This is a genomic window from Streptomyces roseofulvus (assembly GCF_039534915.1).
Classification (GTDB): domain Bacteria; phylum Actinomycetota; class Actinomycetes; order Streptomycetales; family Streptomycetaceae; genus Streptomyces; species Streptomyces roseofulvus.
This window is the reverse complement of sequence record NZ_BAAAWE010000001.1, coordinates 6,988,107-7,100,262: the sequence shown is the minus strand read 5'-3', so window position 1 is coordinate 7,100,262 and position 112,156 is coordinate 6,988,107. Positions and strand designations below refer to the sequence as shown.

Here is a 112,156-nt window from a genome sequence, read left to right as displayed (position 1 = left end):
GGTCAGCTTGGACTGGTGGTCGCCGGTGCGCGGGATGCAGGTGGGGTGGATCTGGGTGAAGCAGGGGTTGGCGAAGTACGCGCCGCGCCGGTGGGCCCGCCAGACGGCGGTGGCGTTGGAGTTCATCGCGTTGGTGGAGAGGTAGAAGACGTTGCCGTAGCCGCCGCTGGCGAGGACGACGGCGTCGGCGAAGTGGGTGGAGACGCGGCCGGTGATCAGGTCGCGGGCGACGATGCCGCGGGCCCGTCCGTCGACGACGACCAGGTCGAGCATCTCCGTGCGGGGGTGCATCTCGACGTTGCCGGCGGCGATCTGCCGGGACAGTGCCTGGTAGGCGCCGAGGAGGAGCTGCTGCCCGGTCTGGCCGCGGGCGTAGAAGGTGCGGGAGACCTGGACGCCGCCGAAGGAGCGGGTGTCGAGGAGGCCGCCGTACTCGCGGGCGAAGGGGACGCCCTGGGCGACGCACTGGTCGATGATCTCGACGGAGATCTGCGCGAGCCGGTGGACGTTGGACTCGCGGGCGCGGAAGTCGCCGCCCTTGACGGTGTCGTAGAAGAGGCGGTGGACGGAGTCGCCGTCGTTGCGGTAGTTCTTGGCGGCGTTGATGCCGCCCTGGGCGGCGATCGAGTGGGCCCGGCGCGGCGAGTCCTGGAAGCAGAACTGGACGACGTGGTAGCCCTGTTCGGCGAGGGTGGCGCCGGCGGAGCCGCCGGCGAGGCCGGTGCCGACGACGATCACGCGGTGCTTGCGCCGGTTGGCGGGGTTGACCAGCTTCGCCTCGAAACGGCGGGTGTCCCACCGTTCGGCGATGGGGCCGGCCGGGGCCTTGGTGTCGGCGATCGGGTCGCCGGTGCGGAAGTCGAGGTAGCTCATGGTCAGTTCACCACTCCGGTCATGACGCCGACGGGGACGGCGATGAAGCCCGCGGTCAGGGCGAGTGCGAGGGCGTTCGCCGTCAGCCGCAGGGCGCGTTCGCGCCGGGCGTCGCCGACGCCGAGGGTCTGGGCGGCGCTCCAGAAGCCGTGCCGGACGTGGAGGCCGACGGCCAGCATGGCGACGATGTAGACGACGTTGCCGTACCAGGTCGAGAAGGTGTCGATGACGTTCTGGTACGGCCTGCCCTCCTCGAAGCCGCCGGAGTGGACGGTGCCGGTGGTGAGGTCGAGGACGTGCCAGACGATGAAGAGGCCGAGGATGATCCCGCCCCAGCGCATGGTGCGGGTGGCGTAGGAAGCGCCCTTGCGCCGGTGGGCGTACCGGATGGGGCGCGCCCGGATGTCGCGGCGGCTGAGCTGGTACGCGGAGACGGCGTGGGCGAGGACCGCGGCCAGGAGCACGATCCGGGCGATCCACAGCCCCCAGCCGTGGTGGAGGACGGGGGCGCCCATCACGCGCAGCCAGTGCCCGTAGCCGTTGAACTCCTCCGGACCGAAGAAGACCTTGAGGTTGCCGGCCACGTGCGCGACCAGGTAGGCGAGCATGATCAGGCCGCTCACGGCCATCACGGTCTTCTTGCCGAGGGTCGAGGACCAGAAGCCGCGGGACGGGGTGCGGGACGGTGGGCGGGCGGGGGCCGCTTCCCGGGCGGACGCCGGGCCTCCCGCGGCGGCCGCGTCCTTGCTGGGTGCCAGAGCCATGCCGTCGACGCTAGGGCCGAAGGGCCCGAGAGGTCCAAGACATGGTCCGGCTGATCTCCATAGGCTGAAGCTATGCATGTGCTCTAGGCTGGTGGTCATGCAGTTCCAGCAGCTCCTCTACTTCGTGGCCGTGGCCGAGACGCTCCACTTCACCCGGGCCGCCGAGCGGGTCCATGTCTCTCAGCCCTCGCTCTCCCAGCAGATCAAGGCGCTGGAGCAGGAGCTGGGGGCGGAGCTGTTCAGCCGGGCCCGGGGCAACATCGCGCTCACCGACGCCGGCGAGTCGCTCCTGCCGCTCGCCCGCCGGATCCTCGCCGACACCGAGACGGCCCGCCGCGAGGTGCAGGAGCTGGCCCAGCTCAAGCGCGGCCGGGTGCGGCTCGGCGCGACGCCCAGCCTCTGCACCGGGCTCCTCCCCGACGTGCTGCGCGCCTTCCACGACCTGCACCCGGGGATCGAGCTGCTCATCGAGGAGGGCGGCTCGCACGACCTGGTGCGGGAGCTGGCCCGCGGCGCCCTGGACCTGGCGCTCGTCGTCCTGCCGCTGCCGACCCCCTCGCCGGCGCTGACCACGGTGGAACTGCTGCGCGAGGACCTGGTGGTGGTCTCGGCCGCCTCCGCGCCGCCGCCCCGCCGCCCGGTGCGGATCACGGACCTGCGCGACCAGCCGCTCGTGATGTTCCGGCACGGCTACGACCTGCGGGAGCTGACCGTGGGCGCCTGCCGGGCGGCCGGCTTCGAGCCGACGTTCACCGTCGAGGGCGGCGAGCTGGACGCCGTCCTCGGGTTCGTACGGGCCGGCCTCGGGCTCGCCGTCGTCCCGGCCATGGTCGCCGCCCGCGCCGGCCGCGACCTGCGCGTCACCGCCCTCGCCCGCCCGGGCCTGCGCCGCACGATCGCCCTGGCCCACCGCAGCGACGTGGCCCCGCCCCGCGCCGCCCGCGAGCTCCAGAAGCTCCTGATGGCCACCCGGCGCGGCACGCCGGCGCCTCCCGCTCCGTAGGGCTCCTCCACCGGCCGTGCCCGGGAAATCCGCGTGCGGAACGGCCGAGCGGGCTGCGAGCATCGCCGGATGGATCACGCTCTCGAACGCCTGCTCGTCCGGCACACGCTGCGGCTGTCCGTCCCCGCCGGCCCCGTCGGGGACGGCTCCGCCGCCGCCCTGCGGCTCGACGCCGCGCTGAGGACGGGGGGATTCGCGCTGTCCTCCCCGCTGCTGAAGGAGCTGTCCGGGCGGCCCTCCGACACCGTGGTCGAACTGGCCCGGTGGGCGCTGGAGGCGGTCCGCGAGCGGGTCGGCGACCACGTGCGGCACAACGCCTACTTCATCGACTTCCCCCGCAACGTCCCCGACACCCGGGAGTTCTGGCTGTCGTGCGTCCTGAAGGCGCTCGACGATCCCGAGGCCCGGGAGGCGGTCGAGGCGCAGCTGAGCGCCGGGGTCCTGAATCTGCTGACGCTGCCCGCGTACGGCCGGTACCAGCACACGTACGAGGAACTGCTCGCGGCCCACGCGGAGTTGACCCCGGCCGACAGCGACCGGCTGACCGTGCTGCACCTCGGCGGCCCCTTCGACGAGGAGATCGGCGCGCTGTACCGCTCCCTGGCGGGGGCGGTGACGCCGCTGGGCGACGAGCACCTGGCCGATCTCGCGGTGCTCGCCGCGCGCTGCGCGGACGGGCCGCAGCCGGCGGAGATCCCGGTCCGGGAGAACCGGGCCGTGGTCAACGCGGCCCGGCTGCGGGCCGGCGCGGCGCCCCTGCTGGACACGGTCACGGACGTGCTGCGGCTGGCCTGCGCCCTGTCGGACGGCGACGTGACGCTGCGGGAGGCGACCCGCTTCCGCGCGCTGTCCCGGCCGCTGCGGCGGACCCTGCTGGCCGGCCTGGACGGTGTGGTGGCGGCGGCTCCGGCGAAGCTGGCCGACGTGGGGCAGCACCGGGAGGCGTGGAAGCGGCTCGGGGAGCGGCTGCATCCGCACGAGTACCCGGCGTGGCCGCACGCGGCCGAGGTGTTCGCGGTGGCGAGGGGCGAGCTGCGGGCCCCGTCGCTCGACTCGCGGGTGGAGGCGCTGCTCGCCGGCGGTGACGTCCCGGGCGCGGCCGAGCTGCTGGCCGCGGCCGCGCCCGGGCGGCTCTTCCGCGCCCTGGACCGGCTGCTGCGCACCGCGGCGGACGACGCGGCCCGGGAGGCGGTCCTGGCGGCGGCGGAGCGCGTCGCGCCGGCGGTGGCGGGCCGGGTGGTGCTGTCGGTGCGGGAGCACCTGCAGAACCGGCACGACGCGTCCGGCGCGCCCCGGCGCCTTCTCGTGAACCGGAACGGCACCGCGTGGGTGACCGCGGACGCCCGCCGCGACCTGCCGAGGGAGGTCCAGCGGCGGCTGCTCGCGCTGCTCGACGGGGAGACCCGGCGCCGGCTTCCCGCGACCGGGCGCCTGCTGGTCGACCCGGCGGTCCTGGACGTGGCGCTGCCGCTCAGCGGACGGGCCTCCTCGGGCGGGTTCGGGGTGCTGCCGCGCGGCTCCGTCTCGCCGGTGGAGGGGGAGCTGCTGCGGTTCTTCATGTACTGGAAGGAGGCGCGCCGCAGGACCGACCTGGACCTGTCCGCGCTGCTGCTCGACGAGCGGTACGCGACGATCTCCTGGCTGTCGTACACGGAGCTGACCACGGTCGAGGGCCGGCACTCCGGGGACGTCACCGAAGCCCCGGACGGGGCCTCGGAGTTCATCGAGCTGCGGCTCGGCGCGGTGCGGGGAGCGTTCGTGGTGCCGCACGTGCACGTGTACGCGGGCGAGGACTTCGAGGAGACGGCCGAGTCCTTCTTCGGGTACATGCTCCGCGAGGGCGAGCAGGGCGGCCGTCCCTTCGAGCCGCGCACGGTCCGGATGAAGTCCGAGCTGCGCGGACCGGGGCGGGTGGCGCTGCCGGTGGCCTTCCGGCGGGACGAGGAGGGGCGGTGGCACGCGCACTGGCTCCACCTGTGCCTGCGGGGCACGCCGTCGGACAACCGGGTGGAGGACCACCGGGTCTCGCTGGCGGTCCTGGTGCGCGGGGCGGTCGAGCGCGCACCGGTGACGGTCCGTCATGTGGTCGCGTTGATGCGGGAGTCGGGCGCGGAGGTCGTGGAGTGGACCGGCGGCGACGTACCGGCGGAGCCGGTGACGTACCTCGGCCTGGCGCGGCCCGAGGGGCTGGCGCCGGGCTCCCGGGTCGTCACGCCGGAAAATCTGCGCGACCTGGTCCCCGCCTGAGTGCTACGGTCGGTCCGGGGCGAGGCTATGAAGGGGCTTCCTTCTCATACTCCTGATGACATAGTCCCTTCGCTCTCCTCGCCCCCTCGCGCTTCACCGGTGTGGGCCCGGTCCTCAGGAGGACCGGGCCCACACGCGTGTGCGCGCTCACACCGCGTCGGCGAGGACCAGGGAGTGGATGCGGTCCGGGGCGCCGGGGCGGGCGTAGTACCAGCCCTGCGCGGTGTCGCAGCCCAGTTCGCGGAGGCGTTCGGCCTGGGCCGCGGTCTCGACGCCCTCGACGGTGCCGGCGAGTTCGAGACTGTGGGCCAGCGAGACGATGCCTTCGACGATCTTCAGGTCGACGGGGTCCACCGGATGCTGCTGCATGCCGCGGGTGAAGGACCGGTCGAGCTTGAGGACGCTGACCGGGAGGCGGCGCAGGTTGGCCAGGTTGGAGTAGCCGGTGCCGAAGTCGTCGAGGGCGATGTCGACGCCCATCTCGGCGAGCTGGCGCAGCGGTTTGAGCAGGTCCTCGTCGGCGCCGATGAGCGCGGACTCGGTGACCTCCAGGCAGAGCGCGCCCGGTGCGAGCCCGGCGCGTTCCAGGACGTCGACGGTGTCGGCGACCAGCCGGGGGTGGTGGAGCTGGGTCGGGGACAGGTTGACGTTGATCCGGAGCGGGGCGCCGGTGCCGGGGTTGTCGAGCTGCCAGGAGCGGGCCTGCCGGACGGCCTCCTGGAGGACCCAGCGGCCCAGCGGCACGATCAGCCCGGTGTCCTCGGCGAGCGGGATGAAGCGGTCGGGGCCGAGGACGCCGTGCTGGGGGTGGCTCCAGCGGACGAGGGCCTCGGCGCCGTGGACCCTGCCGTCGTCGAGGTGGACGAGCGGCTGGTACTCGATGAAGAACTCGCCCCGCTCCAGGGCGGTCGGCAGCGCGGTGGTGAGGCCGTGCCGGGTGATGGCGCGGGCGTCGGCCTCGGGGTCGGCGAGCTCGAAGCGGTTGCCGCCCGCGGACTTGGCCCGGTACATGGTGATGTCGGCGCTGCGCAGCACCTCGGCGGCGGTCCGTTCGCCGGCCGGTCCCTCGACGACGCCGAGGCTGCCGCGCACGGTCAGTTCGCGGCCGTCGACGCCCACCGGCGTGGCGAGCGCGGCGAGGATGCGGTCGGCGAGCGCGGTGGCGTCCCGCTCGCCGCCGGCGGCGGGGCCGGTGGTGAGGGCGACGAACTCGTCGCCGCCGAGCCGGGCGACCATCTCGCCGGGCCCGGTGGCGCACGCCTGCAGCCGGTCGGCGACCTCGACGAGCAGCCGGTCGCCGACGGAGTGGCCGAGGCTGTCGTTGATGGCCTTGAAGCCGTCCAGGTCCAGGTAGCAGAGCCCGAAGCGGCTTTCCTCGCCGGTCGCGCCGGGGGCCAGCGCCTTCTCCAGGCGCTCGAAGAACAGCGTCCGGTTGGGCAGTCCGGTGAGGGCGTCGTGGGTGGCCTCGTACCGCAGGCGCAGATGGAGCAGGCGCCGTTCGGTGATGTCCTCCATCAGCGCCAGCTGGTACTGGGGCAGGCCCTGGGCGTCACGGAGCAGCGAGACGGTGAGGTTGGTCCACAGGACCGTGCCGTCGCTGCGGTAGTACGGCTTCTCCACCCGGTACTGCTCGCGCTCGCCGCGCACCAGTTCCTCGTAGAGCCGCCAGACGTGCGGCCCGTCCTCGGGGTGCACCCACTCGCTGACGTTGCGGCTGCGGACCTGCGCCTCGACGCCGCCGAACATGCGGGTCATGGTGTCGTTGACCTCGACGATCCGCCCGTCGAGGTCGGCGATGCCGATGCCGATGGCGGCCCCGTCGAAGACCGCCCGGAAGCGGCTCTCGGTGGCGTGCAGGGCGATCTCGGCGGCGCTGCGGGCGGAGAGCGCGGAACGGGCGATGGCCTCCTGCTCGGCGCGGGTCCGCTCGCGCAGGGCCTGGGCGTAGCCGGTGGCCATGGCGTGCTGGAGGCGGGCGCAGCGGGCCCGCAGTTCCTCGGCGGTGAGCTCGGGGTCCGTACCGCAGTAGAGGACCAGGTACGAGTCGACGACGCCGAGGCTGCGGCCGAGCGCGTCCGGGTCGGTGCAGTGGGCGTCGACCAGGCCGGCGCCGGCCCGCTGGGCGGGGGCGGTGTCGAAGGGCCGGGCGAGCAGCGCGCCGCACAACAGGCGGGCGAGCGGGAGGAGGTGGCCCTCGAACTCGGTGCGGGTGAGGGAGGTCGCGGTCACGGGGAAGATGGCCCGGCCCCAGATGGTGACGAACCGCCTGAGTCTGTCCTCCGGACCGTCGGCTTCCGCGGTGTTGCCGGACGGCTGCGACGGCACCTTCACGCCTTGCGCCCCACGCCCGCGAAGCCGGAGAAGGCGTACGGGTCCTCCTCCTCGGCCGGGGAGTCCGGCCGCCAGTGGGGCATCGGGACGAGCCCGGGCTCGACGAACGCGGTGCCGTCGAAGAAGCGGGCGATCTCCTCCCGGGAGCGCATCACCAGCGGGCTGCGGGTGTTGCGGTACACGTCGACGGTGGCGCCGGCGCGTTCCTCGTCCACCGGAATGCCCTCGTACGAGGCGTGGGTGACGACCAGGAGGCTGCCGGGGGCGAGCGCGTCGAGGAGTTCGGCGACGGCTTCCCCCGGCTCGTCGCTGTCCTCCAGGAAGTGCAGGACGGCGACGAGCAGCAGGGCGACCGGCCGGTCCAGGTCGAGCAGGCCGGTGACCTCGGGGCTGTGCAGGATGTCGGCCGGCTTGCGGAGGTCGGCGGGGACGACCGCGGCGCCGTCGACGCCCTGCAGGACGGCCCTGCTGTGGGCGACGGCCACCGGGTCGTGGTCGACGTAGACGATCCGGGCGGCGGGGTCGGCGGCCTGGGCGACCTCGTGCACGTTGCCGAAGGTCGGTATGCCGGAGCCGATGTCGAGGAACTGGGTGACGTCGTTGTCAACGGCGAAGCGGACGGCGCGGCGCATGAACGCCCGGTTCGCCTGCATGATCTTGGGGAGGCCCGGCATGAACTCCATGGCCTTGCGGGCCGCTTCCCGGTCCACTTCGAAATTGTGCGAGCCGCCCAGATAGAAGTCGTACATACGGGACACGCTGGGCACCGAAATGTCGATGCCCGGCGGAGCCCAGGCGGGACGCTCCATCAATGTCTCCAACAAGTCGCCATGGGGGATGCGGCCCGGTGTTCGCGGCCGTGTTCGAGGTGAGGCTACTGATCGCCCGCCGAGAGAGCGAGAGGAAACGGAAATTAGCGGTCCGTTCTTGGTCACACGCGTTTGGCACGTGCGCGCGGAACGAAGGGTTCACGCCTTCAGGTCGTGCACCTTCACGTGCATCTGACCGTGCGTCCGCTCTTCCGCCGCCCTCGGCGTGACCGGTGCGCGGCCTCCGCACCGCCCTTACCTCGGCGGTCGGCCCGGCGGAGCCCGACCGCCGCAGCGCATTCCGCCGAAGGGCCGGGAGACCGGCAGGGCGACAACCGGACACTTCTTCCGAACGGGCCCCGCTCCGACCCCCGTCGGCCATTTTCTCCCCCGGTCCGCAGCGAAAACGTCAAATCGCGCAACGCGAGAACCCCACCATCCGGGGAATCCGCTCGCATTCGGGCCCTGGTTCGGCGTCCATGTGTTCAAGCTCTTCGGCGTGTCTCTGTACGGATCACCCCTCACGCGGTCGCTGGCGGCCGCCGCACTGGTGTGGCTGCTCGCCGCGCCCGCGCCGGCGGCCGCCGACTCCTGCGCCTACGCCACGGCCGGGCCGGACGGCTCGCACACCTCCGTGGCCGTCATCGGCCCGGGCGCGTGCTCCCCCTCCCCGAAACCCGACCCGCCGGCCCCGACGAAACCGCCCGGCGTCCACCCCGCACCGAAGCCGCCGACGAAACCGCCCGGCGTGCGCCCCGTACCGAAGCCGCCCACGAAGCCGCCCGGCGTCCACCCCGCGCCGAAGCCGCCGCCGGCGCCCGCCCCCGAGCAGCCGCCCGCCGCCACCCCGGCACCGCGGCCGACCCCGACCCCGGCCCCGCCCTCCCCCGCGCCCGCCACCCCGGCGCCGGCGGAGCCGCCGGCCCCCGCTCCCCCGGCCCCGTCCCCCGCCCCGACGACGGCGCCGCGCCCCGCGCCGCCCGCGACCCCGGTCGCGCTGCCGCACTACAAGCGGGCCTCGCGGCCCCAGCCGAAGACCACCTCGTCGCCGGTCACCACGATGCTGCTCATCACCGCGCCGGCCGTGCTGGCCACCGCGATCCTGCGCCCGCGCTCCTCCCGCTGACCGGCCCCGAGCGCCGCGCCTCCGACTCGAAACCCCGAGAAAGACCGAGGAACCATGTCCGAATGGCTCGTCCTGACCCTGGCGATGGCCGCCGCGTGCGCCGTCGTCCTGGCCATCGTCGTCATCAACCACCGCCGGATCCCCGACGACGACGACCCCAACGAGACCCCCGACGTCATCGAGTACATGACGATGATGATCGGCGTGATCTACGCGATCGTCCTCGGCCTCGCCATCGCCGGCGTCTGGGAGGGCCGGGGCGCCGCCCAGGAGGTGGTGCGCCAGGAGGCCCAGGCGATGCACGAGATCTCCGAGCGGGTCGAGGTGTATCCGCTGCCGGTCCGCGAAGGCATCCGCGCCGACGTCGACGCGTACGTCGACTACGTGGTGAACGAGGAGTTCCCGCACATGGCGGAGGAGGGCGAGACCACCCCCGAGGGCGACGCCCTGCTCCAGAAGGTGCGCCGCAGCGTCACCGACTACGAACCCGCCAACGACTTCGAAGGGCAGGCGTACCAGCCGCTGGTCGACCAGGTGATGGTCGCCGACGACGCCCGCGGCGCGCGCGGTCAGAGCGCCGGCGAGACCATGCCGGGGGTCGTCTGGTTCGGCCTGATCATCGGCGCCCTGGTCTCGGTGGGCCTGATCTTCACGCTCCAGATCCGGCGCACCGGCCGCGAGTTGCTGCTGGCCGGCCTCTACAGCGCGCTGATCGCCTTCCTGCTCTTCCTCATCTGGGACTTCGACGCCCCGTTCGGCCGCGGCCTCGCCGCCACCGCCGCGCCGTTCACCGATCTGTTCCCGCAGGTCACGGAGTGAGGGAGCGGGCGGGGCTGGGCCGCCCGGGGGACAAGGGTGCCCCATTCGCACGTCTGGGATCGCGGCTGTGGTAGTGCGCTCCTAGCGTTTCCGGCAACGAGGTGCACGCCGGCTCCACGCGGCCAAACCGCCGCGGCCGGCCCTCGGGACCCGGAGGAATCACCATGCGCGCGATACGTGCCGCGTCCACCGCCCTGCTGGGGGCGGCCGCCCTCGCCCTGGCCGCCCCCGTCACCGTCGCCCACGCGGCCGACGGTGCGCCCGCGCCGAACCCGCGGGTGCGGGGCGCCAAGGCCCCGGGCGATTTCGTCGTCTCCCCGTCGCTCGTCGCCCCCGGCGGGCGGGTGACGCTCAGCGCGCCCGGCTGCGCCAGTACGGCGACGGCGACGGCGGGCATCTTCGACACCGTCCAGATCGCCCCGGGCTCGGCGGTCACCGCCACCGTGGACGCGGACGCCAAGCGCGGCGCCGTGTACACGGTGGCGTTCAACTGCTCGGGCGGCGTGCAGGACACCGTGGACCTGACGATCAGCGGACTGGCGACGCTGTCGCCGACCGCCCGCTCGACCGTGCTGCTCACCCCGCGCGGGGTGCAGGGCGGCCTCGGCGGCTCCCAGGGAAGTCTCGAGTCCGGGACGCTGGCGGCGGGCACGGCCCTGGTGCTCGCCGCAGCGGCGGGCACGGCGTACGTCGTCCGGCGCCGTACGCACGACCGCCGGCACTGAGCCGGACCCGTCCGTCCCCCGCGCCGGACGGCCCGCCGCCGACAGCCCGCCGCCCCCGGATCCCTTCCGGGACACGGGGGCGGCGGGCACAGGAGGCCGACCGGGAGGTTCGGCCGGTCAGGCGCCCGTGCCGGTCATCCGGCGGCGACGGAGCACGAAGACACCGCCGCCGAGCGCGGCGGCGGCGACCAGGCTGCCGCCGACGGCCATCTCGGTGGAGCTGGGCGCCAGCGAACCGCCGAGACCGCCCTGGGCGCCGCGGCCCGCGAGCACCCGGAACGGGTGCGTGACGACCCGGGAGTTGTCGCTGCACTTGACGGCCAGGTTGTAGTTGCCGGGCGTGGCGTTGTTGTAGACCCGGGCGATCGCGCTGGACAGGCCGTTGGAGTTGACCGAGAGGCTGGTCTCCGGGAAGGCGTTGGACGTGACCGTGCCGCCGTGACCGCAGCCCTTGGCCGTGATGGTGATCGTCGACCCCGCGTGGACGTCGTAGGGATTGACTTGGACGTTGCTGGGACCGTTGGTGGCGGCGGCGAGGGGAGCGGCCAGGGCGACCGCCGCGAACGCGGTGGCGGTCACCGCCAGAGTGCGTGCAGCACGCATGGTTGAACCTCCAGTGGAAGGCGCCCCGAAGCGGTGCTCCGGGAGATTCGACGAGTACGCCTTCCATGACGAACCATCACAACTCGGACCCCTCCCTGCACCTCGGCACTGGGCCGGTCCGGTGAGCGGTCGTGCCGCCGATCGAGTTGCGTCCGACGACACAACCGCAGGTCAGGGGCGCGCGAAACGATTGTCTGACGAGTACTCGGATGGGTCAGCGCGCTGTCACCCGGGCGGACAGGGGCGGCCGACGCCGAGCGTGCGCGCGCTTTCTGACGGTGCGTCCGCTCCGCTACGGGTCCGGGCGGGGCCCGTCGTCGGCGCGTCGCCACCCGTACGGAGGCGGGGGGTGCCCCGTTCGGGCCGCCCGGAGGGCAGGGGTGCGGAGTCGCCCTTACCGTTCACACGTCGCCACGAAGGGAGAACCATGCCCCCGAAGGACTTCCGCGTCCCTGAGCGCAGGAGACGACAACCCTGGGGCGTCCTGGCCCTCGCCATGCTGTCCGGACTCGCGATGATGCGCAACGGCGCGGACATCGCGGGAGGTCCGCCGCAGCCGGCCGCCGCGGCCCGTCCGGTGGCCCGTCCGGTCGTCGCGCCGCCCGCGGAGGCGTCGGCGGGCGTCCAGCCGCTGCCGTTCGCGCCCGCCTCGCGGATCCGCATCCCGGCGATCGAGGTCGCCGCCCCGGTGATGGACGTCGGGCTCGACGCGGACGGCTGGGTGGCGGCCCCTCCCCCGCAGGACGCCAATCTGGCCGGCTGGTACCAGAACGGCATCGCGCCCGGTCAGCGCGGCACCTCGGTGATCGTCGGGCACGTCGACAACAACAGCGGCCCGGCGGTCTTCTACGGCCTCGGCTCCCTGGAGAAGGGCCAGCACGTCGAGGTCGAGCGGTACGACGGACGGGTGGCGGTCTTCGAGATCTACGGCGTCGAGGTCTACTCCAAGGAGGACTTCCCCGGCCCGCAGGTCTACGGGGACACCGGCCACCCGGAGCTGCGGGTGATCACCTGCGGCGGCGGCTACACCCGGGCGAAGGGGTACGACGGGAACGTGGTCGTCTACGCCCGCATGGTGGGTTCGCGCTGACGCACGCGCACGTGGAGGGCCCCGGGGGCGTCCCCCGGGGCCCTTCCTGTGACGTCCGGGCGGTCAGCGCCGGGGGACGGTGACGGTGTAGCCCTCGTCGAGGAGCGCCGGCAGGTAGCGGCGCAGGGCGGCGACGCTCTGGGAGCGGTTCCCGCCGGCGTCGTGCGACAGGACGATGACACCGGGGCCCGCTCCGTCGAGGACCCGGCGGACGATGGTGCCGGTGCCGGGCTCCTTCCAGTCGAGGGTGTCGACGGACCAGGCGAGCGGCTCCATGCCGAGCTCGGCGCCGATCTCGAAGGAGTGCCGGTTCCAGGCGCCGTACGGGGCCCGGTACCAGAGCGGCGCGGCGCCCAGGGCGCGTTCCACCACCTCGCTGGTGGAGCCGAGTTCGTCCCGGATGCGGGAGGGCCGCAGCTTCGGCACGAGCGGATGGGACCACGAGTGGTTGCCGACCACGTGCCCGTCGTCGGCCATCTCCCGGAGCAGGTCCTGGTTGGCCACCGCCATCTCGCCGCAGACGAAGAACATCGCCCGGCAGTCGTACTGCCGCAGGGTGGCCAGGATGTCGGGGGTGTAGCGGGGGTCGGGCCCGTCGTCGAAGGTGAGCACCATGGTGCGGCCGACGCCGGTGAGCGAGAGGAAGGGCCGCCGCCGGACCGGGGGGAGCGCCCGGGGCCGGGTGGCGGGGGCGTACGCGGTCATCGGCTGGAGCCGGTACGCGGAGGGGCGCAGCCGGGGCGAGGAGGCCGGCGGCCCGGCGGCGGCGCCGGGCGGCCCCTGGGGCGCGGCGGCGGCGCCTTCCCCGGCGGTGTCGCCGGGGCCGAACCGGTCGAGGGCGAACGCGCCGGCCGCGACGGTGACGCCGAGGCCGGCGGCCAGGCGCAGCACCGACCTCCGCCCGATGGGCAGCTGATCGTTTTTCATGACCAATGGTTCGTACGGGGTGGGTCCCGGGCCCCTCACCGACACCGGGCCGCCGTCCGATTGCACCCGTTGGGCCGATACCCTCGAAGGGTGAGCGAAGACCAGCCCCACCGGTTCGAACGCGGCACCGACGGCCCCAAGGTGATCATGGCCGGGGTCGACGGTTCGGAGTCGTCGCTGCGGGCGGCGTCGTACGCGGCCGGTCTGGCCCGCCGGCAGAACGCTCTGCTCGCCCTTGTGTACGTGCAGCCGCTGGTCCCGGCCGGCGCCTCGATGGGCGCCCCGGTGGCCGGGGCGACGGAGGAGATCGCGGAGGAACTGGCGGCGGAGATCCGCGCCTCGGCCGAGCGGGTGAAGGACCTGTGGCGGGTGCGGTGGGAGTTCCGCACCTTCAAGGGGGACGCGTACACCGGGCTGGTACGCGCGGCGGAGGAGCTGACGGCGGACGCCGTGGTGGTGGGCGCCTCGGAGTCGGCGGGGCACCGCTTCGTCGGCTCGGTGGCCGTGCGGCTGGTGAAGGCGGGCCGCTGGCCGGTCACGGTCGTCCCCTGACCGGCCGCCGCCGGCGCTACTTCCCGAGGGTGAGGCCGTCCTTGTCGGCGCCCCGGCCGAGGACGACCTGGCGGATCGTCTCGCGGATGCCGGGGTGGCGGGGGTCGGAGTCGTCGGCGCCCAGGTTGACCACGCGGCCGCGGCCGGTGTCGAACCACTGGGGCACGAACTCGGCCTTGGTGACCTCCCAGCGGGCGCCGGGCCTCTTCGGCGGGGCGAAGGTGAAGCGGCCGAGGGTGCCCTGGTTGCCGCGGGGGTCGAAGACGCCCTCGTGGTTGATCATGTCGCCGGCGATCTGGTCGCCCATGCCGTAGATCACCCAGGTGCCGTTGACCTTCTCGTACGCCTGGGGCACGTGGGCGTGGGTGCCGACGATGAGGTCGATGTCGGGGCGGCCGCCGGTGCGGGAGGCGGTGAGCGAGCGGGCGAGCGAGAGCTGCCGCTCGTCGGGCTCGGTCTGCCACTCGGTGCCCCAGTGGACGCTGACGACGACCACGTCGGCGCCGGCGGCGCGGGCGGCCCGGGCGTCGGCGAGCACCTTGGCCTCGTCGAGCAGGTTGACCGCCCAGGGCTGCCCCGCGGGGAGCGGGTAGCCGTTGGTGTCGTAGGTGTAGGCGAGCTGGGCGACGGTGGCGCCGCCGGCCTTGAGCAGCGTGGGCCGGGCGGCCTCGGCGGCGGTTCGGGCCGATCCGGCGTGCTTCACGCCCGCCGCGTCGAGGGCGTCCAGCGTCCGGCCGAGGCCGGCCGCCCCGTCGTCGAGGGTGTGGTTGGAGGCGGTGGAGCAGGAGTCGTAGCCGGTGGCCTTCAGCGCGGTGGCGACCTCGGGCGGGGACTTGAAGGCCGGGTAGCCGGTGTAGGGCCCGCCCTCCTTCCCGTACACCGTCTCCATGTGGCAGAGGGCGAGGTCGGCGCGGGAGACGACGGATCTGACGCCGGCGAGCATGGGGCGGAAGTCGTAGCCGCCGTCACCGGCGTCGGCGGCGGCGCGGCGGATGATCGAGTCGTGCGGGAGGACGTCGCCGGAGGCCACCAGGGTGAAGCCGGCCGGCTTGGCGGCCGGGGCGGGGCGGGGCGCGGTGGAGCCGCCGGGCGGGCTGCCGGGCGAGCCGCCGGGCGAGGGGGTTCCGCCGAGGCCGCCCTGGCTGCACGCGGCGACGACGGCGAGCAGGGAGCCGGCGAGGACGGTGGAACCGGCACGGGCGAGTCTGGCGCGTACCGGTCTGGTGCCTGCGGTCATGACGACTGCCACCCCGATCATAGGAAGAACATGTGTTCTGCCGAATTCATCCTTCGGGGGGTCCTCAGTCAAGGGACCGGGCCGGGGTGGAGCGCGAACCCCACCGAATCGGACGTATGCCCCTCGCCCGCACACGTTCCGACCGCTCGCCGCGCCATTCGCCGCTCGTTCCGACCGTTCGTCGCAGACCGTTGTCCGTTCCCTGTCCTCGTCCGCCCGGATGCGTTCGTATACGGCGCGGACGACGAACCGCCGAGCGGGCGGCGAAGGGTGGGACTCATGACGACGGCGACGGCGACGACCGACGAGCGGACGCTCCAGGAACTCCAGCGCGAGCACGGCCCCGCGCTGCTCTCCTTCCTCCTCGGGCTGACCTACGGGGACCGCCAGCGCGCCGAGGACCTCGCCCAGGAGACCCTGGTCCGGGCCTGGCTCCACCCCGAGGCCTTCAGCGGCGCCTACTCCTCGATGCGGCCCTGGCTCTTCACCGTGGCCCGCCGGCTCGCCATCGACGCCCGCCGCTCCCGGCTGGCCCGGCCGGCCGAGATCGGCGACGGGGTCCTCGCGGTGACCCCCGACCCCTCGGACGCCACGGAGTCGGCCGAGGCCGCCCTCGACGTACGGGCGGCGGTACGGGAGCTGAGCCCGGAGCACCGGGCGGTGCTGGTCCGGCTCTACTTCCACGGGCTCACGGTCAACGAGGCCGCCGTCGACCTCGGCATCCCGGCCGGCACGGTCAAGTCCCGCTCCCACTACGCCCTTCGGCAGCTCGGCCGCTCGCTGCCCGGCTACCGGCCGCGGCACGGCGTCGTTGCCCGCCGGCGGACCGCGGCCGCACAATGACGCCGTGACGCTCCCTGACACCGTGGCGCTGACGCCCGCCGCCGCCGAGAAGATCCTCGCCGACAACTTCGCCCCGTGGGTCCTGGACCTCGGGCTCACGGTCGACTCCGTCGACGGCCACGAGGCCGTCCTCCGCCTCCCCTGGTCCGACCGGCTGGCGCGCGAGGGCGGCGGCATCTCCGGCCAGGCCCTGATGGCCGCGGCCGACACGGCCACCGTCATCGCGGTCTCGGCGGCCCGCGGCGGCTTCGTCCCGATGACGACCGTGCAGCAGTCCACCAGCTTCCAGCGGGCGGTCCTCGGCGCCGACGTCCTGATCCGCGCCCGTCTCACCAAGCTCGGCAAGCGGATGGCCTTCGCCGACATCACCATGACCGCCGACGGCTCCGCCGATCCGGCCGCCCACGCGACCGCCGTCTACGCCCTGCTCGGCTAGCCGCCCCCGGCACCCCTCCGCGCGGCCCCCTGTCGCGGGGTGGGGAGCGGGGGTCTATGCACTCCATGTATACACCGTGCGTATAGTCGCACCCATGGCCTCACGACCTCACACCCCGCCCCTCCCCCGCCTGTTCAAGGCCGTCGTCGTCACCTGCATCGCCGTCGGCGCCTCGCACCTCGTGCTCTCCGACACCCTGCGCTTCGCCCTCGTCGGGCAGGCGTCGGCCGCCCTGGGGGCACCGACCGGGTACGGCGAGGCCCAGGTCTTCACCACCGCGCTGCTCAACACCGCGCTGGTCATGCCGCTCGTGCTCTGGACCGGGATGCGGCTGGGCGGGGAGCGGCAGCCGGGGGCGATGGTGCTGGTGGGGAGCGTGGGGTGGATCGTCGCCGTCTGGAACGGGATCGACGGCCTGGACGACTCCTTCGGCGCGATCCTGCCCGTGCGCTCGCTCGCGCTCGTCGTCGGCGTCACCGCGCTCTCCTCGCTCGTCCGCCGGCGAAGCCCCGCCGCCCCTTCCGTACCATGCGCCCCCGCAGACCCGTCGGCACCGATCCGGCCGGGGAACGTATCCGAAACCACACCGGCGAGTTGAGCAAAGCGGTCCACGCGGACGCCCCGAGCGGAGGAGGCTCTGCTCCGGGTCCCGAGAACCGCGGGTCCCCGACGTCCGGGAGAAGGTGGGAGCGTTGCCGCCCGAGAGCACGAACGGCGCCGGCCGCAGGAGCGGCGGCGGTCTGGCCGTACCGATGGCCTGGCTGTGCGCCGAGTACCTGGCCGACCAGTATCTGACCGCGGCCGGCCTGACCGACCCCGGCTCCCTGGAGCACCGCGCCTCCCTGCGGGCCCTGGCCCTCACGGTCCACCTCTCCGGGGAGCCCGCGGCCGACGAGTGGCTGTACCTCACCGCGCACGAGGCGGGCTGGCCGGACTGGGTGGAGGAACGGCTCGCCGCCGCCGAGGCGGAGGACCCGGACGGGGCCGATCTGGCCCTCGCCCGGGACACCTGGCGGACCCTGCGGGAGACCTGGTTGCACGCCGCCGACCTGGACGGCCTGCCGGGGACGGGGCCGGGGCCGCTGGTCGACGAGACGGCCCGCGCCTGGCTGCCCGCCTGGCGCCTGGGCCTGCCACTCGCCCACCTCGCCGTGTGGCTCTCCTGACCGGTCACCGCGTCGGCGACGGATGCACCCCCGGACGGTACTTGGGGAAGCGCGCGGTGACCTTCATGCCGGCGCCGACACCGGTCTCGATGACCAGGCCGTGCTCGGCCCCGTACACCTGACGCAGCCGCTCGTCCACGTTGGACAGGCCGATGCCGGAGCCGCCCGGGTGCTCGCCGCGCAGCACCGCCCGCAGCCGCTCCGGGTCCATGCCGACGCCGTCGTCCTCGACGGTCACCACCGCCTCCGATCCGGCGTCCCGCGCGGCGATGGTGACCCGGCAGCCCCGCTCCCGGTCCTGGAGGCCGTGCTTGACGGCGTTCTCCACCAGGGGCTGGAGGCAGAGGAAGGGCAGCGCGACCGGCAGCACCTCCGGCGCGATCTGGAGCGTCACCTTGAGCCGGTCGCCGAAGCGGGCGCCGGCCAGCGCCAAGTACTGCTCGATCGCGCGCAGTTCGTCGGCCAGGGTGGCGAAGTCGCCGTGCCGGCGGAAGGAGTAGCGGGTGAAGTCGGCGAACTCCAGGAGGAGATCGCGGGCCCGCTCGGGGTCGGTGCGGACGAACGAGGCGATCGCGGCCAGGGAGTTGAAGATGAAGTGCGGGGAGATCTGGGCCCGCAGCGCGCGGATCTCCGCCTCCACCATCCGGGTCCGGGAGCGGTCCAGCTCGGCCAGCTCCAGCTGGACCGAGATCCACCGGGCCACCTCGGTGGCGGCCCGGACGAGCACCGCCGACTCGCGCGGCCCGTAGGCGACCAGCGCGCCGAGGACCCCCTCCTCCCCGGTGAGCGGGGCGGTCACCGCCCAGCGCAGCGCGCACCCGGGGTCGGCGCAGTCCGTGGGCACCGAGCGGCTCCGGCCGGTCTCCAGGGTCGCGGCGGCCAGCTCCGGCACGTCCGCGTGGTGGTGGGCCTCGCCGGGGCCGTCCCAGGCGAGGACGGCCGAGCCGTCGGTGAGGCAGAGCGCCTCGGTGCCGAGCAGCGAGCGCAGCGGACGGGCCGCCTTGCGGGCGGTCTCCTCGGTCAGCCCGGCGCGCAGCGGCGGGGCGGCGAGCGAGGCGGTGTGCAGGGTGTGGAAGGTGGCGCGCTCGACGGGGGTGCCGAGGTCGAGGTCGGCGGAGCGGGCGCCCCGGCGGGCGGTGAGCCGGCCGAGGACGACGCCGGCGGCGAGCAGCACGGCTCCGGCGGCGCTCGCGGCGGCCAGGGCGATGCCGCTCACCGGCGGGCCTCCTGGGCGGGCACGGGGGCGGTGAACTCCTCGGGCAGGTGGAGCCGGGCGAGGGTCGCCGCGGTGCCGGGCGGGACGCTGCGCGGGGTGACGAGCGAGACCAGGATCATGGTGAGGAAGCCGAGGGGGACGGACCAGACGGCGGGCCAGGCCATCAGGGTGTGCGGCCAGCCCGCCGGGGCGAGTCCGGCCCGGGTGGCCATCACGGCGGCGAGCGCGGAGCCGCCGCCGAGGAGGAGTCCGGCGGCGGCGCCGGGCGGGGTGAGCCGCCGCCACCAGATGCCGAGGACGAGGAGCGGGCAGAAGGAGGAGGCGGAGACGGCGAAGGCGAGGCCGACGGCGTCGGCGACCGGCACCTTGGAGGCGGCGACGCCGACGGCGAGCGGGACGGCGGTGGCGAGCAGCGTCGCGAGCCGGAAGTGCCGGACCGCGCGCGAGGGCAGCACGTCCTGGGCGAGGACGCCGGCGACGGACATGGTGAGTCCCGAGGCGGTGGAGAGGAAGGCGGCGAAGGCGCCGCCGGCGAGGAAGGCGCCGAGGAGGTCGCCCAGCGCGCCGCCGACGATCCGGTCGGGCAGGACGAGGACGGCGGCGTCGGCGGACCCGGTGAGGGCCAGCTCGGGGGCGTAGATCCGGCCGAGCGCCCCGTACACCGCGGGCAGCAGGTAGAAGACGCTGATCAGCCCGAGGACGACGAGGGTGGTGCGGCGGGCGGCCCGCCCGTGGGGGCTGGTGTAGAAGCGGACGGCGACGTGCGGGAGGCCCATGGTGCCGAGGAAGGTGGCGAGGATCAGTCCGTACGTGGCGTACAGCTGGTGGCCGTCGCGGCCGCCGGCCAGCGGCTGGGACCAGCCGAGGGGATCGGCGCCGTTCGCGCGCCGCTCGGGGACCGGCGTGCCGGGCGGGAGGGCGAGGACGGTGCCGCCGTCGACCCGGTGGGTGCCCGGCGGGAGGGTGACCCGCCGCTCCTCGTACCGGACGGAGTCGACGGTGCCGGTGACGGTGAGGGTCAGCGGGGCGTCCAGCCCGACGCGTACGGTGTCGGCGACCCGGACGACGGTGTGCTCCCGGAGCACGGCGGGGGCGTCGAAGCGGGCCCGGGGCGCCCCGTCCCCGTACCAGGCGGCGACCAGGAAGAAGGCGGGGACGAGCAGCGCCGTGAGTTTGAGCCAGTACTGGAACGCCTGGACGAAGGTGATACTGCGCATGCCGCCCGCGGCGACCGTGCCGGTGACGACCACGGCGACGAGCAGGCCGCCGACCCAGTCGGGGGCGCCGGTGAGGATCTCCAGGGTGAGTCCGGCGCCCTGGAGCTGCGGCAGCAGGTAGAGCCAGCCGATGCCGACGACGAAGAGGCTGGCGACCCGGCGGACCCGCCGGGACTCCAGGCGCGCCTCGGCGAAGTCGGAGAGGGTGTACGCGCCGGAGCGGCGCAGCGGGGCGGCGACGAGGACGAGCAGCACCAGGTAGCCGGCGGTGTAGCCGACCGGGTACCAGAGCATGGCCGGGCCCTGCACGAGGACGAGTCCGGCGATGCCGAGGAAGGAGGCGGCGGAGAGGTACTCGCCGCTGATGGCGGCGGCGTTGAGGCGCGGCCCGGCGGTCCGGGAGGCGACGTAGAAGTCCGAGGTGGTGCGGGAGACGCGCAGGCCGAGGGCGCCGATGAGCACGGTGGCGAGGACGACGGCGGTGACGGCGACGACCGCGTGGGTCTGGTTCATGCGGGGCGGTCCACCGGTTCCTCAGCGCTCGACGAGGCCGGTGAAGTCGCGCTCGTTGCGCTCGGCCCGGCGGACGTACCAGTGGGCGACGGCCCAGACGACGGGGTACACGCCGACGCCGAGCGCGGCCCACACCAGCGCCTCGGGGGCGGGCAGGGCGAGCAGCAGCGGCAGGGTGCCGACGAGCAGGGCGAGGGCGCCGAGCGCGGTGAGGGCGGCGCGGAGCTGGCTGCGCATCAGGGAGCGGACGTAGGTGTGGCCGAGGGTGGTCTGCTCGTCGATCTCGGAGCGGGCCGGCGGGTGCAGCGGCCGGGTCCGCAGCCCGCGGCCGGGCCGGTCGCCGAGGGCGGTGGCGTGGGTGACGGTCTCGCGCCGGGGCCGGCGCGGCTCGGGGTGCTCCGGCATCGGCGTCGCTCTCTGACGGGCGGGTGGGCCCGTGGAGTGTAGGCAGAAGGGACCGCGCGCCGGTAGGGGGTGCGGTCAGCCGCCGGCGCGGCGCATCAGCAGGTCACGGAGGTGGCGGGCTTGCCGGCGGCTGACGGCGAGGTCGGTGGCGCCGACCCGGACGGAGGTGGCTCCGCCGTCGAGGCGGAGCTCCTCGACACGGTCGAGGGCGACCAGGTGGCTGCGGTGGATGCGGACGAAGCCGCGGTCGGCCCAGCGCTCCTCCAGGGTGGAGAGCGGGATGCGGACGAGGTGGCTGCCCTGGTCGGTGTGGAGCCGGGCGTAGTCGCCGTGGGCCTCGACGTAGGCGATGTCGTCGACGGCGACGAAGCGGGTGACGCCGCCGAGTTCGACGGGGATCTGCTCGGGGGCGGCGGCGGCCGGCGGCGGCGGGGTGGTGGCGTGGACGAGTTCGTGGACGCGGCGGACCGCCTCGGCGAGCCGTTCGCGGCGGACCGGCTTGAGGACGTAGTCGACGGCCTTGAGGTCGAAGGCGGTGAGCGCGAAGCCCTCGTGCGCGGTGACGAAGACGACGAGCGGGGGGCGGGCGAAGCCGGCGAGGAGGCGGGCCACGTCGAGGCCGGTGAGGCCGGGCATGTGGATGTCGAGGAAGACGACGTCGATGGTCTCCTCGCCGTCCGGCCCGGAGTCGAGCGCGCGCCCGATCCGGCGCAGCGCGGCGGTCGCGTCGCCGGCTCCCTCGGCGGTGCGGACCCGGGGGTCGGCGCGCAGCAGGTAGAGCAGCTCCCCGAGGGCGGGTTCCTCGTCGTCGACGGCCAGTACGCGCAGCATGCGCGGGAGCCTACTTCAGGGGCGGCGGCCGGTCCCGGCGTGCCTATTTGAGCAGCCGGGACAGGCGGCGGTCGGCGAGGATCTTCCCGCCGGTCTGGCAGGTGGGGCAGTACTGGAGGGAGGAGTCGGAGAAGCTGACCTCGCGGATCGTGTCGCCGCAGACGGGACAGGGTTCGCCGGTGCGGCCGTGGACGCGCAGGCCGGTCTTCTTCTCGGCCTTGAGCTTGCCGGCGGCGAGGCCGTGGGAGCGGGCGACGGCGTCCTGGAGGGTGGTGCGGAGGGCCTCGTAGAGGGCAACGGTCTCGTCGGGGGTGAGGGTGGCGGTGGGTTTGAAGGGGGACATCCGGGCGGCGTGCAGGATCTCGTCGCTGTAGGCGTTGCCGATGCCCGCTATCAGGCTCTGGTCGCGGAGGGCGCCCTTGATCTGGCGGCGTTCGCCGGCGAGGAGGGCGGCGAAGTCACGGGGGCCGAAGTCCTCGGCGAGCGGGTCGGGGCCGAGGCGGGCGATGCCCGGGACCTCCTGGGGGTCGTGGACGAGGTGGACGGCGAGGCGTTTGGTGGTGCCGGCCTCGGTGAGGTCGAAGCCGTCGCCGCCGGTGAGGGCGGCGCGCAGGGCGAGCGGGCCCTTGCCGGGGCGGGGCGGTCCCGAGGGCAGCGGGTCCTGCCAGCGGAGCCAGCCGGCCCGGGCCAGGTGGACGACGAGGTGCAGGGGTCCGGCGGGGGTGGCGGCGGTGATGTCGAGCCACTTGCCGTGCCGGGCGACGCCGGTGACCTCGGCGCCGTCGAGGACGCCGAGCGGCGGGTCGTACGTCTTGAGGACGCTGATCGCGACGGGCAGCACGCGGGCGAACTCCTTGCCGACGAGGTGCTCGCCGAGGAACGCGCGGAGGGCTTCGACCTCGGGCAGTTCGGGCATGGCACCACCCTGCCGCACGGCACCGCCGGCCGCGCGCCGATCGCTCCCGGGACGCGGGGCGACGGCGCGGGGCAGGGGTGCGGGTTCAGTCCCCGGGGTCCTGGTCCGGGACGGCGAACTCGCACCAGACGCACTTGCCGCCGCCGCGGGACTCGACGCCCCAGCTGTCGGAGAGCTGGTCGACGAGGAGCAGGCCGCGGCCGGAGACGCCGGCCTCGCCCGCCTCACGGCGGCGGGGCAGGGCGCTGGAGCGGTCCTCGACCTCGACGCGGAGCCGCCGTTCGGCGCCGGGCAGCATCCGCAGGGTGACGATGGCGCCGCCGTCGGTGTGCATGAGCGCGTTGGTCATGAGTTCGTCGGCGACGAGCTCGATCTCGTCGGCGCGGGAGCCGGCGCCCCAGGCGCGGACGGCGGCCCGGACCATGTGGCGGGCGGCGCTCAGCGCCTCGGGGTCGCTCTGGGCGACGTGCTGGCGGAAGCGCCCGCCGGCCGGGGTGTACGCGCCGAGGCGGCGCAGCAGCAGGATGGCGACGTCGTCCTCGCCGCCCCGGTCGGCGACGACGTCGCACAGGTGGTCGGCGAGTTCCTGCAGGTCGGCGGGGCCGTGCCGGACGAGGGAGGAGAGCCATTCGAGGCCCTCGTCGAGGTCGGCGCCGGGCTTCTCGACGAGACCGTCGGTGAAGAGCATGAGGGTCTGGCCGGGGTCGAGTTCGACGGTGGTGACGGGGTAGTCGAGGCGGCCGAACTCGGCGGAGAGCCCGAGCGGGAGGCCGCCCTCGACGGGGACCCGGCGGCAGGTGCCGTCGGCCTCGCGGACCAGCGGGTCGACGTGTCCGGCGCGGACCACCTGGACGACGCCGGTGCCGGGGTCGGCCTCGGCGTAGGTGCAGGTGGCGAAGCGCTCGGTGTCGAGTTCGTGGAGGAAGACGGAGGCGCGGGCCATGACGGTGGCGGGGGTGTGGCCCTCGGCGGCGTAGGCGCGGAGCACGATCCGCAGCTGGCCCATGACGGCGGCGGCGTGGGTGTCGTGGCCCTGCACGTCGCCGATGACGGCGCCGACCCTGCCGCCGGGGAGCGGGATGACGTCGTACCAGTCGCCGCCGACGTCCCGGCCGAGGCGGGCGGAGCGGTAGCGGACGGCTATCTGGGCGCCGGGCACCTCGGTGATCCGGCGGGGCAGCATCGCCTGCTGGAGCCCTTCTGCGAGGTCGTGCTCCTGTTCGTAGAGCATGGCGCGCTGGAGGCTCTGGGCGATGCTGCTGCCGAGGGCGACGAGCAGGGTCCGCTCGTCCTCGCTGAAGCCGCGCTTGTCGCTGTAGAGCAGGCCGAGGGCGCCGATGGGCCGGGCCTGGGCGATGAGCGGGAGGTAGGCGGCGGCGGTGATGCCGAGGCCGCTGATGTGCGGCCAGAGGACGGGGAAGGAGGCGGCGAAGTCCTCGGCGGTGTCGATGAAGCGGGGCCGCAGGGTGCGGATGACCTCGCTCATCGGGTACGGCTCGTCCACGCGGGTGAACCGGGTGCCGGGGACGAAGGCGCCGTCGGGCCCCTCGGCGACGAGGTGGATGCGGCCGGCCTCCAACAGGCCCATGACGAGGCTGGCCGCGCCGAAGTGCTCCAGTGCGTGCGAGTCGTTGAGGAGGTCGATGACGTCCTGGACGGTGCGGGCGTAGGCGAGGGCGGCGGTGGTGCCCTCGACGACCCCGGCGCGCTGCCGGCGGCCCTCGTCGAGGCCGAGGCGGGCGGCGGACTCGGTCAGTTCGTGGGTGGCGTCCCGCAGGACGCCGACGATCCGGACGGGGCGGCCGGTCGGGTCCCGGTAGACGATGCCCTGGGTGTGGGTCCACTGGTGGGAGCCGTCGCGGCGGCGGATGCGGAAGTACGCCCCGTACTGCTCGCTGCCGTCCTTGAGGGCCTGGGCGACGAGGGTGTCGAGCTGGCGGCCCTCGTCGGGCAGCACGCGGCTGCCGAGGGTCTCGGGGCGCCCGTCGTACTCGGCGGGGTCGAAGTCGAAGACGTCGAGGGCGGCCTCGTCCATCTCCATGGTGCCGGTGACGAGGTCCCAGTCGAAGCCGCCCATGCGGAAGGCGGCTCCGAACGCGCTGAGGATCGGCGTCGCCGCCGCGCCCTCCGCCGCCGGTGCCGTGTCCGGCCGGCCGGCCGTGTCCGCTCCCCCGCTGCCCACGCTCATGGGGGCCACGCTAGGGCCAGCGCGTTCCTCGCGCACCACAAAGATCTTCAGCCGGCGAAGGTGTCGGGTTCGGCGGGCTCCGGCTCGACGGGGAGCGGGAGGAGCGGATCGCCGCCGCCGGGGTCCGGGTACGGCTCCGTGTACGGGTCGGTGTACGGGTCCTGGTACGGGTCGGTGTAGGGGTCCTGGTACGGGTCGGCGGGCGCGTCCGGCTCGGGGTACGGCTCCGAGGGCGCGTCCGGGACCACCGGCTCCTCCGGGGTCGTCGGGGTCGTCGGGGTGTCGGGGGTGTTCGGCGCGTCCGGCGTCGTCGGCGTGGCGGGGGCGGCCGGGGTGTCGGGTGTCGTGGGAGCGGGCGGCTCGGCCGGGCGTTCCGTGGGGGGCTTCGGGGTGACGCTCTCGGGCGCGTCGGGGTCCGGGGCGACGGGGTCGCTGAGGGCGCAGGTGTCGGGGTCGCAGTCGGGAACGGTGTCCGGCTTGCGGTCCTCGTCGCCGTCGCTGCCGGCCTTCCGCTCGATCCAGCTGTCGTCGGCGACGTTCACGATGACCAGGCTGGTGACGACGGTGGTGGTGGGCTTGACGATGATCACGCGGTCCGGGTCGAAGCCGGTCCAGGGGTCGCCGTGGTGGACGGCCCCGGAGACGCTGACGGGCGTGCGGAGCGGGTTGCCGCAGGCGCACCGGACGCGGGGGGCGCCGTAGGGGTCGACGAGGACGGCGGTGCCGGCCTGGAGGACGGACTGGAAGGCGGAGGCCCGGCCGTCCCGGAAGCCGTGGTTGGTGACCCGGGTGTCGGCGCGCAGCACGACGGGGGTGAGGTCGCGCAGCCAGTCGGCGACACCGCCCTCGGGGATGCCGGCGGCCTCGGCGAAGGCGGTGAGCTTGGCGGGCTCGGCGGCGAGGTAGGCGACCTGCTGCTCGACGTCGCAGCTGGACTCGGCGCGGGTGCCGCCGTAGAGGCCGGGGGTGGAGCCGGTGACCTCACGGATGCCGGGGGCGCTGACGGGCTGGGCCGCGGCGTCCGGTTCCTGGAGGGCGCGCAGTCCGGCACCCCGGGCGGTGGAGGCGGTGAAGGGGTCGGGGCCCTGGGCGGCGACCGGCTGGAGGTGCACCTCGTGGGCGGCGCCGAGGGCGGCCCGCCCGGCGGCGCCGCCGGTGTCGGCGGACGAGCAGCCGGCGAGGAGGAGGGCGGCGGCGCCGAGCGTCGCGGCGAGGGCGGGGCGGCCCTGGTGGCGGGCGGCTCCGGGGGCGGGGCGGACGGCGGCGGGGTTGCTCCGCGTCCGGCGCTGCGTGAGGCGCACGTTCTTCTCCCGGTCGGCTCGGGTGGGTTCCTCCTGTTCTGTCGCAGACGGTGACGGGGTGCAAGCGGAGAGCGGCCGACCGGGCGGCGGGGGGAGCACCCTCCCGGACTTGAACGCGTTCAAGAGAGGCCCTAGTCTCGGTCCCGCCACTGTTGAACACGTTCAAGTAAGGGGGCTGCTCCGCCATGACCGCACTGTCGGCCTTCGTCATCCCGGTCGTGACGCTCGGGATGCTCTGGGTGGTACCGACCGGGCTCGGCCTCGTCGAGGGGCCCCGGCCGCCGGGCTGGGACCTCCTGCGGCGGGCCTGGCCCCTGCTCGCCCTGCCGGGAGCCGTCTCCCTCTGGCTGCCCCGCTCGGACACCGCCACGGCACTCGCGGCCTGCTACGCGCTCGCCACCCTGGCCCTCGCGCTCCAGGCCCCGGCCCGGCTCGCCCTGACCACCTCGCTGCGCCCCGGCGAGATCGCCGTCCTCACGGCCCTGGTCTCCCCCTCGGTCGCCGGACTGGCGCTCGTCGCCGAGCGGGCCGCGTACCCCCTCTTCGGCTTCGACCTCGACCTCCTGGCGCTGACCGTGCCGCACTTCCACTTCGCGGGCTTCGCCGCCGCGCTGGTCGCCGGACTGCTCTGCCGTACGTCCGGCGACGGCGCCCTGGCGAGCACCGCGGCGCTCAGCGTGCCCGCCGGCACCCTGCTCGTCCTGATCGGCTACTTCGTCGACGACTGGGCGGAACTGGCCGGCGCGGCCCTGCTCACCGCGGGCATGGCCGCCGTCGCGGTCCTCACCCTGCGCGAGCGGCGCGCCCTCGCCACCGGCCCCGCGACCCGCACCCTGCTCGCCGTCTCCGCCCTGGTCCTGGTCGCCACCATGGCGCTCGCGCTCTGGTGGGCGCTGGGCGAGGCGACCGGAATCCCCCACCCCACCCTGACCTGGATGGCCGCCACCCACGGAGTCGGCAACGCGCTCGGCTTCGCCGTCTGCGCCCTGCTCGCCCAGCGCCGGCTGCACGCCACCGGCCACCACCGCCCCGCCCCTCTCCCGCGAACGGAGCTCCCGGCATGACCCGCGTCCTCGGCGACCTGACCCCGCGCCGCACCCTCACCTACCGCGAGGTCGGCGCCACCCGCACCCCCGGCGCCCTCCCCGACGGCTACCACCACCTGCGCCACAGCACGCCCGTCGGCCACGGCCCCGCCGCCTTCCGGGCCGCCGCCGAGGCCGTCACCACCTGGCGGATGCACCGGGCCACCGGCGCCCGTGTCCGCTCCTCGGCCGGCCGGGCGGCTCCGGGCGTCACCCTGGAGGTCGCGCTCGGGATCGGCCCGCTCGCCTTCGGGGCGCCCTGCCGGGTGATCTGGGTGCCCGAGGAGGAGCACCGGGCCGGCTTCGCGTACGGCACGCTCACCGGCCACCCCGAATGCGGCGAGGAGTCCTTCCTGGTGGAGCTGGAGCCCGACGGCACCGTCCGCTTCACCGTCACCGCCTTCAGCCGCCCCGCCGCCTGGTACACCCGGCTCGCCGGGCCCCTGGTCCCGCGCCTCCAGCTCGCCTACGCCCGCCGGCTCGGCCGCGTCCTCGCCGGGATCGCCGCCGGGTAGGACGCCGGACCGGCCCCGCGGGGCCGATACTGGAGACGATGGAGTGGTTCAACGCGCCCGAGCTGTGGCTGGGCCGGACCGTCTTCCAGCGCGGTCTGGCCGTGCTGTACTGCGTGGCCTTCCTGTCGGCCGCCCTCCAGTTCCGGGCGCTCATCGGCGAGCGCGGCATGCTGCCCGTCCCGGAGTACCTGCGCCGGACCACCCCGCTCCGCACGCCCTCGCTCTTCCACTGGCACTACTCGGACCGCTTCTTCGCGACGGTCGCCTGGACCGGCTTCGCGGGGGCCGCGGCGCTGGCCGCCGGGGCCGGCGACGCGGTGCCGCTCGCCGTCGCCATGCTGCTGTGGCTGCTGCTGTGGGGCCTCTACCTGTCGATCGTGAACGTGGGCCAGACCTGGTACGCCTTCGGCTGGGAGTCGCTCCTCCTGGAGACCGGCTTCCTCGCGGTCTTCCTCGGCAACGACGACGTCGCCCCGCCCCTGCTCGTCCTGCTGCTGCTCCGCTGGCTGCTCTTCCGCGTCGAGTTCGGCGCCGGACTCATCAAGATCCGCGGCGACGCGTGCTGGCGCGAGCTGACCTGCCTCTGCCACCACCACGAGACACAGCCGATGCCGGGCCCGCTGAGCTGGTTCTTCCACCGGCTCCCCCGCCCCCTGCACCGCGTCGAGGCGGCCGCCAACCACGTCGTCCAGCTCGGCGTGCCGTTCCTGCTCTTCGCCCCGCAGCCGGTGGCCACGATCGCGGCCGCCCTGATGATCGTCACCCAGCTGTGGCTGGTGCTCTCCGGCAACTTCGCCTGGCTCAACTGGCTCACGATCGTGCTCGCGGCCGCCGCCCTCGACCTCTCCTCCCTCACCGGCGACCACCCCCGCCCCGACCCGCCGCTCTGGTACGCGGCCCTGGTCCTCGCCGTCACCGCCCTGGTCCTCGTGCGCAGCTACCGGCCGGTGCGCAACCTGCTCTCCCGCCACCAGTCCATGAACCGCTCCTACGACCCCTTCCACCTGGTCAACACCTACGGGGCCTTCGGCACGGTCGGCCGGGTCCGCGACGAGATCGTCGTCGAGGGGACGAGCGACCCGGAGCCGGGCCCCGACACCGAGTGGCGCGCGTACGCCTTCAAGGGCAAGCCCGGCGATCCCCGCCGGCTCCCCCGCCAGTTCGCCCCGTACCACCTGCGGCTCGACTGGCTGATGTGGTTCGCGGCGCTCTCCCCCGGCTACGCGCGCGAGTGGTTCGGGCCCTTCGTGGAGCGGCTGCTCGCCGGGGACCGGGACACCCTGCGGCTGCTCGCGCGCAATCCGTTCCCGGACGCCCCGCCGGTCCACGTCCGCGCCCGGCTCTACCGGTACCGCTTCTCCACCTGGCGCGAGCTGCGCACGACGGGGGCCTGGTGGCAGCGGCGGCTGCTGCGGGAGTACCTGCCGCCGGTCCGGCTGCGGGGCTGAGCCGGACACGCCGGTGCCCCCGGTCCGGGAGGGACCGGGGGCACCGGGGCCGTACGGGCCGCGCCGGGGCGGCCGGAGGACGACGCCTCGCGTCGGGCGGCGATCAGTCGACGCCGGGCAGGATGTGGGGCTCGGCGAGGTCGTCCTCGTAGCCCGCGAGGCGGATCGGGGCCGAGCGGGCCCACACTTCGAGGCTGCCCAGCTCGCCGTTGCGCCGCTGCCGTTCGGAGGGTTCCGACGGACGGGATTCCTGCTTCGTGGTTTCGGGTGTCACCGCGCACTCCTTTGTGTCGCGTCATAGGGGGAACGTGGGGCCGTTCGGTCGCGGTGGCGCCGGTCTTCGGGCGGGGCCGCGGCCGAGGTGGGTGGCCAGTCCCCTGGCCGGCTGTGGAGCGGGTGTCGCTCCGGTGGCCGACCGTGGGCATCAGAGTAACCAAATGAGCGCGCTTGCGCTCTAGCGGGCTCAAAAGTGTGACGCGTTCGGGTGACGGAGACCGGAAGAGCGCCCTTTCCGGGCGGAAAGGGCGCTCTCAGGAGACGGGCCGACGGGCCGGGACTACCACTTGCCGGGGAAGTAGTCCTTCATGAAGACGCCGTACAGGTCCTCGCCGGCCTCGCCGCGCACGACCGGGTCGTAGACGCGGGCGGCGCCGTCGACCAGGTCCAGCGGGGCGTGGAAGCCCGCCTCGGCGAGCCGCAGCTTCTCGAAGTGCGGGCGCTCGTCGGTGATCCAGCCGGTGTCGACGGAGGTCATCAGGATCTTGTCGGTCTCGAACATCTCCTGGGCGCTGGTCCGGGTCACCATGTTCATGGCCGCCTTGGCGGCGTTGGTGTTCGGGTGGCCGGCGCCCTTGTAGCCGCGGGAGAAGACGCCCTCCATGGCGGAGACGTTGACGACGTACGCGCGACCGCTCGCGGCCTTGGCGGCGGCCTCGGCCATCGACGGACGCAGGGCGCTGATCAGGATGAACGGCGATGTGTAGTTGCAGAGCTGGGTCTCCAGGAGCTCCACCGGGGAGATCTGGTCGATGGTCTGCACCCAGGTGTTGGTCTCCACCACGTCCGGCAGCAGGCCGCCCGCGTCGATCGCGGTGCCCGCCCGGTACTGCTCCAGGCCGGCGTTGCCCGCGACGAGCGCGAGGTCGGCGACCTTCTGGGCGTCCAGGCCGCTGGTGCCGACGGGCAGCGCGGCGAGGCCGTCGACCGCGCCGGAGTTGAAGGCGCCGATCACGTGGTGGGCGGGCAGCTCGCCGGCCGGCAGCGGCGCGCTCTCGCCGTCGACCAGGGCCGCGTACGCGGACGGCAGCCGGCGCACGGTCTGCGTGGCGTTGTTGATCAGGATGTCCAGCGGACCCGCGGCGGCGACCTGCTCGGCGAGGGCCACGGCCTGGGCCGGGTCGCGCAGGTCGATGCCGACGACCTCCAGGCGGTGGATCCACTCCGCCGAGTCCTCCATCGCCTTGAAACGGCGGATGGCGTCCTTGGGGAAGCGGGTGGTGATCGTGGTGTGCGCGCCGTCGCGGAGCAGCCGCAGCGCGATGTACATGCCGATCTTGGCGCGGCCGCCGGTGAGCAGGGCGCGCTTGCCGGTGAGGTCGGCGCGGATGTCCCGCTTGGACCGGTTCAGGGCGGCGCAGTCCTGGCAGAGCTGGTGGTAGAAGTAGTCGACCTCGACGTACCGGGTCTTGCAGGTGTAGCAGGACCGGGGGCGCTGGAGTATGCCCGCGATCTTCCCGGCCTCGGTGACGGAGGAGGGCAGGATGCCCTCGGTCTCGTCGTCGATGCGCTGGGCGGAGCCGGTCGCGGTGGCTTCGGTGACGGCGCGGTCGTGCGCGGTCTTGGCGGCGCGGCGCTCCTGGCGGCGGCGCTGCTTGACCGTGCGGTAGATGCCGGCGGTGGCGCGGCGGACGGCGATCGCGTCGGGGTGGTCGACCTCGATCTTCTCCAGCTCGTCGAGGACGCTCAGGCAGACGGCCAGGCGCTCGGGGTCGATGCCCGGCCCGTACTCCTGGTTCTCTTCAGTCACCGTCATGGCCGTGGTCGTTCCTCGATCGCTCGCGGGCGGGATGCCGCCGGGGGGTTTGAAGTGTCAACTTTACGGAGCGGGGGGCCGCCGCTCCAAACCCGTTCCCGGGGCGTGGTCGAACACACAGTCGCCGCACAGCCCGCCGGAGGCGGACCGGTAGTAGAGGCAGCACGTGGTGCGGCGCAGCGCCGGGCCGCGGAGGGTCGCCGCGAGGTCCGGGTGGTCGAGGAGACCCTGGACGAGGGCGGCGGCCCGGTCGGCGGTGCCGGGCCGGCCGTGGGCGCGGGACCAGCGGACGAGTTCACGCAGGGCGCCGGCGAGCGCCGACCCGGCGTTGCCCCACAGCAGCCGGGGCGAGATCCGCCCGTCGCGGGCGAAGGCGGCGTGCAGCGGGACGAGATGGGCCTCCTGGACGGCCTCGCGGAGCGCGGCCACGGTGCCGGGGCGGGTGTCGGTGCCGGACCACCACAGGTCGTCCGGGGCACCGAGCGCCGGGTCCCAGTGCAGCTCCGCCGGGTCGAGGGAGGGGAAGCGGCCGTGCAGGGCGGCCGGTCCGAGCGCCGTGGACCAGAGGCGGGCGGCGAGCCCGAGGTGGGCGACGGAGGCGCCGACGCGCCGCTCGGGCGCGCCGAGGGCGGCGACGACCCGGTCCACGCGCGCGTGGAGGGGCGCGTCGCCTGCCGGGTCCTCGTCGCCGGCGTAGAGCCGGGCGAGCGGGCGGTGGTGACCGCCGGAGGGCGGCGGGGCGGTCCGGAGGGCGAAGAAGCCGCCGAGGGCGGGCGTGCTGTCGTCCGGATCCATCGCTCCCCCGTGGTGGTCCCGCCGGTACGGCCCCGGCGGCGCGGCGCCACCGTACCCCGGCCGTCCGGCCGGACCTTCGGCCGCTTCCGGATCTTGCGGTCCAAAGTGGACCGGCAAGTGGGGCGACTGGCTCGGGATGTGGATCCCGACCGCTCGCCGGGACGCCCCCGGTACCGCTTCCGGAGCCCGGCTTGACCCGCTTTCCGCCCCTGTGAGCTGCAATGACGTACGCCTGTCGGTGTACGGGCCCCCCGCGTACTGCGTCGGCGGTACCGGCGAAGGCGTTCCCTGGTCTGACGACGGGAACGGTCCGGGGGGCGATCGTGGAGGGTATGAGTCCCCTGCTGGTGTCGGTGGTCCTGTCGCTGGTCTCCGCGGTCGCGTACGCGGGTGCGGCGATCGTGCAGGAAAGGGTCGCGGCGGCCGCCTCCGGGCTGACGTACGCGCCGCTGCGCAATCCGGTCTGGTGGGGCGCCGTTCTGCTGAACGGGCTCGGCGCCGCCCTGCACGTCGTGGCCCTCGCCTACGGGCCGCTGAGCGTGGTGCAGCCGCTGGGCGCCCTCACCATCGTGTTCGCGCTGCCGATGGCCGCCCTGTTCGTCCGGCGGCGGGCGGGACGGCGGGCCTGGCACGGGGCGCTGATGGCGACGGCCGGTCTGGCCGGTCTGCTGAGCGTGACCGACGGCGGGGAGGGACGGACCCCCGACGGCCCGGAACGCTGGCTGCTGGCCGGGGCCACCTTCGCCGTGGTGGCGGCGCTGTTCGTGCTCGCGCGGCTGGCCGGCCGCTCCGCGCTGCGCGGGGTCGCGCTGGCGGCGGCCGCGGGCGTGGCCTTCGGGGTGGCGTCGGTCTTCACCAAGGCGGTCGCCGAGGAGTGGGCGGCGGACGCCCCGCTCGCCGAGTGGGGCTCCGCGCTGGTCCTGTCGGCGCTCGCCGTCACCGGACTGCTGCTGTCCCAGGCGTCCTACCGGGGCGCCGGGCTCGCCGCCCCGCTCGCCACGGTGACCGTGGTGAACCCGGTGGTGGCGGCCACGGTCGGTCTCACCCTCTTCGGCGAGGGCTTCCGGTACGGGGCGGCGGGCACCGTGGCGGCGCTGGTGTGCGGCGCGGTCGCGGCGGGCGGTCTGGTCGAGCTGACCCTCGACCGGCTGGCCCGCCCCGGCGGGGACGGGCCCTCCGCGTCAGAGGGAGACCCCGCGGGCCCTGAGGTAGGCGAGGGGGTCGATGTCGGAGCCGTAGCCGGGCCCCGTCCGCACCTCGAAGTGGAGATGCGGTCCCGAGCTGTTGCCGGTCGATCCTGAGCGCCCGATGCGCTGACCGCCGCTGACCCGCTGTCCCTCGCGGACGGAGACGGCGGAGAGGTGGGCGTACTGGCTGTAGCGGCCGTCGTCGTGGCGGACGACGATCTGGTACCCGTAGGCGCCGCCCCAGCCGGCGGTGACGACCCGGCCGTCGGAGACGGCCTTGACGGTGGTGCCGGTGGGCACGGGGAAGTCGACGCCGGTGTGGTAGCCGCTGGACCAGGACGAGCCGGGCTTGCCGTAGCGGGTGCCGATGTCGGCGGAGACCGGCGCGGAGTAGCGGTCCTCGCGGGGCTCGCTCTGCGGCTTCGGCTTCGGCTTGGGGCGGGGCTGGGGCTTCGGCTTGTTCTCGGGCTTCGGCTGGGGCTTGCTCTCGGGCCGGGGCCGGGGCGGGGTCTGCGGCCTGGCGGCGGGCTTCGCGGCCGGCTTGGCCGCCGGTGCCGGGGCCTTCTTCGCCGGCGGCTTCGCGGTCTGCCGGTCGGCGGCTGGCTTGACGGCCGGGGGCTTGGCGGCGGGCGCGGACGTGGCCGGCGGCTTCGGCGCGGGCGTGGCGGGGGGTGCGAGCTTCGGCGGTGTGACGGGCTTGGCGGTGGGCAGCCGGGGTGCCGTCGGGCGGGCGCTCGGCGCGGCCGGCGGGCGGGCGGGGGCGGCGATCCTCAGGGTGAGGCGCTGGCCGGGGTGGATGAGGTCCGGGTCGTCGCCGACGACCTTGCGGTTGATCTCGTACAGGCGCTGCCAGCCGCCGCGGACCCGTTCGTCGCGGGCGATCTCGGAGAGCGAGTCGCCGGGGGTGACGATGTACATCTCGCGGACGGTGGGCACCGTCGTCGGACCGGGCTTCTCGGGCGCGGCCTGCGGTAAGGCGCGCTGCGCGGGCAGCGACGCGGTCCGTACGTCGTTCCCGCGGCCGTCACCGCCGGGGGCGGTGTCCGGTGCGGGCCCGCCGCGGGCCAGTCCGGCGCGGCTGCCGCAGGCGGGCCAGGCGCCGGGGCCCTGGCCCTTCAGGACCCGCTCGGCGACGGCGATCTGCTGGTCCTTGGAGGCCAGGTCGGCACGGGGCGCGAACTCGCGGCCGCCGTACGCCTCCCAGGTCGACTGGCTGAACTGGAGCCCGCCGAAGTAGCCGTTGCCGGTGTTGATGCGCCAGTTGGAGGAGGACTCGCAGGAGGCGACCTTCTCCCACACGTCGAGCGAGGCCGCCTCGGCGGCGCCGGCACCGATGAGCGGCAGCGCGATGCCGGCCCCTCCGACGGTGGCGGTGAACGAGGCGCGGTTGATCCGGCTCGGCTGGTGGCGGCGGTGACGTCCGCGTACGGCCATGGGCCCCCCTAGAACACAGCGACAGCGGTCCAAGTTACGGGGGTCGCACGCTGTGTGACAAGCCGGTCGCGGAAGTCCGCCAGGTCCGTGGAGTCCCGTGCGTCACAGCGCCGTTGACGCGCCGGGCGGCGACGCGCCGGGCCTGCCGAGCCCGGCGGGGCCGGGCTGCGGCTGGGGCTCCGGAGGCGGTACGGGCCCGCCCGGCTGCGGCGGCGCGGGCGGCGCCGGGTCGGGCGGCGTGGGCACCGGGTTGGGCGGCGGCACCGGCGGGGGCGTCGGCTCCGGCGGCGGGATCGGCGAGGGCGGCAGCGGGTCGGGATACGGATGGGTCATGACGGACCTCCCGGTCGACGGTCCCCCCGGACTCACCCCCTCGCCTCCAGGGTGGCACCGGCGGCGCCGTCCCGGCCCGCGCGCGCCTCCGTACGGGTCACGCGCGCGGGCGCGGGCTCACCACAGACCGGGGGTGGCGCCCAGCTGCCGCTTGGCCGCGCGCACCACCTCGGCGGAGGCCGGGGGGGCCTCGTCGGGGTGCCGCTCGGCCCACTTGGCGGCGTACGGGCAGAGCGGCACCACGGGCACGCCCTCGCGGGCGGCGATCGCGTAGAACTCGCGCACGAGCGCTCCCGCGATCCCCCTGCCCTCGTGGTCCGCGTCGACGACCGTGTGGACGGCGACGAGGGCGTGCGGCTCCTCGTCGAGGGCGAAGTAGACGATCACGCCGGCGAACACGTCGTCGACGTACGCCTCCAGCCGCCCCTTCTCCCGCACGTCACGGATGACCGGCTCGACCGCCTGCTGCTCTGCCATGCGGAGCGCTCCCTGGGCTCAGACCTGTGCCGGCACCGCGTGCGGCGGACGCACGGTGTCGCTGCCGGGCACGGGCGCCGAGGCGTCGGCACCCAGTTCCACGATGCGGTTCGCGGCGTCGACGTGCACGACACGGGGCACGTACGCCCGGGCCTCGGCGTCGTCCATCTGCGCGTAACTGATGAGGATCACGAGGTCCCCGGGGTGCACCAGGTGCGCGGCGGCCCCGTTGATCCCGACGACCCCGGACCCCCGCTCCCCCTCGATGATGTACGTCTCCAGCCGGGCACCGTTGGTGATGTCCACGATGTGCACCAGCTCACCGGGCAGCAGATCCGCGGCGTCGAGCAGATCGGCGTCGACGGTCACGGACCCGACGTAGTGGAGGTCCGCCTGGGTGACGGTGGCCCGGTGGATCTTGGACTTGAACATGGTGCGCAGCATTTTGAGCTCCCAGAAGACGGCTCCCTGCCCGCTTTCTGCAGGTCAAGGGCGTTCTGCACTCTACACCGGGAGGCGTCCGATCGGAGATCCCAAGGAAAATCGACTTGCCTCCGGCGAGAAGGCCCCTGGCCTGCACTTCCGCGGGCACCAGGCTGTTGTGACGCTGCCGCCCAGGCGTCGTATCAGACAGCCGCTTCGGAATATGGGGGACCGATGCTGACCATATGCTGACTTTCCTGACGGCGCGTCACGCAAATTGGGAGGGCTCAGGCCGACTCGCTTCCCCAGAGAGCACCTCAGCCTTGCCCACCGTGATCAAGCAACCGGTCACCGCAAACCAGGCCGCACCCTCTTCATCCTGGGCCAGTTGCCGTACTGCTATGTGGCAGTTCCGCCAGTCCTTCACTCGCGCAGACGGTACTGGTCACGTCCGCTGGAGTGGTATAGCGACGGCCACTCGGCGATCTCGTCTTTGAGGCTATGCGGTGAGTTCGGTCGGAATGATAGGTTCGCCGGTTTCTGACTCGATCGGGTGGAGTCGGGACTTGGCGAGGAGTTCGCGGCCCATGTAGCAGCGGGCTTCGGTCCATTCGTCGTTCTGCTCGGCCACGACTCGCCGACGAGCCGGATGACGGCGGTGCGGTCGGGGAAGATCCCGACGACGGCGGTGCGGCGCCTGATCTCCTTGTTCGGCCGTTCTTGCGGGGTGTTGGACCAGATGTGCCGCCAGATCTCGTGGAGAAAGGTGGTGAACGCCAGGAGTTCGTGCTGGGCGACGTCGAAGTGCTCGGCGGGCCTTGGGGAACGACCACCGTTGCAGTGTGTGGTGCTGGTGACCAGCACCGAACCGTCCGTCTGCCGGCGCACGCCCACGATGCGGTGGCCGCACTGGACAGGGCAACACGGACATTGGGGCACACCTCCCCGGAGGACGACCTTCCGGCGGTGGCCGCCCGCGCGGGTGTCTCCATCGAAGAAGCGCGAACTTTGCTATCTCGTATACGCCGAACGGTCCCGCTGGAAGACCTGGCCGAGGCGATCGGTGACGACGCGCTGCACGAGGAGGCCGACCGGAGCCTCCACGGGCCGCACTGGCGTGAACCCGACGCCTACTACAAGGACCTGTCCCCGGAGGAAATCCACCGCCTTCTCCACTGCCTCAGTGCGCGAGAGCTCCGGGTGATCGCCTTGCGGCACGGGCTCGACGAAGGGCCCGAGCTGACCCTGGATGCCATCGGCCAAGCCCTTGAAGTCACGAGGGAACGAGTGCGCCAGATCGAATCCAAAGCCATGTCAAAGCTGCGCCATCGTGTCCTCGAACACCTTCACCCTCCCATCGTTACCCCGCCGCTTCCGGATGTCGAACCGCCCGCCGTCACAGCGCGCACCGGCCCCGTGGATTCGCCTGTGGATCTCGCTGACGAGCTCCACGTGACCAGGAAGGTCCACAACAACGGTCAGATCAGGGTGGATCGGCAGATCATCGATGTGGGCATGCAGTACTGCGGAGAGAACGTCACCGTGCTCCTGGAAGACGAGTGGTTCCGGGTGCTGTTCAAGGGACACCCGATCGCGGCCACTCCGCGGCGCCCCCGCACCGCGACCCGCAAGATCTACGACACCGCCGGCTGAGTCGCAGCCCGGACTCACCTCGGCAGGAACTGGCTGGGCCATCCCAAACCAAGAACCCACGCCCATTTCGAATCCCGGAGGTTCGTCTGTCCGCCGTCGGCTTGAGTCACAAGCTGTCTGCGGCTACTTCCACGGTCCCCACGTCTACTACACCTTCGAAGAGAACCCTTGGGTTTCTGAGCAATAGCCTCCTCGCAGGATTCCCGGACGGCGTGGCGCGAGCAGAGTGCGTGGCGCGGTGGGCGAAGACGACCACGAGATCGAAGACCTTCAGGTGGAAGTGGCCGGTGTTCGGATTGAAGCATGGGGTCTGAATCCCAGACCTGCTCGAATTCATCGATCATCTGTTTCACCCTCGCGGCCTCGACCAAGCGCGGCCCATCATCGGGTTTCCAGTCGAGGGCTGGCGCTACGACCTCTTCGACGTGTCCGCAGGCCAGTGTCACCTTCCAGAAGGCCGACGTGTGTACTTCATCGTGGCGAATCACGGCCCACACGTCGGCATCGTCCCATTCGGGGTGCCACCGGGTCCGCAGGAAAGCTCACCCCTTGCCGGTCTCCCCACTCAACGATGTCGTGGTAGGGGCATCACCGAAATCACCGTGCTGACAGTACACCTGCCCCGGCGGCAATGCTTCACCGTCCCAGAGGCCACGCCCCTGCCTCTCGCTCGGCGGGATGCAGTCACCCGCTGTCAGTAGCTCCTTGATGCAAGCGCAATCCAGCTCAACCCGCCATCGGAAGTACCGGGCCGGGTCCGGCGCGAAGAACGGCCACAGCACCGGAGGAATCCCCCTGCGGCGCTCGGAATTGAATTCCTCGTACTCACGCAGGACGGCCGTGCGCCGCTTCGCCCGGCCGGGAAGCCGACGCGCTACAGCAGGTGGGCGCACACCTACGGCAGAGTCGGTCACGTTCGAGTCCTCTCACCCAGCGAGACACTACCTGCCGACGGTAGGAACCCTGAGATCGGACTGCTGCCGAAATGGCGATCGCTTCGCCTGAACGAAGGAGACGAAGCTGCCGTCGCCCTACTCTGCAGCCTCGTCGTCCGGTGGATGACTGCAACCGTGTCGCCGACGAGGACGGCCGGGCTCGGCCTCAACGACGTCGGGCTCCACGTGACAGTTCCCAGATGCCAGATGGTGGCTTGGTCTGTGAGGACTCATGCTGACCAGCAGCTGACTTTCCCGACGCATCGTCAGGCCGCTCAGGAGTCCCGGCCGCGCCCCGCTGACCTCTGGGAGGCTATTGCTGACGTCGGGGTTGCCGCCCCGGCGCACTCACAGGCGGGGTGGCGACATCTTCGTCTCCCTCGTGGCAAGCGCGCGCAGGGCGGTCTCGATCGAGGCCATCAAGGTGGAGGCGGTCACCCTGTCCATGCCGTCCTCGCGCCGGCCGAGTACCAGTTCCCAGCTCCCGTCGGGTTGCGGTAGCGCTTCCAAGAGCAGTTCGAACCCGGACCGGGGCGGGCGGATTCGGACCGGTCGGCACTCGACCAGTTCTCCCAGGCGGGCCCGGGCGGGTTCCTGTTGCAGGATGACCCAGGCCTGGAACCACGGATGGCGCCCTCGCGCGGGCCGCAGGAGCCGGACCAGTTCGTCGAACGGGGTGCGGCCGTGCTCCGTGGCCTGCGAGGCCATGCGGGCTGCAAGGTCGAGCAGGTCACCGTCGGAGAGGTCGGGGATGCCCTTCAGGGGGATGGGCAAGGCGTTCACGAAGTAGCCGACGATTCGCTCCACCTCCGGGCTGATACGACCGGAGGTCACCGTACCGAGGCACACCTCGCGCACTCCGAATACCTGGGACATCGCCCGCGCCACGGCGGCCAGGAGGCCGCTGACGGGCAGACCGCCACGTTGGCCGGCAGCCCGGGTGAGGGCCCGCGTCGTCGCGGTGTCGACGTGCAGCACCGTCTCCGCGCGGGCCGCCTCGTCCGTCCTGCGCGGCTCCGGCAGGCAGGGTTCGGGCGGGTCCTGGAGGAGCCGGCTCCAGTAGGGCATGTCGTGGTCCCGCCAGGACGGCAGCCGTGTCTGCTCCCACCGGCTGTAGTCGGCGTAGGCGACGCCCAGTTGGGGATTCCCACGGTCCGAGTCCGCGTATGCCGCTTCGAGATCCCGCAGCAGTACGGATTCGGACCATCCGTCGAAGGCGAGGTGGTGGACACGCAGGCACAGCACGTGCAGTCCGTCATCGACCTTGCACAGCCGGGCCCGCAAGGACGCCTCCGATTCGAGCCGATAGGGAAGGTCCCACCAGTCGCCGGTGACGAGTTCGGCGAGTTCTCGCGGATCTTTTGTACCGGTCGGGCAGGACACGGTTTCGAGGGCGAAGGAAACGTCCTCCATCGGCAGGACCCGCTGCACCGCGTCATCACCTTCGAAGGGATAAACGGTGCGCAGGATCGGGTGCCACTCGACGAGACGCAGCATCGCCCGGCCCAGCCGAGCCGCATCGAGCGGACCGTGCAGCGTGTATCCGAGCACGATCGTATGGTCGGAGTGCCCAGGGCTGAACTGCTCGGCCAGCCAGAAGCGCTGCTGGGCCTTCGACAAGGGTGCGGTGGCTTCGTCCGGCCTTCGCGGGATGGCTGACTCGGCCATGCCGGTTCCGCCCCTCCCACCACCTTCCCCGCCGTCCGCCAGCCGACGCAGAGTGCGCTCGCGGTAGACGTCGGCGACCGTGATCCGCCGCCCGGTGTACTGGGACAGGCGGGAGGCGAGCCTGACGGCGTCGAGCGAGGTCAGCCCTGCCGCGAAGAGATCCTCGTCCATGCCCGGCCGACTCACTTCGAACAGTTCCCGCACCCGGGACCACAGCGGGGCGTGCTCGTCTTCTGAGGTCGGTTCGCCGGCGGGCGATGCCGCCGCGGCGGCATCCAGGGATGCGACGAGAAGATCGCGTGCGGCGGCCTGATCGGCCTTGCCGGTGGGCCCCAGCGGCAGGCGCGCCACATGGAGGGACCTCGTGGGCAACATCGCGGGCAGTAGGTGCGGGTCGGCGTGTTCCCGGATCTCCTGGACCGGTACCGGCTCCCCGTCCTTGGTGGTGAACACGCAGCCGATCTCAGGCCGGCCGGGGCGTGGTTCGAGCCGGACGACGCAGCACGTGGTGATCCGCGGATGCCGTTCCAGCACCGACTCGATCTCACCGGGCGCGATCCGCACTCCGTTGAGCTTGAATTCTCGATCGGCACGTCCTCGGTAGCGCAGGTTTCCTTCTGCGTCGAGGACCCCGAGATCCCCGGTGCGGTAGTGCCGCACCCCGTCAACGACCGTGAAGGCACGGTCCGTCGCTTCAGGATCGTCGAGGTAGCACAGGGCCAAGCCGTCGCCGGAGACGGCGATCTCACCGGTCTCGCCGGGAGCCACCACGGCACCCGCCTCGTCGATCAGGCGCACACCGGTCCGGGGGACGGGCACTCCGATGGGGATCTCGGTCGCGTCCTCGTCGACATCACAGGGCCGGATGACGTGCGTCGTCGTGAAAATGGTGCTCTCGGCCGGGCCGTATCCATTCACGATGCGCAGACCGGGGAAGGCCCGCACCACCTGGCGGACGTGTGCGGGAGACACCCGCTCTCCCCCGACGAGGAGTAGCCGCAGTCGGGAGAACGCATCGAGGTCCTCCTCGGAGAGGACGTTGAAGAGGGAGCTGGTCAGCCAGAGGCTGTTGACGCCTTGGTCCACCACGGTCCGTAGCACAGCGGTGTCGAGCGCCATGTGATCGCGGCCGAGCAGTACGCAGCGACCGCCGTTGAGCAAGGGAGCCCACAGCTCAAGGGAGAGGCCGTCCCAGGGCAGCGGGGCAGCCTGCAGGAAGACGGTGCTCGCGTCGAGCGGTATGGACGGGTGGCCGACGAGGGTGCGCACGGTGCCTCGGTGCGGAGACAGAACCCCCTTGGGAGAACCGGTGGAGCCGGACGTGTAGAACACGCTGGCGGCACGGCTGCCGTCAGTGAGCTGCGCCCCCGTGGGCGGCTCGGTGGGTGCCCCGGCGCACAGCGCCGGAAGGGTTTCTGCGTCCACCACGACAGGTGCCTGCGCCTGTGAGATGACGAGTGCAGACCGGGCCGCTGGCCAACCCGGATCCATGGCGATGTACGCGGCCCCCGTCTCCAGAACGCCGAGCAGGGCCGCCACCAGGTCGGGGGAACGCCCCAGTCGAACGGGGATGGTGTCGCCCTCGCCCACGCCCGCTGCCCGAAGGCCGGAGGCGATGGCTCCGGCCCGGGCACACAGCTGCGCGTACGTGACCGTCTGCCCATCCTGCTGAATGGCGACGGCCTGAGGGGTCCGCGCCGCGTGGTGGGCGACGACGCGTTCGATCCGTTCGCCGTACGTGTAGGGATCGCTGATGCTGTCCATGGCGCGTCAAACCCGTGTGTCGTCGAAGTAGGTGCGGCGGGAGACGATGAGCATCGCCCCGTCATCTTCGACCAGGTCGAAGAAGTCGCTGAAGGGGAGCTGCACGCGAGAACCGTCCCGCAGGACGCCGGTGAACCAGCCCTCGACCGCTATGCGGCTGCCGGTTCGGAACATGGAGTGCACCTGGTGGCTGCCCTCTTTGATGATTCGGGTGCCGCTGTAGAAGTCGCGGAAGGCTCCCATGCCCTCGATCAGGGGGTAGCCGGGCCGTTTGTAGCGGATGTCGGGGTGGAAGAGCTCGAACATGGCGGGGTCGTTGTCGTCCACGCGTGTGTAGTACGCGCGGATGAGTGCCTCGGCCGCGTCCACCTGGGTCGCCTTGAGGACGGTCATATCAGGATGTCCTCGTCACGGGCCTCGTCGACGAGGGCGGCGAGGTCGCTGAGCACGGTGTGCCGCTGTACGGCTCCCCGTTCCAAGGTCACGGAGAGTTCCCTGTCGATGCGGCTCTGCATGCGGAAGGCGAGCAGCGAGTGGCCGCCGAGCCCGAAGAAGTCGTCCGCGGGGGTGACCCCGGATGTGTCGAGCATTTCCTCCCACAGGGCGATCAGGTAGCGCTCGGTCTCCGTCGCCGTGGCGCCGGGCGTCGGTCCGGCCTTGGCGGCCGCTGCGGCCGGACCGGAGTCCGTACGGTGCTCGACGAGGGCGCGCAGCGCCGCCGTATCCCTCTTGCCGTGGTGGTTGGCCGGTATCTCGGACAGGATGCGGAAGTCGCTCGGCACCATGAACTCGGGCAGCTCGGATTCGGCGAAGGTCCGCAGTGCCACGGACAGTGCACCGTCACCGGCCGGGTCCGGTGCGCCGCCCCTGGCGGCGAAGGCCACCAGGTGCCGGTCCCCCGGACCGCCCACGGCGAGCACCACTGCGTCGTCCACCTGCGGATGCCTGCGCAGCACCCGCTCGACCTCGTCGGGCTCGACCCGGTAGCCGCGTACCTTCACCTGGTTGTCCGCCCTGCCGAGGAAGTGGAGGACGCCGTCCCCGTCGCGGCGGACCAGGTCTCCGGTGCGGTAGAGCCTCTTGCCGCCTGCGACCCCCGGGTGCGTGACGAAGCGCTCCGACGTGAGGTCGTCCCGGCCGAGGTAGCCGCGTGCCACCTGTGCTCCGCCGAGGTACAGCTCGCCCGCCGTGCCGTCGGCGACGTGCACGCCGTCGGCGTCCAGGACGTACGCGTCCACACCGTGCAGCGCACGGCCGATCGGCACGGAGTCGCTCTTGGCGTCCCGTGCCGTCACCAGGTGCGCGGTGCATGCGGTTGTCGCCTCGGCTGGTCCGTAGAGGTTGTAGAGATGGCCGGAGAAACTCCCGGACAACAGGGCGTCGCAGGCGGCGGGGAGGATCACGTCACCGGCGAACAGGAGCAGCCGCAACGCGTCGAAGGCGCGGGCGTCCTCCCGCACGACGTGGTTCACCACCATGGTCGGCACCAGCATCGCGTCGATGCGCAGACGCTCCATCTCGCTGCCGAAGCCGGCCGCGAGCAAGTCTGGCACCGCCGGCAGGACCACGACCTCGCAACCCGAGGCGAAGGAGTTCCAGGTCTCGAAGTGGAACAGGTCGAACGAGAGGCTCGATATCTGCCCGACCCGTTCCCCGGCCCGGAGGGACGGCAGCGCGGGGTTGCAGGCAAAGGCCACGATGTTGCCGTGTTCCAGGACGATGGCCTTGGGCGTACCCGATGAGCCCGAGGTGAACAGCACGCTCGCGGCAGAGGTCGGGTCCACCACCACGCCCGGCTCCGCGGCCTCGACGGCGTCCGGCTCGGGGACGGCGAACGGCAGGATCTGCAGGCCCAGACCGGCTGTCCGCGACACCCACTCCGGTTGGACGATGACCAGGCGCGCACCGCTGTCGCGCAGCATGAGGTCTCGGCGGGCGTCGGGGTAACGGCTGTCGACCGCGACATAGGCGGCTCCGGCCTTCAGGACCGCCAGCAGGGCGACGAACACGTCGACCGAGCGGTCCATGTACAGGCCGACGCGGTCTTCGCGGCCGATCCCGTACGAGACCAGGCGTGCCGCCAGTGCGCTGGAGGCAGCGTCCAGCTGCCGGTAGTCGAGGGTCCGCGAGCCGTCGCTGACCGCCGGCTTGTCCGCATAGCGCTCGACGCTCAGGCGGAACAGGGCGAGGAGGGTCTGGGGAGGCTGGGTGAGGTACATCGAGAAGTCCGTTCTCCGGTGGGATTCGGAAGAGGGCTGAGCACTCACTGCGGCTCGCCGGCGCCCGGAGCGTCGGCGTGCGGATCGGCCGCATCGACGAGGGCGACCTGATTCACCTCGAAGAGGGCGCTTACGGATTCCCCCTTGTGGATCCTCCGGATGGCCTCGGCCAGCGCGGGGGCCACGGAGATGACCGTGAGCTTGTCCGTGCGCTTGGAGGCGGGGATGGGCACGGTGTTCGTGCACACCAGCTCCACCACGTCGGGCGCGGCAGTGAGCTTCTCCACTGCCCCATCGGTGAAGAGACCGTGGGTGCAGGCCACCCGGACCGAACGCACGTTGCGGGCCCGCAGCTCGTCCAGCAGTCCCAGAACGGTGCTGCCGCGGGCGATCTCGTCGTCGAGGACGATCACGTCCCGGCCCTCCACATCACCGATGATCGAGGTGATCGCGATCTGGTCCGCCGCGAGCCGCTGCTTGGTCGCGGCAGCCATGGGAACGCCGAGCATACGGGAGAAGGAGGCTGCCTCTTTCGCGTTGCCCAGGTCCGGGGAGACGATGACGGTGTTCGACAGGTCGAGCCCACGGAAGTGGCCGGCCAGCTCGAACAGCGCGTGCAGGTGGTCGACCGGGATGCCGAAGAACCCGTGCACCTGAGGAGAGTGGAGGGTCATGGCCAGGACCCGGCCGGCCCCCGCGGTGGACAGGAGATCGGCTACCAGCCGGGCTGCGATGGAGATCCTCGGCGCGTCCTTCTTGTCCGAGCGGGCGTACGCGTAGTGCGGCAGCACGGTGGTCACCCGGGCTGCCGACGCCCCGCGGGCCGCGTCGAGCATCAGCAGCAGCTCGACGAGGTTCTCCTGCACCGGAGGCACCAGCGGATGGATGATGAAGACGTCCTTCTCACGGCAGTTCGCCTGGAGCTGTACCTCGATGCAGTCGTTGGCGAACCGCTTGACCGTGGACGGCAGCAGGGGCACCCCGAGGTTGTCGCAGATCTCCTGTGCGAGTTCACGGTGTGCGCTGCCGGCGAATACGGCGATGTTGTTCATGGTGGTGTCCGTGTCGTGTCTGTGGGGTGTACCTGCGGGCCCGGGCTGGATTCCTCGTGCGTTCAGCGGATCGCGCGGGCGGAGAGGACTTCTTGCAGCGCGGCACGGCGGCCAGGGGCGGTGAGGTCGACCAGCCGGCGGTAGTACGGATTGGCCGTGGCCGGCTCCCCCTCCCCCAGGGTGAGTTCCAACGTGTAGCAGAAGAACTTGCAGCACAGGAACAGCAGGGCGTCGTACAGCTCGGCGCCTGTGTACTCGAGTTCGCCGACGGCTTGCGCGTAGCCGTCCAGCACGGCTGCAGCCAACGTCCCGTCGAGAATCTCGTCCGGCGGAGTCGCGAACTCCATCACGACCAGGGCCAGGTCCAGCAGGATCAGCCCGCAGTAGGCGTCGTCGAAGTCGATGAACGCGACCAGCTCGCCGCCCCGCACGAGGATGTTCTCGTAGAAGAGGTCGCCGTGGACCACACCCGTGGCCCTGTCCCGGTCCGGACGGAAGGCCGCCTCGACCGATTCCCAGGCCGTGCGCACGTGGTCTGCCACGCCCGGCTCCGCCTCGGCCACAGCGGCGAGGGTTGTCCGCAGCAGCGGGAGGACCGCCTCGTGGTCGCCGCTCTCGCGGGCTCCGTCCGGGGTGAAGTCGGCCACGGCCGCGCGGAAAGCGCCGTAAAGGGAGCCCACCTGACGGGCTAGGGAAGTGGTCAGGCCCTCCTGGCCGACGGTGGCGCCGGGAAGGAACGTCAGTACCGAGAAACAGCGGCCGCCCAGGCGCCCCAACGGCTCACCCTCGAGGTCGCGCAGCGGCCGGGGTGCCGGGAAGTCCGCCCGTTCCAGCTGTTCGAGCACGGAGAGCTCGAAGCGGACCTCGGATTCCAGCCGGTCCGGTGCGTAGATCCGCAGCAGCCACTCGAAGCCGGTCACACTGACGACGCGGAGGTTGGTGTTGATCAGCCCCTGACCGCACAACGACCACGAGGCCACCCCACCCAGCCCGTATCGCTCCGCAACGGACGCGACGTCCTCGTCCGATACCGCAGAGATCTCGTGAAGCCTGTTACCCATGATTCCTTCTGGTTCCGTGTTGTCGTATCACGCCTGGACGGCGGCGGAGAGGTCGAGGGAGTCAGCCGGTCTGCTGCCCCACTGGCGCTTGAACTCGACGATGCCGGGCTGGTGGGAGTAGCCGAGGTCGACCACCCGGTCCCCCCGGTCGGCGAAGTACCGCAGAGCGTGATGCACCATCAGATAGTTGGCGCGCAGTTTGGCGTGGGTCCGGTCCCAGCCGGTTGCCAGGTAGCCGACGTTCCCTCCGGTGCGCAGGAACACGCCGACCGAGATCAGCCGGCCTTCGTACCAGCAGCCGAGAACCGTGCCGAAGTCCGGCCCGCCGTCGACGAGCGCGTCGAGCAGACCGCGCGGCATCCGGTACGTCGCACCCACCTCCGCCTGTGTGAGGTGTACGAGGGCCAGGGCCTGGCCCGCGTCCGCCGTGGTGACCAGCCTGACTTCGACACCGGACCGAAGCGCCTTGCGGACCGAGCCCGGGAGCGAGCGCGCGTAGGAGGACAGCTGCTCCTGCTCGGAACCTGCCAGATCCACCAGGTACGTCCGGCGCCTCTCACCCTGGTCGGGTCCCTGCGGAAGGGCGGCCTCGCCGAGCGGCGGTGTGACCAGCCGTCGGCACGGCAGGTCCAGGAACTCCTGGGCGGCGACGACCGCGCGCACATGGTCGGAAGCGTCGAGTGTGGTGCCCGCCGCTTCCGGGACGGCCCCCCCGTAACCGATGTGGCCGGAGCAGAATCCTCCCTCGGCCAACGATCCGCCGACGATGACGGGGAGCAGCACCGGATCCGGCAGCTCGATCCGAAGCGTCCGGAAGGTACCCCCGAACAGTCCGGACACCACCTGGCCCCAGTAACGGGTGTGGTAGGGCCACATCTCCGGCCGGTCGTGCCCGAACAAGGGTTGCTGGTCCGTGACGTCCGAAACGCGGTCACTGCTGACGGTGGCGGGCATGGGGTCCTTCCGTTGTCTGTCCGCCCATTGCGGTCCGGCCGGGGACCGGGTGGGCTGTTCTGATCGCGTGAGCGACCTGGCGGATCTGTTCGTCGGTGTGCCGCCCTCGCCCAGGTACGCACAGCACGCTCTTCCACAACGCGTCGCTGACCTGGAGCCGCCCCACCCGAACACGGCCCCGGTACTGCCGCACCCGGTGCATCGGGTAGTACAGCCAGGTCGTCTCCACCCCCAGGGAGGCGAAGTGCGCGGCGATGCTCCGGCGGTCGGCAGGCGCACAGACCAGCGGGACGAAGTTGAGCTCACCTGCGAGTACCGCGTCGGGCGGAGGCAGCAGCGCCGGGCTCAGCGCTGACGTGTAGCGGGCAGCAGCAGCCCGGACCCGGCTGCGGTCCTGGTCCAGACGGGACAGCTGGTCCAGGAGCAGGGCGCCGTGTACGGCCGGCATGCCCGCGGCACCCGCGTCGGCGAGCTGGTAGTGCTCCAACGGGACGCGGGCATCCTCCACCGGCGCGGGCTGCAATCGCAGCCGAACCGGCAGCCGGGTGTCCAACCGGCGCAGGGCGTCCATCCTCGCAGCGTGCAGAAGGGAATCCCAGCCCGCACCACGTCGCGCGCGCTGCGGCAGGGGTTCGGCCAGGACCTCCGCGGCGCGCTCGTCGAGGACCAGAGCGCCCCCGCCGCCGGCGAACAGCGGCTTGTGCCGGCCGAAGCTCAGCACACCGCAGCGCCCCCACGACCCCATGGGCCGACCGGCCACGACTCCGCCCAGGGCCTGGGCAGCGTCGTCGACGAGGTCGATGCCGCGGGCGTCGCACAGCTCCTGCAGCCCCGGCAGATCGGCTGGGGTGCCGAATATGTGGGCGGCGATGACGACGCGGGTGCTCGCGGACAGGACGGGCGAGACCTGCTCGGGGCCCATGGCCCAGTCCTCGTCCAGGTCGCACAGGACCGGAACCATGCCGGCGGCGAGGACTGCCGCCACCAGGCTCGGGCAGGAGAAGGCGGGCACGACCACTTCGTCCTGCGGGTTCCTCCGCAGCATCCGCAAGGCCGTCACAAGAGCGTGACTGCCGGATTCGGTCAGGAGGACGCGCGCGGGATCCACACCCAGCCGACGGCCGAGTGCGATCCTGACGGCCCGGTCGGTCCGCGTGGGATCGCCGCCCAGGGCCGCAAGCCGCCGCAGGAAGCCGATCGTAGGCCGGGGGGCAGGGCACAAGGGGACCCTGACACGGGCCGGAAGGGGGTTGTAGCGGGTGTCCCCGCCGTCCTCCTCGTAGACAGCAGGAATCACGATGTGACTCCCCAGGTCTTCATGAGGGCCTCGGCGAGGACCACGCAGTAGTCGACGAGTTCCGACACGTCCACCCACTCGTCGCTGCTGTGTGCCCGCCGCAGGCTGCCCGGCCCGAAGACGACGCTGGGAATGCCGAACGCCTCGAAGAGCCGGGCATCGCATGCGCTCGGGAACTCATCCCGCAGCAGGAGCATGCCGTGCCGCCGGCCGGCGGCCAGCAACTCCTCGACCAGCGGTTCGTCGCTGAGCTCGCTCCCGGGGAAGCGCAGTCCGTAGTCGCGGATCCGAGGGCTGCGGGGCCAGCTCTGCGACAGCCTTGCGAGATCGTCGGCCAGACGCCGCATGACCTCATCCACCCCGACCTGCGGCGGCAACGCCAAGGTGACGCGCAGTTCCACGGACTCGGCCGGTACGGCGGCGTCACTGCCGCCTCGCACATCCCCGTACATCACGTAGCGCCGCGCCGTACGGGAGCCGGCCTGATCGGCGACCCATGCGTCCAGCTCTTCCAGGGCGCCGATCAGCGCCGGAAGCGCTCGGTTCGCGTTGTCGAAGGGCTGGGCGAACACCATGTGCACCGGCTCGCCGGTGTAGTGGATGGCGAATTGGTGGAAGCCGCGTGTCTGCTCGCACACGGTCAGATCGGAGGGTTCCGCGATCAGGGCGACATCGACGGGCTTGCCGCGCGGCTCCAGCAGCTGTGCCAGCGTGCCGTTGCCGCCGATCTCCTCGTCCAGGACGATCTGCACGGTGACGGCGCCGCGGGCCCGGTCGAAGAGCGGGGCCATCTTGCGCAGCACGTACAGATAGCAGGCCACGCCACCGAGCATGTCGCAGGTGCCCCGACCGTACACCCGGCCGTCCGCCGCCAGGCCGGAGGACCAAAGGCCCGGACGGTCCCAGCTGTACGGGGAGGTGACGAATTCCACGTCCACGTGGCCGTTGAGAACCACGTGGGGGCCGTCCGCCGGAAAGTCCGCCCACGCGCTCACCGCATCCCGTGGCACGTCTCCGTACGTGGTGAACTCGCCCCCGAACGCGGTCACGTCGACGTAGTGCTCAGAACGGCGAAGCGCCTCGTGATCGACTTCGAACCGGCGGACTGCCAGGCCCGTCTCCCGCAGGTGTCGCTCCGCGACGTCCATGACGGCCTGCTGGCCGGGAGTCCCGTACACCGGATGGCATCGCACCAGCTCTTGGAGCAGGGCGACGAGTTCCTCGGAGTCCGAGCGCAGGGCGTCGGTCACGGCCCCGGTCTCCGCCCTCACGCTCGGGCTCCTTCGCGTTCCAGGATGTCACGACACCACCGGGCCACTTCGAACACCTTCGTGCGCCGGCGGTAGTCCTCCTCGCGGATCTCAAGAGTGACCGTCCGGGCACGGGCGGACCGCGCGATCGCCGCGAAGGCGTCGGCGTACACGCGCTCGGGAAGGGTGCTCTCCCAGGGGGCGACTCCTTCGATGCACTGCTCACCACCACGCACTGCCTGTCCCAGGAAGGCGCTGAAGTGGTGGTGCACGATCAGATCGTCGATCGTCGTGAAGTCGAGATGGCCGACGCCGTCGGGGACGGGGACGTAGTCCGAGCTGTCGGGCACGAGCCCCTGTGCCAGCAGGCCCGCGATGTGAACCGAGTAGCTGTAGTGGCAGAAGTCCCAGGTGAGCCCGATGTTGTCGCTGCACAGGCCAGCGACGTCTTGAGGAAAGACCAGCAGGGGATCGAAGTCGGTGGCGTCGTTGCCCATCAGCGGCATGTTCTCCAGGCCGATCCAGAAGCGCTCCCCCGCCACCCGCCGGCCGAGCTCCTGGACGAATTCCGCGAAGCGATCGCGCTCGGCCCGCAGGTCCAGCTCCCGCCATTGCTCGGTGGTGCGGACCCGGTTGGAGTGGAGGACCAGGCCGTCGAGTTCGTTGTCCGCGACCATGTCGACGGCTTCCCACAGCCGGTCGCGGACGACCGGATCGGCCACGTAGTCGCAGTCGTTGACGGGGAAGTGGAACGTGAACGAGGGGTGCCGCCGTGCACCGGCCACCGAGCGGACCGTGCGCCGCACCGTCGCCCATGAGTCGGGGTCCAGCAGATCGGCCCGGTCGAAGAGGGAGGCCTCCGTACCGAATCCCTCGTCGGCCCACGCAGGGTCGTACTGCTCCGGTTCACAGGCCAGGAACGGAATGGCCAGGGTCTTCACGACTGCCGTCCCGCCGACGTGGCCAGGAGGCCCAGCACGGTGTCCACGACGTGCTGGTGCTCGTCATCGGCGAGCCCGTGGAACAGCGGCAGGCTCACCATGCCCGGAGCAATCGTGTCGAGGTGGGGGAACCCGGCCGGGGCGGACACGTGCGTACGGAAGGCGGGCTGGAGGTGCAGCGGAATGTAGTGCACTTGCAGCGTGATGCCGCGCTCCGCGAAGTATCCGAAGACCGCCCTGCGATCGAGGCCCACCGCCTTCAGGTCGAAGGAGACGGGGAACAAGTGCCATCCCGAGAGCCTGCGGTCGGCTGCGGGCAGGTAGGCGAGCCCGTCACTGGCCGCGAACGCCTCCCGATAGCGGCGGGCGAGCGTGCGGCGGCGCTCCAGGCTCTCCGGCAGCCGGGCCAGCTGGACCTGCCCGATGGCTGCGTGCAGCTCGGAGAGCCGCAGGTTCCGGCCGGGTTCCTCCACTGCGTAGAACCACGGATCCGGGGTGTCACCGACGGCTCCGGACCGCTCCCACGCCGCGGCGCTGCGGTCCATGTTGTGGTTGCGGTACAGGCGGAGGCGGGCGGCGAGTTCCGGGTCCCGTACCGAGACGGCACCGCCTTCGGCCGCTGCGACCGGCTTGTTGGGGTGAAAGCTGAAGACCGCGCCCAGCGAGGCGGGGTGGCTGCCGATCAGGGGGCCTGCCTCGTTGTAGCGGCCGCCCAGGGCATGGCAGGCGTCCTCCGCCAGCTCGGCGCCGTACACGGCGCAGACCGCAGCCAGGGTGTCCATGTCTGCGGGAACTCCCGCGAAATGCACGGGCATGACCAGGATCTGGTCATAGGAATCGGACGTCCGCGCGAGCAGAGCCCGCAGCGACGACGCGGACATGTTCAGGCTGCGCGGGTCGATGTCGGTGAACGCGATGTCGTAGCCGGCGTGCCGGGCAGCAGCCGGCCCGCCGGCGAAGTTGAGGGAGGAGGTGACGAACAGGCTCCGCGCCCCGGGCCGCTTCACGAGGGTGAGCAGGGATTCCAGGGCGGTGGTGCCGCTGGAGACAGTCACGATCTCCTCGGCACCCGTGGCGGCTCGCAGTCCGTCCTCGAACTGCTGGACCCGCTTGCCGGAGGTCCACCAGCCGGAACGGACCGTCTCCGCGACGGCGTCCACTTCCTCTTCGGTCCAGTACGGGCGCGCATAGGGGATCGTCATGTCCCCTCCTTTCATCAGATGTGTTGGTGGCCGGCTCAGCGCCGGCGCAGTGCCCGGACGTCGCTCACGGCCAGCGGGACGGCCATGGCGATGGTCGCGGCGGCTGCCGCCAGGAGCAGGGTGTGTCCCGTTCCCAGCAGCCCGGCGACAGGGCCGACCATGGCCATCCCGGCGGGGCGCAGCACGCTCGATCCGAGCCGGTTGACCGAATCGACGCGGGCCATCAGCTCGGTGGGGACCCGCTCGGCGATCGTGTACTGCTCCAGCACGTTGAACAGCCCCATCGCGAGGCCCGCCCCCATCTGGGAGACGGCCAGCATCCACAGCGGGGCTTCCAGGGCGAGGGCAACGAGGGCAGGACCGGACAGGCACACCATGGCGGTGCACGCGGCGACCAAAGGCTGTCGGACACGCCATTGCATGCCCAGCAAGCTGCCCGCCGTCGCGCCGATACCGAAGGCCACCATCAGGACCGACCACCCCGCCGCGGTCCCCATGATGTCGGCGATCACGCTGGGGCCAAGCACGTCCAGACTGGTGATGAAGAAGAACTGGAAGGCACAGGCACTGAGGATCAGCACGCCCAGCCAGCGTTCACGCCTGAGGTGGACAAACCCACCCAGGAGTTCGCGGCGCAGTGGGGGCCGCTCCGCCGAGGGCCGCGGCCGACTGAGCGGCAGCCGCCACACCAGGGCGGCACTGACCGCGAAGGTCATCCCGTCCGCGATGATCACACACCCCGGGCTGAGCCAGATCAGCAGCCCGCCCGCCACCGCCGGGCCGAGGAGCTCGGCGGCCGTCGCGGCCGTGCCGAACAGCCCGTAGGCACGTTGGAGCAACCCCGACGGGGTCACGTCGGCGATCGCTCCCGTGGCCGCCGGATTGAAGAAGGCGGAGGTCGTCGCACGCACCGCGACGAGCGCGGCGACGAGGGGAACAGAAAGTCGGCCGGTGAGAATCACGACCCCGAGCGCGAGCTGCGAGAGGCACGCGACCGATTCTGCTACCACCATCACATGACGTCTGGAGAGGCGGTCTCCGACAGCTCCTCCCAGCAGGAGGAACACAACGCCGGGCACCGATCTGGCAGCGAGGACGAGCCCCAGATCCGTCGGCCCGCCGCCATTCTGCAACAGGGCCGTGGCGAGTGCGACGGGCACGAGGAAGTCTCCGAGCAGCGAGACGCTCCTGGCCCCGAAGAGCAGCCTTACCGGGCCGTGCGACAGCAGCGCACGCGTCTGTGCCCGCCCTGCGCTCCGGTGCTGGGAGCCGGCCTCGGCGGGGGAGGTGTCACTCATCGGGCGGACTGGGCCAGCACGCCGTCGGCCGTTTCGCGCATCGCCCGGACCACGGCTGTGATGCCTTCGTCGACGGACGTGCTGGGAGCGTAGCCGAGGATCGTGCGGGCCTTGTCGATGACCGGTCTGCGGGACCGCACATCGGGGACTGCGTCACCGATGACGCGGATCGAGGAGGCGGAGCTCGTGAGGTCCACGATCTTCTCGGCGAGCTCCAGCAGAGACAAGGCTGTTTTGTCGTCGCCGAGGTTGAAGATCTCGCCGACGGCTTCGGGCATGGCGAGGCAGCGGATCAGGCCGTCCACGAAGTCGGTGATCTCGCACCAGGCCCTGCTCTGGGAGCCGTCGCCGCTGATGTGCAGTTCCTCACCACGCAGGGCCCGCGAGACGAGTGCGGTCATGGCGTTCGACCCCGCTCGGTGGGGGCCGTACACATTGAAGGGGCGTACGGTGACGACCGGCACGTGGTGGTGCTCGTGGTAGGCCCGGCCGTAGAACTCGACGGCGAGCTTGCTCGCCGCGTATCCCCAACGGGTGGAGTCGGTCCCCACGACAGCGGGATCCGTCTCGGACACGTCCGATGCCTCTTGCCCGTAGACCTCGCTGGTGCTGAACAACACCACGCGCTTCAGGTCCTGTTGCGCCCGGGCGAACTCCAGCACGGTCCGTGTGGCGAGGATGTTCACGTCGAGAGTGGCTACGGGCTGTTCCACCACCTTGTGGATGCCGAGGAATCCGGCGGCGTGGACGATGTGCGTGAACTCCGTCCCCAGACCGCTGAATGCGCCCGGATCCATGAGGTCCCCGATGACACACCGGACGTCGGGGTGAGTGGTCAGTCCGAGCGCCTCTGCGCAGGACCCGGCCGGTGAGGCGATGTCGAGGAGTGTGACGGAGTTTCCGTCGGCGACCAGCTTATGCGCCAGCCAGGACCCGATGAATCCGAAACCGCCCGTCACGAGGACTCTGCTGTCGGTGACGGAGATGCTGGAACTTCCGGCGGTGCTCATGCTTGAACCAATCGGTATGCCGCGCACGGTGGCGGCGAAGACGATCTAGGCAGGGAGGATCTTCTGCAGCCAGCGGGGGACACCGGTGGCGTAGTACTCCTTGAGTGCTGCGCGGTCGCCCGCGGTCACCGCGCGGCGCCACACCATGGCCCGGCCGACACTGGCGACCTTGACGGAGAGGTCGGCCGCGGTACGCAGGGCGGACCGGTCGAGCGCATCGGTCCAGGGCTCCAGGTAGGCGTCGCGAAGGCGGTCGATACGGACCGGATCTCGACCACCGGGCAGTTCTGCGGCCTGCAGCAGCGGATAGATCAGGCTGCCGAAGGGGTGTGCCGCGCTTGCGTCGGCCCAGTCGAGGTAGCAATGCCGGCCGTCGGCCACGAAGACGTTGGAGCGGTGCAGATCGTCGTGCTGGAGGCTGGGCAGGATGCCGTAGGCATCGAGTTCGTCGCACATGGCAGCGAAGCGCGGCCGGAAGTCCAGTAGCCGGGTGTGGACCTCCTGCGTCATCCCCGCGGGCTCGTCGACACCGCACACCCCGGGGTCACCCAGCATGTCGTCGAGCAGGCCGGGCATGGCCGCGGGGCGGCAATCGGGAACCCCGAGCGCCAGCATGTCGGAAACGTGGGGTTCCAGGCTCCGCTGCAGGGCGCCGTATTCGCTCAACGCCGCTTCCCAGTGGCGGACATCGGAATCCGCGGCCAGCAATGAGGCCAGATCCGGTCCGGCGTCTTCGGTGAGGAACCATCCCAGGTCCGTATCGGCCGCTATCACCGCAGGTACGGCGCCTGGAGTCCATTCGCCCATTTTCAGGAGAAGGGCGGCTTCGTGTCGCGCTGCTTCGTTGTTCGCCTTGAACCAGACAACGCGTTCACCGACTTCAACCCGCATGACGGTCGACCAGGCCCGTACGTGAGTCTGACGAATGGAATGAACGATTCCAATTCCCAGCTCCGCGCAGACCGCCCCGATCCAGGAATCCGCTTGTTCTCGCCACCCGGGGGTCTCCCAGTCTTGGCGGGTGCAAATTTCAACACTCATGATCGCTAGATCGTAGTCAGCCGTCACGCCGCTGAACAGGCCTGATGACCGCTGCACGCTCGTGACCCTTGTCACTCGATCAAGCGAACAGAGCATGAACTACCTTTTGAGGAATGGGTAATTCCGGTAGCTACTCCAGGGATTTCAGTGCAGAATGTCCACAGTTGCGAGGGTCCAGCCGCCCATTACATCTCCCACCAAAACGGTCATGCGGGAATTTCCGCACTGCACTGCGGAGGCCGATCCGGCCCATTGGTTGCGAACGCCATGATCAGATTTGCCCGATTTGGCTGACTGGACAAGCGGCCTAGCGGTTGGCAGGGTGCATCACGGGCTGATCGATCGGGTGCTGAATGCACCGATTCGGCAAGGCTGTTCCCTATTCAAATATTCACCCTGGGTTGACCTCCGGTGACGGATCCCCTCTTTCCTCGCACATGGCGCTTCCTTTAAGCCGGGACGGCTGCGGCATTCGCTGCCTCTTCGTCGAACCCGGCGCGTTCTCCGGAACCGACTTCTTCCTTCCCTGAGATTCTCCGAAAGGAGCCACCCGTGGACCTTGTGGTCGTGGGACTTGGCTACGTGGGGCTGCCCCTCGCCCGAGAGGCGTGCCGGGCCGGCCTGCGGGTGGCGGGCCTGGACCGCAACCCGGAAGTGGTCGCCGAGCTTCGGGCGGGCCGCACGCGGGTGGACGACGTCGACGACGGGGACGTGCAGGCCATGCTGAACGACGGCTTCCGGCCGTCCGGAGACGAGGCGGTCCTGGAGGGGGCACGCACGGTCGTCATCTGCGTGCCCACACCCCTCACCTCCGACGGCGGCCCGGATCTGGGACCGGTCAAAGCAGCGGCACAGGCCATAGCGGACCGTCTGCGGCCCGGCACCCTCGTGGTGCTGGAGTCGACCACGTACCCGGGCACCACCGAGGAACTCGTCCTGCCCATTCTGGAGCGCAGCGGGCTGGTCGCCGGCGTCGACTTCCACCTGGCGTTCTCTCCCGAGCGCATCGATCCGGGCAACCCGGAGTACGGACTGCGCAACACGCCCAAGGTCGTCGGCGGGTACACGGCCGCGTGCACCTCGGTCGCGGCGGCCTTCTACGGGAAGCTCGTCGACCGGGTGGTGCAGGCCAAGGGAACCCGCGAGGCCGAGATGGCCAAGCTCCTCGAGAACACCTATCGGCACGTCAACATCGCCCTCGTCAACGAGATGGCGCTGTTCAGCCGCGAGCTCGACGTCGATCTGTGGGACGCCATCGAATGCGCGGCGACGAAGCCGTTCGGCTTCCAGGCGTTCCGCCCCGGGCCGGGCGTCGGAGGCCACTGCATCCCCATCGACCCGAACTACCTGTCCTACCGCGTCAAGCAGCTCGGCTTCCCCTTCCGGTTCGTCGAGCTGGCACAGGAGATCAACGACCGCATGCCGCGCTACGTTGCCGAACGCGCTCAGCAGATCCTCAACAACGAAGGCAGGTCGGTCAAGGGAGCCAGAATCCTGCTCCTCGGAGTCACGTACAAGAACGACATCGCGGACCAGCGGTCCTCTCCCGCTTCGGCCGTCGCCCGGCGGCTCCGCGCCCTCGGAGCCGACCTCGCCTACCACGATCCGTACGTACCCGTCTGGAGGGTGGACGGCATCCCGGTCCCGGCTGCCGACGGGCTCGTTCCTGCCCTGGAGGAAGCGGACTTGGTCCTGCTACTGGCAGGGCACCGGGAGTACGATGCCGCCCTGCTCGAGCGCCATGCCCGGCTCCTGTTCGACACCCGGGGCCACACGCGTGGCCGAGCCGGCAACCGAGCCGACGTGGACCAGCCCGGACGGTTCGAGCTTCTGTGAGCGCCGAGCACATCGAGATCGACGGTCGGCCCGCGACCGTGGCGGGCATGGCGGAACTGGCCTTCCTCAACTACGGGCACTCCACGGCCATGCAGGTCAGGGGAGGGCGGGCGCGTGGGCTCGCGCTCCATCTGGACCGCTTGGTCGAGGGAACCCTCGAACTCTTCGGCGCCGACCTCGACCCGGTTCTGCTGCGGCGACGCATCCGCGACGCGCTGCCCACCCCGGACGCCGACGCCACGGTACGCGTCTACGTCTTCGGCCCGGATCCCGCGGAATCTCCCCGCACCATGGTCGTCGTCGCGCCTGCCTCCGAAATGCCGCGTGCGCCCCGCAGCTTGCGCACCGTCGCTTACCAGCGGCCTGAACCCCATCTCAAGCACATCGGGAACTTCGGCAAGATCCGCCTGGCCCGGGCCGCCGAGCGCGACGGCTACGACAGCGTGCTGCTGACCTCGGGCGGGTTCGTGAGCGAGGGCGCGACCACCAACATCGGCTTCTTCACCGAACGCGACGTCGTATGGCCCGTGGGTCCAGCCCTCTACGGGATCACCATGCGGCTACTCGAAGCACACCTCCCACAGCGGGGCATCCGGACGCGCCGCGAGCGCGTGCCCGTCGACGGCATGGCCACGTACACGGGCGCCTTCGTCGTGAACTCCCGCGGCGTCGCGCCGGTCTCGCGACTCGACGACCGGCTGATGCCCGATGCGCATCCGCTCATGCCCGCGGTTTACGACGCGCATGCATCCGTGCCGTGGGACGCCCTGTGAACCCCGCCGCCGCACCGACGGCTCTCCACACCCCAGGACGGCGCCCCCGGCGCTCCGTCCCGAACACGAAATGAGGAAGACGCACATGAGTCTGGTCGACGTCCACAACGAGTGGGACCCGCTGGAAGAGGTCATCGTCGGTACGGCGATCGACGCCCGCGTCCCCAAGGGCGACCTCTCGATGCGAGTGATCGAGTTCTCCGACGCCCAGACCGAGGAGGACGTTCCCTCCGGTCTGCACCCTCAGCACGTGATCGAGGAGACGGAGGAAGAGCTCAACGTCCTGTGCAAGGAGCTGGAGAACGTCGGCGTCACCGTACGCCGGCCCGCTCCCCGCGATCACGCGGTCGTCGCGGGCACCCCCGACTGGCAGACCGACGCCTTCCCGGACTACTGCCCGCGCGACGGCTTCCTGACCATCGGCAATACCATCATCGAAACGCCGATGCCGCTGCGCGCCCGGTTCCACGAGTACCTGGCCTACAAGGACCTCTTCCTGGAGTACTTCAACAGCGGCGCGCGCTGGATCTCGGCCCCCAAGCCGCGCCTCGCCGATGAGATGTACGACCTGTCCGCGCCGGTCGGCAAGCGCGTCCAGAACCTGGAGCCGGCATTCGACGCCGCCAACGTGCTGCGTCTGGGCACCGACATCCTCTACCTCGTCTCCGACAGCGGCAACGAACTCGGCCTGCGCTGGCTGCAGTCCACCCTCGGGGACCAGTACAAGGTCCACCCGGTGCGCGACGTATACGCCTCCACGCACATCGACACCACCTTCGTCGCCCTGCGGCCCGGCCTGGTCATGGTCAACCCCGCCCGCGTGACCAAGGAGAACATGCCCGCGGTCCTCAAGGACTGGGACGTCATCTGGGCCCCCGAGCCGGTCGACATTGGCTTCGCCGGCGAAGAGGCCAACTGCTCCATCTGGGTCGGCATGAACATGTTCAGCGTCAGCCCCGACCTGGTCGCCGTCGACAAGCGCCAGACCGGCCTGATCCGGGAGCTGGAGAAGCACAAGATCGACGTCCTGCCCGTGCAGCTCACCCACGCCCGCACACTGGCCGGCGGCTTCCACTGCGTCACCCTCGATGTCCGCCGCCGCGGCACGCTCGAGACCTACAGCTGATCCGTACCCTCGTGGGTCCGCCCGCACCCCCGTGGTGCCGGCGGACCCACGAGGACAGGACGACCCGAACCGACTGAAAGGACCAGACGTGCTCGCGATCGACGGCAGCACACCGCCCGAGCAGCGCGACTGGCTCTGGCACACACCGTCATGGCGCGCGGAGGCCTGCGCTTGGGTGTCCCACCGCCTGGCCGATCACGGCATCCGCCCGGCCGGTCCGCTGGAGCAGCTCTACACGCGCCCCTACGCCACGATCATGCGGCTGCCCACCGATCAGGGCGTCGTCTGGTTCAAGGCCAACGGACCCGGCTACCGGCACGAAGCACGGGTCCTGCGTGAACTCCGCGGCTGGGCCGGAACCCGTGTCCCGCACGTCCTCGCAGAGGAAGCTGACCACGGATGGTTCCTGACCGCCGATGCGGGCCCTCCGCTGAGCAGCATCCTCGCCACCGAGCCTGCGCTGTCCCACTGGGAGACCGTCCTCAGCGAGTACGCCGCCCTCCAGGTCGAATCCACCGCGCATCTCGACACCCTGAAGAGTCTCGGCGTCCCCGACAAGTCGCCCGCAGCCATGCCCGGGGTGCTAGCGGACGTACTCGCCGACGACGAGCGCCTGCTCGGTCCTGACCCCGGGTTGGACCACGGCGAACTCGACGCTCTCCACGCCGGCATGGCCGAGTTCAACGCCCAGTGCGTGCGCTTGGACGCTATCGGCATCGCGTACACCATCCAGCACGACGACCTCACCCCCGGCAATGTACTGATGCCCGCGACCGGCCCCGTCTTCATCGACTGGACCGACGCCTGCGTCGCCCATCCCTTCGCAAGTCTGACGTATCCGATCCGCCACGTGATGCAGCAGTTCGCTGTCGGCTCCGACAGTCCGGAGGTCCGCCGGGTGAAGGACGCCTATTTCGAAGCGTGGGCCGGCCGCCACAGCCGCGCGGAGCTCGATGAGGCGGCCGAACTGGCCATCCGGCTCGCCGTGGCCGGGAAGGTCACGGCCTGGCGCAGCGCCCTGCAGGGCCTCGACCGCTCACCCCTCGGCCCGTACTTCCAGTACGCCGAAGCGCGCTGGCTGCGAAAGCTCCTCAGCGAAGGCGCCTCCTACTAGCCCGCAGGGCCCGACGAAAGACGACGAAAGGCGGTGCGCGTGATGACGCGCGGCGACACCACCCCGCTGTTCACCCCCTGCGACGGCCCGGAGGCTCTCGCAGCGGCCGGACGCGACCTGGCCGCGGGGAACCTCACGCGAATCCCCTTCCTGGCCGCTGGGCGTCCCGACCTGCGCCGAGCCGCCCTGATGGCCGAGGAGGTGTACGACGGGACCACCCGTCCGGAACCGGCCGACCATGGTGTCGACCTCCTCGGCGCCGGACCCGCGGCGGACGCCGTACGCGTGCTGCTCCGTCCGCTGGCGCGCCGCTGGTCCACGGACCCGGCAGACGCACCCGCCGCGGGCCGGCTGCTGGTGTGCGGACTCCATCAGGATCTGCCGTCCGGCGTGCTGGCGCCGCTCATGGGCTACCACGCGCCCCGGCCCGGGGTCGGCGTGCTCACCGGCCGGGACCTGGCCTCGCTCAGCTGGCTCGCGGCCAAGCAGTACGCCCGTGTACGGGCCGACGTCACCGAGCGGGCCCTGTTCACCGGCCTCGACCCCGTGGACTCCACACCCTCGGTCCAGGTCCTCACCACCGAGGACTTCGCCACCCTTGACCTCCGGAACCACCTCGCGGCGCACACCTGGCGCAGCCTGAAGTTCCAGTCCCACAGCAAGGACGACCTCCTGCACCTGGGCGACTGGGGACTTTGCGGTCTCAGCGACGCCGAGGCCCCGGAGGGGCCCGTCACCCTCAAGCCCCGCTGCGGCTACGGCCACCCCTGCCCGAAGGATGCCGACAAGCTCATCCGGCCCACCGATTTCCGCGCAGCCGAACTGATCCTCAGCGGATGCCACAGCGGCCCGTTCGTCGATGCCGGCTCGTACGCGGTGCGGTACCAGCTGGCTCTGGCGGCCATCGACGGAACGGCCCAGACCGTGGTCGCCACGGTGACCGCGAGCGACGCCGGGCGCCGCGAAGCCCTGCTCTTCCGCGACGACTACACACCGGGCGAGGACCTCGTACAGCTGTTGCACGCCAGCACGGCCGACGTGGACCCCTACGCGTCCTTCCTCCGCTACGGCGCCGCTCCCCAGGCGGGACCGGCCATTCCCCCCGCCCGTCCGCCGCACCTGCTGCGGCCAGCCGTGATCCAGGAGACGGAAGAACTCCTGGCCATCTCCCTCGACCGGGCACTGGCCTGGGCGGAGAGCGACCTCCTCCCGACGAGCCACCCGCTGCGCCCCGCTTTCTCGAAGTTCGCTCGCAAGTATCTGCGGCTCATGCCCCGTGGTTCCGCGGCCGAAGCCGCCACCCTGCGCACACGGCTGACGCGCGACCTGCACAGTCTGGACCGCGCAATCGCTCAACGGCTCGCGGACGAACCGCGCGACGCGATCATGGACTACACCAACTACTGGGCCGACCGAAGCGTCGTGCGTACGCCGGCCACCCCGGTGGCGTGCGGTGCCTGCGGCGACACGGCGCAGAAGTTCCTGCGGTCCGGTCAGGCCCGGGTCATCCCCGACATCGAGGTCATCGTGTGCGTCCGCTGCGGCGACGGGTACTTCCGCTTCGACGGCGGACCGGACCTCCGGACGTCCTCACCGACCTCGGTCGTGCTCGGAGGGCCGCTGGCTGCCCGAGTCGAGATGGCTGACGCCGCCCCCGGGCCGTTGCACTACGGTCTCCTCACGCCCCGCTACCTGACCGACTACACGCTCGACCAGCCGCTGCGCGAGACGACGGTCGGGGACGACGGGCGGGCTGCCGACACGTTCACCCTCGCATTGGGCCAGGAAATCGTCCCCCAGATCTACTACTACACGGCCTTCTCGGTGCAGAACCTCGCCGTCAGCATCGCGCGGCACAACTTCGGCATCCTGCCGCACGAGGATGCGTCCCAGGCATGGTGACGCCAACCGGGCCATGGCTCCAGGTGCTGCGCTCCGCGTCGGACTCGCCGGCACAGCGCCTTCTGGTCTTCCCACCCTCGGGGAGCGGTCCGGCGACGCTGGGTCCGCTGCTGCGCGGCATCCACCGCTCGGTCGAGGTCGTCGGCGTGGTCCTGCCAGGTCGCGGTGCGCGGATAGGAGAGGCCCCCAATACCTGTGTGGACGCTGTACTCGAAGCGGTTGAGAGCGAGCTGGCACGCCACCGCCGGCTGCCGACCCTCGTCTTCGGCCACAGTCTGGGCGGGCTCCTCGCCGCACTCGCCGCGGACCGCCTCGCGGGCAACGTTGCCGCCCTCGTGATCAGCGGTTCGGACCCGGCCACCCGCGAAGGGCACCCGAGCCGCACGGTCGACGAGCTCATCGCAGCGGCCGGTGTCACCACGCCGGACGTGCTGGCGGACGCCGAGTGGCGCGGGCACCTCCATGCGGTCATGCAGGCGGACCTCACGTTGGCCGCCGAGGCCCGCGCACGCCTGAGCGGGGTGCGGATCGACGTACCGGTCACCGTCCTGGGGGGGACGCGTGACCCACTCGTGTCGGAGCAAGCCCTGGCGGACTGGCAGACGCACACCAGCCGCCCGATTCGCATCCGCCTCTTCGACGAAGGTCACTTCTTTCTCCTGGCCGACGAACACATCGACTGCATCGCGGCACTGCTCACGCTCCCGCCGCGCTGTTCCGTTCCGGCCGCACGACCCGTTTCCTCTCCTGATGGGGTGAGCTCACGATGACGCCGACTGCCGCGGAACCTGGCTTCGGGCAGCACTTCACCCCCCATCTCGTCACTGCCGAATGGTCGCGCGAGGACGGCTGGAACCGACCGGTTCTGCGACCGTACGGTCCCCTCACTCTGGATCCCGCCACGGTGGGCCTGCACTACGGCCAAGTCGTCTTCGAAGGGCTGAAGGCCTACCGGCAGCAGGACGGCCGCATCGCGATCTTCCGACCGCATGAGCACGCCCACCGGTTCGCTGCTTCCGCCCGTCGCCTCGCGATGCCGGAATTGCCTGCGGACGTTTTCGTCGACGCGGTGACGCAGCTGGTGGCCGTCGACCGGGCCAGTGTCCCCTCCGCTGAAGGCCAAAGTCTCTATCTGCGCCCACTCATGTTCGCTTCGGAGGCGAACCTCGCTCTGCGGCCCGCCGACCACTACCGCTTCCTGGCGCTGGCCTTCGTCTCGGGTTCGTTCTTCGACCCGGCCAGGCCCGCGGTCTCGGTGTATGCCGGCCGCCGCTATGCGCGGGCCGTGCCGGACGGTACTGGCGCCGCCAAATGCGCCGGGAACTACGGCGCGACGCTCCTTGCCCAAGCCGAGGCCGCGGAACACGGCTGCCAGCAGGTGCTGTGGCTGGACTCCCGCGAGCGCCGCTGGGTCGAGGAGCTGGGCGGCATGAACCTGTTCTTCGTCCGACGCCGGGGCGATTCGGCCCAGGTTGTGACCCCGCCACTGACCGGCACTCTGCTCCCGGGGGTGACGCGTGCTTCCCTGTTGACCCTTGCGGCGGACCTGGGCCATGACGTGGCCGAAGAGGCCATCACCATCGATGCGCTGCGACGGGACTGCGAGAGCGGCGAGATCACCGAGGTATTCGCCTGCGGCACCGCAGCTGTGGTCTCCCCGGTCGGGGTCCTGCATACCGAGGACACCTCGTGGACGGTCGGAACCGGTGGCATGGGACCCGTGGCCGAACAGCTGCGCAGAGCACTGTCCGACGTGCACTTCGGAAGAGCACCCGACCCGCACGGCTGGCTGCTGCACCTCCCGGTTCCGTAGGCCAACGGCCACACCCTGGCAACCGCCGCGCCAACTGGTGCCTCTGCCTGCAACCCAAGAGGCTGATGCTGACCGTTTGCTGACCAAAGCCCCGTCGCCACGCCGCTGACCTGGGGAAACGTCCAGATGTCAGATGTGGGACTTGAACATGGTACGGATCATCGAGGTACTCCTGGAGGTAGGCTCCCTGCCTGCGTTTGTGCAGGTCAAGGGCTGTTTCCACACACTACATCGCGTCGCGGGCCGGGGCGGCCGCCCTCGGGTTCTCCCTACCGCGACGACCCCCAAGCCTACGCAGCACCGTTCCGGGAGCCCGCGTGATCGTCGTCACCCCGGCGCACCCCGCGAGCCCCGCACCGCATCACCCCGAGGAGCGCGGGGCCCGACCGGCAGGTACGCGGATGGTCAGCACGGCTACGTCGTCGTCGTTGTCCGAGGGACGGGCTTCCATCAGGGCCTCGTTGAAACTCTCCAGCGGCTGGCGGGCGAGGCGGGCGGCGTGGCGGCGCAGTCGCTCCAGGCCGTCGTCGATGGGGTGGCTGGGGGACTCGATCAGCCCGTCCGTGTAGAGCACCAGTGTCGCCCCGGGCGGCAGTGTGCAGGTGGCGTCGGTGCGGCCGACGCCCGCCTGGGCGCCGAGCAGGATGCTGTGCCCGCCCGTGAGGTAGTCGGCCTGGCCGTCCTCCGTGACCAGCAGGGGAGCGGGGTGGCCCGCGTTCGTCCACCGCAGCTGCCACTGCCCGTCCGCCTGGAACTGGAGCCGGCCCAGGACCATCGTCGCCATGCCGACGTCGGTGATGTGGGGCAGGGACCGGTCGAAGCGGTCGACGATGACGCTCGGCGGTTCCTGCTGGGACCAGGCATAGGCGCGCAGGATGTTGCGCAGCTGGGCCATGCCGGCCGCGGCGTCCAGATCGTGTCCGGCGACATCGCCGATCACCAGGGCGAGTGCCCGGTCGGGCAGGCGGAAGACGTCGTACCAGTCGCCGCCGACCTGGGAGGCGTAGGGGGCGGAGAGGTAGCGGGCGTTCATCTCCAGGCCGGGCACGCTCGGCAGCTGCGGCAGCAGGTGGCGTTGCAGGGTGTCGGCGACCTTGCGCTGGCGCTGGTAGAGCCTGGCGTTGTCCAGCGCCAGACCGGCCCGGCGCGTGATGTCCTCGAGGAGCGGGATCTCGGCCGTGGTGAACGGTTCGGGCTTCCTGGACCGGCCCAGGGTCAGTGCACCGAGAACCTCGCGCAGGCCCCGGATGGGGGCGATGACCGCGGAGTGCATGCCGGTGGCGTCGAAGAGTCGGCGCTGTTCGGCGGCGATGTGGGTGTCGGGCGGGCCCTGGTACGTCTGGGGCGTCGCCAAGGTGGAGCCGGCGCCGCGCAGCGCGCGGGACAGCGGCAGCGGAGAGGTCTCGGGGACGGAGAGCAGGGTCCCCTGCAGGTCGGGTCTGCGGGTGACGCCGCTCTCGTCACCGTGGGCGACGAGGGTGCGCTGGACATGGCCGCTCTCCGTGATCAGGTCGACGACCATCCAGTCGGCCAGCATGGGGATGACCAGCCTGACCAGCCGGTCCAGCGCCTCGTTGACGTCGAGGGTGGCCGTCAGCTGCGTGGTGGTCTCGGCCAGCAGCGCCAGCCGCTCCAGCTCGGGAAGCAGCCCCGCGTGAAGGGTGGACGCGGGCAGGGGGACACCGGCCGGGTCGTACTCGTGGAAGACCACCAGGGCCCCGGTCTCCCGGGTGGTGAAGCGCAAGGGGGTGACCAGCCAGGACGCTGTCAGCAGGGTGCCGTCCCCGCGTGCGAAGAAGCCCTGCTTCTCCTGGCGTACCTGGCCCGCCATGAAGGCTTCCATGATCGAGCACTGGCTGCGCGGCATGCGCATCCCGTTGGCCTCCCGGTGCAGGAGGTCGTGCGCGTCCTGCCCCAGCGCTTCGTCCGCGCTGAGGCCCAGCAGCATCTCGGCCTGCCCGTTCATGGCGACCAGAGCCCAGTCGGCGTCCACGGCGTAGGCCCCGGCGCCCAGCCGGTCCAGCGCCCCACCCAGCAGACGCTGCAGCGTGACCAACCGCTCACGAGGACTCACCGGACCCACCGTGTCGTTCATCCCCGCACCTCCACGCTCCGGAAAGACCAGTGCGCCCAACACCCGGCCCCGGACCAGAGGGCGGGGCCGGCCACGGCACCGGCGACCGCGCAAGGGACACGGCGCTGCCGCTGCTCAGGGACGGCTGAGTAACACAGGCACCGTACACGGTGGATATCGGCGACCCCGTACTGCGTCCACGCGCCTGCGAGCCGAGATCCCGAGGCCGTGTACGATCAGCGATTCACATGATCCGGAGGGAACGCCCTGGGGACGGCGAACGGTTGGGCGTCGGCGAGCGGCTGGAGGTAGCGGTCGGCCCAGTCGCCGCCGGTGGGATACGCCCCGCGGCCACATCCCCACGACCGGCACCCGAGCCCTCGCCGACCTCCTGCGCCAGCCGACGGGTCGGCTGCGGCGTTCCGGCGGCAGGCTGTCCTCAGGAGCGCACCCGGCTCTGAACGTACACACCACGTACTCGGCCACCCCGCGTACACGCAAAGGATCTTCAGGTGGCGGGCGACGACCGGCTGAGCGGTGTCGGCGGTTCCATGCGGCGCGGGCAGCGAGTCCCGGCAGCGTCGGCGTCGCGGCCGTCGGACCGGGCTCCGTCCCCACGGGCCACGAGGAGCCGTCCCGAGGGTGATCGACGTGCCGCGATGAGTTTTCGCGCCGGCGTCGGTCTTGACTGGTGAACAACGAAACCCCTGGAGAGGCGGTCTCCGTCATGGACAAGCAGTTCACAGCGACGCTGCGGAAGAGCCCGAACAAAGGCGGTTGGACGTACGTGGTGTGGCCCGAGTCGGTCGAGTTCTTCGGCACCCGGGGCCTGGTGAAGGTCCGGGGCACGATCGACGGTCATCCGTTCCAGAGTTCCTTCATGGCCCTGGGCGACGGCACGCACAAACTGCCGGTGAAGGCGGAGGTACGCAAGGCGATCGGGAAGACGGAAGGGGACACCGTGACGGTCCGCCTGGAGGAGCGTGTGGACGACTAGCGTCGACTCCTCGCCCCTCCCCCTCACGCTTTACCCCTCACTCCTCTCCACGGTCGCTCGCCCACGCCCGTGCCCGGCCTCCTTCTGGTCTGTCGGTCGGTTTGCGCGGACGTTGCCTGTCGGGCGGGCCGTCGTTGGTGCTCACGGCAGGGCGGGCTTTGGCGCCTTGTCGTTGTGTTCGTACGCCCATGAGGAGCAGCGATGACCGAGCGGGACTTTCTGACAGCGAAGATCGAGCGGGGTTTCGACCACCTCGATGTGGACGGCAATGGCACGCTCACCGAGGACGACCACGTGGAGATGGGCCGCCGGGTGGCGGTCTCCCTCGGCCTCGCCGAGGGCTCCCCGGAGGCTGAGCGGATCACCGCCGCCTACACCGGTATCTGGCGGGAGGTGCACCTGCCGTTCGTCCCGCCCGGCAGCCAGGGGATTCCCAAGGACCAGTTCGTCGCCTCGACCCGTGCCCTGGCAGAGAACCCCGAGAAGGCCCGGACCGTCCTCGGCGGGCTTGCCGACACCTACCTGGCGATCGCCGACATCGATCAGGACGGCCAGATCGACCCGGCCGAGTTCCTCGCGTTCCAGCGGGGGCATTTCCCGCAGTTCGGCGAGGAGGAGGCCGCCGAGGCGTTCGCCCGCCTCGACACCGACGGGAACGGCGTGCTGTCGCCCGAGGAGTTCACCAACGCGGTGATCGAGTTCTGGTCCAGCTCGGATCCTGACGCCGTCGGCAACTGGTGGATGGGGCGCCCCTCGTTCCCTCCTCGCTGAGCCCTCCCGGCACCGACGTCCCGAACGGCCTCTGCCCCTGCCCGCCCCCCGCCACTACTGGCGGGGGGCAGGTCCTGAGTACGGCGACGTGGACGTCTCCGGTCGCCGGTTCGTCTGTCCGTGCTTGCGGCCGCGGAGACGGGGTACGCGCGTCTTCCGGAACGGCCTGGAGCCGCACGCGCGCGGAAGGAGACGTCATGCCCCCGAAGCCCGGATCCCGGCGGGCGTCAGCGGCCGACGACGGCGCGGCGGTCCGGCTGGTGCTGGTGCGCCACGCGAAGGCCGTGCGCAAGGACCGGCGGATCGACGACGTCGACCGCGAGCTGAGCAAGCGGGGCAGGCGCGACGCGCCCCGGACCGGCCACTGGCTCGCGGGCTGCGGGTTCAGACCCGACGTGGTGCTCTGCTCCCCGTCGCGCAGGACCCGCCAGACCTGGCGGCTCGCCGCTTCCGCGCTGGACGACCCGCCGCCCGTCGTCCACGACGAGCGGCTCTACAAGACCCCACCCGCCGAGCTGGCCTCCGTGCTGGCCGAGCGGAGCCCGGGCCTGCGTGTCGTGGTCCTCGTCGGCCACAACCCGGGGATCCGCCAGCTGGCCGCCGGCCTGTGCGGGAGCGGGCCTCCGGAGCTGCTGAAACGGGTGAGGGCGGGCTTCCCGACCTCGGGCGTGGTGCTGATCGAGCTGCCCGGGGGCTGGGAGTCGCTGGCCCCCGGCAGCGGGAGGGTGATCGCCTGCTGGTCACCGGCCGACTGATCCCGCCGCCCGGCCCGGTGGAAGTGGAAACGGAACACGACAGAAAGGCAGCCTCATGACTCCCTCCTTGGCCACCGCCTCCGGACTCGCCGCGTCCGGATCGTCCTCGCTGTTCCTGCTCCTGGTGGGAGTGGCGCTCGTCGCCGTGCTGATCGCCGCGTTCTGGTGGGGCTCACGGCGCGTCGCCCGCAGACGGCGCGACGCCCGGGTCGCCCAGCCGCCGCCCGCGGAGGCGAGGCGGGACTCCTGGTCGGCCCCGGAGCAGAGGCCGGAGTGACGAGGAGGGACGCGCGCGTCCCGCGACCGAAGGGAAACGGAGGAGAGAACATGGGCGAGCAGAAGCGGTACAGGACGGACGAGGACCGCGCCGGCCGGCCCCGCACCACGCCTGCCGACGCGGAAGGCGAGAGCGGCGACGAGGAGGCCCGTCGGGAGGCCGACGAGGCCGTGTCCTCCCGGGGACTTCCCGGCGGCCGGCGGGGTGCCGGCGAGCATCAGGGGACAGCCGGCGGTGAAGACCGCGAGGGCGCCGGCGGTCACGCCGCCAAGCATCAGAGCCCCGGGGTGGGGCGCGAGGAGCAGACGCGCGGGCACGACGGCTGACGGCCGCGCGCCCCCGCTACCGGGCCGACGGACTGTCCGCGGCCGCTCCCGCCCACCGGTGCCCCGCGCGGCACCGGTGGGCGGCCCCCGGGTTTCCGTCCGGCCGATCTCGGGTTGTGGGACGATGCAGTCCATGACTTGTACCCGAAGGGGCCGTGCCTCGTAGACCACCAGCTTTGCTTCGGCTTCGGGGGCGCGGCCGGCGCAGTCCCTGGTTGCGGTATCGCGATGTCCCGGGTCTGTCGGGAGCGGCGAATGCGGCTGTCCGTGTGTTCGAACGGGATCGATCGTGTCCGGGCATCGTGGCGGCGGCGCTGAGCGTGTGGTCCGTGCGCGTCCACGGCACGAGGCGCCGGTGGAGGCCGTGGGAGGAGGAGTTCACCTGCTTCTGCTGCGGCGAAGGTGGGGCCCGGGACCATCTGCAGGATGCCCTGTTCATGCTGCCCCCGAGGGCCGCCGGCGAACTGCGGGTGCAGGTCGAGCGCCTGGACGCGGCGCTCCTCCGGCGCACGTATCACGAGCCGTCGGAAGACCCGGAGTTGGCGTGGTGGCATCGCAGGTGCTGACCGCACTCGTGTCGCCCACAGGTTCGTCGGCTCGTGCGTGACCGGCCGGGGATCCGGCAGAGGCGGAGCGGCGACGTCCGGAGCCGCTCCTGCCCACGAGCGACGACCGCTGTGGGCAGGGGCGCGAGCACCCGTAGATGATCAACGGCATCCCGCAGCGGGTGCGAACCGGGTGTGCAGTGGCGTGGCCTGCCTGAACGCTACGGGCCGTGGAAGACCGTCTACGAGCACCACCGGCGCCGGTCGGCCGACGGAACCTGGGAACGGCTGCTCAGGTGAGGCGCTCGGTCGCTCCTGAGAAAGGTTCACCACCAAGATCCATCGGAGCGCGGACGGGCATGCCGCGTGCTTGCACTGGTACGTCTCAGCGGTGGCGCAGCCTGCCGAACAGGCGGCGGGCCTGGGCGCGCCTGCGCGGGTCGGCCGCGGCGCGGCGAAGGGACGCCGCCGCGCTGCGGCCCCGGGGGCTGCGGGCGAATCGCTTGATGCGGTCCAGCAGTGCGGTCATGGGTTTCTCCTCCGATGTCCGTGTCCTGACACGTCGTGTTGCCCCCGGGCGGCGGTCTCACACCCGCGGAGTATTGATGAGCCGTCAGGTGTGCTGTGGGGGGCGACTGTTCCTGTGCGCGAGCGAGGAGCGGTCGGTCATCGCCGTGGGCGGGCGCGCACGTTCTGCGGGGAGGCGGTCCCGGAGGATGGTCGAGGGCGCGACGTCGCGGTGGACGACGCGCCTCCTCGGCCGTGCAAGGGGGCGAGGGCCGAAGCGGGCAGACCCGTCCGGCAGGGCTCAGCGGGCGGGAGGACGCCTGGGCGACGCCGTCGCAGGGTCGTCCCCGGGGTGAGCCGCATCACCAGGAACGGCCGGCCGTCGTCGCGGCCCGTGTCGTGGACGGTCACCAGGCCGGCCGTCGGGCCTCGCACGTGGCACGGCCAGCGGTCCGGTGGGCGCCCGTTGGCGGGGGCTGCTTCACCGCCGGGGGCCGCGACCGCAGGCCCAGGGCCTCGTCCACGGCCGCCGCGCCACACCGGCTCCCTCGGGATGTTGCCTGCCGGCTGCCGGCGGGGCGGGGTCCGAGTGGCTTCGGGAAGGGGCGGAATGTTCCCGGGAGACCCGGGTACGCGGACACCGTCCAACCCGCAGGGGAGGAGCAACCAACCATGGGTCTGGGACTGTTCATCATCATGATCGCCGTCGGCGCCATCCTCGCGTTCGCGACCGACTGGGAGATCCAGGCGGTCGACCTCGATCTGGTCGGCCTGATCCTGATGGGCGTCGGCCTGCTCGGGACCGCCGTCTACACCAGCGTGTTGCGCCGCCGGCGCATGGTGGTCCCACCGGTGGCGCCCACGGTCACCGACGACGACCGTCGTGACCTGCTCTGAGGCGGCCCGCACGTCCGGCACCGCGCCCTGCACGAACACAGCGACAGAGGAGTGACAGCGATGACCGACCATCTGTGGTCCTTCAGCACCGAGTCCGGCCACCTGGCGGGTACCGACCTCACCGGGTGGCGCGTCGAGGCCTCCGACGGGCACATCGGCAAGGTGGACAAGCACTCCGACGAGGTGGACGACTCCTATCTCGTCGTCGACACGGGCATCTGGATCTTCGGCAAGGAGGTGCTCATCCCGGCGCGGGCGGTGACCCGCGTGGACCTGGAGGAGCAGACCCTCCACCTCGCCCTCTCGAAGGAGCAGGTGAAGGACTCGCCCGAGTTCGTCTCCGACAAGCACCTCGCGGACCGCCAGCGCCGCGAGGAGATCGAGCAGTACTACCGCACGTCCTGGCGCTTCCCGGGAGGCATGGGCGGCCTCTGACGGGCCGGTCCGCCCCCCGTACGCACAAGCTCAGCAGCACGTCCCCGACGGGGAGACGATCCCCGTCCGAGAGAAAGGTGTCGCCATGTCCCAGGTGGAGGAGTCGGTCGAGGTCGCGGTCCCGGTGCGCGCCGCGTACGACCAGTGGACCCAGTTCGAGACGTTCCCCCGCTTCATGGACGGAGTGGAACGGATCGAGCAGCGCACGGACACGCTCACCCACTGGATCACCGAGATCGGCGGGGTGCGGCGCGAGTTCGACGCCGTCATCACCGAGCAGATCCCGGACGAACGCGTCGCATGGACGACGGTCGAGGGCGAGGCCCGCCAGGCGGGCGTCGTCACGTTCCACCGCCTCGACGCGACGCGGACGAAGATCATGCTCCAGATGGAGTTCGACCCCGAAGGGCTGACGGAACAGGCGGGCGACAAGCTCGGGTTCGTCAAGCGCAAGGTGGCCGGCGACCTCAAACGGTTCAAGTCGTTCATCGAGGAGCGCGGGGGCCTGCAGACCGGCGGCTGGCGCGGATCGGTCTGAGGATCCGGCGCCGGCGCGCCCGGGGCGAGGGGGCGAGGGGCGACCCCCGCCCACCCCCGGGCCGCCCGCCCCCGCATGCGACCGGCCCGCCCGGGCCCCCTCCCGGTGCGGGCCGGTCGCATGCCCCGGCCGTCCCGCGGCCCTCCGCCGCGGCTCCCGACCGAGGGGCATGGATCCCGGTCGGCGGGGCAGACGGATCCCGAGCGAGGGACACGCTCGCGCCGGACGATCCACGGTTTCCCCCCTTGCCGTGGATCGGCGGCATCCGTGAGTGGCCCGCACCCCGAGGAGGCCCCGCCCGTCCGAGGGGACAGGCGGAAGCTCCGAGTCCTCGGGGTTTGACCCCGGGCTGAGCGGCAAGCCGAACTGGTAAGCCGCGGAGGCGGGGTGACGGACCATCGGCCCTCGGTCCGCGGATCCCACCCAGGAGGCGCTCATGTCGAACCGACGCGAGTCCTCGTCCGCGTGGCGCCTGGCGCCGCGCCCGGGGACGGGTCCACGCCCGCGCGCTCCGGAGGCCGCAGTCCCGTCCGAGGACCCCAGTGCCTCGGGCCGGAGCGGGGAGAGCCGTACGCACGCTCCCGCCGCGACCCCCCGACGCACCGCGCCGACGGGACGGGCAGCAGGGGCGGGAGGTCCCGCACGGGCGGGCCGACGGCCCCGCCACCGGTGACGGTGGCCACGCGCCCCCGCGCACGGCCGGTACGCCGCGGGCCTGACTCCGCAGCGTGCCGCGTCGGACGGAAGCCCCCATGCTTGACGGGGGCTTCCGCCGTGCGGCGGTGCGGTTCCGTTCCTGACCCGTGCTGTAGAGGAGGATCCTCATGGACGAACGAGACAGCGGTGCCGGCGGTGCTCCGGGCGGCGACCCGAGGGTGCGCCGACCCGGCGGCAAGACGTCAGAGCCGGCCACCAGCCCCCAGAGCGACACCGAGACCGACACCGACCCCAGCACCACCACCAGCACCGACCCCGGCTCCAGCACCACGAGCGGTGAGCACGACGGGCGGGGCGAGACCGAGCAGCAGCGGGCCGACCGGCGCTGGCAGGAGCTCCTCCAGGAGATCCGGGTGGCGCAGACCGGCGTGCAGATCCTCCTCGGCTTCCTCCTCACCGTGGTGTTCACCCCCCTCTTCCACGAGCTGCAGTCGACCGACAAGACGATCTACCTGGTCACGGTCGTCCTCGGGTCGCTGGCGACGGGCGCGCTGATCGGCCCCGTCTCCTTCCACCGGATCGTGTCGGGGCGGCGGGTCAAGCCCCAGGCCGTCGTCTGGGCCTCCCGACTCACCTTCACCGGCATCCTGCTGCTGCTCGCCACGCTGACGTCCGCCCTGTTCCTCATCCTGCGGGTGGCGACGCACGACCCGTACGTGCCCTGGCTGGTCTCCGGTGTCCTCGCCTGGTACCTGACCTGCTGGTTCGCCCTGCCCCTGTGGGTCCGCGCCCACTACGCCGACGGGAACTGACCGGACCGCGACGACGGAGAGGGGCGGCCCGCCGGGTGGCGGGCCGCCCCTCTCCGTGCCGGACGAGATCCGGCGGTCCCCCGCTCAGCTCGCGCCGGAGGGAAGGTTCTCCTTGATCTTGGCGATGGCGAAGCCCCACCCCTGCGACACCGTCGGCTTGCCCGGTACGGCCACCTCCGCCGGGTTGGTCAGCACGTCGAGGAGGACGGGGCCCGGGAGGGCGAGCGCCTTGCGCACGGCCTCGTCCAGTTCGCCCGGCGCGGTGACGCGGATGCCGGTCAGCCCGAGCGCCTCGGCCACCGCAGCGAAGTCGGGGTTGTCCAGCACCGTCCCGAACTCCGGCAGCCCCGCCTGCTCCTGCTCCAGCTTGACCATGCCGAGGCGGCGGTTGTCGAAGACGACGAGCTTGACCGGCAGCCGTTCGGAGCGGATGGTCATCAGGTCGCCGAGCAGCATGCCGAGGCCGCCGTCCCCGCAGAAGGCCACGACCTGCCGGTCCGGCGCCCACAGCTGCGCCCCGATGGCCTGGGGCATGGCGTTGGCCATGGAGCCGAGGTTGTAGGAGCCGATCAGCCGACGGGTGCCGCGCATCCTCACCAGCCGCGAGAGCCACACGGTGGCCATGCCGGTGTCCGAGGTGAAGATCGCGTCGTCGGCGGCGTGGCGGTCGACGGCCGCCGCGAGGGCCTCGGGACGGATGTCCGCCTCCCGGTTGTCGAACATGGCCCGTACGCGTCCCAGCAGCCGCCTGTCGTGGGCGGGGTCGGCCAGGTCGGCCTGGCCCTTCTGCCAGTCCGCGTACCGCTCGCGGGCCTCGTCGAGGTGGGAACGCGACGTCACGGGGGCGAGCAGCGGCAGCAGGGCCCGCAGCGTCGCGCCCACGTCCCCGGCGAGCCCGACGTCCACCGGGACGCGGCGCCCGAGGTGCTCCTCGCGGGTGTCGATCTGCACGACCCGGCAGTCCTCCGGGTACCAGTCCCGGTAGGGGAAGTCCGTCCCGAGCATGATCAGGGTGTCGCAGGAGTCCATGGCGTGGGCCGCGGCCGGATTGCCGATGAGGCCGGTCTGGCCGACCTCGTACGGGTTGTCGTCCTCGAAGCCCTCCTTGCCCTTCAGGGTCAGCACCATCGGCGCCGAGAGCAGTTCGGCGGCGGTCAGCACCTCCTCGCGGGCCTCCCGGGCTCCGCGCCCGACCAGGAGGGTGACCCGCGAGCCCCGGGCGATCGCCTCGGCCGCCTCGGCGAGCGCCGGGTCGTCGGGGCGCGTGACGGCGGGGCGCGGCAGCGCGAACCGCGTCGGCCGGTCCTCCTCGACCTCCCGGTCGCCGAGGTCGCCGGGGACGGTCAGGACCGCCACGCCGCGTCGGGTCACGGCCGCCCGCACCGCGGCCTCCAGCAGCCGGGGCATCTGGGAGGGGGAGGTCACGGTGGCCCGGTAGACGGCCACGTCCCGGAAGAGGAGGTCGTTGTCGACCTCCTGGAAGTAGTCCCCGCCCACCTCCGACAGGGGCACCTGGCCGCAGACGGCCAGGACCGGCGCCCCGCTCTTGGCAGCGTCGTACAGACCGTTGAGCAGGTGCACCGAGCCCGGTCCCACCGTGCCCATGCAGACGGCCGGCTCTCCGGAGAGCTGGGCGCGCGCCGAGGCGGCGAAGGCCGCCGCCTCCTCGTGGCGGAATCCGGTCCAGTCGATGCCCTCGGTGGTCCGGATGGCGTCGGTGAGCGGGTTGAGCGCGTCGCCGACCACGCCGAAGACGCGGTCGACGCCGAGGTCCGCGAGCCCGTCGACGATGACTTGTGCGACGGTACGGGGCATTGGGTCTCCTTTCGCTGTGGCTGTCGACCGGTGCACCGGAGGGTGAACCGGTCGGGATGAGCCGCTTTCCCGTCGCCTGCCCACGAGTCCGGAACCGATGCGGGCGGCGGGAGCGGACCGGGTGGGAACGGCTCCGGGCGCGCGCGGCGGGGCCCTGGGCCGGGAGCGACCAGGTTTAGCGTGCGGGAGTCCGGCGAGACGAAGCCCATGAGTGCTTCGGAGAACACCGGACGGAATCAGTTCCCCTGGACGGGCCCCTACGCCGTCCCGGACCATCCCGGCCTGATGCGGGTGGACGACCCCGACGTGGCGCGGACGGACGACCCCGACGTGGACGAGGGGTACGAGCCGGACGATCTCGGGGAGCCGCGCGTCCTGCCCGCGCCGTTCGCCGAGAAGGCCCGCGCGGCCGCGTACGTGGCCCGCGGCGCCGGGAGCGACCTGTGGTCCGCCGCGCGGGCGCACCGGACCGTGACGGCCGGTGCCGTCGCCGGCACGGCGGCGGCGCTCGCCCTCGCCTACGGGTGGGGGCGCCGGGCCGGGCGCCGGGCCGCGCGGCGCGACCTCGGTCCGGTGGCCCTGTTCTTCGGGCGCCGCGCCTGAGCGGGCGGCGCTCCCCGCCCGCGCGGGAGGCCGTGCGCGCCTGCCGTCCGGCCTTCCTCCTCCGCTTTTCGTCACCGTCCTCACGGAGGTCGATCCGCATGCTCCCCCTGCTGCTCGTGCTGCTGCTGGTCCTGCTCCTCTTCGGAGCCGGCTTCGCCGTCAAGGCGCTGTGGTGGGTCGCCGTCCTCGTGCTCGTCCTGTGGCTGCTGGGCTTCGTGGCCCGGCCGAAGGGCGGCACCGGCCGCTGGTACCGCTGGTAGACGGCCCCGCTGCGCGGCCGAGCCCGGCACTTCCGTCAGGAGAGTGCCGGGCTCGGCCGTGTGCTCAGCCGCTCAGCACCGAGTCGTCCTCGGGGCGCGCGCCCGGCAGGCGATGGCGGGCCGCGATCAGTGCCGCGTCCACGTCTCGCGTACCGGTGGCGACGCACAGCGTGTACGCGAGGTCGTCCATGCGCCGCCGTACCTCTTCGCCGCCGTTCTCGGCCCGGAGCACCTTGAGCGTCGCGTACTGCTCGATGAGATCGCGCAGGACCGCGGGGTGGGCCATCAGCACGTACTGCTCCCCTCGTCGTGGGGCGGGGGACCGCCCGGTTCGACGCCCGTGTACCCCGGCGGCGGTGTCGTACGCACTCCGCCGGGCGCCGGAGGGGACGGGTTCCGGCCGGATGACCGGCACCGGCCTCCTCTTGTCGATCACGGAAGGGTAGTGTCGTCATGATTGCCGTACGGCAACGATCCCGGCGGCTCACGCCGTCCCGGGGTGCGGTCGCCCGGCGCGTGGCGCGGGCCGTCCGGTCCGCGTGCGCCCGCTTGCCGGGAAAGGAGGATGGGCATGTCCGAGACGACGACCAGGGGCCTCTCCGGCCTGGAGCACCCCGGACCGGCCGCGGTGGTCTCGCCTGAACTCCGTCAGCCGCCGGCCGGGCTCACGGCCGTGCGGAACGGCGACCTCGCGATGCCGCCGGGAGTCCTGACCCAGGCCGCGTACGAGGAGAAGGAGCCGGGACGGGCTGGACCAGCCCCTCGCGCGCGGCAAGCCGGACACGGACGACGACCTGTGCGTGGCCGGTGTCCAGGTGTTCCGACCCCGACCGTCCACCCCGCGACCGTCCCCCCACGGAAAGCCCCCACGGAAAGCAGGAGACATGTCCGAGCGTGAACCGAACCTTGAAGTCGACGTCGAGATCCGCGACGGCCGCACGGCGGTGCTGACCGTGTCGGGCGAGCTGGACATGGAGACGGCGGACCGGCTGCGGGAGGTTCTGGCGGAGCAGTTCGGCCAGGGGCGGCGCCGTGTCGTGCTGGACCTGTCCGCCCTCGACTTCATGGACTCGTCGGGGCTGAACGTCCTGATCCAGGCGGTCATCAGGGCGCGGGAGGCCGGCGGTGACCTGTATCTCGCCGGGCCGACGCCGGCCGTGCGCCGCATCCTGGAGATCACCGGCGTGACGACGACGCTCCCGCCGCACGACGCCGTGGCGGACGCGCTGGCCGCCGCCGGCGACGCGAGGTAGCGGACGGGCGGCGGGGTCCCCGCGCACGGGGACCGGGCGCAGGAAAGAGGACGAGGAAGAGGAAGAGGAAGACCGTGTGCGAGATCGCCGAGATCGAGCAGGCGCTCCGCCGGGCGGCTCCGCACCGGCTCGTGGCGGTCGTCGAGGAAGCCCTCAGGGACCGCGGGGTGCTGCGGGTGGAACTCCGCATGGCCGACTACGGCCTGCGGACGCTCCAGCTCGTCGGGGACGTCTCGGGGGCGGACGTGTCGGTGCCGATCCACGACAGTCCCCAGGGGCGCGCCTTCGGCGCCCAGGAGCCGCACGTGGTCCGGGAGGCCGGGGCGCTGTGGCTGCATCTGCCCGTCACGGTCCGCGGGGACCGGCTGGGGGTGCTGACGGCCGAGCTGCCCCCGCGGGCGGACGTCGGGCCGCTGCTGCCGGCGCTCGCCCAGCTGTGCGAGGCGCTCGGGCACGAGATCCTGGTGGCGGAGCGCGACACGGACCTGTACGTCCTGGCGCGGCGCGCCACCCGGCTCACGCTCGCGGCGGAGATGCAGTGGCAGCTGCTGCCCGGCCGCTCCTGCGCCCGGCCCGAGTTCGCCCTCGCCGCCCATCTGGAGCCCGCCTACGCCATCTTCGGCGACAACTACGACTGGTCTGTCTCGGACGGCCGGCTGACCCTGACGGTCACCAACGGCATGGGTGAGGGCATCGAGGCCGCCCTGCTGACGAACCTCGCGATCAACGCGCTCCGCAACGCCCGCCGGGCCGGGCTCCCGCCGGCGGACCAGGCCGCACTGGCGGACCAGGCCGTGTACGCCCAGTACCGGGGCGATGCCTTCGTGTCGGTGCTGCTGCTCTGCTTCGACCTGGCCACGGGCGAGGTGGAGGCCGTGGACGCCGGCTCCCCCCGTCTGTGGCGGCAGCGGGGGCAGGTCGTGGAGCCCGTCGGGTTCGAGGCGCAGCTGCCCCTCGGCATGTTCGAGGACACCGTGTACGTACCGGAGCGCTTCTCGGTGCGGCCGGGCGACCGGTTGCTGTTCGGAAGCGACGGCGTGTACGCGGCCGTCTCGCCGGCCGGCGAGAGCTACGGGGACCGGGCGCTGGCCCGGGCGCTGCGGGGGACGCGACTGCTGCCGCCCACGCAGGTGCCGCAGGCGGTGCTCCGGGAGCTCGCCGTGCACCACGGCGGCAGCCCGCTGGAGGACGACGCCCTGGTCGTCTGCCTCGACTGGTACGGCACCACGTCAACAGTTGCCGCGTGACAACTGTATGGTGGGATCAACACCTGGCGGGTGCCCGGAAGAACCCCGTCGAGGACGACCAGAGGTGGCAATGAGGACATGGGGTGTGCGCCCGGCCGGAGCCGGAGTCACGCGGGGATCAGGCCGAACTGACGTCCTTCAGCGGCGTGCGGGCCGGTGACGAGGCGGTCGCCCCGGTCCTTCCCACGGCCTCGTGGAACCCCGCGAGTCCGCGCAGCAGCGCCTTGCGGCTCGCCGGTGACATGCCCGCGATGACCGCGAGCAGGGCCTCCTCACGCTGGACCCTGAGGTCCCGCAGGTACGCCTTGCCGTGCGCGGTCAGGTGCAGCTCCAGCTGCCGACGGCTCACGGGGCTGGGCAGCCGCTGCACGAATCCCAGCGCCTCCAGCCGGTCGCACATGCGGCTCACCGAGGGCGGTGCGGAGCCGAGCAGCTCGCCCAGGGTCCGCAGGCTGATGCCCTCCTCGCGGTCCAGGCTGTACAGCACGCGCAGCTGACTCGCCGAGACGGGTGTCGACGACACCATGTCCCGGCCGCGCTCCCACAGCACCTCCAGCAGCTCGATGAGCTCCCGGGCGGACTCCGCCGTCCGCTGCGGTTCCCGTGACGGCGGGGCGGGGTTGCCGTTCATGCCTGCCGACCCTCCTCGGACACCCAGGGCCGGGGACGGCGGCATCGCGACGGTCCGGTCATCTCCCCATCTCCCCATCTCCCCAGAAGGCGGTACGGATCCGGTGGATCGGCACGTGACGGTGGAAGGCGCACTGCGCCGGGCGGCACCACACCTCCTCCTGGACTCCCTCCGTACCTGTCTCGCGGACCTGTACGCCGCGATCTCCGCCGACCTGCTGCTCGTCGACTACGGCTTCACGACCCTGCGCCCCGTGGAGCCCGTCCAGACACCTGCCGGGATGCCGCACGTGCCCGTGGACACGGGCCCCGCCGGCCGCGTCTTCCGCACCCAGCAACCATATCTTTTCCGTGATGTCGGGCCCACGGCGACCGTTCACCTGCCCGTCACGGTCCGCGGCGACCGGTTCGGCGTGCTGGTCGTCGACCTGCCCGCGGACCGGTCCGGTCCGGAGACCACCGCGAGCCTCGCCCGGGTCGCCGAGACCCTCGGACACGCCCTGCGCGTCGCCGACCGGCACACCGACCTGTACCGCCGCACCCGCAGGACCCACGCCCTCAGCGTCGCCGGGGAGATGCAGTGGGACACCCTGCCGGGCCGGGCCTGCTCGGCACCGGCCTTCGACCTCCACGCCCACTGGGAGCCCGCCTACACCTCCGGAGGGCACCTCCTGGACTGGAGCGCCACCGAGCGGGACCTGGTGATCGTCGTCGCCGACGGCGCCGGTCCCGGCACCCCGGCCGCCCTGGCGAGCACCCTCGCGCTGACGGCGACCCGCAACGCCCGGCGGGCCGGGCTCGACCTGGTGACCCAGGCCAGCCTCACCGACCAGGCGCTCTACGGCCAGTACCGCGGCGAGCAGCCGCTCTCCGCCCTGCTGCTCCGGCTCGACCTGGCCACCGGCGAGGCCGAGGTGGTGGACGCCGGGTCACCGACGCTCTGGCGCGTCCGCGACGACGTGGCCGAGCGCGTCGAGCTCGACCGCCAACTGCCCCTGGGGATGTTCGAGGACACCGTCTACTCCCCCCAGCGCCTGCGCCTCCGGCGCGGCGACCGGCTGGTCTTCGTCGCCCGCGGCGCCGGAGAGCCGACGGCCGGCGCCGGGCACGAGGCGCCGGACGGTCCCGTCGCCCGCGCCCTCACCGGCGCGCGCCACCGCGAGGCCGCGGATCTCCCCCGGGCCGTCGTACGGGCGCTGCTCGGGACACCCCGTGGCGCGCCGGACGCCGTCCTCGTACTCTGTCTCGACTGGCGCGGCCACGAGGCCGGACGCCCGGACGAGGAGCCCGCACCGGCCGCGTGCGCGGCCCCCTGACGCGCGGTCGGCGGGTGTGATCCGCGTTGCGGGCGGTGTGGGAACCATGAACAGGGGAAAGCGGGTACGAGGAGGCCGACCGCCGACCCGGGACGAGGGGAGTACCAGCGCCATGACGGACGCGATCACCGCGGAGCGCGCGGTCCCTGAGCCCTTGCTGTCCGCGGGCGTCGTCTACGGCGACGCCTCCCGCGGCGGGGCGATCGCGTCGGCGCGCGCCTTCACGGCGGAGTTCCTCGCGGCCGCCCCGGCCGTGCTGCACGGACCGGTCGGCGACGAGCGCGTCGAGATCGCGCAGCTGGTGGTCAGCGAGCTGGTCACCAACGCGATCCGGCACACGGACGGTCCCTGCCGGCTCCTCCTCGAACTGGGCCACGACGTCCTGGAGATCTCGGTCTTCGACCAGGAGGACGCCGCCCCCGTGCCCCGTGGACACGACCCCCGCCGCATCGGCCAGCACGGCGTCGAGATCGTCGTCGCCGTCTGCGAGAGCCTGACCGTGGAGCCCGCTCCGGAGGGCAAGCGGGTCCGCGCCCGCCTCTCCCTGCTGCCGTAGCGCACCGGCCCGGCGCACCCGGGGAACCGGCGATCCCGTGGGCACACCGGCACCTCGCCCGGCCCGCCGCTGCGGCTGCGGCTGCGGCTGCGCCAGGGGCGAGCGCGGGCACGGTTCGCGTACCGGGCCGTGCCGGCGGGCCCTCCTGGCATGCCGCGGACGATCTTCACCGCATCGGCGCATCCGCCACGACGGTACGAGGTGTAACAGGGGCGGGACGGGACAAGCGGACACCGCACCCGCTCGCTGACAGCCCCTCAGCAGGAGGACCTCATGCCGCAGCCTTCCGTCGCACCACTGCCCGCGCCCCGCGCCCTCACCCGGCCCATGGCCATGGACCTGTTCACGTCGGACGCGGTCGTCCGGATCGACACCACCGTCGGCTACGACTCCCGCGACCCCCACGCCCTGAGCATCGCCTTCCATCTCCTCGGCGCGGAACCGGTGGTGTGGTACATGGACCGCGAGATGATCCTCGCCGGATCGCTCGGCCCCACCGGCGACGGCGACGTCAGGATCCGCCCCACCCCCGACGGCGGACTCCTGATCCAGCTCGGGCCGGAGGAACAGTGCGCCGTCGTCGGCTGCGAACAGGAGGCGCTCGGCCGCTTCGTGCGCCACACCTTCGTCCTGGTGCCGCAGGGCACGGAGGAACGCCACATCGACTGGCGGCCGCTGCTCGCGTCCCTGGGGCGCTGACGTGCGGCGGGGAGCGGTTCCCTCAGCCAGGCCGGCCGCGGGCGGCCGGGCGGAAACAGGCCGTGACGTCCTTGCCCCGCGGGCAGGGACGGGTCCGCACGTCGTCGGCGAGCGCGTCGACGAGCAGCAGTCCGCGCCCGCCCAGCGCGCCGTCGTCCGGACTGCGCTGCTCGGGCACCAGCGGGGAGGCGTCGTGCACGGTGACGTGCAGGCACTCCTCGTCCCAGGTGAGGATCAGCTGCGCGTCGCTGCGCGCGTGCACATGGGCGTTGGTGACGAGTTCGGAGACCGTCAGCACGACGGAGTCCGCCACGTCGGGGGCGGTTCGGTCCCAGCCGAGCGCCGCCAGGTGCTCGCGCGTCCAGTCCCGGGCCGTCTTCACGCTGCTGCCCATCGGCAGCGACCGCGCCCAGCCGACGGCCTTCATCGAGGGATCCCGTGTCATGTCTCTCCTTCGGACGGTGGGTCAGGGATTCCGTCTGCCCCTCGCCCGGAGGGGAAAAACCGACCGCGAATCCATGACGGTTCGACAGGTCTGGACGGCGGAAGTCGGGGTAGGCGGCCAGTCTCGGGCCACGCATCCCGATGAGGAACACACGTGAAAGGGGACAGGTGTGACGATCACCACGATGTCGAAGGCGGGAGTCGAGTCCGGAGCGGGGACGCTGCCGCAGATCCCGGACACGTTGGCGGTCGCGCCCAAGGACGCGAGGGCCCTGTCGAAGGTCTTCTTCCAGGAGCTCGCGACGCTGGAGGAGGGGACGCACGCGTACCAGTACGCGCGGAACACCCTCATCGAGATGAACATGAGCCTGGTCCGCTACGCCGCCGGGCGCTTCCGGCACCGGGCCGACGAGATGGAGGACATCGTCCAGGTCGGCATGATCGGCCTGATCAAGGCGATCGACCGGTTCGAGCTGTCGCGCGAGGTCGAGTTCGTCACCTTCGCCGTCCCCTACATCGTCGGCGAGATCAAGCGGTTCTTCCGGGACACCTCCTGGGCGGTGCACGTTCCGCGCAGGCTCCAGGAGGCGCGGGTGGAGCTGGCCAAGGCGACCGAGGAACTCAGCACGCGCCTCGGGCGGATGCCGACGGTCAAGGAGCTGGCCGAACTGATGAGCCTCAGCGAGGAGGAGGTCACCGAGGCGCGGCTGGCCTCCAACGGCTACAACTCCTCGTCGCTCGACGCCGCCCTCAGCGGCGAGGACGAGGACGGCGACGCCTCGCTGGCCGACTTCATCGGCACCGAGGACCCCGCCATGGAGCTGGTGGAGGACTTCCACTCGCTGGCCCCGCTCATCGCCGACCTCGACGAGCGGGACCGCCAGATCATCCACCTGCGGTTCGTCGAGGAACTGACCCAGGCGCAGATCGGTGAGCGGCTGGGCTGCTCGCAGATGCACGTGTCGCGGCTCCTCGCGCGCACCGTGAAGCGCCTGCGCGAGGGGCTGCTGGGCACCGGCGCCGACTGACCGGGCCGGGCGGCCGGCGGTGGCGCTCTCATCCGTCGGCTCCCCCGGCCGGGGCGTGGTCGGGGTGGCCGGGCGTGCGGCGCTCCCTCTGGAGCCGGGCCTCGAAGCGGTGCTCCCGGCCGCCGGACAGGGCCGCGACCGCGGTGCGCTCCAGCTGCCGGAACGGCTCGTAGTAGGTCTCGTTGTAGGCGTCGACGATCTGGTACGTCCAGTGGCCCGGCATGACGTTGCGTCCCAGGATCTCCGTCTCCACCCGGTCCGCCCAGGCGTGGTGCCCGGCCTCCCGCAGGAGCCGGACCGCCCGGTCGAGCTCGAAGTCCGCGGTGCCGGTCAGCTGGTGGAATCCGTACAGGTGGCCCCGGGCGCGCTCCGCGGTCTCCAGCGCCTTGGACAGCGAGCCGAGGGCGTCGACCGTGGTGGCGTCGGGGGCGGCGGGGGCGGGGGCGTCCCGGTCGTGGTCGTGAGTGCTCATGGAAGCCTCTTGCCCCGTCGGCGGGCCGACACGGGCGTGTCGGCCCGCGCGTCCCCCGGACGGCCCGACCCGCCCCGACCGAGAAAACCGCCGCCGCTGTGGCGACCCGGAGCGGCGGCGCCGAGAATAAGGAGACCGGACCGTGTGCCGGACCGGTGGCGTGCAGGGATTCAGGTGATCGCGTATGTGTCGGTGGCTCGCGTACCGGGGGACGCCGGTGCTGCTCGAAACGCTCCTCTACCGTCCGGCCCCCTCCCTGATCGACCAGAGCCTGCACGCGAAGATGGGCGTGGAGACGACCAACGGCGACGGTTTCGGCATCGGCTGGTACTCGCGGCACGCCGACACGCCGGCGCTGCTGCGGGAGGTCGGCCCCGCGTGGAACAACCGCAATCTGCGCGAGCTGGCGGACCACGTCGAGTCCCCGCTCTTCTTCGCCCACATCAGGGCGTCGACCGGAACGGCCGTGCAGCAGGCGAACTGCCACCCCTTCCGGCACGGCCGCTGGATGTTCATGCACAACGGCGCCATCGCGGGTTTCCCGCTGCTGCGGCGCGACCTGACCCTGCTCGTCGACCCCGCGCTCTACGCGGACATCGAGGGCACGACGGACTCCGAGGTGATGTTCTACCTGGCCCTCACCTACGGCCTCGACGACGACCCGCCCGCGGCCGTCGCCAGGATGGCGGGCGTCGTCGAGCGGGTCGGACGCGCACACGGGGTGGAACACCCCCTCCAGATGACGCTCGCCCTCACGAACGGCGAGCGCGTCTGGGTCTTCCGCTACTCCACCGCCCGGGCGTCCCGTTCGCTCTTCTACAGCAGGCGGGTGGACGCGCTGCGCCGGCTCCACCCCGACGTCGCGTTCCTGCAGGGCATCTCGGAGGGGACCCGTCTCGTCGTCTCCGAGCCCCTGGGGGACCTGCCGGGCGCCTGGAACGAGGTGCCGGAGAACAGCTACGGCGTCGTCCAGCCGGGCGAGGACGAACTCCACCGCTTCGCCCCGGCGGCGGCCTGACCGGCGGGGGTGCGCGCGCCGCCGAGGAAGGCGGTGAGCCCGGCGTCGAAGTCCAGGGCGGACGGGACGAAGAGGACGGTTCGGTCCGGCGCGACGTACACCTTGCCGCCGCCGCGACCGGCCTGGACGGCGCACACGCCCGCGCCGTCCGCCAGCTCGACCACGTTCACCCGGGAAGCCGGCGCGAGGCCGAGGAACGCCCTGCCGACCTCGGCCAGGTGTTCCGCGCCGGTCCTCGGCGGTGGGGGCGGAGGAGGCGGGCCGGGCGCGAACGGCCTCAGGTCCCGGGGCTTGCAGCCGCAGCCGCCGGGCGGCCGCGCGCGGGGGCTCGCCTCCCCCCGCTCGGGGAAGCACGCCGCCTCGTCGCTGTGCACGTGGACCTGGCCCCCGCACGGCGGGCCGCCGAACGCCGGCCGGCGGCACACGACCTCCCGCCCGCAGTGCGCGCACCGCATGGCGTCTCCTCGTCCCTCGCCCGCTCCCATGCCGGCTCCTCAGCTCGCCTCGACGCCGCGGGCCGCGAAGGTCTCCCACTTGCCCGGGGCGACGAGGACGCCGGCGTCCACGGCGGTGACGCGCCTCAGGTTCGGCAGCAGCGCGAGGTCGTCGAGGGAGCGGATGTCGAAGAGGTCGTCCTCGCCGTCCCAGGCCGGGGCGCAGTGGCGGTAGACCTCCAGGCCGGCGTCGAAGCAGAGCGTCTCGACCTCGGCCAGGTGCTCGTCGCCGATCACCAGGTCCTCGAAGAAGGCGCGCGACTCGTCGAGGACCTCGTCGTCGAGGTCGTTCTCCAGCACGTACGCCGCGGGTATGCCGATCCCCCGCTCCCGCATGCGGGCATCGAGGTCGAAGGCGGGCGCGAGGAGCTCGCGCCGGTACATGAGCACCTCGATCACGGCGAGCTTGAAGTTGAAGTCCTTGAATGCGGCCATGCGGCAGATGTACCACGCGGCTCCGACAGCGACGGGGCCGCCGGTTCGGTCGCCGTCCGGCCGGCCCCGGAAAGGGCCCCACCCCGGGTGGTCCGGGGCGGGGCCCTTCCTTTCTGCGCTGTGCGTTCGGGCTACTCCTCGGCGGTGCGGCGGCGGCGCGTCCACCAGACCAGGGCGGCGCCGACGGCGGCGATCGCGGCGGCGATGCCGGAGATCAGGCCGATCGGGGTGTCCGCTCCGGTGTCGGCGAGGCCGCCGTCCGGGTCCGGCCGGTTCGCCGGCGGTGTCGCGCCCCCGCTGCCGCCGCCGTCACCGGTGCCGGGCCCGGTCGGGTCCGGGGCCGGCGAGGTGGGCGGCCCGGTCGGGCCGGTCGGCGTCGGCGCGGGGTCGGTCGGCGTCGGGCCGGTCGGGGTCGGCTTCGGGTCGGTCGGTGTCGGTGTCGGGGCGGGCTGTCCGCCGTCCGTCAGAGCGGCGCCGTTGCCTCCCAGGAACGCGGTGTCGCTGTCGCGGGCGGAGGTCTCCGTGCGCACGGAGTCCTTCGTCGTGCGCGGCAGTTCACGGTGCTGGCCGGTGAACTCGACGCCGGTGATGTTCCGCTGCGGCACCTTCGCGAAGTCGACGCCGCCGACGAAGAACGTGTAGATCCGGCCGTCGCCGAGGGGCCACTCGTAGGTGAAGTCGCCCTTGGTGAAGGACTTCACCATCTCCTGCCACACGGTCCGCTTGTCCCAGTCGGCGTTCTCCCCGCGCAGCGGCCACCGGCTCAGGTCGTTGCTGTCGATGAGGGGGCGGAAGTCGGTCTCCTTCTTCGCGTCCTGCCGGCGGATCCACTCGGCCGCGACGCGGGACTTGAAGACGCGGCGCAGGTCGGCGTACTTGGGTTCGGTGTTGACCTGCTTCTCGACGTGCGGCACGAGGTACTGGGTGATCAGCCGGTGGCTGCGCTCCTTCTCCTCCTTGCTCAGCCTCTTCGAGCAGTCCTCTCCCTCCACGGGGGTGGAGAAGTCCATCGCCGCGTGGTTGACCTCCAGCGGGGCGTCGAGGATGTAGATCCCGCCGTCCTGTTCGCGGACCTTCGCCCGGCCGGGAACGATCCAGTTGCGTCCCGTGCCCCAGCACGGCACCCCGTCGACCTTGGGTGCGGCGTCCATGAACTCCTTGCCCGGGGACTTCTTCGGGTCCATCGCGCGGGAGAAGTCGCGCTTCATCTCCATGTCGGCCACGAGGAGCACACGGCCGGCGTCGGTCTCGCCGAACGCCTTGTCCATGATGGTGTCGGGCTGGTCCGGGTTGAGGTTCACCCACTGCCGGTCCGGGGTGAGCGCCAGCCATGTGAACAGCGCGTCGGACGCCAGTTCGATCTTCGTCTGGCCTCCCCACCCGGGGTTCTCGTCCTCGTCGGGCATGAGGTCGGCCTTCAGGGAGTAGTCCAGCGCCTTGCCCTTGACCGGGTTGCCGACGTACTGGAGCTCCAGGGTGGAGAAGTCCACCCCTCCCGGGCCGCGGCCGAGCGCGGACCGGGCGTTGTCCGCCAGGTACTGGTTCTGCAACTGCCGGGCCTGGGCCGGGCTCCGTCCCGAGCCGTAGGCGAGCGAGGCGCCCGGGCCCTGGGTGCCGCGGTTCGGCAGCGGGTTGAACACGTCGTACGTCTTCGTGTACTTCGTCTGCGGCCACAGGCCCTTGGCGGTCGCCCGGCGCTCCGCGATCCGGATGGGGTTGTTCCCCGTCCCCCGCTCCGTCCGGAGCTTCTCGTTCTCGGCCTTGTAGTCGCGGAGGGTGGCCCCGTTCGGCTTCTCCGACGTGAACATCGTCAGACGGTGCCGGGTGAAGTCGTGCGTCGGGTCCTTGTGCCGCAGGATGATCCGGTCGGCCCGCAGCTGGCCCGGCTTGCGCTTCCCGTCGGACTTGAACTCCCCCAGCTCACCGGTGCGCTGGTTGTAGGAGTCGTACCGCCGGGAGGCGATCTTCCGGCCGTCCTTGTCGAAGATCTCGATCGTGACCTCGCACAGCCAGTCGGGGCCGACCATGTTGAAGTCCTGGACCGCCTTGACCTCGAACACGCCCCCCTTCTGCTTGCTGACCTGTGCGCTGATGAGGTTGACCTTCCAGCTGCCGAACGGCTTGGGACTGTTCGACTCGCTCCGGTGCCGCTTGTAGCGGGAGTAGATGGCCTTGCGCATGTCCTCCGGGTCCCTGGAGGACGCGTACGCCCTGTCCCACTTGTCGATGTCCGCAGGGCTGCCGGTCACCTGCCCCAGCTCGGCCGCCGTGGGCGCGGGGACGTTCTCGAAGCCCTTGTAGGAGTTGTTGTAGTAGTACTCCTCGTCCGGCCCGGACCTCGTCCAGTGGTGCTGACCCGTGGGTGCGCCCGAGTTGTTCGGCGTACGCGGGACGGTCCTCTTCAGGTGCGTCTGGTCGCACCGCTTGCCGCCGGTGATCTTCGCGTAGTCCCCGGGTGCGGCCGATGCCACGGACGGCAGGCCGACCAGCAGCACCGCCGCCGAGGAGACGACCGCCAGCGCGGCAGTCAAGCGCCTCTTCAGGCGCTGTCGTATCGATGTGCTCACGTACTGTCCCTGGTCGTGGGGGCCACGGGACTCATGACTGCGAGGGCAGGCCGGACAAGGGCCCCCGTGGCGTGTCCGCTCCTGCCGACCCACCACACTAGGGCCGCCAACTACCCGCAGGACACGCGTTGTTGACGTGGCGTGTGATGACTCCGCGAAGATCCTGCGCAGGTCACGAGGCCGTTCGGTAGGTTCGGGACATGACCACACCCCACCCCGGCTACGACTCCACCCGCCACCCCGACCTCCTGGCCTGGCTCGCCGAACGCCAGGTCGCCTTCGGGGACTGGGCGCGGGAAGCCGGCGGCGACGCCGACCGGTTCGACTTCTCCGACGCCTCCCTCGACGCCCTGGAAGAACGGGTCAGGGAGACGTTCGCCGCACCGGAGGAGATCACCGCGCGGCGCCGCTCCCCCTTCGTCCAGGGTGCCGTGTGGTACATCGGCGAGACCCTGCGCCGACGGCGCGAGGGCTGGGTGTGGAAGTTCGAACCGGACGTCGACTTCGGCCTGCTCCCGGCCTTCTATCCGGCGGTCCCGGACCCCGCGTACCTGGACACGCCCTGCGTCGGCGCACCCGGCGCCGAGCCGGGCGAGCACTGGTACCCGCTGAACACGCTCCGCCGTCTCCTGGTCACCGAGGACGAGTTCGACAACCCGGTCGACGAAGGGCTCGTCGGCATGATCGAGGGCTGGTACGAGGAGGAAGAGGAGGAGGACGAGTGACGGGCGCCCACGGCGCAGGCGTCAGGCCGTGTCCGCGGACGCGGACGGGGGCAGCAGCGTGACGGTGTAGCCGTCGGCGGCGTCCGTCCACGGCACGCTCACCGAGGCCGAGTCGTCCCTCACGGGCAGGATCCGGTCGGAGACCGTCACCGGCCCCGCCACCGGGCCGCCGCCGTTGTACGGGATGCGCCGGACGATCGCCCGCACCCGGCCGTGCTCCACCACCGAGGTGGTGTCGAGACGGTGGAGGGCGACGGTGATCTCGCCGGTGCCGCCGTCGCTGCCCAGCAGGATCTTCGCGTGGCGCGCGGCGTCGTCCTTCGTCGCCACCCCGTCGGTGTGCGTACCGGGCGTGAGGTCCACGACGACGCCGGTCTGCGAGCCGTAGTACCGGTACAGGAACCACTCGCCCAGGGGCAGATACCGCCCGCCGGTCCGGGTGAGCAGGTGGGCGGCGCCGTCGTGCAGGTCGGCGCCCCAGGCCCAGTTGGCGCGCATGCCGTCCGCCCCGGCGCGCTCCAGACGGGCGATGTACCAGCCGCCGCGGCCGGGGTTCTGCTCGGCGTCGGCGGCGTACTCGTTCACCTGGAAGGGGCGGCTCGTGGCCATCGACCGTGCCGCCAGCCGGGAGCGGACGGCGGCGGCGTCGGCGACCGGGTCACCGGGCAGGTCGTGCCAGCTGTAGACGTCGGGTGCGACGTCGTGGGCCTTCACGTGGTCGAGGTACGTGTCCCACCAGGGGCCGCCCCGGTCGGCGGAGGGCCGGCCGGCCGTGCTGGCACCGACGATGACGGCGCCCGGGAGGGCGGCCCGGATCCGCCGGTGGGCCCGCGTCCACATCTCCAGGTACTGGGCCTGCGGCCGGTCCCAGAAGGAGGGGTGGTCGGGCTCGTTCCAGATGTCCCACTGGAGGTCGGTCAGACCGGCCGCCTTCGCGTCGGCGAGCAGCCGGTCGTAGAAGGCGTCGAAGCGGGACCAGTCGCCGTCGTCACCGGGGAGGGTGGGCGAGGTGGTCCCGTCGGCGCCCCACAGGTCGTGCGGGAGGACGACGAAGGTGCCGCCCAGCGCCTTGGTGCTCCGGTACTGGGCGAGGGTGGAGTTCCACCGGCGGTCGTACGTGCCGGCGACCCAGCCTCCCGGGCTGTCCAGTTGGGCGCCGCCGGCCCGCATGAACGTCCACTTGATGTCCCTGTAGAAGTGCTCCGGGGGCAGGGAGCCGTCCTCGGCCATCCCGTAGAGGGTGCCCGAGGCACGGTACGCGGGGGCGCCCTTGGCGACGGAGAAGTCGACGGTGACGGTGCCGGACGACGTCATGCTGCGGCTCCTGGCGTGGACGGAGAAGGGGAGGACCTCGTACGGCCCGCGGTCGTCAGAGGTCCGGTGTGAGGCCGCGCTCGCGCAGCCAGGACAGCTGGACCGGCGGGTTGGAGCCGTATCCGCCGCCGTGGTCGCCGAAGGGCCAGACGGTCATGGTGCGGTCCTCGCCCCCGTAGTGGTTGTAGGCGGCGTAGACCGTGGAGGGCGGGCAGACGGGGTCCATCAGGGCGACGCTGAACAGCGCGGGCGCGGTGGCCCGCTGGGCGAAGTGGACGCCGTCGAAGTAGTCGAGGGTGGCGAGGGTCCGCTCGACGCGGCCGCGGCTGTGCCAGCGCAGGTACTCGGCGATCTCCGGGTACGGGCCGTCGCCGGCGATCTGCACGGCGCGGCGGAAGTGGCACAGGAAGGGGACGTCCGGCAGGGCCGCCGCCACCCGGTCTCCCGCGAGCGCGGCGACGGCGAGGGTCAGGCCGCCTCCCTGGCTGCCTCCGGTCAGCACGATCCCGCTCGGGTCGAGCCCGGGCAGCCCGGCGACGGCGTCCACGGCGCGTACGCAGTCGGTGATCAGCCGCCGGTAGTAGTAGTGCTCGGGGGAGTCGATGCCCCGGGTCATGAAGCCCCCGGCCCACTGCGTGCCGTCGCCGGTCGTCCGGTCCGGGGTGTCGTGGCCCTGGCCCCGGCTGTCGACGACGAGCTGGGCGTAGCCGGCGGCGGACCAGAACAGGTGGTCGGTGGGCAGTCCGCGGCCGCCGCTGTAGCCGATGTACGTGACGACGACCGGCAGCGGTCCCTCCGCGCCGCGCGGACGCAGCAGCCAGGCGGCCACCGGTTCGCCGTTCCAGCCGGGGAAGCGCACGTCGTCGACGTCGACGGTGTGCAGCAGGTGCGCGGAGGTGACGCGCTCGGTCTTGACGGTCCCGTCGTAGGACCGGGCTTCGGCGAGGGTGCGGCGCCAGAAGGCGTCGAAGTCGTGCGGAGCGGTCGGCTGCGGCCGATAGCCGACGAGCTCGTCGGTCCCGAGGTCGGTGAGCGGCATGGGGTTTCCTCCGGTCGGAGTGTGGACGGGGTGAGGGCGTGCGAGGGGCATCGGGGCCACGTGCCGCGCGGGTCCGGGCACGGCTGGGCGGGGGGGCGGCCCGCCCTCCCCCACGTCGGACGGGCCGCCGGTTCACGGGCGGGCGCGAGCGGTCAGCCGGCGCTGCCGGGGCGGCCGAAGCGGAAGGCGGAGAGGCGGACGGCACCGTGCAGGGTCAGGCGCAGGTCGTGGACGCCTCGGGGCGGGGCGTCCAGCGCGCCCGCGACGGTCCGCCACGCGTGGCGGTCGCCGGTGACGGGGATGTCGAGCTCGGCCAGCACCCGGTCGCCCGCCCGGACGACCAGCCGCGCCTCGCCGGGTCCGGCGTGCTCGCGGGCGGTCTCGGCCTCGACGCGGACGGCGCCGGAGAGGTCGACGGCGCGGAAGAGAAGCGTCCCGGGACGCGCGGGGTCGGTGGGCGTGACCGCGTCGCCGTCGGTTCGCGTGGCGTCGACGAGGGTGACGTCCGCGCAGTCGTCGAAGTCGACGGCCAGGGTGCGCCGTTCCACGACGGCCCGGGGCGCGGGGGCCGGCCCGGTGATCGTCAGCGGCGCGGTGAGGACCGGGAGGTCGGCGGAGCGGGCGACGATGATCTCGTAGGCGCCGGGATCGACGGTGAAGGCGGAGGTGGCGACGTCCCAGTGGGCGAGCCGTTCGGCGGGCAGGCGGAACGCCACCTCGCCGCTCTCCCCCGGTTCCAGGCGCACCTTCCGGAAGTCGGCCAGGCGGAGCCCGGGCGCCTCGTGACGGGCGTCCAGCGCCCGGACGTAGAGCTGCACCACCTCGCTGCCGGACCGGGCACCGCTGTTGGTCAGGGTCACCGTGACGTCGACCGCGCCGTCCCGGCCGGTCGAGGAGCGCGACAGCCGCAGGTCGCGGTAGGTGACGTCGGTGTACGACAGGCCGTGGCCGAAGGCGTAGAGAGGCGCCGGCCGGTGGTACTGGTAGGTCCAGCCGGCCGTGATGATGTCGTAGTCGAGCGGGGCCGGCAGCGGGTCGTCGCCGCGGTACCAGGTCTGCGGGAGGCGTCCGGCGGGTTCGGCCTCGCCCAGCAGCACGGCGGCCAGCGCGTGGCCCGTCTCCTGCCCGCCGTGGGAGGTCCACACCACGGCGGGCAGGTGCGCGTCGGCCCAGTCGACGGCGTACGGGTAGCTGCTCATCACGACGAGCGCCGTCTCCGGGCGCACGGCCGCGACCGTGCGGAGCAGCTCCTCCTGCCCCGAGGGCAGTGCGATGTCCGCGCGGTCCTCGGTCTCCCGGCCGTTGATCATGGGGTGGTTGCCGAGGACGACGACCGCCGCGTCGGCGGCCTCGGCGGCCGCCCGGGCCTCGGCCCCGCCGTCGTGCAGCAGTTCGCGTGCCCAGCGTTCGGCGGCGTCCGGGGCGTCGGCGGTCAGGGTGACGCCGCCGTCGGCCGGATCGACGGCGGCGTAGCGGCCGGTGAACACGGACCGCAGCAACACGGTGTCCTCCCCGGCCGGTTCGAGCCGGAAGGTCTCCTTGACGAACCAGTTCTTGAGCACGTCCTGGTCGGCCGCCACGGTGGCGTCGTCCTTGAGCGTCAGGTAGTGGCCGGTGCCGGAGGCGCGGAGGGTCAGCGCGCCGCGCCCCCAGTCGGTCACGTCGAAGGCGGTCTTGCCGAGGAGTTCGCCGGTGGTGCGGGAGCGCAGCGCGATGCGGTCGGCGCCCTCCACCCGGACCACCGCGCCGCCGTGGGCGCCGAGGGCGGCGGCGAGGCCGTCGGCGACGGTCACCTGGTAGGGCATGGTGCCGCTGTACCAGTCCTCGCACAGCGTGTCGGCGAGGGGGCCGATGACGGCGATCCGTGGCGTTCCGGCGGGGTCGAGCGGGAGAAGGCCGTCGTTCTTGAGCAGCACCACCGACTCGGTCGCCGCGTGCCGGGCCAGGGCGCGGTGCTCGGGGCAGTCGATCACCTCCGGTCCGATCCCGGCGTACGGGTCGAGGTCCGGGTCGAACTCGCCGAGGCGGAAGCGGAGTTCGAGCTGGCGACGCACCGCGCGGTCCACGTCGGCCTGGTCGATCAGGCCGCGCTCCAGCGCCTCGCGCAGCCGGCCGACCGGTGTGGCGCTGTCCTCGTCGTGGTCGGTGAAGCTGTCGATGCCGGCCTTGAGGGCGGCGGCGTGGGACTCGGCGTGGTCGTCGAAGTAGTGTTCCGGGTCGACCAGGTTGGAGGGGGCCTCGGCGTCGCTGACCACGAACAGCTCGTGTCCGGTGGGCCGCGCCCAGCGGCGCAGCTCGGTCTCGATCAGCGGACTGACGTGGCAGGGACGCCCGTTGACGAGGTTGTACGCGGCCATGGCGCCGGTCGCGGCGCCGGAGGCGACGACGGGCCGGAAGGCGGCCAGGTCGTACTCGTGGAGGACGCGCGGGCGCACGCCGGAGGAGGTGGTGCAGCGGTCGTCCTCGTTGTTGTAGGCGAGGAAGTGCTTGAGGACGGGGGCCGTCCGGAGATAGGTCGGGTGGTCGCCGGCCAGGCCCCGGCAGTACGCCTCGCCGAGCCGGGCGGTGTGCACCGGGTCCTCCGAGTAGCCCTCCTCGTTGCGCCCCCAGCGCGGGTCGCGCAGCAGGTTGAGCACGGGCGCCCAGGCCTGCAGGCTGTGGGGGCCGTCGCCGGCGGCGGGCGTCCGGTGGTGGTGGAAGGCCCGCAGCTCGGCCGAGACGGCCTCGGCGACCCGCCGCACCAGGTCCTCGTCCCAGGTGGCGCCGAGGCCGACGGCCTGCGGGAAGACCGTCGCCACCCCCTTCCAGGAGACCCCGTGCAGGGCCTCGCTGCCCGTACGGAAGGCGGCGAGGCCGAGGCGGGGGACGGCCGGCGCGTACTGGTGCAGCATCGCGATCCGCTCCTCGGGCGTGAGCCGTGCGAGCAGGTCGTCGACGCGCTTCTGCAGCGGCAGCGCGGGATCACGGAAATCGGGTCGCTCGGATGCGGACGCGGGCGCGGAACTCACGTGGATACCCCTCGGGCGAGCTGGTTGCGATGGGCGTTCGTCGAAGCGCTTCGACGGTCCCATTCGTCTCCCTTGCCTGTCAATGAGAGGCGCGGAGAAACCCCGGCCCCCACCCCTCCCCTGACTCCTCTGGATGGCCCCTTCGCCCGCGTGCACCGGGTCAAGCGGTTCGACGTCAGGCCCCGGTGCCCTCCCGCACGTCGACGATCCGCTCGAAGAAGAACTCGTGCTTGAGGAAGGAGACGTCGTACTCGTGCCCCGGGTACGGCGGGATCAGTTGCGCGGCCTGGAACAGCCGCCAGCCGTCCCGCAGCGCGGCCACCCCCGACTCGTACGGCGGCTCGTCACCGTCGCCCGTGGTGGGCGAGGTGCGGCCGGTGCCGTCGTAGCGCGACCAGCCCACGACCGGGGAGTCCAGCGCCGAGCCGGCCAGGTACAGCACGAGCACCTGCTGCCGCGGCACCGGGGCGGCGGAGGCGTCGCGGGCGGCCGCCGAGGCGGGCGGGGTCGCTTCGGGCGTCATTCCACCGTCTCCTTCGGGCGGTTGGAGACCCTGGTCACCCAGCGGTCGACGTCGAAGTCGCCGTCGCCGGTCAGCTCCCGCCACAGCAGGATGCGGTTGTACCGCTCCAGCCGGCCGGTCGCTCCCTCGTACCACGGGAACATCACGTCCAGCTCCGCGGTCACCCGCGGGTCGTGCAGGTCCGAGGTGTCCCACAGGCGCCGTTGACGGACCCGGGGATTGAAGCGGATCTTGAACATGTAGCGGCGGACGTCGCTGTCGTTGCGCCGGCCGCCGTGCCAGATTCCGTGGTGCAGAAGCACCACCGTGCCGGCCGGGCAGACCAGCCTGTCCTGGCCCCGGAGGTTCTGGTAGCGGCCGGTGTCCGATTCGTTGGTCCGCCGCAGATGGCTGCCCGGCACACTGAGCGTGCCGCCCATCTCCAGCGTCACGGCCTGCGGGTAGTACATCAGCTGGACGTCGAAGGCGTCCGGCCGGACGTCGATGATGGCGTCCCCGTGCAGTCCCTGAGCTTCGCCGCCGTGCGGCTCGCGGATGTGCACGAAGTGGTGGTCCACCCACGGCTCGGGGCCGACGAGGCTGCGCAGGGCCCCTGCCACCTGCGGCAGTTCGAGCAGCCTGCGGACGAAGGAGCCCTTCGCGTACGCCTCGGACAGCGGCGTCCCGTACGGCACGGGCGGCACCCCGGCCGCCAGGACCGCCAGGCCCTCGGCGTTCATCTCCGCCGGCACCACCGCGTCCAGCTGCAGTGACCCGCGCGCCACGAAGCGCGCCATCCGCACCGAGTTCAGCAGTTCTTGGCTGTTCTCCATGGCGGCCACGCTAGGTCCGGCCGGACCCGTGCCGCGTGGGCCGCGTTCACCCTCCGCTGGTCGATTCTCACCCGCCCGTCCGCCGCGCGCTCCGACGACCGCGCCCCGGGCCCCTGCGTGGTCCGCCGTGGTAGAACACGTGCCCATGCAGACGGTCCTCGCCCCTCTCGACGACCCTCCCGCGCTCGCCGCCGTCGGTATCGGCGTGCACGGTCCGGCCGGCCACGTGGACGTGTTCTCGCTGCCGGACCTGTGGCAGCTCCATCTGTACGGCTACGACGCGGACCTGACGGTCGACGGAACCGAGCACGAGATCCGGCCCGGGCGGGTCAGCCTCGTCCCGCCCGGGACCGAGGTGCGCTACCGCTACCGGGGCCGCTCCGAGCACCTCTACGCCCACCTCCGCCTGGGTGCGGCGGGAACACCCCAGGGAATTCCGGTGATCCAGCCCGCCGGGCCGGAACTCGATCTGCTCTCGGCCCAGTTGCGGCAGGCGCTCGCCGCCTGGCCGCGCACCCCGGCCCGGGCCACCGCCGAGGTGTGGGCCGCGCTGTGGCGGATCGCCCGGCTCGCCCCGCCCCGGGAGCGGAGCGCCCCGGCCGTCCATCCGGCGGTGGCGGCCGCGACGGCCCTGATCGAGGCGAGGCTGGCCGGGTCCCTGACGGTGCCGGAGATCGCGAGGGCGGCCGGCGTCTCCCACAACCACCTGACCCGGCTCTTCCGCGCCGCCACCGGGGAGACCGTCGTCGGCTACATCCGGGCCCGCCGGATGGAACGGGCCCGCCACTTCCTTCGGGCCACCACGCTCTCCATCCCCGCCGTCGCCGCCTCGGTCGGCATCCCCGACCTCCAGGCCTTCAACAAGGCCTGCCGCCGTGAGCTGGGGGCGTCGCCTCGCGGCATCCGCGGCGCCGGTCCCGCCCCGCGCGACGAGGCGGCCCGGTAGACCCCGGTGATCAGCAACCCCGTCCGGCCACGCGCCGCCGTCGACCGCGTGGACGCGTGGGGTCTGGAGGAGGCGTCCTTCGACAGCGAACCGGTCGTCAACGTGCCGATCGCCGACGCCGTCCGGTACGGCGCGCCGCCGATCAGGCTGCGGCTGATCGGCGGCGCGTCCCCGATCTGCGCGGTCTTCGACGGAGACGATCTGGTGCGCGCAGGCCCTCCCCCGGGCCGGTGAGGCGTGCCGCTACGGCGTGACGCCGGGGCCGTCGCCGTGGTCGGGGATGGGAAGGCGTTCGCCGTCTCGGAGGGCGGACCGGTGGGCGATGATGCCGGGGAGGGTGTAGCGGGCGGCGGTCCACGCGTGCAGCGGAGGAGGCGTCCGCGTCGTGACCGCGACGGCGAAGTCGTCGGCGAGGAAGTGGTGACTGCCCTCGTGGCCGTTGGGCGCGTGCGCGAACTCACGCGGGAGCCGGGAGCGGTCGTGGACAGGGGCGGTGCGGGAGGCGAAGGCGTCGCGCAGTTCCGGGGCGACGTGGGAGAGCGCCGGGTCGTCCGGGGTGAGGGTGGGTGCGGCGTGGAGGTGCGCGGTGATGTCGCGCTCGCCCTTCTTGTCCTGCCACAGGCTGACCGAGCCGAGTTGTTCGAGGACCGCCTCCGTGCCGAAGTAGCGGAAGCGGGACTCCTTGCCGATGTATCCGACCCTGCGGAACTCGTTCGTGCGGAAGCTGCCGCCGCCCGCGACCTCGAACAGCGCGGTGGCGTTGGAGAAGTCGTTGTCGAACTGGCTGATCTCGCGGTCGAAGACGCCGTCGCCGCGCTCGTCCGGGACGCCGATCGCCGAGACGCTCACGGCGTGCGTCCGCCAGGCGCCGAGGACTCCGCCGATCGAGTGCGTGGGGTAGAGCAGCGGCGGGTAGCTGGCGGTGGCCTTCCAGTTCGCGCCGCCGCTGTACCTGTACGCGTCGTAGAAGCCCCAGTCCATGTCGTGGACGTAGTCGCCCTCCGCGTAGAAGATCCGGCCGAACGCGCCCGCGGCGATCCGCTCGCGGGCGTAGACGGTCGCCGGGTGGTAGTAGCTCGTCTCGCCCATCATGTAGATCCGGCCGGTCTCCTCGACCGCCGCGATGATGTCCGCGATCTCGGCCTCGGTCACGGCCATCGGGACGGCGCTGTAGACGTCCTTGCCCGCGCGCAACGCCCGTACGGCGAGCGGCCCGTGGGTCCAGCGCTGGGTGAAGAGCGCGACGGCGTCGAGGTCCGAGTCGAGCATGGCGTCGAACGAGGGGAGGGTGCCGGCGAGGTCGTGCTCGGCGACGAGTGTCTCGGCGCGCTCCGGGAGCAGGTCGGTGACCTTGATGTCACCGACGTCCGGGTGCAGGCGCCAGAGGTTGGCGAACGAGCCGGCGAACTGGCCGGCTCCGACGATGCCGAGTGAGAACACGCGAGATCTCCATCAGGGACGGGGGCGTGGATGCGGGCGGATGCCGGTCGCGCGACGGCGCGGGCTCCGGCACTGCTCCCTGACGGTAGGGTCCGAGGACACGGGATGTCTGCGCTGCTTCGAAGAGAGAACTTCTTGGATCCTCAGGGTGCTCTGGTCGACGAACCGTCGTCCCTGCGCGGCTGGTCCGGTCGTCCGACGCTGATGGCGGCGGCGCACCGGCACGACGACCTGGAGATCAACTTCGTGGCCGGCGGCGGGCCGATGCTCTATCTCCACGGCGGCGAGCTCCTCGACGTCGCGGTGGGTGGCCTCGCCGTGTTCTGGGCCGCGATCCCGCATCAGCTGGTGGCGAACAGGGCGACGCGCGTCCACTGGCTGCACGTGCCCTTCGACCGGTTCCTCGCCTGGGGACTGCCCCAGCCGTTCGTCGGCCGCGTGCTCTCGGGCGTGCCGGTGGTCTCGTCCCCGGACCGTGCCGACGCGAGCGATCCGGCGAGGTTCACCCAGTGGGCCGCAGATCTGGCCGCGGGCGACGACGAACTGCACCGCATCGCGATGCTGGAGATCCAGGCGCGCGTCCGGCGCCTGGCGCTCGCCACGGTCGGCGATCCGGTGCGGCGCCACCCCGGTGACGATCCGGCCCTGCGCCAGGCGGTGTCCATGGCGCGGTACATCGCGGACCACTTCCGGGAGCCGATCTCCGTCGCTGACGTCGCCGCGGCGGCGCACGTCCACCCGACCTACGCCATGACACAGTTCCGCAAGGTCGTGCGGACCACGATCGGCGACTACGTGAAGCTGTACCGGCTCGCCGAGGCGCGCCGGCTGCTGGTGACCACCGACCTTCCCGCGAGCCAGGTGGCCGCGGCCGCCGGCTTCGGCTCGGTCAGCCGCTTCTACCGGGTCTTCACCGACGCGTGCGGAACCACCCCGGCGCGGTTCCGGCACGGACGCGGGCTCTGACCCCACCGGGCACGCTCCGGGTCGTTCTTCGGAGTCCCGGAGTCGAAGCGCTTCGCCTGCACGCAGCCCTTGTCTCTCGTGAAATTCGTCCGTTACCTTACGGCTGCGAGTGAAGCGCTTCGACGGCCGTCGCCGCCCGGCCTGCCGGGCACGACCCGGCACCCCCACCCGAGGAACCCGCCCGGCACCGACCCCGAAAGGGCCGCCATGACCAAGGAACCAGGGACCTTCCAGTGGGGACACGAGGCCCTTCGGGTGACGTACGGGCACGGCAAGGCGGGCTTCTCCCTGAACGGGCAGGGCACCTGGTCCAGTTGCGGGCACCTGCCGATGGGCGGCCTGACGGACCGGCGCACCGGGCGCGGCTCTCCGGCCGCCTCCTCGAACTCGACGGGGCGGCCCGCGCCCTGGTCCACGAGGCGATGGCCGTGTACAAGACCATCGGCGCCGACCTGCCGGAGGCCGTACCGTTCAGGCCCCTCGGGCTTCCCGCCTGGGGCGCCCCCTGGATCGCCCTGGCCCTGCGGACGCCCGCCAACCACCTACCTCACCGTCTGGCGCCGCCCGGGAGCCGACGCCGCGGCGACGCTCCGCCTTCCCCACCTGCGGGACACTCCCGCCCGGATCGAGGTGCTCCATCCGTCGGCCGCTCGGCCCGGTTCCGTCCGGCGTCCGGACACCGCCGAGCTGGGTCTGACCCTGCCCACCGCGCCGTCCGCCTTCCTGCTCCGCGTCACTCCCACGGGCCCCGGCGCTCCCTGAGCCGCCCCCGGCCCCACCCCCACCGCGACTCGCTCACGCATCGACGAGAGGACCCCTCGGGTGCCACCCCTGCGTCCCGCCAACCCCGTGATCCCCGGCTTCCACCCCGACCCCAGCGTCTGCCGCGTCGGCGACGACTACTACCTGGCCTGCTCCAGCTTCGAGTACTTCCCCGGCGTTCCCCTCTTCCACAGCCGCGACCTGGTGCACTGGACGCAGATCGGCAACGTCCTGGACCGGCCGGAGCAACTGCGCCTGCCGGTGGACATGCCGTCCTCCGGCGGGATCTACGCCCCCACCCTGCGCCACCACGACGGCCGCTTCTGGTTGGTCGTCACCAACTGCAGCGAGGGCGGCGGCAACCTGATCGTCACGGCCACCGACCCCGCCGGACCGTGGTCGGACCCCGTCCGGGCGCCGGGCGTCCCCGGCATCGATCCGGACCTGGCGTGGGACGAGGACGGCACCTGCTGGTGCACGGTCGCCGGGGTCTCGCAGGTCCGTCTCGACCCGTCCACGGGGCGGACGTCCGGCACACCGCACCGGCTCTGGTCCGGCGGGCCCGGCGCGAAGGCCCCGGAGGCGCCGCACCTGTACCGGATCGGCGCGTACTGGTACCTCCTGATCGCCGAGGGCGGCACCGAGCGCGGCCACGGCGTCTCGATCGCCCGGGGCCGTACGCCCTCCGGCCCGTTCGAGCCGTGCCCGGCCAATCCGGTCCTCACCCACCGCGGCACCGACCACCCCGTCCAGAACACCGGGCACGCGGACCTGGTGCAGGGCCCCGACGGCTCCTGGTGGATGGTGCTGCTCGGCGTCCGGCCCGGCGGCGGCACGCCGGGCTGGCACGTGCTCGGCCGGGAGACCTTCCTGGCTCCGGTGACCTGGGTGGACGGATGGCCGGTCGTCGGCGAGGTGGACCTGGACCTGCCCGAGCTCCCGTGGCCGCTCTCCCCCGGCCCCGTCGAGGAGCGCCGGGACGACTTCGACCTCCCGGCACTGCGCCCGTCCTGGATCTCGCTGCGCGACCGGCCGGCCGAGCACTGCACCACCGAGGAGCGCCCCGGCTGGCTGACCCTCCGCGCGCGGGGACGCTCCCTGGACGAGCCCGACGTGGTGTTCACCGGCCGGCGCCAGCAGCATCTCGCGTGCCGGGCGCGCACGCTGGTCGACGCCGCGGAGGGAGACGGCGGGCTCGCGGTCCGGCTCGACGAGCGGCACCACTACGCGGTCGAGGTGTCCGGCACGGAGGTACGCGCGGTCGCGCGCGTCGGCGCCCTGCGCACGGTCGTGGCGGCACGGACGGTGCACGCCGGGCCGGTGGTCCTCGCCGTCACGATCACGGAATCGGCGACGCCGCACGGACCCCGCACCGGACCCGACGTCGTCACCCTCGGCTTCGAGCGGCCCGACGGCACCTTCACGGAGCTCGCCGCACTCGACGGGCGCTATCTGTCGACCGAGGTCGCCGGCGGCTTCACGGGCCGGGTCATCGGCCTGTACGCCGCGGACGGCACCGTCCGCTTCGACTGGTTCGACTACGAGCCCCTCGACGGCTGAACGCCTCCCTCCTCGCCCCGTCGAAGCGCTTCGATGAAGGATGGACAACGCGTGACGCCGGAGATAAGGTCGCCGTACATGGCAGGCAGGAGCGGTACGCTCACATGATCGAAGCGCTTCATGAGGCTGGGAGAGCTGGATGGTAACCCTCGCCGAGGTCGCCCGGCACGCCGGAGTGTCGGCGAGCACGGTGAGCTATGTCCTCAGCGGCAAGCGGCCCATCTCCGCGGCCACCCGGCTGCAGGTCGAGCAGAGCATCCGCGAGCTGGGGTACCACCCGAACGCGGGCGCGCGGGCACTGGCCAGCAGCAGGTCGAACATCATCGCGCTGATGGTCCCGCTGCGCACCGACATGTACGTGCCGGTGATGATGGAGATCGCCATCGCGGTCGCCACGACGGCCCGGACGCACGGGTACGACGTCCTGCTGCTGACCGGTGAGGAGGGCCCCGAAGCCGTCCGCCGCGTCACCGGCAGCGGGCTCGCCGACGCGATGATCCTCATGGACGTCGAGCTCGACGACGAGCGGCTGCCGCTGCTGCGCGGCACCGACCAGCCGTCCGTGCTGATCGGGCTGCCCGCCGACACCTCGGGACTGACCTGCGTCGACCTCGACTTCCGGGCGACCGGCGCGCTGTGCGTGGACCACCTGGCGAAGCTCGGCCACCGCGACATCGCCGTCATCGGCGAGGCCCCCGCGGTCTACGAGCGGCACACCGGCTTCGCCGAGCGCACCCTCGACGGGCTCCGCGCCCGGGCGCGGGAGTTGGACCTCCGGGTGCTGCACCGGCCGTGCGGCGGTGGCTACGACGCGATCGCCGCCGTCCTCACCCGCATCCTCGACGAGCGCCCGGGCACCTCCGGGTTCGTCGTGCAGAACGAGCAGGCGGTCGAGCCGCTGCTCGCCCTGCTGCGCCGGCAGGGCCGCGCCGTCCCCGAGGACGTGTCGGTGGTCGCGATCTGCCCGGAGCAGGTGGCCGTCCAGGCCTCGGTGCGGCTGACGTCGGTCTCCATCCCGGCGCAGGAGATGGGCCGGCAGGCGGTGGAGCGCCTGGTCGCCAAGATCGAGGGCCGCGCCACCGACGAAGTCTCGCTGATCGCCCCCGAGTTGACGGTGCGGGCGAGCACCGGGACGGCCCCCTGACGCAGGGACCGGCGAGCCGTACCCCGCGCCGGTCGGGGTACGGCTCGCCGAGCGGTTCCGGCCGTCACGGCGTCACGGCCGGAGCACCGCCGCGCCGTAGCGGCCCAGGGTGATCCGGTCGGTGACCGGCGCCCCCGTGAGGAGATCGTGGTGGCTGCCGGGAACGTCGACGGTCACCGGCTCGCGACCGTGGTTGAGCACGAAGAGCGCCTCGCCGCGACGGACGGCCTCGACCTGCTCGGGAAGGCCGTCGAGCACCGGCCGGACGCCCGCCGCGGCGGCGATCCCGGCCAGGAGGTCGCTCAGCGCCTCCGGCTCGGGCAGGGTGGAGACGTACCAGGCCCGGCCCTTGCGCAGGACGGCGGGCAGTCCGTCGAGTTCTCCGCCCTTGTACGGCACGGTCTCGTCGGCGGAGCCGTCGGCCTCCAGCTCCTCCGACCACAGGGACGCCGTGAAGCCCTCGCAGGTGACGGTCTCCCCCGCGTCCAGCGGCCACCACTCGTGCAGGGTGCGGATGCCGAACAGCTCGCGCAGCCGGTGGTCCATGCCGCCGGCGCGGACCCGGTCGTCCTCGTCGGCGACGCCGGTCTGGAAGCCGCAGACGAGGGTGCCGCCCCTGCGGACGTGGGCCACGAGCCCTTCGATCGCCGTGTCGGTGAGGGAGTAGAGCTGCGGCACGACGACGACGGAGTACGGCGTGAGGTCGTGCTCGGGGTGGGCGAAGTCGGTGGTGAGGTGCGCCTGCCAGAGGGCTCGGTGCCAGGCGCGCAGGACGTCCGCGTACTCCACCCGGCCGGACAGGCGGCCGTCCTGGCATCCGGCCCACCACGCGTCCCAGTCGTGCAGGATCGCGACGTCGGCGGTGACGGTCCGGCCGGCCGTCCCGGCGGCGATCCGCTCCAGCTCCGCGCCGAGCTGCCTGACCTCCCGGTACGTCCGGCCCTCCTCCCCGGCATGGCTGACCATGCCGGAGTGGAACTTCTCCGCGCCCTGCCGGGACTGCCGCCACTGGAAGTAGCAGACGGCGTCGGCGCCCCGGGCCACGGCCTGCAGGGACCAGAGCCGGTTGAGCCCGCGGGGCTTGGGGTGGTTCACGCCCCGCCAGTTGACGGGCCCGGCGGCCTGCTCCATGAGCATCCACGGCCCGCGCGCCTGGGAGCGGGTCAGGTCCTGGACGAGGGCGCCGCTCTGGGCGCCCAGCGGGTCGCGCGGATCCGGGTAGAGGTCGACGGAGACCACGTCCTCCTCCTCGGCCCAGCGCCAGCCGTCCTGGCCCGTCCACAGCGGCATGAAGTTGCTGGTGACCGGGATGTCCGGGGTGTGGCGGCGGACGATGTCCCGCTCGGCGACGAAGCACTCCAGGAGCATGTCGGAGGTGAAGCGCCTGAAGTCGAGGACCTGGGTGGGGTTGCGCATGTAGTGGGCCAGGCGGGGTGGCAGGACGCCGTCCCAGGAGTCGTACCCCTGGCTCCAGAAGGCGGTGCCCCAGGCGTCGTTGAGGGCGTCGAGGGTGCCGTACCTCGCGCGCAGCCAGCGGCGGAAGGCCGCCGCGGCCTCGTCGCCGTAGTCGAAGGTGCAGTACTCGTTGTTGATGTGCCACATCGTCAGCGCCGGGTGGCCGGCGTAGCGGGCGGCGAGGTCCTCGGTGACGGCGGCGGCGTAGCGCCGGTAGGTGGCGCTGGAGTGCGAGAAGTGCTGCCGGCCGCCCCACCACTCGGTGCGGCCGTCCTCGGTGACGGGCAGGGTGTCCGGGTGCAGCCGGCCCATCCAGGGCGGGGGCGAGGCGGTCGGGGTGGCGAGGACGACGCCGATGCCGTGGTCGTGCATCAGGTCCATCACCGTGTCGAGCCAGCCGAACTCCCTTGCTCCCGGCGTCGGTTCCAGCGTCGACCAGGAGAAGACGCCGAGGGTCACCGAGTTGACCCCGGCCGCCTTCATCAGCCGGACGTCCTCGTGCCAGGTCTCCTCCGGCCACTGCTCCGGGTTGTAGTCGCCGCCGAAGAGGAGGCGGCCGCGGGTCGCGTCGCTCAGGCCGGGCATCAGACGGGATCCCCGTACTGCACGCCGCGCCCGTTGGTGCCGAGGTAGACCCGGCCGTACACGCGCGGATCGCCGGTGACGACCCGGCCGATCCAGCCCCACTGGTGCTGGTCGTCGTTGATCCGCACCCAGGTCCTCGCCTCGTCGTCGGAGCGGTGGACGGCGTTGGGGCCCCCGGTCGCGCCGACCATGTAGAGCGCCGGGTAGGCGGCGCCCGGGGCGGCCTTGCCGAAGCCCAGGGTGTGCGAGGACCGGCAGCTGTCGACCCGGGTGAAGGTGGCGCCGCCGTCGGTGGAGCGGTACAGCCCGGCCTCCTTCGCGCTCAGCCACAGGTCGCCGGAGCGCCCCGGTGCCGCGGCCAGCTGGAACTGCGCGTCGCCCGAGGGCAGGCCGGTCGCCGCGGCGGTGAAGGTCAGGCCGCGGTCGGTGCTGGCGTGGACCGTGCCGGCGGTGGTGTCGTAGGCGTAGAGGAGCGCCGGGTCCACGGGGTCCGCGACCAGGACGGCGCCCCGAGGGACGGAGGTGGCCTCGGTCCAGGTGGCGCCGTTGTCCGTCGAGCGGTACGCCGGGTGGGCGGTGCCGTTCGAGGACCCGAGGGACCACAGCAGGACGCTGCCGTCGGCGTTGGTGACGATCGGGCCGGGCGCGCCCTTGGCGGCGGACGGCTGGGACGCGAAGGGCGACCAGCTCCGTCCGCCGTCGTTCGACCAGGCGCCGTTGGCGCCTCCGCTCCAGCCGGTGCGCACGACGTACGAGGGCCGGGCCGCGGCCTGGGCGAGTCCCGTGGTCGAACCGAACACGGGATTCGACGCCATGCCGCGCGCGGGGGACGCCGTGAGCGACTCGTGGTACATCACACCGATGTCGCCGTTGCCGCTGATCAGATGGGCCTCCCCGACCGGCGGCGAGACCAGGTGGAGGATGGCGGTCTCCTCCAGGCCACGGATCTGCGGCGCCCAGCGCCGGAGGTCGCGGGTGCCGTACAGGGTCGCGCCGGTGCCGTAGACGACGTGCCGGGAGTCGAACGGGTCGAGGCCGAGGGCCTGGATCCACCAGCCGAACTTGGGCTCGTCCCCGCCCCACTTGAGGTAGGGGGTCTCGGAGACGTCGAAGACGGCCTGGTCCTTCAGGGACGTCCAGGTGCGGCCGCCGTCGGTGGACCGGAAGACGGTGTCGACCTCGGACCAGCGGTTGTTGGTGGACACGACGAGCGTGCCCGGTCGGCGGGCGTCGACGGCGACGCCGCCGTAGCCGAAGGCGTCGGTCCCGCCGTCGCCGGTCACCCCGCCGGGCTTCACGGGGGTGACCTCGGTCCACTTCCCGTTCGCCGTCGACAGCTTGTGCACGCTGCCGTCGGACTGGCCGTTGGGACCGGGGGCGTTGGCGTACGTCACGTACAGCTCGCGGGTGAGGCGGTCGTAGGCGGCGCGGATCGGCACCCGGGCGGCGGTGCCGGCCGGCTGCCCGGGGACGGGCTCCCAGGTCGTGCCGTCGGTCGTGCGGTAGAGGTTGGGGCTGCCGGCGGTGCCGTCGGAGTCGCCCCATCCCGCGTAGACGGTGCGGCCCGCGGCGACCAGGAGGGTGATGCCCTGGCCGGCGGCGCTCGGGGTGGCGGGGAAGGCCGCGGGCTGCCAGGTGGCGCCTCGGTCCGTCGACCTGAGCAGCCCGTCGTGGCGGGTGCCGAGCCACAGCGTGTCGCAGTTCCGCGGGTCGACGAGGAGTCGTTCACCGCATCCGCGCCCGTCCTCGTTGGCTCCGAGCTTCACGGTGAGGTCCGTGCGCCGCCAGGTGGCGCCGCGGTCCTCGGACCGCAGCACGGCGCCGTTGCCGGCCCAGGGCTGGGTGTACGTGCCGAGGGCCAGGTAGAGGCGGTTCCGGTGGGTCGGGTCGACGGCCATGGCCTCGACGCCGAGGAGGTTCCAGTCGTCCCAGCCGAGGTGGTCGGTCAGCGGGATCCAGCGGCCGGTGCGGTCCTCCCAGCGGTAGGCGCCCCCGATGTCGGTCCTGGCGTAGGCGAGCCCTCGTACCGACGGGTGGAACAGCACTCCGCTGATGAAGCCGGTGCCGCCCATGGCGACGGTGCGCCACCGGTAGCCGTTCCCGGCGGCGGGCGCGGGGGCGGCGGCCGCCTGCGCCGGCAGCGCGGGCAGGGAGACGGCCGCGGCGGCGGCAGCGGAACCGGCGAGAACGGAGCGCCGGCTCAGGTGAAACGTGCTCATGACATACCTCGGTCCTGAAGAAGGAGGGGAGGGAGTACGGATCAGGGGCACGGCCGGCGGGCGTCAGCCCTTGACGGCGCCCGTGAGCATGCCCTTCTTGAAGTGCCGCTGGACGAACGGTGAGGCCACCGCGACCGGGATCAGCGCGAGGACCATGACGGCCATCTGCAGTCCCAGTGCGGAGAGTTGGCCGGTACGGACCGCCTGCTGGAGGCCGGTCGGCGCTTCGGTGTTCTTCTGCACCAGCTGGATGAGCACGTTCTGCAGCGGCATCATCTGCTGGTCGCTGAGGTAGATGGACGCGTTGAACCAGGCGCTCCAGTAGCCGACCGCGTAGAACAGCGAGATGACGGCCAGCACCGCGCGCGAGAGCGGCATGATGATGGTCAGCAGGATGCGCGTCTCGCCGGCCCCGTCGATGCGGGCGGACTCGGTGAGTTCGGGTGAGATCCCCATGAAGAAGGCCCGCAGCACGAGGATGTTGAAGACGCTGACGGCGCTCGGCAGGATCAGCGACAGATAGGTGTCGGTGAGGCCCAGCGACTGCACCAGGAGGTACGTCGGGATGAGGCCGGCGCCGAAGAACATGGTCGCCATGATGGCCATCAGGAAGAACCGGTGGCCCAGGCTCCCGGGCCGCGACAGGCCGTAGGCCGCCAGCACCGACACCGTCATCGAGAACAGCGTGCCGACGAGCGTGACGCCGACCGAGACCATGATCGCCCGGCTGACCTGTCCTCCGCTGAGCAGTTCGGTGTAGTTGACGAAGGTGATGCCCTGGGGGATCACCACGAGGCCGCCGACCTGGTCGATCACGGGCTTCGGGGAGAGGCTGGTGACGATCACGATCCACAGCGGACCGAGGACCCCCAGGCAGCAGAGGGCCAGGAAGCCGCCCTTGGCGGCGAGTCCCGCCCTGCTCGGCGGCTCCTCCCACACGGGGCGGGCGGGAGCCTTGAGGCTGCGGATGAGCTGGGTGTCGAGGCTCATTTCTTGTACACCCCCTGTTCGCCCAGCAGGTGCGCGAACTTGTTCGCGCCCAGGACGAGGCAGACTCCGATGACGCCCTTGGCCAGGCCGACCGCGGCCGCGTAGCTGAAGTCGCCGTTCTGGATGCCCATGTTCCACACGTAGGTGTCGAGGACCTCGCTGGCCCCCGCGCCGACCGCGTACCGCTGGAGCAGGAACTGCTCGAAGCCGACGCTCAGCGCGTCGCCCACCCGGAGGACGAGGAGCAGGGCGATCACCGGGCGCAGCGCGGGCAGCGTGATGTGCCACATGCGCCGCCAGCGCCCCGCGCCGTCCATGGCGGCGGCTTCGTACAGGTCGGTGCTGACGGCGGACAGCGCCGCGAGGAAGACGATGATCCCCCAGCCGGCGTCCTTCCACACGGCCTGCGCGGTGACCAGGTACTTGAAGAGGTCCGCGTCGGTCATCAGGTCGAAGCCGCTCCACCCGTGCTTCTCCAGGGTCTGCGCGATGATGCCGGCGCCGCCGAGGATCTGCTGGAACACGGTGACGACGAGGACCCAGGAGAAGAAGTGCGGCAGGTACATGATCGCCTGGGCCACGGCCCGCACCCGGGGCCGGATCACGCTGTTGATGACCAGCGCGAGGACGATGGGCACGGGGAAGAACAGCACCAGCTGGAGCACGAACAGGACGATGGTGTTCTTCGTGGCGCTCCAGAACAGCGGGTCGTCGAGCATGCGTGAGAACTGTTCGAGACCCACCCACGGGCTGTGGAGGATCGCCGTCACGCCGTTGCTGGAGAGGTACGGGTCGTACTCCTGGAAGGCGACGACGTTGCCGAGCAGCGGGACGTAGTTGAAGAGCAGGAGCAGGACGATGACGGGCGACGTCATCAGGATGAGGGCGCGGTCACGGCGCCACCGGACCCGGAAGGGGACCTTGCGCAGCGCGACGGCCCGGCGCGGCTCGCTCTCCTCCGCGGGGGCCTTCGCGGGGGCCGCGGCGGCGACCGCGGGCCCCGGCGCTTCGGCGGCCGCGGGGGGACGCGTCCCGTCGGGCCTGCTCCCGGCCGTGACGGACATCAGTTGCCGCTGCCGTTCTTGTCGAGGAGCTCCTTGTACCAGTCGCGCAGCTTGTCGCCGCCGGAGGACTTCCAGGTGGAGATGGCCTGCTGGAGGTCGGAGAGCTTCTTGTTGCCGCGGACGAAGTCGATCTCCAGCTGCTCGAACTGGCTGGAGAGGGTGGCGTACCGGGTCGGCTCGACGATGTTCATGCCGTAGGTGGACGTCTTCCTGACGAAGGCGCCCTGCCGCTGCTGCCACTCGACCTGCCTGCGGGTGATGTCGGGGAGGTCGGGGTGGGCGGTGTAGGGGGCGGGGGCGGCGAGCAGCACCCAGGCGTTGTTGACCTCCTGGATGCCGCGGTCGTTCTTGACCGGGGCGCCGTTCTCGACCGTGTAGTGGGTGCCCTCGACGCCGTAGTCGACGAACATCCGCTCCTTGGTGCCGTAGGGGGCGGCCGCGAAGTTGGCGGCGGCCAGCGCGTTCTCGACCGTCTCCTTCGAGGCGTCCTTGCGGATCATCGACCAGATGCCGGCGGGCTGGCCGGCGTACAGCGTCGGGCTGCCGCCGCCGGCGGCGAAGTAGTCCATGCCGGAGATCTCGAAGTCCGGTTGGGAGTGGGCCTGTTCGGCGGTCTTGCCGTACCAGGAGGACATGTCGTTGTTGTAGACCAGGATCTGTCCGGAGGTGAACCGCTGGCTCGGGTCGCCCGTGTTCGCCTTGTCGTCGGGGTGGACGACGCCCGCGGCGAACAGCTTGCGGACCCACTCCAGGTGTTCGAGGTACTCGGGGTGCTCGATGCGGTACGTCAGCTTTCCGTCGCTCCCGATGTTCCAGCCGAGCGACCCGGCCGGGCGGACGCCGAAGAAGCCCGCAGCCGACCACCTCATGTCACCGCAGGCCCACACCTTGGCCTTGGCGCTGGTGGCCTCCTTGGCCCAGCCGAGGAACTCGTCGGCCGACGTGGGTACGGTGTAGCCCTTCTTGTCGAAGACGTCCTTGCGGTAGAAGGGCACGATGTTGGGCACGGGGGCGGCGGGCATCGGGATGCCGCGCAGCGCGCCGCCGAAGATGCTCATGCGCCAGGAGTCGGACGGGATCGCGGCCAGGTTCGGGTACTTCTTGACCTTGTCGCCCGCCAGGTAGGGGCCGAGGTCCATGAACTTCGCGGTGACCGCGCTCGAGATCTTGCCGACCAGTTCCCAGCTGGGCACGACCACCATGTCGGGTATGGAGCTGGAGGCGAGCACGGCACCGAGCTTCTCGCCGTAGGTGTTGCCGTCCTGGTTCTGCCAGGTGATCTCGGTGCCCGCCGCGGCGTCGAGCGCCGTGTAGTACGCGCACCCGGGCTTCGGCGGGGTGCCCCAGAGCGGGGCCATGATCTCCAGGGGAGCGCCGGTGCCGAGTCTCGCCGGGACCGAGGTGGCGAGGGCCGCGAGGTCGACCTTGCTGGTGTACCCCGCCGACGAGCCGTTCTTCGACGGGATGTCCGGCTCGGCGACCTTGCTGGCGACGTAGGTCGGGAGCAGCTTGTCCGCGGCCTTGCCCGACGTGGCGCCCTCTCGCGACCCGCCGCTCCCCGAATCGCTGCAGGCGGTGAGGAGCGGCATCCCCCCGGCCACCGCTGCGGTGGCGACCGCCGTGGAGGCGAGGAAACTTCTCCGGCTCAGTCCGGAGGAGGCGGCATTCGGCGTCATTGCGTCAACCCTTCGTGGCGCACCTGGACACCCGGCGGTGGGCCGTCGGCTGCGGTGTCGTGACTGGAACTGGCTGAGCTGAAAGCGGACATCCGACCACTGCGACGCACGGCGCAGTCGAAGCGCTTCGATGTTGCAGTGAGGTTAAGTGAACACCCAGGGGCACACAAGAGTCGCTTCCAAGATTCCTCCGCGCGGCGGGACGCGCGCCACGGCCCACACTTGCCGACCCTGACCGATGCGAGGACACCGCTCCCTTGACACCCGCCCTGCGGCCTGATGAGCATCGAAGCGCTTCACAAGCGCATCGCCACCCGACCTCAAGGGGATCCCTCGTGTCCGCACCCACGCCGTCCACACCCCCACCCTTCCGTGATCGGCACCTGTCCTTCGCGAAGCGCGTCGACGATCTCCTGTCGCGGCTCACCCTCGACGAGAAGATCGGATTCCTGCACCAGTTCGCGCCCGCCGTGGAGCGGCTCGGCGTCGCCGCCTTCCGCACCGGCCAGGAGGCCCTGCACGGTGTGGCCTGGATGGGGCCGGCCACCGTCTTCCCGCAGGCGGTGGGCCTGGGCGCGACCTGGAACACGGAGCTCGTCCGCCGGGTCGGCGAGGCGGTGTCCCGGGAGGTCCGCGCGATGCGCGCCCGCGACGACCGCGTCGGCCTGAACGTCTGGGCCCCGACCGTGAACCTGCTGCGCCACCCGCTGTGGGGCCGCAACGAGGAGGGCTACTCGGAGGACCCCGAGCTCACCTCGGCCATCGCCACCGCCTACACGCGCGGCCTGCGCGGCGATCACCCGACGTACTGGCGCACCGCGCCCGTCCTCAAGCACTGGCTGGCCCACAACAACGAGACGGGGCGCGACGTCACGTCCTCCTCGGTCCGCCCCCGGGTCCTGCACGAGTACGACCTGCGCGCCTTCCGCGACACGGTCGAGGCGGGCGCCGTGGCCGGTGTGATGCCGGCGTACAACCTGGTCAACGGCCGCCCCAACCACGTCTCGCCCTACCTGCGCGAGCAGCTGCGCGGCTGGACCGAGGAGGAGCTGCTCGTCTGCTCGGACGCGGGCGCGCCCTCCAACCTGGTCGACTCCGAGCACTACTTCGACACCCACGAGGAGGCGACGGCCGCCGCGCTGCTCGCCGGCGTCGACAGCTTCACCGACCACGGCACCGACAGTTCGACGATCACCGCCCGGGTCCGCGGCGCCCTGGAGCAGGGCCTGCTGACCGAGTCGGACGTCGACGCGGCGGTCCGCCGCCACCTCTCGGTCCGTTTCCGTCTCGGCGAGTTCGACCCGGAACACGACCCGCACGCGCTCACCGCGGCCTTCGACACCCCGGACCACCGGGCCCTCGCGCAGGAGGCGGCCGAGCAGGCGGTCGTGCTGCTCAAGAACAGCGGTGGCCTGTTGCCGCTCGCCCCCGGCACCCGGCTCGCGGTGGTCGGCCCGCTCGCCGACGAGTGCAAGCTCGACTGGTACAGCGGCACCCTCCTGCACCGCCGCACGCCGCTGGAGGGTCTGACCGAGCGGTTCGGACCGGAGCACGTGCGGTTCGCGGAGGGCGTGGACCGGATCCTGCTGAAGACCTCGGCCGGAACCTTCCTGCACGTCCCGGAGACGGACGCCGACGACGCGGTGCGCGGCGCCGAGGGCGCCCTCGACCCGGCCCTGCTCGCCGGCCGGACGGACCTCCCCCCGCTCACCGCCGAGGCGACC

Annotated in this window: 103 protein-coding genes and 2 pseudogenes (2 of these 105 only partly in view); 49 read left to right on the top strand and 56 right to left on the bottom strand. The window is 72.3% G+C overall.

Annotated features, from left to right (window positions below; genetic code table 11):
• A protein-coding gene (locus ABFY03_RS32690) for a fumarate reductase/succinate dehydrogenase flavoprotein subunit (RefSeq protein ID WP_319010590.1) crosses the window boundary here: on the bottom strand, nt 1-873 show its beginning. Its footprint begins 1,074 nt before the window's first position; only the first 873 of its 1,947 coding nucleotides appear in the window; the start codon lies at nt 871-873; the stop codon falls past the left edge of the window.
• A gap of 2 nt (nt 874-875) precedes the next feature.
• The gene (locus ABFY03_RS32685) at nt 876-1,502 is read right to left on the bottom strand and encodes a succinate dehydrogenase (protein WP_346172337.1); all 627 of its coding nucleotides are present in this window, start codon (nt 1,500-1,502) and stop codon (nt 876-878) included.
• Nucleotides 1,503-1,734: 232 nt separating this feature from the next.
• On the opposite strand from ABFY03_RS32685, the gene ABFY03_RS32680 reads away from it, so the two are divergent.
• Together ABFY03_RS32680 and ABFY03_RS32675 are read left to right on the top strand one after the other, a co-directional pair.
• Nucleotides 1,735-2,640 carry a LysR family transcriptional regulator gene (locus tag ABFY03_RS32680; protein ID WP_319010588.1) on the top strand — a complete coding sequence of 302 codons (906 nt, stop codon included), beginning with the start codon at nt 1,735-1,737 and terminating at the stop codon, nt 2,638-2,640.
• 69 nt (nt 2,641-2,709) lie between these two features.
• Entirely contained in the window at nt 2,710-4,887 is a 2,178-nt protein-coding gene (locus tag ABFY03_RS32675) for a hypothetical protein (protein ID WP_346171547.1), read from the top strand.
• A 147-nt stretch (nt 4,888-5,034) separates the two neighbouring features.
• Here the strand turns inward: ABFY03_RS32675 and ABFY03_RS32670 are convergent, their stop codons facing one another.
• Complete coding sequence (locus tag ABFY03_RS32670) at nt 5,035-7,218, bottom strand: putative bifunctional diguanylate cyclase/phosphodiesterase (protein WP_346171546.1); 2,184 nt, start codon at nt 7,216-7,218, stop codon at nt 5,035-5,037.
• Nucleotides 7,215-8,027 carry an SAM-dependent methyltransferase gene (locus ABFY03_RS32665; RefSeq protein WP_346171545.1) on the bottom strand — a complete coding sequence of 271 codons (813 nt, stop codon included), beginning with the start codon at nt 8,025-8,027 and terminating at the stop codon, nt 7,215-7,217. The genes ABFY03_RS32670 and ABFY03_RS32665 overlap by 4 nt, the downstream gene beginning before the upstream one ends.
• Nucleotides 8,028-8,526: 499 nt before the next feature.
• On the opposite strand from ABFY03_RS32665, the gene ABFY03_RS32660 reads away from it, so the two are divergent.
• From ABFY03_RS32660 to ABFY03_RS32650, 3 genes are all read left to right on the top strand, one after another.
• A complete protein-coding gene (locus tag ABFY03_RS32660; RefSeq protein WP_346171544.1) occupies nt 8,527-9,153 on the top strand; it encodes a hypothetical protein in 627 nt (208 codons plus the stop codon).
• Between the two features lie 54 nt (nt 9,154-9,207).
• A complete protein-coding gene (locus ABFY03_RS32655; protein ID WP_319010583.1) occupies nt 9,208-9,972 on the top strand; it encodes a bestrophin-like domain in 765 nt (254 codons plus the stop codon).
• A 164-nt stretch (nt 9,973-10,136) separates the two neighbouring features.
• Entirely contained in the window at nt 10,137-10,697 is a 561-nt protein-coding gene (locus ABFY03_RS32650; protein ID WP_319010582.1) for a hypothetical protein, read from the top strand.
• 117 nt (nt 10,698-10,814) lie between these two features.
• On the opposite strand, the gene ABFY03_RS32645 is transcribed toward ABFY03_RS32650, so the two are convergent.
• A complete protein-coding gene (locus ABFY03_RS32645; RefSeq protein WP_319010581.1) occupies nt 10,815-11,300 on the bottom strand; it encodes a hypothetical protein in 486 nt (161 codons plus the stop codon).
• 427 nt (nt 11,301-11,727) lie between these two features.
• Between ABFY03_RS32645 and ABFY03_RS32640 the strand changes: the two genes are divergently transcribed.
• Nucleotides 11,728-12,390 carry a class F sortase gene (locus ABFY03_RS32640; RefSeq protein WP_319010580.1) on the top strand — a complete coding sequence of 221 codons (663 nt, stop codon included), beginning with the start codon at nt 11,728-11,730 and terminating at the stop codon, nt 12,388-12,390.
• A gap of 63 nt (nt 12,391-12,453) precedes the next feature.
• Here the strand turns inward: ABFY03_RS32640 and ABFY03_RS32635 are convergent, their stop codons facing one another.
• Nucleotides 12,454-13,317: a polysaccharide deacetylase family protein gene (locus ABFY03_RS32635; protein ID WP_319010579.1), complete on the bottom strand. Its 864-nt coding sequence runs from the start codon at nt 13,315-13,317 to the stop codon at nt 12,454-12,456.
• 90 nt (nt 13,318-13,407) lie between these two features.
• Here ABFY03_RS32635 and ABFY03_RS32630 point away from each other — a divergent pair, with 90 nt between their 5' ends.
• Complete coding sequence (locus tag ABFY03_RS32630; protein ID WP_346171543.1) at nt 13,408-13,869, top strand: universal stress protein; 462 nt, start codon at nt 13,408-13,410, stop codon at nt 13,867-13,869.
• A 16-nt stretch (nt 13,870-13,885) separates the two neighbouring features.
• Here the strand turns inward: ABFY03_RS32630 and ABFY03_RS32625 are convergent, their stop codons facing one another.
• Entirely contained in the window at nt 13,886-15,106 is a 1,221-nt protein-coding gene (locus ABFY03_RS32625) for a CapA family protein (RefSeq protein ID WP_346171542.1), read from the bottom strand.
• Nucleotides 15,107-15,385: 279 nt separating this feature from the next.
• Here ABFY03_RS32625 and ABFY03_RS32620 point away from each other — a divergent pair, with 279 nt between their 5' ends.
• The 4 genes from ABFY03_RS32620 (at nt 15,386) to ABFY03_RS32605 (ending at nt 17,551) form a co-directional block, all read left to right on the top strand.
• On the top strand, nt 15,386-15,949 hold the full coding sequence (locus ABFY03_RS32620) for a sigma-70 family RNA polymerase sigma factor (RefSeq protein ID WP_319010576.1): 564 nt from the start codon (nt 15,386-15,388) through the stop codon (nt 15,947-15,949).
• A 22-nt stretch (nt 15,950-15,971) separates the two neighbouring features.
• Nucleotides 15,972-16,385, top strand: a complete 414-nt coding sequence (locus ABFY03_RS32615; protein WP_319010622.1) for a PaaI family thioesterase — start codon at nt 15,972-15,974, stop codon at nt 16,383-16,385.
• A 94-nt stretch (nt 16,386-16,479) separates the two neighbouring features.
• On the top strand, nt 16,480-16,983 hold the full coding sequence (locus tag ABFY03_RS32610) for a hypothetical protein (protein WP_346171541.1): 504 nt from the start codon (nt 16,480-16,482) through the stop codon (nt 16,981-16,983).
• A 94-nt stretch (nt 16,984-17,077) separates the two neighbouring features.
• Nucleotides 17,078-17,551 carry a hypothetical protein gene (locus ABFY03_RS32605; protein ID WP_319010574.1) on the top strand — a complete coding sequence of 158 codons (474 nt, stop codon included), beginning with the start codon at nt 17,078-17,080 and terminating at the stop codon, nt 17,549-17,551.
• Between the two features lie 4 nt (nt 17,552-17,555).
• Here ABFY03_RS32605 and ABFY03_RS32600 read toward each other — a convergent pair whose 3' ends face one another.
• The 7 genes from ABFY03_RS32600 to ABFY03_RS32570 all read right to left on the bottom strand — a co-directional run bounded on the left by ABFY03_RS32600 (nt 17,556) and on the right by ABFY03_RS32570 (nt 26,138).
• The gene (locus ABFY03_RS32600) at nt 17,556-18,767 is read right to left on the bottom strand and encodes a histidine kinase (RefSeq protein WP_346171540.1); all 1,212 of its coding nucleotides are present in this window, start codon (nt 18,765-18,767) and stop codon (nt 17,556-17,558) included.
• Complete coding sequence (locus tag ABFY03_RS32595) at nt 18,764-20,497, bottom strand: sodium/solute symporter (RefSeq protein WP_346171539.1); 1,734 nt, start codon at nt 20,495-20,497, stop codon at nt 18,764-18,766. The genes ABFY03_RS32600 and ABFY03_RS32595 overlap by 4 nt, the downstream gene beginning before the upstream one ends.
• Before the next feature lie 21 nt (nt 20,498-20,518).
• Complete coding sequence (locus tag ABFY03_RS32590) at nt 20,519-20,902, bottom strand: DUF485 domain-containing protein (RefSeq protein WP_319010571.1); 384 nt, start codon at nt 20,900-20,902, stop codon at nt 20,519-20,521.
• Nucleotides 20,903-20,977: 75 nt separating this feature from the next.
• On the bottom strand, nt 20,978-21,733 hold the full coding sequence (locus tag ABFY03_RS32585) for a LytR/AlgR family response regulator transcription factor (protein WP_346171538.1): 756 nt from the start codon (nt 21,731-21,733) through the stop codon (nt 20,978-20,980).
• A gap of 43 nt (nt 21,734-21,776) precedes the next feature.
• Nucleotides 21,777-22,649: an Fpg/Nei family DNA glycosylase gene (locus ABFY03_RS32580; RefSeq protein ID WP_319010569.1), complete on the bottom strand. Its 873-nt coding sequence runs from the start codon at nt 22,647-22,649 to the stop codon at nt 21,777-21,779.
• Between the two features lie 85 nt (nt 22,650-22,734).
• A complete protein-coding gene (locus ABFY03_RS32575) occupies nt 22,735-24,837 on the bottom strand; it encodes a SpoIIE family protein phosphatase (protein WP_386723793.1) in 2,103 nt (700 codons plus the stop codon).
• Between the two features lie 47 nt (nt 24,838-24,884).
• Complete coding sequence (locus ABFY03_RS32570; RefSeq protein ID WP_319010568.1) at nt 24,885-26,138, bottom strand: DUF6777 domain-containing protein; 1,254 nt, start codon at nt 26,136-26,138, stop codon at nt 24,885-24,887.
• Nucleotides 26,139-26,323: 185 nt separating this feature from the next.
• Here ABFY03_RS32570 and ABFY03_RS32565 point away from each other — a divergent pair, with 185 nt between their 5' ends.
• The 3 genes from ABFY03_RS32565 to ABFY03_RS32555 are packed head-to-tail and all read left to right on the top strand — an operon-like array spanning nt 26,324 to nt 29,186.
• A complete protein-coding gene (locus ABFY03_RS32565; protein WP_346171537.1) occupies nt 26,324-27,202 on the top strand; it encodes a YndJ family protein in 879 nt (292 codons plus the stop codon).
• The gene (locus ABFY03_RS32560; protein WP_319010566.1) at nt 27,199-27,738 is read left to right on the top strand and encodes a DUF1990 domain-containing protein; all 540 of its coding nucleotides are present in this window, start codon (nt 27,199-27,201) and stop codon (nt 27,736-27,738) included. Before ABFY03_RS32565 ends, ABFY03_RS32560 begins: the two co-directional genes overlap by 4 nt.
• A 38-nt stretch (nt 27,739-27,776) precedes the next feature.
• On the top strand, nt 27,777-29,186 hold the full coding sequence (locus tag ABFY03_RS32555) for a lipase maturation factor family protein (protein ID WP_319010565.1): 1,410 nt from the start codon (nt 27,777-27,779) through the stop codon (nt 29,184-29,186).
• Nucleotides 29,187-29,289: 103 nt separating this feature from the next.
• Here the strand turns inward: ABFY03_RS32555 and ABFY03_RS32550 are convergent, their stop codons facing one another.
• The 3 genes from ABFY03_RS32550 to ABFY03_RS32540 form a co-directional block, all read right to left on the bottom strand.
• Nucleotides 29,290-29,460, bottom strand: a complete 171-nt coding sequence (locus tag ABFY03_RS32550) for a hypothetical protein (RefSeq protein ID WP_319010564.1) — start codon at nt 29,458-29,460, stop codon at nt 29,290-29,292.
• A 282-nt stretch (nt 29,461-29,742) separates the two neighbouring features.
• Complete coding sequence (locus tag ABFY03_RS32545; RefSeq protein WP_319010563.1) at nt 29,743-31,218, bottom strand: SDR family NAD(P)-dependent oxidoreductase; 1,476 nt, start codon at nt 31,216-31,218, stop codon at nt 29,743-29,745.
• Between the two features lie 63 nt (nt 31,219-31,281).
• Entirely contained in the window at nt 31,282-32,013 is a 732-nt protein-coding gene (locus tag ABFY03_RS32540) for an IucA/IucC family C-terminal-domain containing protein (RefSeq protein WP_346171536.1), read from the bottom strand.
• A gap of 332 nt (nt 32,014-32,345) precedes the next feature.
• Here ABFY03_RS32540 and ABFY03_RS32535 point away from each other — a divergent pair, with 332 nt between their 5' ends.
• Complete coding sequence (locus ABFY03_RS32535) at nt 32,346-33,314, top strand: DMT family transporter (protein WP_319010561.1); 969 nt, start codon at nt 32,346-32,348, stop codon at nt 33,312-33,314.
• Here the strand turns inward: ABFY03_RS32535 and ABFY03_RS32530 are convergent.
• The 5 genes and pseudogenes from ABFY03_RS32530 to ABFY03_RS32510 form a co-directional block, all read right to left on the bottom strand.
• Nucleotides 33,195-34,634, bottom strand: a complete 1,440-nt coding sequence (locus ABFY03_RS32530; RefSeq protein WP_346171535.1) for a transglycosylase family protein — start codon at nt 34,632-34,634, stop codon at nt 33,195-33,197. The two genes, ABFY03_RS32535 and ABFY03_RS32530, sit on opposite strands and share 120 nt — an antisense overlap.
• A 102-nt stretch (nt 34,635-34,736) precedes the next feature.
• Nucleotides 34,737-34,967 carry a hypothetical protein gene (locus ABFY03_RS32525; protein ID WP_319010559.1) on the bottom strand — a complete coding sequence of 77 codons (231 nt, stop codon included), beginning with the start codon at nt 34,965-34,967 and terminating at the stop codon, nt 34,737-34,739.
• 117 nt (nt 34,968-35,084) lie between these two features.
• A complete protein-coding gene (locus tag ABFY03_RS32520) occupies nt 35,085-35,444 on the bottom strand; it encodes a GNAT family N-acetyltransferase (protein WP_346171534.1) in 360 nt (119 codons plus the stop codon).
• Nucleotides 35,445-35,462: 18 nt separating this feature from the next.
• Nucleotides 35,463-35,888, bottom strand: a complete 426-nt coding sequence (panD, locus tag ABFY03_RS32515; RefSeq protein ID WP_346171533.1) for an aspartate 1-decarboxylase — start codon at nt 35,886-35,888, stop codon at nt 35,463-35,465.
• Nucleotides 35,889-36,366: 478 nt separating this feature from the next.
• A pseudogene (locus ABFY03_RS32510) lies at nt 36,367-36,689 on the bottom strand (transposase); the annotation flags it as partial.
• Nucleotides 36,690-36,767: 78 nt separating this feature from the next.
• Between ABFY03_RS32510 and ABFY03_RS32505 the strand changes: the two are divergent.
• The gene (locus ABFY03_RS32505) at nt 36,768-37,520 is read left to right on the top strand and encodes a sigma factor-like helix-turn-helix DNA-binding protein (RefSeq protein ID WP_346171532.1); all 753 of its coding nucleotides are present in this window, start codon (nt 36,768-36,770) and stop codon (nt 37,518-37,520) included.
• 1,283 nt (nt 37,521-38,803) lie between these two features.
• Here ABFY03_RS32505 and ABFY03_RS32500 read toward each other — a convergent pair.
• From ABFY03_RS32500 to ABFY03_RS32440, 13 genes are all read right to left on the bottom strand, one after another.
• Nucleotides 38,804-41,887 (bottom strand): AMP-binding protein, encoded by a 3,084-nt coding sequence (locus ABFY03_RS32500; protein WP_346171531.1) that lies wholly within the window; start codon nt 41,885-41,887, stop codon nt 38,804-38,806.
• Between the two features lie 6 nt (nt 41,888-41,893).
• The gene (locus ABFY03_RS32495) at nt 41,894-42,280 is read right to left on the bottom strand and encodes a nuclear transport factor 2 family protein (RefSeq protein WP_346171530.1); all 387 of its coding nucleotides are present in this window, start codon (nt 42,278-42,280) and stop codon (nt 41,894-41,896) included.
• Nucleotides 42,277-44,106 carry a non-ribosomal peptide synthetase gene (locus ABFY03_RS32490; protein WP_346171529.1) on the bottom strand — a complete coding sequence of 610 codons (1,830 nt, stop codon included), beginning with the start codon at nt 44,104-44,106 and terminating at the stop codon, nt 42,277-42,279. The genes ABFY03_RS32495 and ABFY03_RS32490 overlap by 4 nt, the downstream gene beginning before the upstream one ends.
• Nucleotides 44,107-44,150: 44 nt before the next feature.
• A complete protein-coding gene (locus tag ABFY03_RS32485) occupies nt 44,151-45,158 on the bottom strand; it encodes a ribose-phosphate diphosphokinase (protein WP_346171528.1) in 1,008 nt (335 codons plus the stop codon).
• A 62-nt stretch (nt 45,159-45,220) separates the two neighbouring features.
• Complete coding sequence (locus ABFY03_RS32480) at nt 45,221-46,219, bottom strand: phosphotransferase (RefSeq protein ID WP_346171527.1); 999 nt, start codon at nt 46,217-46,219, stop codon at nt 45,221-45,223.
• A 27-nt stretch (nt 46,220-46,246) separates the two neighbouring features.
• Nucleotides 46,247-47,173, bottom strand: coding sequence for a GNAT family N-acetyltransferase (locus ABFY03_RS32475; RefSeq protein ID WP_346171526.1), 927 nt, complete (start codon nt 47,171-47,173; stop codon nt 46,247-46,249).
• On the bottom strand, nt 47,151-48,470 hold the full coding sequence (locus tag ABFY03_RS32470) for a DegT/DnrJ/EryC1/StrS family aminotransferase (protein WP_346171525.1): 1,320 nt from the start codon (nt 48,468-48,470) through the stop codon (nt 47,151-47,153). The genes ABFY03_RS32475 and ABFY03_RS32470 overlap by 23 nt, the downstream gene beginning before the upstream one ends.
• Nucleotides 48,467-49,720, bottom strand: coding sequence for a M20 family metallopeptidase (locus ABFY03_RS32465; protein ID WP_346171524.1), 1,254 nt, complete (start codon nt 49,718-49,720; stop codon nt 48,467-48,469). The genes ABFY03_RS32470 and ABFY03_RS32465 overlap by 4 nt, the downstream gene beginning before the upstream one ends.
• Before the next feature lie 17 nt (nt 49,721-49,737).
• Nucleotides 49,738-50,661, bottom strand: coding sequence for a hypothetical protein (locus ABFY03_RS32460; RefSeq protein ID WP_346171523.1), 924 nt, complete (start codon nt 50,659-50,661; stop codon nt 49,738-49,740).
• Nucleotides 50,658-51,863: a DegT/DnrJ/EryC1/StrS family aminotransferase gene (locus ABFY03_RS32455; RefSeq protein WP_346171522.1), complete on the bottom strand. Its 1,206-nt coding sequence runs from the start codon at nt 51,861-51,863 to the stop codon at nt 50,658-50,660. Before ABFY03_RS32455 ends, ABFY03_RS32460 begins: the two co-directional genes overlap by 4 nt.
• Nucleotides 51,864-51,898: 35 nt before the next feature.
• Nucleotides 51,899-53,161, bottom strand: a complete 1,263-nt coding sequence (locus ABFY03_RS32450) for an MFS transporter (protein WP_346171521.1) — start codon at nt 53,159-53,161, stop codon at nt 51,899-51,901.
• Entirely contained in the window at nt 53,158-54,198 is a 1,041-nt protein-coding gene (locus tag ABFY03_RS32445; RefSeq protein ID WP_346171520.1) for an NAD-dependent epimerase/dehydratase family protein, read from the bottom strand. Before ABFY03_RS32445 ends, ABFY03_RS32450 begins: the two co-directional genes overlap by 4 nt.
• A gap of 18 nt (nt 54,199-54,216) precedes the next feature.
• Entirely contained in the window at nt 54,217-55,239 is a 1,023-nt protein-coding gene (locus ABFY03_RS32440; protein ID WP_346171519.1) for a phosphotransferase family protein, read from the bottom strand.
• Between the two features lie 525 nt (nt 55,240-55,764).
• Here ABFY03_RS32440 and ABFY03_RS32435 point away from each other — a divergent pair.
• The 7 genes from ABFY03_RS32435 (at nt 55,765) to ABFY03_RS32405 (ending at nt 63,776) form a co-directional block, all read left to right on the top strand.
• Nucleotides 55,765-57,048 carry a nucleotide sugar dehydrogenase gene (locus ABFY03_RS32435; protein WP_346171518.1) on the top strand — a complete coding sequence of 428 codons (1,284 nt, stop codon included), beginning with the start codon at nt 55,765-55,767 and terminating at the stop codon, nt 57,046-57,048.
• Nucleotides 57,045-57,821, top strand: coding sequence for an aminotransferase class IV (locus ABFY03_RS32430; RefSeq protein ID WP_346171517.1), 777 nt, complete (start codon nt 57,045-57,047; stop codon nt 57,819-57,821). The genes ABFY03_RS32435 and ABFY03_RS32430 overlap by 4 nt, the downstream gene beginning before the upstream one ends.
• An 85-nt stretch (nt 57,822-57,906) precedes the next feature.
• Entirely contained in the window at nt 57,907-58,947 is a 1,041-nt protein-coding gene (locus ABFY03_RS32425) for an inosamine-phosphate amidinotransferase 1 (RefSeq protein ID WP_346171516.1), read from the top strand.
• Nucleotides 58,948-59,035: 88 nt separating this feature from the next.
• A complete protein-coding gene (locus tag ABFY03_RS32420) occupies nt 59,036-60,061 on the top strand; it encodes a phosphotransferase (protein WP_346171515.1) in 1,026 nt (341 codons plus the stop codon).
• Nucleotides 60,062-60,103: 42 nt separating this feature from the next.
• A complete protein-coding gene (locus tag ABFY03_RS32415) occupies nt 60,104-61,963 on the top strand; it encodes a hypothetical protein (protein WP_346171514.1) in 1,860 nt (619 codons plus the stop codon).
• Nucleotides 61,957-62,733, top strand: a complete 777-nt coding sequence (locus ABFY03_RS32410) for a thioesterase II family protein (protein ID WP_346171513.1) — start codon at nt 61,957-61,959, stop codon at nt 62,731-62,733. The genes ABFY03_RS32415 and ABFY03_RS32410 overlap by 7 nt, the downstream gene beginning before the upstream one ends.
• Nucleotides 62,730-63,776 (top strand): branched-chain amino acid aminotransferase, encoded by a 1,047-nt coding sequence (locus ABFY03_RS32405; protein ID WP_346171512.1) that lies wholly within the window; start codon nt 62,730-62,732, stop codon nt 63,774-63,776. Before ABFY03_RS32410 ends, ABFY03_RS32405 begins: the two co-directional genes overlap by 4 nt.
• Nucleotides 63,777-64,137: 361 nt before the next feature.
• Here ABFY03_RS32405 and ABFY03_RS32400 read toward each other — a convergent pair whose 3' ends face one another.
• On the bottom strand, nt 64,138-65,871 hold the full coding sequence (locus ABFY03_RS32400; RefSeq protein WP_346171511.1) for a SpoIIE family protein phosphatase: 1,734 nt from the start codon (nt 65,869-65,871) through the stop codon (nt 64,138-64,140).
• Nucleotides 65,872-66,577: 706 nt separating this feature from the next.
• Between ABFY03_RS32400 and ABFY03_RS32395 the strand changes: the two genes are divergently transcribed.
• The 6 genes and pseudogenes from ABFY03_RS32395 to ABFY03_RS37970 form a co-directional block, all read left to right on the top strand.
• A complete protein-coding gene (locus ABFY03_RS32395; protein ID WP_319010555.1) occupies nt 66,578-66,847 on the top strand; it encodes a DUF1905 domain-containing protein in 270 nt (89 codons plus the stop codon).
• A gap of 201 nt (nt 66,848-67,048) precedes the next feature.
• Nucleotides 67,049-67,618 (top strand): EF-hand domain-containing protein, encoded by a 570-nt coding sequence (locus tag ABFY03_RS32390; RefSeq protein WP_346171510.1) that lies wholly within the window; start codon nt 67,049-67,051, stop codon nt 67,616-67,618.
• Nucleotides 67,619-67,815: 197 nt separating this feature from the next.
• Nucleotides 67,816-68,373, top strand: a complete 558-nt coding sequence (locus tag ABFY03_RS32385) for a SixA phosphatase family protein (RefSeq protein WP_319010553.1) — start codon at nt 67,816-67,818, stop codon at nt 68,371-68,373.
• 55 nt (nt 68,374-68,428) lie between these two features.
• Nucleotides 68,429-68,650, top strand: coding sequence for a DUF6479 family protein (locus ABFY03_RS32380; protein WP_319010552.1), 222 nt, complete (start codon nt 68,429-68,431; stop codon nt 68,648-68,650).
• A gap of 50 nt (nt 68,651-68,700) precedes the next feature.
• Complete coding sequence (locus tag ABFY03_RS32375; RefSeq protein ID WP_346171509.1) at nt 68,701-68,976, top strand: hypothetical protein; 276 nt, start codon at nt 68,701-68,703, stop codon at nt 68,974-68,976.
• A gap of 733 nt (nt 68,977-69,709) precedes the next feature.
• Nucleotides 69,710-69,815, top strand: a pseudogene (locus ABFY03_RS37970) (transposase); the annotation flags it as partial.
• A 91-nt stretch (nt 69,816-69,906) separates the two neighbouring features.
• Here the strand turns inward: ABFY03_RS37970 and ABFY03_RS32365 are convergent.
• The gene (locus ABFY03_RS32365; RefSeq protein WP_319010550.1) at nt 69,907-70,050 is read right to left on the bottom strand and encodes a hypothetical protein; all 144 of its coding nucleotides are present in this window, start codon (nt 70,048-70,050) and stop codon (nt 69,907-69,909) included.
• 650 nt (nt 70,051-70,700) lie between these two features.
• Between ABFY03_RS32365 and ABFY03_RS32360 the strand changes: the two genes are divergently transcribed.
• From ABFY03_RS32360 to ABFY03_RS32345, 4 genes are all read left to right on the top strand, one after another.
• On the top strand, nt 70,701-70,925 hold the full coding sequence (locus ABFY03_RS32360) for a DUF6458 family protein (RefSeq protein ID WP_031004216.1): 225 nt from the start codon (nt 70,701-70,703) through the stop codon (nt 70,923-70,925).
• Nucleotides 70,926-70,985: 60 nt separating this feature from the next.
• Nucleotides 70,986-71,360, top strand: a complete 375-nt coding sequence (locus ABFY03_RS32355) for a PRC-barrel domain-containing protein (protein WP_319010549.1) — start codon at nt 70,986-70,988, stop codon at nt 71,358-71,360.
• Nucleotides 71,361-71,445: 85 nt separating this feature from the next.
• A complete protein-coding gene (locus tag ABFY03_RS32350) occupies nt 71,446-71,898 on the top strand; it encodes an SRPBCC family protein (RefSeq protein WP_319010548.1) in 453 nt (150 codons plus the stop codon).
• An 824-nt stretch (nt 71,899-72,722) separates the two neighbouring features.
• Nucleotides 72,723-73,367: a DUF6328 family protein gene (locus tag ABFY03_RS32345; RefSeq protein WP_346171508.1), complete on the top strand. Its 645-nt coding sequence runs from the start codon at nt 72,723-72,725 to the stop codon at nt 73,365-73,367.
• A gap of 84 nt (nt 73,368-73,451) precedes the next feature.
• On the opposite strand, the gene ABFY03_RS32340 is transcribed toward ABFY03_RS32345, so the two are convergent.
• The gene (locus ABFY03_RS32340) at nt 73,452-75,182 is read right to left on the bottom strand and encodes a thiamine pyrophosphate-dependent enzyme (protein ID WP_319010547.1); all 1,731 of its coding nucleotides are present in this window, start codon (nt 75,180-75,182) and stop codon (nt 73,452-73,454) included.
• A 207-nt stretch (nt 75,183-75,389) separates the two neighbouring features.
• Between ABFY03_RS32340 and ABFY03_RS32335 the strand changes: the two genes are divergently transcribed.
• On the top strand, nt 75,390-75,785 hold the full coding sequence (locus ABFY03_RS32335; protein WP_319010546.1) for a hypothetical protein: 396 nt from the start codon (nt 75,390-75,392) through the stop codon (nt 75,783-75,785).
• Between the two features lie 98 nt (nt 75,786-75,883).
• Nucleotides 75,884-76,045 carry a hydrophobic protein gene (locus tag ABFY03_RS32330; protein WP_319010545.1) on the top strand — a complete coding sequence of 54 codons (162 nt, stop codon included), beginning with the start codon at nt 75,884-75,886 and terminating at the stop codon, nt 76,043-76,045.
• A 64-nt stretch (nt 76,046-76,109) separates the two neighbouring features.
• Here ABFY03_RS32330 and ABFY03_RS32325 read toward each other — a convergent pair whose 3' ends face one another.
• Nucleotides 76,110-76,337, bottom strand: coding sequence for a DUF5133 domain-containing protein (locus ABFY03_RS32325; protein WP_319010544.1), 228 nt, complete (start codon nt 76,335-76,337; stop codon nt 76,110-76,112).
• 592 nt (nt 76,338-76,929) lie between these two features.
• Between ABFY03_RS32325 and ABFY03_RS32320 the strand changes: the two genes are divergently transcribed.
• Entirely contained in the window at nt 76,930-77,298 is a 369-nt protein-coding gene (locus tag ABFY03_RS32320; RefSeq protein ID WP_319010543.1) for an STAS domain-containing protein, read from the top strand.
• Between the two features lie 74 nt (nt 77,299-77,372).
• Nucleotides 77,373-78,545: a PP2C family protein-serine/threonine phosphatase gene (locus ABFY03_RS32315; RefSeq protein ID WP_346171507.1), complete on the top strand. Its 1,173-nt coding sequence runs from the start codon at nt 77,373-77,375 to the stop codon at nt 78,543-78,545.
• Between the two features lie 118 nt (nt 78,546-78,663).
• On the opposite strand, the gene ABFY03_RS32310 is transcribed toward ABFY03_RS32315, so the two are convergent.
• Nucleotides 78,664-79,176 (bottom strand): MarR family winged helix-turn-helix transcriptional regulator, encoded by a 513-nt coding sequence (locus tag ABFY03_RS32310; RefSeq protein WP_319010541.1) that lies wholly within the window; start codon nt 79,174-79,176, stop codon nt 78,664-78,666.
• Nucleotides 79,177-79,291: 115 nt separating this feature from the next.
• On the opposite strand from ABFY03_RS32310, the gene ABFY03_RS32305 reads away from it, so the two are divergent.
• From ABFY03_RS32305 to ABFY03_RS32295, 3 genes are all read left to right on the top strand, one after another.
• Nucleotides 79,292-80,491, top strand: a complete 1,200-nt coding sequence (locus tag ABFY03_RS32305; protein ID WP_319010540.1) for a PP2C family protein-serine/threonine phosphatase — start codon at nt 79,292-79,294, stop codon at nt 80,489-80,491.
• A 112-nt stretch (nt 80,492-80,603) separates the two neighbouring features.
• A complete protein-coding gene (locus ABFY03_RS32300; protein ID WP_319010539.1) occupies nt 80,604-81,047 on the top strand; it encodes an ATP-binding protein in 444 nt (147 codons plus the stop codon).
• Between the two features lie 273 nt (nt 81,048-81,320).
• Nucleotides 81,321-81,746, top strand: a complete 426-nt coding sequence (locus ABFY03_RS32295; RefSeq protein WP_346171506.1) for an SsgA family sporulation/cell division regulator — start codon at nt 81,321-81,323, stop codon at nt 81,744-81,746.
• A 22-nt stretch (nt 81,747-81,768) separates the two neighbouring features.
• Here ABFY03_RS32295 and ABFY03_RS32290 read toward each other — a convergent pair whose 3' ends face one another.
• Nucleotides 81,769-82,191 (bottom strand): ATP-binding protein, encoded by a 423-nt coding sequence (locus ABFY03_RS32290; RefSeq protein WP_319010537.1) that lies wholly within the window; start codon nt 82,189-82,191, stop codon nt 81,769-81,771.
• Nucleotides 82,192-82,360: 169 nt separating this feature from the next.
• On the opposite strand from ABFY03_RS32290, the gene ABFY03_RS32285 reads away from it, so the two are divergent.
• A complete protein-coding gene (locus tag ABFY03_RS32285) occupies nt 82,361-83,218 on the top strand; it encodes an RNA polymerase sigma factor SigF (RefSeq protein WP_386723796.1) in 858 nt (285 codons plus the stop codon).
• A 28-nt stretch (nt 83,219-83,246) separates the two neighbouring features.
• On the opposite strand, the gene ABFY03_RS32280 is transcribed toward ABFY03_RS32285, so the two are convergent.
• Nucleotides 83,247-83,690 carry a hypothetical protein gene (locus tag ABFY03_RS32280; protein ID WP_346171505.1) on the bottom strand — a complete coding sequence of 148 codons (444 nt, stop codon included), beginning with the start codon at nt 83,688-83,690 and terminating at the stop codon, nt 83,247-83,249.
• 184 nt (nt 83,691-83,874) lie between these two features.
• Between ABFY03_RS32280 and ABFY03_RS32275 the strand changes: the two genes are divergently transcribed.
• On the top strand, nt 83,875-84,708 hold the full coding sequence (locus tag ABFY03_RS32275) for a class II glutamine amidotransferase (protein WP_319010535.1): 834 nt from the start codon (nt 83,875-83,877) through the stop codon (nt 84,706-84,708).
• On the opposite strand, the gene ABFY03_RS32270 is transcribed toward ABFY03_RS32275, so the two are convergent.
• The 3 genes from ABFY03_RS32270 to ABFY03_RS32260 all read right to left on the bottom strand — a co-directional run bounded on the left by ABFY03_RS32270 (nt 84,648) and on the right by ABFY03_RS32260 (nt 88,168).
• A complete protein-coding gene (locus ABFY03_RS32270; RefSeq protein ID WP_346171504.1) occupies nt 84,648-85,163 on the bottom strand; it encodes a hypothetical protein in 516 nt (171 codons plus the stop codon). The genes ABFY03_RS32275 and ABFY03_RS32270 overlap by 61 nt on opposite strands.
• 39 nt (nt 85,164-85,202) lie before the next feature.
• The gene (locus tag ABFY03_RS32265; protein ID WP_346171503.1) at nt 85,203-85,637 is read right to left on the bottom strand and encodes a DUF6892 domain-containing protein; all 435 of its coding nucleotides are present in this window, start codon (nt 85,635-85,637) and stop codon (nt 85,203-85,205) included.
• Between the two features lie 131 nt (nt 85,638-85,768).
• Nucleotides 85,769-88,168, bottom strand: coding sequence for a hypothetical protein (locus ABFY03_RS32260; protein WP_346171502.1), 2,400 nt, complete (start codon nt 88,166-88,168; stop codon nt 85,769-85,771).
• Nucleotides 88,169-88,404: 236 nt separating this feature from the next.
• Here ABFY03_RS32260 and ABFY03_RS32255 point away from each other — a divergent pair, with 236 nt between their 5' ends.
• Complete coding sequence (locus ABFY03_RS32255; protein WP_319010531.1) at nt 88,405-88,929, top strand: hypothetical protein; 525 nt, start codon at nt 88,405-88,407, stop codon at nt 88,927-88,929.
• A 21-nt stretch (nt 88,930-88,950) separates the two neighbouring features.
• Here ABFY03_RS32255 and ABFY03_RS32250 read toward each other — a convergent pair whose 3' ends face one another.
• The 5 genes from ABFY03_RS32250 to ABFY03_RS32230 form a co-directional block, all read right to left on the bottom strand.
• A complete protein-coding gene (locus tag ABFY03_RS32250) occupies nt 88,951-90,243 on the bottom strand; it encodes a beta-xylosidase (RefSeq protein ID WP_319010530.1) in 1,293 nt (430 codons plus the stop codon).
• Between the two features lie 55 nt (nt 90,244-90,298).
• A complete protein-coding gene (locus ABFY03_RS32245; protein WP_319010529.1) occupies nt 90,299-91,282 on the bottom strand; it encodes an acetylxylan esterase in 984 nt (327 codons plus the stop codon).
• Between the two features lie 152 nt (nt 91,283-91,434).
• Entirely contained in the window at nt 91,435-94,290 is a 2,856-nt protein-coding gene (locus ABFY03_RS32240) for a glycoside hydrolase family 3 C-terminal domain-containing protein (RefSeq protein ID WP_346171501.1), read from the bottom strand.
• A 175-nt stretch (nt 94,291-94,465) separates the two neighbouring features.
• Nucleotides 94,466-94,813, bottom strand: a complete 348-nt coding sequence (locus ABFY03_RS32235) for a hypothetical protein (protein WP_346171500.1) — start codon at nt 94,811-94,813, stop codon at nt 94,466-94,468.
• Nucleotides 94,810-95,625, bottom strand: coding sequence for a phytanoyl-CoA dioxygenase family protein (locus tag ABFY03_RS32230; RefSeq protein WP_346171499.1), 816 nt, complete (start codon nt 95,623-95,625; stop codon nt 94,810-94,812). The genes ABFY03_RS32235 and ABFY03_RS32230 overlap by 4 nt, the downstream gene beginning before the upstream one ends.
• A 145-nt stretch (nt 95,626-95,770) precedes the next feature.
• Here ABFY03_RS32230 and ABFY03_RS32225 point away from each other — a divergent pair, with 145 nt between their 5' ends.
• Both ABFY03_RS32225 and ABFY03_RS32220 read left to right on the top strand, forming a co-directional pair.
• Nucleotides 95,771-96,571, top strand: coding sequence for a helix-turn-helix transcriptional regulator (locus ABFY03_RS32225; RefSeq protein WP_346172335.1), 801 nt, complete (start codon nt 95,771-95,773; stop codon nt 96,569-96,571).
• A gap of 6 nt (nt 96,572-96,577) precedes the next feature.
• Nucleotides 96,578-96,805 carry a hypothetical protein gene (locus tag ABFY03_RS32220; RefSeq protein ID WP_346171498.1) on the top strand — a complete coding sequence of 76 codons (228 nt, stop codon included), beginning with the start codon at nt 96,578-96,580 and terminating at the stop codon, nt 96,803-96,805.
• A 9-nt stretch (nt 96,806-96,814) separates the two neighbouring features.
• Here ABFY03_RS32220 and ABFY03_RS32215 read toward each other — a convergent pair whose 3' ends face one another.
• Nucleotides 96,815-98,011 carry a Gfo/Idh/MocA family protein gene (locus tag ABFY03_RS32215; RefSeq protein WP_346171497.1) on the bottom strand — a complete coding sequence of 399 codons (1,197 nt, stop codon included), beginning with the start codon at nt 98,009-98,011 and terminating at the stop codon, nt 96,815-96,817.
• A gap of 135 nt (nt 98,012-98,146) precedes the next feature.
• Here ABFY03_RS32215 and ABFY03_RS32210 point away from each other — a divergent pair, with 135 nt between their 5' ends.
• The 3 genes from ABFY03_RS32210 to ABFY03_RS32200 all read left to right on the top strand — a co-directional run bounded on the left by ABFY03_RS32210 (nt 98,147) and on the right by ABFY03_RS32200 (nt 102,443).
• Nucleotides 98,147-98,977, top strand: a complete 831-nt coding sequence (locus ABFY03_RS32210) for a helix-turn-helix domain-containing protein (RefSeq protein WP_346171496.1) — start codon at nt 98,147-98,149, stop codon at nt 98,975-98,977.
• 822 nt (nt 98,978-99,799) lie between these two features.
• Complete coding sequence (locus ABFY03_RS32205; protein ID WP_346171495.1) at nt 99,800-101,299, top strand: glycoside hydrolase family 43 protein; 1,500 nt, start codon at nt 99,800-99,802, stop codon at nt 101,297-101,299.
• Nucleotides 101,300-101,438: 139 nt separating this feature from the next.
• On the top strand, nt 101,439-102,443 hold the full coding sequence (locus tag ABFY03_RS32200) for a LacI family DNA-binding transcriptional regulator (RefSeq protein ID WP_319010520.1): 1,005 nt from the start codon (nt 101,439-101,441) through the stop codon (nt 102,441-102,443).
• 72 nt (nt 102,444-102,515) lie between these two features.
• Here ABFY03_RS32200 and ABFY03_RS32195 read toward each other — a convergent pair whose 3' ends face one another.
• The 5 genes from ABFY03_RS32195 to ABFY03_RS32175 all read right to left on the bottom strand — a co-directional run bounded on the left by ABFY03_RS32195 (nt 102,516) and on the right by ABFY03_RS32175 (nt 110,432).
• Nucleotides 102,516-104,483: a beta-galactosidase gene (locus ABFY03_RS32195; protein ID WP_346171494.1), complete on the bottom strand. Its 1,968-nt coding sequence runs from the start codon at nt 104,481-104,483 to the stop codon at nt 102,516-102,518.
• Complete coding sequence (locus ABFY03_RS32190) at nt 104,483-106,702, bottom strand: 1,4-beta-glucanase (protein WP_346171493.1); 2,220 nt, start codon at nt 106,700-106,702, stop codon at nt 104,483-104,485. Before ABFY03_RS32190 ends, ABFY03_RS32195 begins: the two co-directional genes overlap by 1 nt.
• Nucleotides 106,703-106,765: 63 nt before the next feature.
• Nucleotides 106,766-107,692 (bottom strand): carbohydrate ABC transporter permease, encoded by a 927-nt coding sequence (locus ABFY03_RS32185; RefSeq protein WP_346171492.1) that lies wholly within the window; start codon nt 107,690-107,692, stop codon nt 106,766-106,768.
• Complete coding sequence (locus tag ABFY03_RS32180) at nt 107,689-108,756, bottom strand: ABC transporter permease (RefSeq protein ID WP_346171491.1); 1,068 nt, start codon at nt 108,754-108,756, stop codon at nt 107,689-107,691. The genes ABFY03_RS32185 and ABFY03_RS32180 overlap by 4 nt, the downstream gene beginning before the upstream one ends.
• On the bottom strand, nt 108,756-110,432 hold the full coding sequence (locus ABFY03_RS32175; protein ID WP_319010515.1) for an extracellular solute-binding protein: 1,677 nt from the start codon (nt 110,430-110,432) through the stop codon (nt 108,756-108,758). The genes ABFY03_RS32180 and ABFY03_RS32175 overlap by 1 nt, the downstream gene beginning before the upstream one ends.
• Before the next feature lie 335 nt (nt 110,433-110,767).
• On the opposite strand from ABFY03_RS32175, the gene ABFY03_RS32170 reads away from it, so the two are divergent.
• Nucleotides 110,768-112,156, top strand: the start of a protein-coding gene (locus ABFY03_RS32170; RefSeq protein WP_346171490.1) for a glycoside hydrolase family 3 C-terminal domain-containing protein. 1,455 nt of this gene lie beyond the right edge of the window; only the first 1,389 of its 2,844 coding nucleotides appear in the window; it begins with the start codon at nt 110,768-110,770; its stop codon lies beyond the right edge, outside the window.

Excerpts from the sequence above, each read along its gene's own strand:
- ABFY03_RS32415 (WP_346171514.1), top strand. The coding sequence starts at position 60,104 with ATGACGCGCGGCGACACCACCCCGCTGTTCACCCCCTGCGACGGCCCG.
- ABFY03_RS32345 (WP_346171508.1), top strand. The coding sequence starts at position 72,723 with ATGGACGAACGAGACAGCGGTGCCGGCGGTGCTCCGGGCGGCGACCCG.
- ABFY03_RS32640 (WP_319010580.1), top strand. The coding sequence starts at position 11,728 with ATGCCCCCGAAGGACTTCCGCGTCCCTGAGCGCAGGAGACGACAACCC.
- ABFY03_RS32635 (WP_319010579.1), bottom strand. The coding sequence starts at position 13,317 with ATGAAAAACGATCAGCTGCCCATCGGGCGGAGGTCGGTGCTGCGCCTG.
- ABFY03_RS32295 (WP_346171506.1), top strand. The coding sequence starts at position 81,321 with ATGCCGCAGCCTTCCGTCGCACCACTGCCCGCGCCCCGCGCCCTCACC.
- ABFY03_RS32655 (WP_319010583.1), top strand. The coding sequence starts at position 9,208 with ATGTCCGAATGGCTCGTCCTGACCCTGGCGATGGCCGCCGCGTGCGCC.
- ABFY03_RS32280 (WP_346171505.1), bottom strand. The coding sequence starts at position 83,690 with ATGAGCACTCACGACCACGACCGGGACGCCCCCGCCCCCGCCGCCCCC.
- ABFY03_RS32685 (WP_346172337.1), bottom strand. The coding sequence starts at position 1,502 with ATGGCCGTGAGCGGCCTGATCATGCTCGCCTACCTGGTCGCGCACGTG.
- ABFY03_RS32475 (WP_346171526.1), bottom strand. The coding sequence starts at position 47,173 with ATGCCCGCCACCGTCAGCAGTGACCGCGTTTCGGACGTCACGGACCAG.
- ABFY03_RS32390 (WP_346171510.1), top strand. The coding sequence starts at position 67,049 with ATGACCGAGCGGGACTTTCTGACAGCGAAGATCGAGCGGGGTTTCGAC.
- ABFY03_RS32385 (WP_319010553.1), top strand. The coding sequence starts at position 67,816 with ATGCCCCCGAAGCCCGGATCCCGGCGGGCGTCAGCGGCCGACGACGGC.
- ABFY03_RS32405 (WP_346171512.1), top strand. The coding sequence starts at position 62,730 with ATGACGCCGACTGCCGCGGAACCTGGCTTCGGGCAGCACTTCACCCCC.
- ABFY03_RS32450 (WP_346171521.1), bottom strand. The coding sequence starts at position 53,161 with ATGAGTGACACCTCCCCCGCCGAGGCCGGCTCCCAGCACCGGAGCGCA.
- ABFY03_RS32530 (WP_346171535.1), bottom strand. The coding sequence starts at position 34,634 with ATGGCCGTACGCGGACGTCACCGCCGCCACCAGCCGAGCCGGATCAAC.
- ABFY03_RS32665 (WP_346171545.1), bottom strand. The coding sequence starts at position 8,027 with ATGGAGCGTCCCGCCTGGGCTCCGCCGGGCATCGACATTTCGGTGCCC.
- ABFY03_RS32535 (WP_319010561.1), top strand. The coding sequence starts at position 32,346 with ATGAGTCCCCTGCTGGTGTCGGTGGTCCTGTCGCTGGTCTCCGCGGTC.
- ABFY03_RS32175 (WP_319010515.1), bottom strand. The coding sequence starts at position 110,432 with ATGACGCCGAATGCCGCCTCCTCCGGACTGAGCCGGAGAAGTTTCCTC.
- ABFY03_RS32355 (WP_319010549.1), top strand. The coding sequence starts at position 70,986 with ATGACCGACCATCTGTGGTCCTTCAGCACCGAGTCCGGCCACCTGGCG.
- ABFY03_RS32580 (WP_319010569.1), bottom strand. The coding sequence starts at position 22,649 with ATGCCCGAACTGCCCGAGGTCGAAGCCCTCCGCGCGTTCCTCGGCGAG.
- ABFY03_RS32520 (WP_346171534.1), bottom strand. The coding sequence starts at position 35,444 with ATGGCAGAGCAGCAGGCGGTCGAGCCGGTCATCCGTGACGTGCGGGAG.
- ABFY03_RS32555 (WP_319010565.1), top strand. The coding sequence starts at position 27,777 with ATGGAGTGGTTCAACGCGCCCGAGCTGTGGCTGGGCCGGACCGTCTTC.
- ABFY03_RS32625 (WP_346171542.1), bottom strand. The coding sequence starts at position 15,106 with ATGACCGCAGGCACCAGACCGGTACGCGCCAGACTCGCCCGTGCCGGT.
- ABFY03_RS32340 (WP_319010547.1), bottom strand. The coding sequence starts at position 75,182 with ATGCCCCGTACCGTCGCACAAGTCATCGTCGACGGGCTCGCGGACCTC.
- ABFY03_RS32565 (WP_346171537.1), top strand. The coding sequence starts at position 26,324 with ATGACCGCACTGTCGGCCTTCGTCATCCCGGTCGTGACGCTCGGGATG.
- ABFY03_RS32680 (WP_319010588.1), top strand. The coding sequence starts at position 1,735 with ATGCAGTTCCAGCAGCTCCTCTACTTCGTGGCCGTGGCCGAGACGCTC.
- ABFY03_RS32255 (WP_319010531.1), top strand. The coding sequence starts at position 88,405 with ATGACCACACCCCACCCCGGCTACGACTCCACCCGCCACCCCGACCTC.
- ABFY03_RS32575 (WP_386723793.1), bottom strand. The coding sequence starts at position 24,837 with ATGAGCGTGGGCAGCGGGGGAGCGGACACGGCCGGCCGGCCGGACACG.
- ABFY03_RS32235 (WP_346171500.1), bottom strand. The coding sequence starts at position 94,813 with ATGACGCCCGAAGCGACCCCGCCCGCCTCGGCGGCCGCCCGCGACGCC.
- panD (WP_346171533.1), bottom strand. The coding sequence starts at position 35,888 with ATGCTGCGCACCATGTTCAAGTCCAAGATCCACCGGGCCACCGTCACC.
- ABFY03_RS32200 (WP_319010520.1), top strand. The coding sequence starts at position 101,439 with ATGGTAACCCTCGCCGAGGTCGCCCGGCACGCCGGAGTGTCGGCGAGC.
- ABFY03_RS32500 (WP_346171531.1), bottom strand. The coding sequence starts at position 41,887 with ATGGACAGCATCAGCGATCCCTACACGTACGGCGAACGGATCGAACGC.
- ABFY03_RS32545 (WP_319010563.1), bottom strand. The coding sequence starts at position 31,218 with ATGACGGTGACTGAAGAGAACCAGGAGTACGGGCCGGGCATCGACCCC.
- ABFY03_RS32330 (WP_319010545.1), top strand. The coding sequence starts at position 75,884 with ATGCTCCCCCTGCTGCTCGTGCTGCTGCTGGTCCTGCTCCTCTTCGGA.
- ABFY03_RS32585 (WP_346171538.1), bottom strand. The coding sequence starts at position 21,733 with ATGCTGCGCGTACTGGCCGTCGACGACGAGGAACCCGCCCTCGGGGAG.
- ABFY03_RS32195 (WP_346171494.1), bottom strand. The coding sequence starts at position 104,483 with ATGCCCGGCCTGAGCGACGCGACCCGCGGCCGCCTCCTCTTCGGCGGC.
- ABFY03_RS32410 (WP_346171513.1), top strand. The coding sequence starts at position 61,957 with ATGGTGACGCCAACCGGGCCATGGCTCCAGGTGCTGCGCTCCGCGTCG.
- ABFY03_RS32395 (WP_319010555.1), top strand. The coding sequence starts at position 66,578 with ATGGACAAGCAGTTCACAGCGACGCTGCGGAAGAGCCCGAACAAAGGC.
- ABFY03_RS32645 (WP_319010581.1), bottom strand. The coding sequence starts at position 11,300 with ATGCGTGCTGCACGCACTCTGGCGGTGACCGCCACCGCGTTCGCGGCG.
- ABFY03_RS32490 (WP_346171529.1), bottom strand. The coding sequence starts at position 44,106 with ATGTACCTCACCCAGCCTCCCCAGACCCTCCTCGCCCTGTTCCGCCTG.
- ABFY03_RS32185 (WP_346171492.1), bottom strand. The coding sequence starts at position 107,692 with ATGAGCCTCGACACCCAGCTCATCCGCAGCCTCAAGGCTCCCGCCCGC.
- ABFY03_RS32225 (WP_346172335.1), top strand. The coding sequence starts at position 95,771 with ATGCAGACGGTCCTCGCCCCTCTCGACGACCCTCCCGCGCTCGCCGCC.
- ABFY03_RS32425 (WP_346171516.1), top strand. The coding sequence starts at position 57,907 with ATGAGTCTGGTCGACGTCCACAACGAGTGGGACCCGCTGGAAGAGGTC.
- ABFY03_RS32245 (WP_319010529.1), bottom strand. The coding sequence starts at position 91,282 with ATGCCGCTCACCGACCTCGGGACCGACGAGCTCGTCGGCTATCGGCCG.
- ABFY03_RS32675 (WP_346171547.1), top strand. The coding sequence starts at position 2,710 with ATGGATCACGCTCTCGAACGCCTGCTCGTCCGGCACACGCTGCGGCTG.
- ABFY03_RS32380 (WP_319010552.1), top strand. The coding sequence starts at position 68,429 with ATGACTCCCTCCTTGGCCACCGCCTCCGGACTCGCCGCGTCCGGATCG.
- ABFY03_RS32365 (WP_319010550.1), bottom strand. The coding sequence starts at position 70,050 with ATGACCGCACTGCTGGACCGCATCAAGCGATTCGCCCGCAGCCCCCGG.
- ABFY03_RS32495 (WP_346171530.1), bottom strand. The coding sequence starts at position 42,280 with ATGACCGTCCTCAAGGCGACCCAGGTGGACGCGGCCGAGGCACTCATC.
- ABFY03_RS32270 (WP_346171504.1), bottom strand. The coding sequence starts at position 85,163 with ATGCGGTGCGCGCACTGCGGGCGGGAGGTCGTGTGCCGCCGGCCGGCG.
- ABFY03_RS32335 (WP_319010546.1), top strand. The coding sequence starts at position 75,390 with ATGAGTGCTTCGGAGAACACCGGACGGAATCAGTTCCCCTGGACGGGC.
- ABFY03_RS32485 (WP_346171528.1), bottom strand. The coding sequence starts at position 45,158 with ATGAACAACATCGCCGTATTCGCCGGCAGCGCACACCGTGAACTCGCA.
- ABFY03_RS32310 (WP_319010541.1), bottom strand. The coding sequence starts at position 79,176 with ATGAACGGCAACCCCGCCCCGCCGTCACGGGAACCGCAGCGGACGGCG.
- ABFY03_RS32400 (WP_346171511.1), bottom strand. The coding sequence starts at position 65,871 with ATGAACGACACGGTGGGTCCGGTGAGTCCTCGTGAGCGGTTGGTCACG.
- ABFY03_RS32230 (WP_346171499.1), bottom strand. The coding sequence starts at position 95,625 with ATGGAGAACAGCCAAGAACTGCTGAACTCGGTGCGGATGGCGCGCTTC.
- ABFY03_RS32360 (WP_031004216.1), top strand. The coding sequence starts at position 70,701 with ATGGGTCTGGGACTGTTCATCATCATGATCGCCGTCGGCGCCATCCTC.
- ABFY03_RS32590 (WP_319010571.1), bottom strand. The coding sequence starts at position 20,902 with ATGCCGGAGCACCCCGAGCCGCGCCGGCCCCGGCGCGAGACCGTCACC.
- ABFY03_RS32375 (WP_346171509.1), top strand. The coding sequence starts at position 68,701 with ATGGGCGAGCAGAAGCGGTACAGGACGGACGAGGACCGCGCCGGCCGG.
- ABFY03_RS32180 (WP_346171491.1), bottom strand. The coding sequence starts at position 108,756 with ATGTCCGTCACGGCCGGGAGCAGGCCCGACGGGACGCGTCCCCCCGCG.
- ABFY03_RS32275 (WP_319010535.1), top strand. The coding sequence starts at position 83,875 with ATGTGTCGGTGGCTCGCGTACCGGGGGACGCCGGTGCTGCTCGAAACG.
- ABFY03_RS32455 (WP_346171522.1), bottom strand. The coding sequence starts at position 51,863 with ATGACGATCCCCTATGCGCGCCCGTACTGGACCGAAGAGGAAGTGGAC.
- ABFY03_RS32560 (WP_319010566.1), top strand. The coding sequence starts at position 27,199 with ATGACCCGCGTCCTCGGCGACCTGACCCCGCGCCGCACCCTCACCTAC.
- ABFY03_RS32320 (WP_319010543.1), top strand. The coding sequence starts at position 76,930 with ATGTCCGAGCGTGAACCGAACCTTGAAGTCGACGTCGAGATCCGCGAC.
- ABFY03_RS32480 (WP_346171527.1), bottom strand. The coding sequence starts at position 46,219 with ATGGGTAACAGGCTTCACGAGATCTCTGCGGTATCGGACGAGGACGTC.
- ABFY03_RS32350 (WP_319010548.1), top strand. The coding sequence starts at position 71,446 with ATGTCCCAGGTGGAGGAGTCGGTCGAGGTCGCGGTCCCGGTGCGCGCC.
- ABFY03_RS32250 (WP_319010530.1), bottom strand. The coding sequence starts at position 90,243 with ATGACGTCGTCCGGCACCGTCACCGTCGACTTCTCCGTCGCCAAGGGC.
- ABFY03_RS32620 (WP_319010576.1), top strand. The coding sequence starts at position 15,386 with ATGACGACGGCGACGGCGACGACCGACGAGCGGACGCTCCAGGAACTC.
- ABFY03_RS32610 (WP_346171541.1), top strand. The coding sequence starts at position 16,480 with ATGGCCTCACGACCTCACACCCCGCCCCTCCCCCGCCTGTTCAAGGCC.
- ABFY03_RS32650 (WP_319010582.1), top strand. The coding sequence starts at position 10,137 with ATGCGCGCGATACGTGCCGCGTCCACCGCCCTGCTGGGGGCGGCCGCC.
- ABFY03_RS32525 (WP_319010559.1), bottom strand. The coding sequence starts at position 34,967 with ATGACCCATCCGTATCCCGACCCGCTGCCGCCCTCGCCGATCCCGCCG.
- ABFY03_RS32540 (WP_346171536.1), bottom strand. The coding sequence starts at position 32,013 with ATGGATCCGGACGACAGCACGCCCGCCCTCGGCGGCTTCTTCGCCCTC.
- ABFY03_RS32265 (WP_346171503.1), bottom strand. The coding sequence starts at position 85,637 with ATGGCCGCATTCAAGGACTTCAACTTCAAGCTCGCCGTGATCGAGGTG.
- ABFY03_RS32300 (WP_319010539.1), top strand. The coding sequence starts at position 80,604 with ATGACGGACGCGATCACCGCGGAGCGCGCGGTCCCTGAGCCCTTGCTG.
- ABFY03_RS32190 (WP_346171493.1), bottom strand. The coding sequence starts at position 106,702 with ATGAGCACGTTTCACCTGAGCCGGCGCTCCGTTCTCGCCGGTTCCGCT.
- ABFY03_RS32595 (WP_346171539.1), bottom strand. The coding sequence starts at position 20,497 with ATGAACCAGACCCACGCGGTCGTCGCCGTCACCGCCGTCGTCCTCGCC.
- ABFY03_RS32290 (WP_319010537.1), bottom strand. The coding sequence starts at position 82,191 with ATGACACGGGATCCCTCGATGAAGGCCGTCGGCTGGGCGCGGTCGCTG.